Source organism: Pseudomonas sp. 20-5 (assembly GCF_056782835.1).
The window spans coordinates 1,634,139-1,743,195 of record NZ_CM165584.1 but is presented as its reverse complement, the minus strand read 5'-3'; the positions used below and the strand labels follow the sequence as shown (position 1 = coordinate 1,743,195).

Here is a 109,057-nt window from a genome sequence, read left to right as displayed (position 1 = left end):
AACTGCGTACGCTGGTTGACTGAATCCAAAACACCGGCCATTGGCGCTCCCCTCAGACGGTCGTGCCGGACTCCGGCACGACCATTGCTTAACCCGTTGCATGAAACAGGCAACGACAGTTTTTCGACGAATAGTGGCATGTAGCCATACTTCTCTACGGTTTTTACCCGTTTTGCTCGGGCTCGGCTACCTGTGCGCGGCTAACAACAGCCAGGCCCAGGGTTTTACCGCTCCCGAGGTACTTATCGGCTCCACCCAGGGGTTTCTTGAATTCAAGGTAGAAGAATATCTGCAGAATAGCGGACTCGACGGGCGCTACCAGATTCAGGTCAATCGCGTCGACCCGCGCTTGCGCCTGGCCGAATGCGACAGGGACTTGACGCTCAGCCAGGAAAGTCCGGCACAACCGATCGGCAGGGTCACCGTGCGCATCAGTTGCGAAGGCAGTGCGCCCTGGACCATCTTCATGCCGGCGCAGGTGAAACTGTTCCGCCAGGTAGTGGTCGCGGTGCAGCCACTCAAGCGCGCGCACGTGCTGGAGGATGCCGACATCGCCCTGGTCGAGCGCGACGTCGGCCTGCTGACCCAGGGCTACCTGACCGATCCGGCCCGCGTCGTCGGGCAGAAGCTGCGCCGACCGGTGGTCAACGACCAGGTGCTGGCGCCGGTCTTCCTCGAGCAGGCCGAGGCCGTGCGCAAGGGCGACCAGGTGGTGATCCTCGCACGCACTGCCACCATCAACGTCAAGATGCCCGGCGAGGCGCTGTCCGATGGCGCCCCGGGCCAGCAGATCCGCGTGCGCAACCTGCGCTCGCAGCGGATAATCAAGGCCCGCGTGATAGAACCCGGCACGGTCGAGGTGAATATGTAGAGGGAAAGCCGTGGCCGGTAGCGCTGGCGCTACCCCGGCGGGTTTCTCTAAACTGGGAAACGACGCACGAAAATAAGTCCTAAAGTTTTTCAAGCCTTCGCCGAAAAGCTAGGCAAGCGTCCAATACCTTCGAGGTTTACAACCATGGTCATCGACTTCAACCGGCTGAATCCCGGCAGCACGCCAGCCACCACCGGCCGTACCGGCAGCACCGCCGCAGGTCGCCCCGACGCCACTGGCGCCGACAAGGCAGGCCAGGCTGCGACTTCCGCTCCGAAGAGCGGCGAGTCGGTGCAGATCAGCGAAACCGCCCAGAACATGCAGAAAGTCACGGACCAGCTGCAGACCCTGCCGGTGGTCGACAACGATAAGGTTGCCCGGATCAAGCAAGCGATCGCCGATGGCACCTATCAGGTCGACAGCGAGCGTGTTGCCAGCAAGCTGCTCGACTTCGAATCCCAGCGCTGACCTCGAAGGACGCGCTGGAGGACATTGGACGCCGAATGAACTCCCGAGCCCGAGATGCCTGACTCCCCTACCCTGCTCGATCTGTTCGCCGAGGATATCGGCCACGCCAACCAACTCCTGCAGTTGGTCGACGAAGAATTCCAGGCCCTGGAACGGCGCGAGCTGCCGGTTCTGCAACAGCTTCTCGGGGCCAAGCAGCCACTGATGCAGCAACTGGAGCGAAATGGCCGGGCCCGCGCGGAAATCCTCCGCGAAGCCGGCGTTTCCCTCGACCGCGAAGGCCTTGCCCGCTATGCCCGCGAGCGCGCGGATGGCGCCGAGCTGCTGGCTCGCGGCGACGAACTGGGCGAACTGCTGGAGCGTTGCCAGCAGGCCAATCTGCGCAACGGGCGGATCATCCGCGCCAACCAGGCTTCCACCGGCAGCCTGCTGAACATCCTCCGCGGCCAGGACGCCCCGAGCCTGTACGACAGCCGCGGCGGCACCGCCTCGAGCAGCCGGCAACGTCCGCTCAGCCAGGCCTGAACCCGACCAGCACACGTATCAAGGCACAGTGCTATCATTGAGGCATTCGTGCCCCAGGAGAGCATTGAAGGTGCCCAACCCGTTCGTCGAAGAAGCGGGGCCGCAACCCCCGAAGGTGCTCAAGGCCCCCGTGGAAATCCAGGCCAACCTGCGCCTGCTGCAGGATAGCCGCGACTCCCTGCTGATCACCTTTGCCGATCGCAACCAGCGCTTCCAGAGCTTCCTGGTGGACATCGACCGCGACCGCGGGATGGTCGCGCTGGACGAACTCATCCCCAACACCGGCGAACGTTTCCTGCAGAACGGCGAGGCGTTTCGCGTCGAAGCCTTCCACGAAGGCGTGCGTATCGCCTGGGAATGCGAGCGCCCGGTGCAGTTCGGCGAACACGACGGCGTCCCCTGCTACTGGGCCGCCCTTCCCGCCGAAGTGCTCTACCACCAGCGCCGCAACGCCTACCGCGCCAGCATCAAGCAGAGCCAGCCGATCGCCGCGGAAATCGCCGGGGAAAAACTCCGCGCGCCGCTGAGCGGACAACTGCTGGATATCTCCGCCACCGGCGCCAAGCTGCGCTTCGCCGGCAATGTCGCCGAACGCCTGCATCCCGGCGAGATCTACGAAGACTTCAGCGCCCAGCTGCCACAGGGCGCGATCAGTAGCGCGATCGAACTGCGTCACGTGCGCTTCGACGAAAAGCTCGACGCGACCTTCGCCGGCGTCCGCTTCAGCGAGATGAGCGGCCTCGCCCAGCGTCAGGTGGATCGCTTCGTCTACCAGTTACAGCGCGAAGCGCGGCGCTTCGAGAAAGACGAACTGTTCTGAGTTTCACAGGACCAGCCCCAGCGCCGCCAGGCGCGGCAGGTCCTCGGGACGGTCGACGTCCCAGAGCGCCGGCAACAGGTGATGCTCCCAGCCCAGTTGCCGGAGACGCTCGCAGGTCAGCGCCAGCAGGCGGTCTCCGCCCCAGGGCATCGACTCGAACAACAGCGGGTCGACCCGGGTCAGGCCGAGCAGCGCGTAGCCGCCCCGCTCCACCGGCCCCAGCACCGCCTGGTGGCGGCCCAGGGCGGTGCAGGCCGCTTCCAGGTAGTCGCCGTCCAGCACCGGGCAGTCGTGGCGAATCAGCAGTACCGCCTCGCTTTCCGCCAACCCCAGCGCCGCGATACGCCGCATGCGCTCGCCGGGGTCGCCGGCCGGCTGGCTCATCAGGCTCCAGCCCAATGCCACCGCCAGCGCCTGCAGATCGCTGTCCAGATCGTCGTCGAACCAGAGGATGCGGGCGCTGAAGCCGCGATCGGGCAGGCGCAGGGCGCGTTCCAGCAATACCCGCTGCAAGCGTCCCGCGCTCTCCTCGCCGATGGCCTGGGCGATCTTCGGCCGCCGCTGCCCGGGCGGCAGGTTGCGCACCATCAGGTGAAGGGAAAGCGTCGGACTCATCGCAACCTCTCCTGCCTATCGGCTCCCGCGGCGAGCGGAGTTCAGTTCTGCGTCGCACCGTCGGCCTGCGGCGCGTCGGGCTCGCCATCGACCATCTGCTCCTGCACCGCCTGTTCGTCTACCCGCGGATCGAGCGCCGCGACCAGCGGGGAGCTGGTCATGTTGTCCGGGGTCGGCACGTGGTGCAGCGGCGCGTCGTCGACCCGGTGCAGGCCGCTGACCTTCTCCGGATGGACCCGCCAGACCAGGATCAGCGCGCAGGCGCTGACGAACGCATATAGCATGTTAGCGCCAAACAGCCGCATCAGCGCGCCGGCCGCCAGCGGCCCGATGCAGGCGCCGACGCCGAAGGTCACCAGCAGCATGGCGGTCAGCGAAACCCGTCGCTCGGTCTCCACATGGTCGTTGGAAAAGGCCACTGCCAGCGGATAGAGGGTGAACTGCAACATGCTCGCGGCGATTCCCAGGGCCAGCAGCAACGCCAGCGGCATCTGTTGCAACAATGCCAGCGGCAAGGCGAACAGGCACAGCAGGATGGCGCAGGCGCGGATCAGCCAGGCGCGGTCGCGACGGTCGGACAGCCAGCCGAGCGGCCATTGCACCAGCAGCCCGGCGAAGATGCAGGCGCCCATGTACAGGCCGACCTGCTCGTTGGGCAACCCCAACTGGTTGGCATACAGCGGCGCCAGGCCATAGAAGGAGCCGACCACCAGCCCCGAGACCAATACGGTGGTCAGCGACTGCGGCACCCGGCGGATGAAGAAGCGTGGTTCGAGCGGCGCCGGGCGCAGCGCTGCGGGGTGGATCTTGTGGGTCAGGGCCAGCGGCACCAGGCACAGGGCGAAACAGAAGGCCACCAGCATCAGCAACTCCGGCCCCAGTTGCGGATGCGCCACCAGGATCATCTGGCCGAGCACCAGGCCCAGGTAGGAAGCCGCCATGTAGCCGCCGAACACCGCGCCGCGCTGGCTGGCATCGGCCTGCTCGTTGAGCCAGCTCTCGATCACCATGTACTGGCACATCAGGCCCAGGCCCATCACCATGCGCAAGGCGATCCAGGCCGGCAGCCAGGGCAGCAGGCCATGGCCGAGGACCGCGGCGGTGACCACCCCGGCGCAGGCGACGTAGGCGCGGATGTGGCCGACCCGGGCGATCAGCCGGTGACCGACCTTGCCGCCCAGCACCAGGCCGAAGTAGTTGGCTGCCATCAGCGCGCCGACCCACAGGCCGTCGACCTTGTCCGCCGCCAGGCGCAGCGCCAGGTAGGTGCTGAGCAGGCCGGAGCCGGTGAGCATCAGCAGGGTAGCGAAATAGAGAGCGCGAAAAGAGAAGAAAATCCGCCGCATCGGACCTCCGGTCCCGTACAAGGGAGCCGGCGCCGCTCGCGGACTGCCCGGCTCGCACAGCGTTGGAGTCCCGGGGAGGCCCCGGGACAGGACGCGGGATGCCGAAGCCGGCACCCGACACCACGACCCTGCCGCCGCGAGGCGGCAGGGGGTGACACAGGGCTAGGAAAGTACCACGGTGGATCAGGCCTGGGCTGCCAGGACGCGACGCTCCCAGGGGCTGATCTCGTCGAAGAAGCTGGTCAGCTCCATGCTCTTGGTCGCCACGTAGCCTTCGACGAACTCGCTGCCGAACAGTTCGCGCGCCAGCGCGCTGCCTTTCAGGCGCCGCAGGGCGTCGTACATGGTGCAAGGCAGGGTCAACTCCTCCGGTACCTCGAACTCACCCTGGATCGCCGGGCTCGGCTCCAGTTCGTGCTCCAGGCCGTAGAGACCGGCGGCCAGGCTGGCGGCGATGGCCAGGTAAGGGTTGGCGTCGGCGCCCGGCAGGCGATTCTCGACGCGCCGCGCGGAGGCTCCGCTGGCCGGGATGCGTAGGCCGGCGGCGCGGTTGTCGTGGGACCAGCAGGCGTTGTTCGGCGAAGCGTAGGGATGGCAGAGGCGCTGGAAGGAGTTCACATGCGGCGCGAAGAAGGGCGTGAAGTCCGCCAGGCAGGCCTGCTGGCCGCCGATGAAGTGGCGGAACGCGGCGGAAGGCTCGCCATCGGCTTCGCTGAAGATGTTTCGCCCGCCGTCCAGTTCGACGATGCTCTGGTGGATGTGCATCGAGCTGCCCGGCGTCTTCGCCAGCGGCTTGGCCATGCACACCACGATCAGGCCGTGCTTGAGCGCGACCTCCTTGAGCAGGTGCTTGAACAGGAAGGTCTGGTCGGCCAGCAGGACCGGGTCGCCATGCAGGAAGTTGATCTCGAACTGGCTGGTGCCCATCTCGTGCATGAAGGTGTCGCGCACCAGGCCCAGCGCATCCATGCAGCGGTAGACGTCCTCGAAGAACGGCCGCAGGCCGTTGTTGGAAGACACGCTGAAGGCCGAATAGCCCAGCTCGCGCCGGCCATCCGGCCCCAGCGGGGCCTGGAACGGCTCGTTGGGATCGGTGTTCGGGGCGAAGACGAAGAACTCCAGTTCGGTGGCCACCACCGGTTGCCAGCCGTGGGCGGCGTAGCGCGCCACCACCTGCTTGAGCAGGCCGCGGGTGGACAGCCCGGACGGCGTGCCATCCAGTTCCTGCGCATCGCAGATGGCGAAGGCGCGCGGAGTGTTGCTCCAGGGCAGGCGATGGACCTGGGTCGGCTCGGCGACCAGCGCCAGGTCGCCATCGTCGCTGCCATAGAAGCGCGCCGGCGGGTAGCCGCCCATGATGCATTGCAGCAGCACGCCACGGGCGAGCTGCAGGCGCCGGCCGCTGAGGAAGCCCTCGCCGGTCATCACCTTGCCGCGCGGCACCCCATTGAGGTCGGGGGTGACGCATTCGATTTCTTCAACTCCAGCCAGCCGTTCGGCGAGTGAGCCTTGGCCTTCGATAGTCATGACTTCTTATCCTTGTTGGTATCGCGGATGCCGCACCGGGCGGCGGCCGCGTACAAAATACGCATCGCTTGTTCAAGATATCAAGCATGCGGCACATTCTCGCGTGTGCAAAGCCTTTCGCCGCAGAGGCGTTCTGCCTTGCCTGCCGGGTACGAGGAAAAACGCCGGCCAGGCGTATATCCTCTGTGCCTTCGCCGCCCTACCCGCCACAGGAGTACTGCCGTTGATTCTCGGAACATCCAAGGCCGACTGGCTCGCCGAATTCCCGCGCCTGGCCGACCTCATCGCCCTGCGCCCGAGCGAGTGGTTCAACCCGGCCATCGCGCCGAGCGCCGAAGCCCTGGCCGACGTCGGCCTCGGCGCCGCCGACGTGGCCGACGCCAGCGCCCGCCTGCAGCGCTTCGCCCCGCTGATCGCCCGGCTGTTTCCGGAAACCGCCGCCAGCGGCGGCATCATCGAGTCCGACCTGGTCGAGGTGGCCGCCTTCCACGATGCCCTGCGCCAGCACTACGCCGCCGAACTGCCCGGCCGGCTCTGGCTGAAACGCGATAGCCACCTGCCGATCTCCGGCTCGATCAAGGCCCGCGGCGGCATCTATGAAGTGCTCGCCCATGCCGAGCGCCTGGCCCTGGAGCACGGCCTGGTCGGCCTCGACGACGACTACTCGCGGCTGGCCGAGGCGGATTGCCGGGCATTCTTCGCCCGCCACCGGATAGCGGTGGGCTCCACCGGTAACCTGGGCCTTTCCATCGGCATCATCGGCGCCGCGCTGGGCTTCCAGGCCAGCGTGCACATGTCCGCCGACGCCCGCCAGTGGAAGAAGGACAAGCTGCGCGCCCACGGCGTGACGGTGGTGGAGTACGCCTCCGACTACAGTGTCGCGGTGGAACAGGGCCGCCGCGAAGCGGCCGGCGATCCCTACACCCATTTCGTCGACGACGAAAACTCCCGCGACCTGTTCCTCGGCTACGCCGTCGCCGCCGAGCGACTGCGCGGCCAGTTGGACGCCGCCGGCATCCGCGTCGACAGCGAGCACCCGCTGTTCGTCCATCTGCCCTGCGGGGTCGGCGGCGGTCCCGGCGGGGTGGCCTTCGGCCTCAAGCTGGCGTTCGGCGACGCGGTGCACTGCCTGTTCGCCGAGCCGACCCATTCGCCCTGCATGTTCCTCGGCGTCTATACCGGCCGCCACGAGCAGGTTTCGGTGCAGGACTTCGGCATCGACAACCGCACCGCCGCCGATGGCCTGGCGGTGGGGCGTCCGTCGGGCTTCGTCGGCCGCGCCATGCAGCGCCTGCTCGACGGCTACTACACGGTGGACGACGACGAGTTGTTCCGCCTGCTCGCCTTGCTCGAGCGCAGCCAGGGCATCCGCCTGGAACCCTCGGCCCTGGCCGGCGCGCCGGGCATCGCCCGGGTCACCCGTGAGCCGCAGGGCTATCGCGAACGCATGGGGCTGACCTCGGCGCGCCTGGCCAATGCCACCCACCTGGTCTGGGCCACCGGCGGCGGCATGGTGCCCGAGACGGAAATGCGCGCCTACCTGGAGCGAGGCCGCTCGCTGCTGGACTGACACCGACACGCGCGGGGCGCCACGACCGTCCCGCCACCTCCCGACGAGGACCTTGCATGCGCACACCCGCCTGGCTCGGCAGCGGCATGCCGCTGCTCTTCGTGCTGCTCTGGAGCACTGGATTCCTCGGCGCCAAGTTCGGCCTGCCGTACGCCGAGCCCTTCACCTTCCTGGCCATCCGCCTGCTCCTCGCGGCCACCCTGCTGGCCGCCTTCGCCCTGCTCAGCGGTGCGCCCTGGCCGGGCTCGGCACGGCTGGCCGGGCATGTCGCGGTCGCCGGCCTGCTGGTCCATGGCCTGTACCTGGGCGGGGTGTTCCTCGCCATCGAGCACGGCATGTCGGCCGGCCTGACCTCCCTGTTGGTCGGCCTGCAACCGCTGGCTACCGCGGCCCTGGCCGGCATCTGGCTCGGCGAGCAGGTCAGCCGCCGGCAATGGCTGGGACTGGCGCTCGGCCTGGCTGGCGTAGCCCTGGTGGTACTCGGCCGCATCCACGGTGGCGCCGACGGCCTGGCCTGGGCCGCGGTGCTGGTGGCACTGGCGGCGATCACCTGCGGCACGCTGTACCAGAAGCGCTTCTGCGGCGGCATGGACCTGCGCACCGGCGGCGTCGTCCAGTACCTGGCCAGCGGCGCCCTGCTCGGCCTCGCCGCGCTGCTTTTCGAAAGCCGCGAGGTGCAGTGGAGCACGCCGTTCGTGCTGACCCTCGGCTGGCTGGTGCTGGGACTCTCGTTCGGCGCCGTCGGCCTGCTCTACACGCTGATCCGGCATGGCGCCGCGTCAAAGGTGGCGAGCCTGTTCTACCTGGTGCCGCCAGTGACCGCGCTGGCCTCCTGGCTGCTGTTCGACGAGCGCCTGGCGCCGGCGGCGATCGGCGGCATGCTGCTGGTGATGCTCGGCGTCGCGCTGGTCAACTGGCCGGGCCGGCGCGCCTGAGGCCTCAGTGGCTGTAGTGCCGGGTGGCGGCGAAGCGGTTGAGGAACAGGTGGATCACCAGCACCGTCATCAGCGTGATCAGCACCGCGAAGCACACCGAGGTAAATCGGTAGAGCACGCTGTACATCATGTCGTGGGTTGGCGTCAGGTACTGGCCGAGGACGATCGCCAGGGTGGTCAGCGCGCCGAAACCGATCCCCGGTACGCCGTTCTCCAGCATGTGGATGCGCGCGCAGAACATCGCCGAGATCCACAGCAACAGGGCGACGAAGGGCAGGATGTCGTAGTGATCGTAGAGCAGCACCTGCAAGCCCACCGCCAGCGCACAGCCGAGCAGCGTACCGAGGGCGCGGATGCGCCCGGCGAAGTGCACGCCCTTCCAGTGCATGGGAAACAACACCAGGATCGAGGCGATCTGCGCCGACAGCGAGTCCTTCAGGTCGAAGGTCTGGAAGACCACGAAGGACAAGGTCGCCACCGTGGCCCCGAGCAGCGTCTCGTGGCGCCGGCTGGGGGCGTCCTTGGCCGGCGCCTGGCGCGGCGACCGCGGTTCGACGTCGGGGAACAGGTAGAACATCAGCACGGCGATGGCCACCGTCAGCCAGGTGGCGACCATGTTGCTGGCGAGCATGTCGAACAGATCGACGTCCGGATAGCTGGCAAAGTGCAGCAGCATCGAGAGGAACACCGAACTCAGTGCGCCGAAGAAGAACAGCGGGCCGCGCGCCATCAGGGCGAAGCGGTAGACGAAGAGGCCGAAGACGATAGGCGTCATCAGCAGCGGCCGGTCGCCGAACAACCCGTACAGCACCAGTACCTCGACGCTGATCACCACCGAGTTGGCGAGGAACTGGCGGACGATGTGCAGGTTGATCACCGGCGTCAGGCCGAGCAGCAGCATCGGGTAGACGCCGAAGAACGAGCCGTAGTCCCAGTTCATCAGCTTGCAGACGAAGAACCCCAGGGTGCCGCCGCCGGCGATGCGCAGGCACTGACGCAGGTCGTTGGCGGACATCGCGAGCTTGGCCGGCATGGCGTCAGTAGACGTAGTGCAGCAGGCTGATGGCGACGATCTGCGCGCGACCGAGCAGATGGCTCAGGCCGTCGCCGGGATAGAGCTGCACGGTGGCCTTGGCACCGGTGGGCAGCAGGCCTTCGGGAAGTTCGTCGAGCACCACGTGCAGGCGCTGGCGCTGGGCGTCGCGGACCCAGCGGTCGGAGGTGACCGGCGCGGCGAGGTCGCCGTTGGCGTCCAGCTGGCCCTCCTTGACCCCGGCGTCGATGGCCGCCACCCGCGCGCCGAACACTTCGCCGGGACGCGCGTCGAACACCACCGCCGCACGGTCGCCAGGGCGCACGTAGCGCAGCGATTTCTCGCGGAAGTCGGCGACGATGTCGATACGGTCGTCCACCAGCGCCGCCACCGGCGTTCCGGCCGGAACGTAGGTGCCCGGGGTCAGTTGCAGGTTGCTCAGGGTCCCGGCGCGGTCGGCCCGGACGCTGCTGTATTGCAGTTGCAGACGAGCCTGGGCCAGGGCATTGCGCGCCTGGCGCAGGCGCAGGTTGTCCTCGCCGGCCGTGCCGCGTCGCGCGGTCAGCTCGCCGATCCGCGCCTGGGCCGCGGCGACCCGGGCACGGGCGGCCTGGGCCTGGGCGCTGACCTGCTCGTGCATCTGCTGCGACACATGGTGGCGCTGCACCAGTTGGGCGGTGCGGCGCGCCTCGCTGTCCAGCTCGCCGGCGCTGCTGCGCGCGGCCAGGAGGTCGGCCTTGGCCGAGGCGATGGCGGCATCCAGTTCGCGGTTGGTGCGCTCGGCTTCCTCCAGTGCCAGTTCGGCCTGGCGCACGGCCAGTCGGAAAGGCTCGGGATCGAGGCGGAACAATACTTCGCCGGGCTGCACGTGGCCGTTGTTGGACACCAGCACCTCGGCGACCTGACCGCTGACACGCGGCGCGACGCGCACCACCGGCCGGGTCAACTGGGCCTGCGGGGTGAGCGGCATCCACAGGTCGGCGACCAGGAAGTAGACGAACAGCAACACGAATACCGCGATAGCGACTTGAACCCAACGGGCAAATCGTTGATCGGGAGTCATAGGGTACGAGCCTCGAATCCAGCGGGAATGCAGTCGCCGCAGCGGGGCCTGAATGCGGGGGTTGGCGCGGCCGGGATGGAACCGGCGACCCGGACGACGGCCAGTGGGTAGCCGTCGCCGCTGCGGCGACCAGGTGACGCAGTATATTTCGAGACAATCGCCCCTGGCCTGCCGGCATCGGCAATAGATCGTTACAGACAGCGTAACAATCGAACGAGCCGGCACGGCAGGCCGCTGCCGCAGTCCGGCACCGGGCCATGCATCGCCAGTGCCAGGACACCCCTGTAGCCCTCCTGCGAACTCTAGCAGTGGTCGCGCCCGGTCGACGGCGTAGATTGGCTGAACGATGCGTCCTTCCTGCCTGCGCATCGCCTGCCGCCAAGGACTGCGGATTTCTCCCGACACGCCATACCGCGCGCCAGACGGCTGCCTGAAAAGGCAGGCCAGGTATTCAGTGGAGATACACCATGGCAACACAAGGAGTGTTCACCCTTCCCGCCAACACCCGGTTCGGCGTCACCGCCTTCGCCAACTCGTCCGGAACCCAGACGGTGAACGTGCTGGTCAACAACGAGACGGCCGCGACCTTCAGCGGGCAAAGCACCAATAACGCCGTCATCGGCACCCAGGTGCTCAACTCCGGCAGCAGTGGCAAGGTACAGGTCCAGGTCAGCGTCAACGGCCGCCCCTCGGATCTGGTCTCGGCACAGGTAATCCTGACCAACGAGCTGAACTTCGCCCTGGTCGGCTCTGAAGACGGCACCGACAACGACTACAACGACGCCGTCGTGGTGATCAACTGGCCGCTCGGCTAGGAGTTCGGAAGGGACGGGATGGCGGCAAGCCGCCATCCCTTTCCGACTTCCTGCTATGCCTTGAGCACCTGCCCGAGCAGCAGCAGGCCGGGCAACCAGGCGGTGAATATGGCGCTGGCCAGGGTCAGGTAGGCCACCGGCTTCTGGATGCTGCGGGACAGCCCCAGCAGCAGGAAGAAACAGAACCAGAGCAACGCCCAGACTGTCCAGTTGACCGCGTTCCACAGGCCGAACGGACCACTGGCGCCGGCGAACGACTCGATCGCCACGGTGCAGGCGGTGAGGCTGACGAACAGGCAGAACCAGCCGAGGCCCTTGCCGTCCACCTCGAGGAACTGGTTGGCGGCCACCCACAGATAGGTAAAAGCGAATAGCAGGGTTAGCGCTCCGGCCTTCAGCGAGCCCTGCCCGGCTGCTGCGGAAAAGATCAGGTAGAACGCGACGCAGGCGCTCAGCACGCCGACCAGGAAGTTGATCACCGCCACCTCCCGACCGCTGATCTTGCCCAGCAACCAGACGGCATTGAGAAACAGCACCGCGCCAACGTACAGCAGAACCAGTCCCAGCATCATGACGATACCCCTCTTGTTATTGTTCTGGTCGGCCCGGATCGCTCAGGCGGACGGCTCGTTTCCCAGCAACTCCTGAGCGATCTTCAGGATCGGCTCGCGCCGCTTCATCGCTTCCCGCGACAGGTACTGGTGCGCCTCGCGCTCGTCCCAGCCATGGCGCTGCATCAGCAACGCCTTGGCCTGGTTGATCCGGGCCTGGCCGGCGATGCGTTCCTGAAGCTGCTCGGTCTTCTGCTTCAGCTTCGCCATTTCCTCGCTGATGCGCCGCGCCGATACCAGCACAGGCAGCACCCGGTGGGCGTCGAGCGGCTGGGTGATCACGCCGTGGCACTCCAGCTCGATGATCTGCGAGAGCACCGCGGGGCTTTCGTACTCCACCAGCGCCACCAGGGTAGTGCGCGGAGTTCCGGCAGCGAGCAGCGCAGCGATCTCGTCGTGGTGGCGATTCTGGAAAATGCTGGTGAAGACCACGTCCACCGGCACATCGAAGGCTTCCGGCGGCGGCCAGCACTGGCGCACCGAACAACCGATGCGGATCAGCTGCAAGACCAGGGCGTCGCTGACCTCTCCCGGCGGGTTGAGTACCAGCACCTGCAACTCGCGCAGGCTGCCGAGCAGCGAGTTGGCGCTCATGGGAGCGCTCCCCCGCCCATGCTGGCGGACCAGTCGTCGAGGTTATGCACGACGACATAAGGATCGGGGCGAATCGGTTCGGGCGACTGCCAGCGGACCTGGAACACGCCGCGCGCATCGATTTCCGCGATGCGCGAAGACAGGCGGCTGTGGTTGTTCTGGCGCTCCACCCGGACCGGCCCCTGGGGCGCGTCGATGTCGATGTCGTACAGGTGCCGCTGCACGTCTTCCACCCGCCAGTTGCCTGCGGCCTGCGCGGCGCGGCCGAGCAACAAGGTCTGCCAGTAGGCCGCCTCGGCCCAGGCAGTGATGGTCGCGTTCTCCGGGAAGAAACCATGGCAGGCCTGGACGAAGGCTCGGCTGGCGGGCGTATCGATGCTGGAGAAGTAAGGCGCGACCACCACCTGCCCCTCTGCCACGTCGCTCTCCATCTTCGCCACCTCCGCCTCGCTGGTGGTCAGGCTGGCGATCGGCGGCCGCCTGCCATCGCCGTAGCGACGGGCGATGGCGCGATACAGCTCGGCGGTGCCGGTGCCCACCACGGTGGAGAAGACCACGTCGGCGCGCGCCTGGTAGATGCGCTCGACGGCGCGCTGCACGTCGTCGTCGGAGGGATACAGCGGAATGTAGATTTCCTCGAGCACCGTGCCGCCGTGCTGGCGGTACAGGTGGCGCATCACATGGTTGCTTTCCCGCGGATAGATGTAGTCCGAGCCGATGAACACCACCCGCTCGCCGTAGTGGCGAATCAGGTACGCCGCCAGCGGCGCACTGTTCTGGTTCGGCGCCGGACCGCCGTAGACGATGTTCGGCGAATACTCGAAGCCCTCGTAGGGGGTCGGGTAGCAGAGCAGCGCGTCGGCGCGCTCGACCACCGGCATCACCGCCTTGCGCGTGTGCGACATGTAGCAGCCCACGAGGAACCGTACCCCCCGGTTGCGAATGAAGTCCTCGGCGCACAGCCGATAGCGGTCCGGGTCGCCGCCAGGGTCCTGGGACAGCGTTTCGATCGGGCGACCGCCGACGCCGCCCTCGCGGTTCAGTTGCTCGACCGCAAGCAATGCGCCATAGCGCTGCGAGCGCTCGATATCGGCGGTGACGCCGGTTTCGGAGAACAGCAGGCCGATCAGCGGCCGCTCCTGGTGCGATCCCATCCGTTTCCTCTCCTGTGACTGTCGCTCAGCGCCGCACGAAGCGAACCCGCTCGTGCTCCAGGCTCGCCAGGTAGGTCGTGCAGTTCCCGTCGCCCGGCTGGTGGTGGTCGAGCAGATGCTCGGCCAGCGGTACCTCGAGATGATGACGGACGCTGCGGCGCAACGCACGAGCGCCGAACTGCCGGTCGAAGCCGGCGCGGGCGATCTTCGCCAGCACCTCGGGGGTCGCCTCCAGGCGACAGCGATGCTTCTCCAGGCGCCGGTTGAGCCGCTGCACCTCCAGCTCGACCAGGCGCGCGACGACGTCGCGTTCGATCCAGTTGAAGGTGACCACGCTATCGAGACGATTGACGAACTCCGGCGAGAAAGTCTTCAGCAGCCGGGCCCGGACCATCCCGTCGATGTCCCGCCGCCGGCGCTCGCCGCCGACCGGCAGCAGGCGCCAGGGCAGGCGCTGGCGACGCTCGTCGTAGCGCTGGATCTCATGGGCGCAGAGATTGCTGGTCATGAACACCAGGGTGTTGCGGAAATGGTAGGTGCGTTCGCCGGAAGCGACCCGCAGCAGGCCGTTGTCGAGCACGTTGAGCAGCGCATGGACCACTTCCGGGCTGGCCTTCTCCAGTTCGTCGAAGAGAACGATGCCGGGGCGCCCGGGACTGCCGTCCAGCTTGTCCTGCTCCAACAGGGTGGTGCCCTCCTTCGCCCCGACGTAGCCCGGCGGCGCACCGGTGAGGGCGGCGGCATAGTGCTCCTGGGACAGGGTGTTCATGTCCACCCGGCAGAACCCCTCGGCGTCGCCGTGCAGGGCCCTGGCCAGGGCGCGCACGATCTCGGTCTTGCCGACCCCGGTGGGGCCGAGGAACAGCGCGCTGAACAGCGGACGGCGCGGGTCGGCGATGTCCGCGCGAACCACCTTGAGCATGTCCTCGACGGCCTGTAGCGCCGGTTCCTGGCCGAGCACCTCGGCGCGCAGGCAGTCCATCACCGCCGCCGGGTCGAAACGGAAACGGCTGTGCAGGGCGCTGCGGTGACTCAGGTGGGCCTGGAGCAGACTTGCCTCGGCAAGATTCTCCCGCGCCAGGGCCTGTTCCTCGTCCTGCTGCCGGCGGGACTGGTCAAGCATGTCGCTCAGAAAAGGCATGGATGAAACTCCTTCTGCCACAGGGGGAAATGGCGGAGGCGGCGTGCCGCACGACGGCACGCCGGGCTGGCGGCGTCTGCCGTCAGGCCTCCTTCTCCAGTCCCTCGTAGGGCAGCCGGCCGACCGGGCATTGCGCCACACCGGTAGTCGAGCGGGTCAGTCGCTCGACATTCTCGCGCGCCTTCTCGGCGTCGGTGACCCAGGTGCGGTAGAACTCGAACGGACACTCCGCCAGGCCCCGGTCGCCATCGCCGGACGCCTGCAAGCCGCTGTAGCCGCGGTGGAGGATCTTGAACAGGTGGTTCTGCGACTGATCGTTGGCGCGCGCATCGCGGATCTGCGAAAGCGACAGCTGGGCGTACTGGATACCCATTTCCTCCTCGCCGCACTCACCGAGGGTACGACCGTCGAAGCCGATGATCGCCGAGTGGCCGAAGTAGGAATACACGCCGTCGAAGCCGGCGGCGTTGGCCACCGCCACATAGCAGTTGTTGGCCCAGGCCATGGCCTTGGCCATCATCACCTGCTGGTCCTTGGCCGGATACATGTAGCCCTGGCAGCGCACGATCAGCTCGGCGCCCTTCATCGCGCAGTCGCGCCAGATTTCCGGGTAGTTGCCGTCGTCGCAGATGATCAGGCTGATCTTCATGCCCTTCGGCCCTTCGCTGACGTAGGTCTGGCCACCGGGATACCAGCCCTCGATGGGGCACCAGGGAATGATCTTGCGGTACTTCTGGACGATCTCGCCGTTGTTGTCGATCAGCACCAGGGTGTTGTACGGCGCCTTGCGCGGATGCTCCTCGTGCCGTTCGCCGGTGAGGGAGAATACGCCCCAGACGTTGGCCTTGCGGCAGGCGCGGGAGAATATCTCGGTTTCCTCGCCGGGGATCGCCACCGCGGTTTCCATCATCTCCGCCGGATCGTACATGATGCCCTGCAGGCTGTACTCGGGGAACACCACCAGGTCCATGCCGGGCAGGCCCTGCTTCATGCCAACGATCATGTCGGCGATCTTCCGGGCGTTGTCCAGGACCTCCGCCGCGGTGTGCAGGCGCGGCATCTTGTAGTTGACCACCGCCACTCCGACGGTGTCGTTGCTGCTGGAAATATCGCCGTGACGCATGGGTATCACCTCTTGTTGTTATTTTTTCGGGACGAAAAAAGGCCCTCCCGGGTAACCCCGGGAGAGCCCATTTGCTCTGTGCGTATGCGTTAGGTTCGGTCCCGCGACATCGACGCTGATGCGCACGACCTGATGGCGCCACTTATAAGCCCCGTCGGAAGGAGCTGTCAAGGTTCATGTATCGTTATGTAAAACATGGAAGTGACAAGCGTATGCAAACGGCATCCGAAGCATCCAGCCTTCTGGGCGACGTACCAAGCCTCTATGGGAATTCTACACAGTCAGGCACTGGAAACAGTCGCTTGCCGCGCCCCGATGGTGACGAAGACAGGCGGCAAGGCAATCCCAAGAGGTGAAAACAAGCTCAGAGACATCAGGAGCGATGCGGGGAGTCCCCAGGGTAACACCACATGGCAATGAATACTGGGAAAAGAAAAATTGCTCTGAAGTTCGTGAGGAGCGGATAACCGAGATCCGCCAAAACAACTATTCCGACAGCAAAAGCAATAGCAACCATCCCCCTCAAGGAGGAAAGAAAATAAACAACAACGGAAAAAAGAACTGCAAGATAACCAAAAACACCAGTCCTAATCACATAGTCAGATATAAAATTATCACCAAACGCTATCTGCGGAGAAGACGTCATCCCGATCGCCATCAGAGGATTATTAAGCAAAAATTCATAAGTTCCATCAAGTCGATTACCGGCGGAATACCTGCCGCGCAAGCCATTGGCGTCGCTCGACAAAAGTTTCTCAATGAGCTCATAGAAAGATGTAAGATCAACGAGGGAAAACACACAAACAATCAAAAATCCCATAAATAGTATTGCCAGCACTTTAGCGCGAGACAGCAACCAAAGAAAATACATAGACGCAAGCAAGGAAGAAATCGCAATAGCTGAAAATGATTTAAGAAGAACAATCAAAGAAAAAAACAAGAGCGACAGCAAGAAATAAGCTACCGACTTAGCCCCGCTAGAAACATGCGATAGACGAAGATAAATAATAGCGAAAACAGCGTATATAAAAGCAGATATAGAATGAGTCGCAAAAGGCCCTACTGGCTTATCCCCATATTCGACCATATACAAATACAGGTCTTCATAGTACGCCTGATAAAATTTAAATATAAACTGCCTTATAAAATCCACATGAAACACCACCCCAAACCCTAAAACTATAAGGAGAACAGCCATCAGATGAAACAGTCTTCTTGAGCAATCGCCAACATCAATAGAAGGCGAAATCATAAGAACCACGCCCATTGCCAAATAGGGAAAAATGGCGCCAAAAGTATACTCTTGAAACGGAGATATTATTGTAAAAAAAAGCAGCAACAAAAAGAAAAAGCAAAAAACAAAAACATTGACCGCTATAAATTTCCCACCAACCGAATAGATAAGCAAAAGAAAGCAAGATAACAAAATTGATACTATTGGTAGATAGCTGACAATCACTCCCCCTACCGAGGTCGGCCAGAAAAGCGATAGAAAAGCGGCAAAAAATATGAGACAGGAACCCTTTCGTTCAGAAATATCCTGATAATCCCTATACCGGGCACTCCCACTGTCAACGTACTGCTCCACACTACCCCCTGAGCGCCACCCAACAATAGCTACTGAGGCGATTTTGGCACAGATTTTGTTGTGCGTCATGCAGTGCACAGCAGCTATCAGCACTTATGTGACGGACGGAGCCAATCGCCTATAGTACTGCATACAAGCAGTGAAAAGACGAGAAAAATTTAAACTTTCACCAAAAACAAAAAATCAGCAGTCATTCATAAAACGTCTCCAACCTAGACTTAACATTGCGCAGATTTAACACTGCGCTAAAAGAGCAGAAAATTCGAACCTGCTCAGTAGCAGCTAGAAACATGCAAGTCACTCAAGTATCGACTCCATTGCCAAATACATTCTCTCTTTATGGAGTTGGCGCATATGCGTACGTACGAGACATGGAATGGAAGTCTCTGATTCTGCAACGCGGAACGACGCAGTTCGGGGTATGGCGTCCCGGAGAGGGGTCGAACCTCCAACCTTCCCCTTAGGAGGGGGATGCTCTATCCAATTGAGCTACCGGGACACGCCGGACATGGCGAGCGGTGCGCCGCGTCCGGGCGGCATGTTAACGGCAGAGAAAGCGTTTGTCATGCTACTGCCACCAAGGCTGCGCATAATTTTCCGCAACCCTGGAGGTGCAGCATGAACCAGACCGTCGCCATTCCCGCCGCACAGGACCTGCCGGACGCCCCGCGCCAGCCGCGGATACCGGACTCCCCCTTCGCCAGCTTCGACGTGCGGATCGCCAGCGAGCACGACGCGCCGCGCCTGTCGTTGCTGCTACAGCAACTCGGTAGCGCCGATCCGCGCCCGGACCCGGCGTTGCTGGCCATCCAGCTGCAACGACCGCGCGGCGACCAGGTCACCCTGGTGGCCGAGCGCGGCGAGCGCCTGCTCGGCACCTGCACCCTGCATCTGATCGAACACCTGGCGCACGATTTCGCCCGCTCGGCGATTCTCGAAGACATGGTGGTCGACCGCCACGCCCGCGGCCAGGGCGTAGGCCGCGAACTGATCGGCCGGGCCGTGGAGCGCGCGCGCAGTTGGGGCTGCTACAAACTGGCGCTTTCCAGCCACCAGGACCGGGAAACCGCGCAGCGCTTCTATGCCGCGCTAGGGTTCACCAGCCACGGCGTAAGCCTGGCGCTGCATCTGGGCTGACATCATCATGCATTTTGCAACCGGTAAAATGCCCATCCGTGCAAAGTGCATGCGAGAGAGTCTCGGGCACATATATAATTCATTGATTTAAAAGGATTTTTTATAGAAAAAAGTTGGCACAACCGCTGCTACAAGACCCTCAGGATCAAACCTTGGCCATCTGCCTGGCAAAGCTACGAAATGGAGGTGAACATGAGCAGCTCACGCAACCTGGTCGGCACCGGACTTCTTTCCCTGCTGGCTCTCGTAGTCTTCCAGAACAGCGCACTGGGCGACGAGGACAGGACGCAGGAACGCAACGGCGAAAGGCCGGTAGTGCTGGACAGCAACGCAACGCCGCAGTGGGCACCCGCTGCGCAACAACTGGTGATCCAGGCGCCCGACGAATCCCCGCGCATCGTCACCGTAGGCGAGGACGAGCGCGGCACGGCGCTGGTGACCGCGGCCGACGAACAGGCCTGGACATTCTGACGAAGCAAGCGCCGGGAGACCGGCATCCAACGACGCTACACCGCCGCACAGGTCCCCGGGATGCTGGCGAGCGGAAAGGGAGAAAGAACATGTGGATCCTGGCTTTGCCGCTGACCGCCCTGGCCCTTTCGGTCGGCGTCTACGGGCTGCTCTGGCTGATAGAGCGCGGAGGAGACGAATATCCAGCGAAGCTTCCGCTGAGCGACAAGGGCGCCACGGAACCTCGGCGCCACTGAGCCGGCACAAGGAACAGCGAGCCCGACGGAGAGGGCTCCGGGAGTGAAACCATGTCACGATCCGCCGTCATTCTTCTGTTCGTGGTGATCGCCAGCGCGATCCTGGCGCTGAGCCTGCCGCCCGACGCCACCCTCCTCGCCTGGTGCGCCTGGGGACTGCTGGGTATATCCGGCGCCTGGCTGCTGTTTGCGCTGGTGGTAGGTCGGCGAATCCGCTTCGATCCCAGCCTGGACTGATTTCGCCCACAACGCCTTGCCGGGCGCTACAGCGGCAGGCACATGCCGTCGTGTGCCAGTTCCACCCCCTCGGGCAACGCAGCGGGGTGGTCCAGCAGCCAGGCGTCCAGCGTATGCCCGACGTGAGTCAACACGGCCCGCCGGGGACGCAGCGAGTCGATGCACTCCAATGCCCGCGTGAGGTCGTTGTGGTTGCGCGGCGGCCGCTCCTGCGGCGGCATCGAGCAGTCCAGCACCAGCAGGTCCAGCGGCGCCGCGAGCAATCGCGAGGCGCTGTCCGCCGGCAGCCCGACGGTATCGGTGAGGTAGGCCAGACGCCGTATCGTTCCCTCCTCGGAAGCCCCCTCCAGCAAGTAGCCGAAGGTCGGCTTCGAGTGGACCAGCGGTAGCGCGGTCGCCGCCAGCGCGCCCCACTGGCGCCGCTCGAAGGCGCCGAAGGGCTGGCTGAAATCGAGGATGCCCGGATGCTTGTAGAGGTCGGCGAGGCCCTCCGGGTCGGCCGGGCCGTGCACCGGGATCACCAGACCCTGGCCCCAGCGCAGGTGCAGCAGGCCCTGGGCGTGGTCGGCGTGGTAATGGGTCTGGAGGATGCCGTCGAGGCTATGGGGCGGGAAGCGCTCGCAGAGATCGACCAGGCCGCTGTCGATCAGCCAGCGCTGGCCGGCGCACTCCAGCAGCGCGCTACAGGGACGGCGACGCAGGCCGGCGTCGGCGCGCGCGTTGCGACAGGCCGGGCAATCGCAACCGTAGACCGGCACCTGGCGGGCATCGCCGGTGCCGAGCAGGGTCAGGCGCATGCGCGGTCGCTGCCGAGACGGGCCAGGAGGGTGCGTAGCGTGTCGTCGAGGTCACCGGAGTTGTCCAGTTGGAACAGCGGGCCCTCCAGGCCGGCGGCGAACTCGGCGTTACGCGCCAGGCGCGCCTCGATTTCCTCGGGGCTTTCCCGGCCGCGCGCCAGCAGGCGCTGGCGCAGCACCTCGGGTTTCACCCCGAGCAGGACCGCGAGCAGATCCGGATAGCGCCGGCGGGCCTGCGCCAGGTAGCCGCGCGAGCCGTTCACCAGCACGTCGTAGCCCTGCGCCAGCCACTCGTCGATCTGCACCGGAATGCCATAGCAAAGGCCGTTCGCGCGCCAGCTCATGGCGAACGCCGAGGCCCGCTCGAGGGTGTCGAACTGCGCCGGGGTCACCGCCTGGGCGTCCTCCCCCACCGCTTCCGCGGAGCGCGTGATCACCCGCCGCACGATACGGCAGCCGCGCAGCGCCAGGGGCTCGCGCGCGGCCTGCAACAGGCTGTCCTTGCCCGAGCCGGAAGGCCCCATCAGATAAATCAGTCTGCCTGTCATCAGAACACTCTCTGCCCGCCGCGCCAGACCTGACGCACCACCGGCTGGTTGTTGCCGAGCGCCCGCGCCTGCAGCAGATCGGCGCGCAGGCCGACGCGGATTTCGCCACGATCGGTCAGCCCGGCGGCCAGCGCCGGGGTACGGCTGACCATCGCCACCGCGCGCGGCAGGTCGTAGCGGATCGCATCATACTCGCTGTGCTCGCCGGCGAGCAGCAAGGCCGCATGCAGCAGGCTGGCCGGATAGTAGTCGCTGGAAAGGATATCCAGCACGCCGATTCCCGCCAGTTGCGCCGCCGCCACGTTGCCCGAGTGGGAACCGCCGCGGACCACGTTGGGCGCGCCCATCAGCACCTGCAGGCCGTGCTCGTGGCTGGCCCTGGCGGCCTCCACGGTGGTCGGGAACTCGGCGATGGCCATGCCGTAGCCGGCCGACTCGCGGACATGCGCGAGGGTCGCGTCGTCATGGCTGGCCACCGACAGGCCGCGTCCCTGGCAGACATCGACAATGGCCGCACGGGCGGCGTCGCTGTAGCGCTCGGAGTTGGCTACCTGCTCGACGATGAACGCGTCCATCTCGGCATCGCTCAGGTGGTACTTGCCCTGGTAGTACTCGCGGTACTTCTCCAGCCTGGCGAACTGGCGCTGGCCGGGGGCGTGGTCCATCACCGAGACCAGTTGCACCAGCGGATGCTCGACCAGTTCGCGGAACACCTCCAGCGTCTGCGGATGGCTGACCTCGCAACGCAGGTGCAGGCGATGGTCGGCGCGCGCGTCGCCGCTGGCGGCGGCCTCGCCGATGGCCTCGAGCATCTTCGGCAACTGCTGCATGCGCTTGCCCTTGGGGTTGACGTCGCCGATGGACAGCGCGTCGAACACCGTGGTGATTCCCGCGGCGACGATCTGCGCGTCGTGCGCCAGCACCGCCGAGGCCGATGGCCAGTCGACGCCGGGACGCGGGGTCATGTGCTTCTCCAGGTTGTCGGTGTGCAGCTCGACCAGACCGGGCAGCAGGTAGTCGCCCCCCAGGTCCTCGGCCCCGGCCAGGTGGCTGCGGCCTTCGTCGACCGCGGCGATCAGGCCGTCGCGCAGCAGCACGCTGCCGACGAAGACCCGCTCGGCGCTGACTACCCGGGCATTGCTGAGAACGCGTTCAGACGACATGGGCTTGCTCCTGGCGGGAAAGCTCCTGGCTCATGTCCAGGTAGCGGCTGGCCACCGCCTCGCGGGCGGCGCGGTCGTGGAAGATGCCGATCAACGCGGCGCCAGCGGCCTTGGCTTCGCCGATCAGCTCCAGCACTACCTGGCGGTTGGCTTCGTCGAGGGACGCGGTCGGCTCGTCGAGCAGCAGGATCGGCCACTCGACCATGAAGCCGCGGGCAATGTTGACGCGTTGCTGCTCGCCGCCGGAAAAGGTACCCGGCGCCAGTTGCCAGAGGCGTTCCGGGATGTTCAGCCGGGCCAGCAGGCTGCGCGCCCGCAGTTCGGCGCTGTCGCGGCTCCAGCCACGGGCCAGGGCCGGCTCCATGACCACGTCGAGGGTCGCCACCCGCGGGATCACCCGCAGGAACTGGCTGACGTAGCCGAGGGTCTGGCGACGCACGGCGAGCACCTCGCGAGGCTCGGCGCCGACCAGTTCCAACCAGTCGCCGGCGTGGCGCAGGCGGATGCTGCCGCCGGCCGGCAGGTAGTTGCCGTAGAGCGTGCGCAGCAGGGTGCTCTTGCCGGCGCCGGAGCGTCCGTGGAGCACCAGGCATTCGCCGCCGGCGACATTGAAGTTGAGCCCGCGCAGCACATTGAGCACTACGCCCTGTTGCTGGTGCAGGGTGAAGGTCTTGCTGAGGTCGCGGACCTCGATCAGGTTGTTCATCGCTACTTCTCCGGGCGCCCGTCGTGCGGACCGGCGCCGACGCTTCGGCTCAGGGTTGCAGGACCGACGACACCAGCAATTGCGTGTACGGATGCTGCGGGTCGTCGAGAATCTGGTCGGTGAGACCGGCTTCCACCACCCGCGAACGGCGCATGACCATCAGGCGGTCGGCGAGCAGGCGCGCCACCGCCAGGTCGTGGGTGACGATCACCACCGCCAGGTCCAGCTCGCGCACCAGGCCGCGCAGCAGGTCGAGCAGGCGCGCCTGCACCGACACGTCGAGGCCGCCGGTGGGTTCGTCCATGAACACCAGGCGTGGCGCCGAGACCAGGTTGCGGGCGATCTGCAGACGCTGCTGCATGCCGCCGGAAAAGGTTCGCGGCAGGTCGTCGATGCGCAGCGGATCGATCTCCACCTGTTCCAGCCAGTCCAGCCCGGCCTGGCGCAGCCGACCGTAGTGGCGCACGCCCTGGGCCATCAGCCGTTCGCCGATGTTGGCGCCGGCGGACACGCCCATGCGCAGGCCGTCGCGCGGGTTCTGCTCGACGAAGCCCCACTCGGTGCGCAGCAGGGTGCGCCGCTCGGCTTCGCTGGCGGCGTAGAGGTCCAGCCAGCGGTCGCCGTCGTCGCGGTAGGCGACCGTGCCGGCGTCCGGCGGACAGCGCCCGGAGAGCAACGAGAGCAGGGTCGACTTGCCCGAGCCGGACTCACCGACGATGCCCAGCACCTCGCCGGGGTAGAGATCGAAGTCGACCTCCTGGCAGCCCTTTTCCGGCCCGTACAGGCGGGTCAGGCCACGCACCGAGAGCAGCGGCCGATCGCGCGCGTCGAGGTTCGCATCGATGGATTCGCAGACCGCGTTCATTGCGCGTCCTCCCCTTCTTCCTGGCAGGCACGCCGCTGCGTGCAGTAATCGGTGTCGGAACAGACGAAGCGCTTGCCGCCACGGTCGTCGACGATCAGTTCGTCCAGGTAGGACTCGTGACTGCCGCAGAAGGCACAGCTTTCTTCCCAGCGCTGGACTTCGAAGGGGTGGTCCTCGAAGTCCAGGCTCGCCACCCGGGTGAACGGCGGCACCGCGTACAGGCGTTTCTCGCGACCTGCGCCGAACAGCATCAGCGCCGGGCTCATGTCCAGCTTGGGGTTGTCGAACTTGGGAATTGGCGAGGGATCCATCACGTAGCGCTCGTCCACCGTAACCGGGTAGGCATAGCTGGTGGCGATATGGCCGAAGGTGGCGATGTCCTCGTAGAGCTTCACGTGCATCACCCCATAGTCGTCGAGCGCATGCATGGTCCGGGTCTCCGCCTCGGAAGGCTCGATGAAGCGCAGCGGCTCGGGGATCGGCACCTGGTAGACCATGATCTGCTCGCCGCTCAGGGCGGTTTCCGGTATCCGGTGGCGGGTCTGGATCACCGTCGCCTCCGGGGTCCGTTCGGTGGTGGCGACCCCGGCGGTGCGGGCGAAGAAACGCCGGATGGATACCGCGTTGGTGGTGTCGTCGGCGCCCTGGTCGATCACCTTGAGCACGTCGTCGGCACCGAGGATGGCCGCGGTCACCTGCATGCCGCCGGTGCCCCAGCCGTAGGGCAGCGGCATCTCGCGGCCGCCGAAGGGCACCTGGTAGCCGGGGATCGCCACCGCCTTGAGCAGGCCGCGGCGGATCATGCGCTTGGTCTGCTCGTCGAGGTAGGCGAAGTTGTAGCCCTGCTCCGGCGCGGCGCTGGCTTGCGGGGAAAGGCTCATGCGCGCTTCTCCTGGTCAGTGGGTTGCGCGGATTCGGCGACGCCGGGACGACGCAGCTTGCGAATCAGCTCCAGCTCGGACTGGAAATCGACGTAGTGCGGCAGCTTCAGGTGCGAGACGAAGCCGCCGGCCTCGACGTTGTCGCAGTGCATCAGGACGAACTCTTCCTGCTGCGCCGGCGACACCACCTCCTCGCCGTATTCCTCGGCGCGCAGGGCGCGGTCGACCAGGGCCATGCCCATCGCCTTGCGCTCGGCGTAGCCGAAGGCCAGGCCGTAGCCACGGGTGAATTGCGGCAGCTCCTCGCGGGAACCGACGAACTGGTTGACCATCTCGCACTCGGTGACCTCGATCTCGCCCACCGGCACCGCGAAGCCGAGTTCCTCGGGCTCCAGCCAGACCTCGCAGGCGCCGATGCGGATCTCCCCGGCGAACGGATGGTTGCGGCCGTAGCCGCGCTGGGTCGAATAGCCCAGGGCGAGAAGGAAGCCCTCGTCGCCGCGGGCCAGGGCCTGCAGGCGCTGGGCGCGGCCGGTGGGGAAGTCGAGCGGCTCGCGGGTGATATCCGGCACCGCGCCGGGCAGCTCGTACTCCGGCGTCATCAGGCCTTCCCGGTCGAGCAGGCCGAGCACGCGCGGACAAGGCTCCAGGGACGCGCCCCGCTCCACTTCGGGGCCGGGGTAGTCGCCCTCGGCGAGCAGGCTGAAGTCGAGCAGGCGATGGGTATAGTCGAAGGTCGGACCGAGCAGTTGCCCGCCCGGCAGGTCCTTGTAGGTCGCCGAGATCCGTCGTTGCAGACGCATCCCGGCGGTGTCCAGCGGCAGGCTGGCGGCGAAGCGCGGCAGCGTGGTGCGGTAGGCGCGGAGAAGGAAGATCGCTTCCATCAGGTCGCCGGCCGCCTGCTTGATCGCCAGTGCCGCCAGTTGCTCGTCGTACAGCGAACCCTCGGTCATCACCCGCGACACGGCCAGCGGCATCTGCTGGCGGATCTGCTCCACCGACAGCTCCGGCAGCGCGGTATCGCCGCGGCGCTTGCGCGCCAGCAGGCGATGGGCGTTGTCGATGGCCTTCTCGCCACCCTTGACGGCTACGTACATCAGGCCACCTCCTCGACGGGTTCGCTGACCCGGGTACTGCGTGGCAGGCCGAGGATGCGCTCGCCGGCGGCGAAGAAGGCATCCAGGCCCCTGGGGAATTCGGTGCGTGCGGCACGCTGCGCCCAGAACCCGGTGCTCACCGGCAACGCCACCTGGCGCACCTCGGCGATACCCGGCCCGCGCCACTCCAGCGAGGCGCCGCCATCGAGGCCGGCAAGCTGGATCAGCAGGGTGCAGGACTGGTCCGGATAACGGTCGCTGCCGCTGTCGAAGCCGCTCAGGTCGTCCAGCTCGCCTTCGTCGAGCAAGGCGAACAGCGCCTGCTCACGCTCGGCGACGATCGGGCAGCCGCAATGGAAGGCCAGGTTGGCGCGCAACGTCGGGCTGTCGAGACCCGGCGCCAGCCACAGCGGGGTGTCGGAGTCGAGGAAGCTCAGGCACAGCGCGTAGCTGGCCGGTTGCAACGCGGCCAGCGCCGGTGCGCGGTCGAGGTTGCGCACCAGCCCCGGTTCGGCGAGGGCCTTGAGCGCCGCGCGGAAACTCCGCTGGGCATCCAGGACCGGGTCCTGGAACGCCGGTTGCAATAGCGCGGCGGTATCCGCCGGGCTGGGAAACGAAGCGCTGGTCATCAATCTTCTCCTCGGACCAGGGTGAAGAACTCCACCTTGGTAGTGGCGATTTCCGCCTCCTGGGCGGCGCGGCGCTCGGCCTGGGTGCGGGCCAGCGGTTCGATCAGGCGCGCCTGCCAGGCCGCCGCGTCGGCGCCCTGCAGGTGCGCGTCGGCCAGGGCGGCCAGTTCGGCGTGGCGCTTGTCGCGCCCGGCGACATAGCTGTAGCCGGTGCGTCCGTCACCGAGCCGCACCACGCAGCGGGTCACGGTCATCTCGCCGAGGTTGAACGGGCTGCCGGTGCCGCCCATGCGTCCGCGCACCAGGGTCATGCCGGTCTCGGCGGCGCGCAGCAGGTGATAGTCGGCATCGCGCAGGGCGTCCGCATGGGCGTCCAGCTCCTCGCGACGGGCGCGGGCGAGCACGCCCATCCAGCGCTGTCGTGCGGCGATGGTGGGATCGGAATGCAAGGCGGTCATGGGCTTCTCCTAGGGGGCGACCTGGTACTGGAAGCGATCGGCGCGGCTGATCGACTGGGCCAGTTCCACCGGTTGGCCGGTACGGTCGCGGGACAGGGTGAGGACGGTGAGCAACGGCGCATGGCGGGGCATCAGCAGGCGCGCCGCCTCCTCGCGATTGGGCAGGCGCGCACCGATCAGGCTGTAGGTGCGGGTCAGCGGCAGGCCTTTGTCGGCCAGGTAGCGACGCAGCGAACCGCCCTGGTAGTCGGCGAGCAGCTCGCTGCGGGAAACGGCGTAGCAATGGCGGATCAGGCTCACTGGCTGTCCGTCGAGGTAACGCAGGGTGGTCAGTTCCAGCACCCGCCCGCCCTCGCCGATCCCCAGGTGGGTGGCCTCGGCGGCGCCGGCCGGACGCTGGCGCGCCTCCAGCAGCCGGGCCTCGACCCGGTGGCCCTGGGCCGAGAGCGACTCGGTGTAGGCGTTGGCGGCGCCCATCGGGTAGATCGTCGGCGCCTCCAGGACCTGGGTGCCCTTGCCCTGGCGCCGCAGCACGCGGCCTTCGAGCACCAGTTCGTCGAGCGCCCTGCGCAGGGTATGGCGGTTCACCGCGAAGCGCTGGGCCAGCTGGATCTCGCCGGGCAGGTAGTCGCCGGGGCGGTAGGCCAGCAGTTCCTGGCGCAGCCGTTCGGCCAGTTCGCGGTACAGCGGTTCGCTTTGTCTAGACAAGTGCATGGTTTGGAAAGGGCGCACCAGGCGCCCTCCTCGCGTCGTCAGATGAACAGCTTGCGCAGGCGTTGTGACAGAACGTCGATCAGGCTCACCACCACGATGATCACGATCAGCACGGCGCAGGTCTGGCCGAACTGGAAGCCGCGGATGGCCTCCCAGAGGATCACGCCGATGCCGCCGGCGCCGACCATCCCGACCACTGTGGCGGAACGCACGTTGGACTCGAAGCGGTACAGCGAATAGGAGATCCACAGCGGCAGGACCTGCGGGATGACCCCGAAGATGACCTCCTGCAGAGCGCTGGCACCGGTGGCGCGGACGCCTTCGACCGGACCGGGATCGATCGCCTCGACCGCCTCGGCGAAGAGCTTGGCGAGCACCCCGGTGGTACTGATGAACAGCGCCAGAACGCCGGCGAACGGGCCCAGGCCGACGGCGACCACGAAGAGCATGGCGAAGACCATCTCGTTGATCGAACGGCAGGCATCCATCACCCGCCGCACCGGCTGGTAGACCCACCAGGGCACGATGTTCTCGGAAGCCAGGATCGACAGCGGGATGGCGCAGACGATCGCCAGCACCGTGCCCCAGAGGGCGATCTGCACGGTGACCAGCATCTCGCTGAGGTAGAGCTTCCAGTTGCCGAAGTCCGGCGGGAAGAAGTCGGCGGCGAAGGTCGCCATGTTGCCGGCGTCGCGGAACAGCACGGCCGGGTTCATTTCCGCGCCCTTCCAGGACCAGGCGAGGATGGCGAGGAACAGGCCCCAGCCGACCAGGCGTCCCCAGGATGGCTTGCCGGTGGCGGCCGCCGCGGCAGTGGTGCTCAGAGTGCTCATATCGGGAATCTCGACAGCGGTATTGGCGAATCGGGTGGGGCGCGGCGCCGGCCGCGCCCGGGGTGGATCAGCCGGCGTTGGCGGCGGTTTTCTGCTCGCGCTCGGCCATGCGTTTCTCCAGCTTGGCCAGCTCCTCGTCGAGGGCCTTCAGCTTGGCGGCCTTCTCTTCGGCGCCGAGGTTGGCGTTGTTCGCCACGTCGGTGCGCTGCTTGAACAGCTCGAGCTGGCGGATCGGCAGCAACTGGTCGTCGTCGGAGGGCTGGAACTTCGACCATTGCAGGTCGGCGAGGACCTTCTTCTGCTCGGCGTTGGCGCCGTACTTGAAGAAGAAGTCGCGCAGCTTGTTCTTCTGCTCGTCGCTCAGGTTGTTGCGCCACACCAGCGGGTCGCCCGGGATCAGCGGCGACTTCCAGATCACCTTGAGCTGCCTGGCCTTCTCCGGCTGGGTCAATTCCAGGCGCTCCATGCCCTCGGTATTGAAGGTGGCGACGTCGACCTGCTTGTTGGCCACCGCCAGTGCGTTGACCTCATGGCTGGAATTGAGGGTGCGCTTGAAGGCCTTGACCGGGTCGACGTTGTTCTTGGCGAACACGTAGTAGCCGGGCACCAGGTAGCCGGACGTGGAGTTCGGATCACCGTTGCCGAAGGTCAGGCTCTTGGCGTTCGCCAGCATGTCCTCGAGGCTGTCGATCTTGCTGTCCTTGTTGGCGATCAGCAGGCTCCAGTAGCCCGGCGCGCCGCTGGCGGCGACGGTCTGGGCGAAGATTTCGCCGTGGGCGCGATCCACCGCTTCCATGGCGGCCTTGTTGCCGTACCAGGCGATGTCGACCTTGTCGAAACGCATGCCCTGGATGATCCCGGCGTAGTCGGGGGCGAAGAAGGCCTTCACCTGGTAGCCGGTCTGCTGGCTCATGTCCTTGAGGAAGGGCTCCCAGATGCTCTTGAGGTTCTGCGACGACTCGGTGGAGATGATCCCGAAATTGATCACCGGCTGGTCGGCGTGCGCCATCCCGGCAAGGGAGCCGGCGAGCAGGGCGGAAGCCGCGAGCACACGACTGAAGCGTTTCAACATGGAGAGAACTCCTGGGCAGGGTTTGGCGGGTTTTTATGCGGTTCGAATGACGTCAGGCGCGCGCGAGGGTCAGTTCCGGCTGGCTCTCCGCCCCGCGCCGGGCACGGTCGGAAAACAGCAGCGGGGTGTCCCCTTCGGCGCCGTAGAGTTCGTTGAGGAAGCCTTCGGAAAGGTGCTCGCTGCTGCCGTCGAAGAGGATCCGGCCGCCCTTCAGGGCCACCGCGCGCGGGCAATAGCGCAACGCGTAGTCGACCTGATGCAGGGTCACCACCACGGTCTTGCCGTCGTGGCGGTTGATATCGGCGAGGATGTCCATCACCTTGCGCGCCGACTCCGGGTCGAGCGAGGCGATCGGTTCGTCGGCGAGAATCACCTCGGCCTTCTGGGTCAGGGCGCGGGCGATGGCCACGCGCTGCTGCTGGCCGCCGGAAAGGGTCGAGGCGCGCTGCCCGGCGAAATCGGCCAGGCCGACCCGCGCCAGCGCTTCCAGGGCCTGGCGCTTCTGCTCGGCGCTGAACAGCCCCAGCGAACCGCGCCAGCGCGGCATGCGACCGAGGAAGCCGAGCAGGACGTTGTCCAGCACGCTGAGGCGGTTGACCAGGTTGAACTGCTGGAAGATGTAGCCGATGTCGGCACGCAGGCGACGCACTTCGCCGCTCAGGCGGCCGGACGCCTGCAGGCGGCGACCCAGCACGTCGATGCTGCCGCCGTTGTCGCGGTCGCAGCGGGCGAGCCCGGCGACGTGACGCAGGAGCGTGGATTTGCCGGAGCCGGATGCACCGATCAACGCCACCATCTCGCCCGCCTGGATCTCCAGCCTCAGGTTGAAAAGCGCCTGCTTGCGGGCAAAGGTCTTGTTCAGGCTGTCGACACGGATCACCGCGCTCATCGTTCTCCCTCCAATCGGTTGCACGAAGACGCCAGCGGCGCCATCTGGTGTAGACCAAGATAGAAGGAGACTGTGTCAGCCCGGTGAAGTGACGATGACAGTCGAGTGACAATCCCTTGAACGACCGGTGGTCAGAAGGCCATCATCCAACCCCCAGTAAAAAACTAGGCTTTTGCTGAATCGCTCGCATTTCAGATAGCTGGTACTGGCAAAACGCCGGCACGCAACGCACAATTGACGTCAACTAATTGTTGTTTCCGAAATAACAGACTGAACGGCTAGCGGAAATCGTGGTCATAGGCCCGAGAACAATGAACGCTTCCTCGGCACCGCTTTTCCCTGACTCTACAGGTTCAATGTATGCGCCCACTGAAACAGGCAACTCCTACCTACTCCAGCCGTACCGCTGACAAATTCGTCGTTCGTCTGCCCGAGGGCATGCGTGAGCAGATCGCAGAAGTCGCTCGCAGCCATCACCGCAGCATGAACTCCGAGATCATCGCCCGACTCGAGCAGAGCCTGCTCCAGGAAGGGGCGCTGCAAGACAATCTCGGTGTTCGCCTGGACAGCCCGGAACTCAGCCTGCACGAGCGCGAGCTGCTGCAGCGTTTCCGCCAGCTGACCCACCGTCAGCAGAACGCGCTGGTCGCCCTGATCGCACACGATGCGGAGCTGGCCCAGGCCTGAGCGCCGAAGCCCACGCGTAGCGCTTGAAATGGCCGGCATTCGCCGGCTTTTTCTTTATGGATGGCCAAACCATGGGCGAGTAACCGCAAGGCGGTTATCCGCCGGCCCCTGTAGCGGTGGCGTTATCCCTCCAACGCCACGAGGGAGAGCCGAATGAGCTATCGCCTGGCCGCCGATGCCCTGGTCTGGCTGCACCTGGGCTTCATCCTGTTCGTCCTGTTCGGCGGCCTGCTGCCGTTGCGCTGGCCACGCCTGGCCTGGCTGCACCTGCCAGCGGTAGCCTGGGGCTGCGCGGTGGAGTTTCTCGGCCTGCCCTGTCCGCTGACCCCGCTGGAGAATCGTCTGCGCCGGGCCGCCGGGGACGCCGGCTACAGCGGCGGCTTCGTCGAGCACTACCTGTTGCCGCTGATCTATCCCGCCGGCCTGACCCCGGCGGTGCAGTGGATCCTTGGCGCCATCGTTCTGCTGCTCAACCTGATCGCCTACCTGTATCTGTTGCATCGCCGCGGTAGCCGCTGAGCCACGGATGCCACGTCATTCCGTACCTGGATAATGCTGCGCCGGCAGCGAGGCGAATCGTAGGCTGGTCTCCCCTGCCCAGCCCGGAGTCATTCCCATGCATCCCTATTTCAGTCTCGCCGGTCGCATCGCCCTGGTCACCGGCGGCAGCCGCGGCATCGGCCAGATGATCGCCCAGGGTCTTCTCGAAGCCGGCGCCCGCGTCTTCATCTGCGCACGTGACGCAGAGGCCTGCGCCGACACCGCCACACGCCTCTCGGCCTACGGCGACTGCCAGGCGATCCCCGCCGACCTTTCCAGCGAAGCCGGTGCCCGGCGCCTGGCGCAGGCGCTCGGCGAACTCAGCGCGCGGCTGGATATCCTGGTGAACAACGCCGGCACCAGTTGGGGCGCAGCGCTGGAAAGCTATCCGGTGTCCGGCTGGGAAAAGGTCATGCAGCTCAATGTCACCTCGGTGTTTTCCTGCATCCAGCAACTGCTGCCGCTGCTGCGCCGCTCGGCCAGCGCGGAGAACCCGGCGCGGGTGATCAACATCGGCTCGGTGGCGGGCATCAGCGCCATGGGCGAACAAGCCTATGCCTACGGGCCGAGCAAGGCCGCGCTGCATCAACTGTCGCGGATGCTGGCGAAGGAACTGGTCGGCGAGCACATCAATGTCAATGTGATCGCTCCCGGACGCTTTCCGAGCCGCATGACCCGTCACATCGCCAATGACCCGCAGGCACTGGAGGCGGACAGCGCGTCGATTCCCATGGGCCGCTGGGGTCGCCCGGAGGAGATGGCGGCGCTGGCGATCAGCCTGGCCGGCACCGCCGGCGCCTACATGACCGGCAACGTGATCCCCATCGACGGCGGTTTTCATCTCTGAGCGCCGCCAATCCGGGTAACATGACGCCCCCGACCGCTCGCCTCGTCCCGCCATGACCCACAGCGTTTCTCCCATCGGCTACATCCGCTCCTGCTTCATGGAGAAGTTCGCCATCCCGCGCCAGCCGCTGCTCGCGCCGGCGGCGCGGGGGACCCTGGAACTGCTGCCGCCGTTCGACCAGGTGGAAGCGCTGGAAGGCCTGGAGCAGGTCAGCCATGTCTGGCTGCTGTTCCTCTTCCACCAGGCCCTGGAAGACAAGCCGCGACTGAAGGTGCGCCCGCCGCGCCTGGGCGGCAACCGCTCGCTGGGAGTCTTCGCCACCCGCGCCACCCATCGGCCGAACGGCATCGGCCAGTCGGTGGTGCGCCTGGAGGGCTTCGAAGCGGGGCGCCTGTGGTTGTCCGGAATCGACCTGCTCGACGGCACCCCGGTACTCGATATCAAGCCCTACGTACCCTACGCCGACGCCGTGGCCGACGCCCGCAACGGCATCGCCGACGCGCCGCCGCCGGGCATCGCCGTGGAGTGGAGCGAGCAGGCGCGGCGCCAGGCCCATGAGCACGGCCAGCGGTTGCGGCAGCCGGTAGCCGAGCTGATCGAGCAATGCCTGGCCCAGGACCCACGCCCGGCCTACCAGAAGCCGGAGCCCGGGCGCCGCTACGGGGTGCGCCTGTGGGACCTCGACGTGCATTGGCACTACCCGCGCCCGGACCTGATCCGCGTGCTGGACGTCGCCGGCGGCGATTGAGCCTTCTCAGCGCAGCGGATTGAGCGCCAGCGCGTCGCTTTCGAAGACTTCCTGTTCGAGGATCAGCGGCTCGACCAACGGCCGGCTGTCGCGGAAATGCGCGGTGCGGGTGTGCGCCTCGTAGGCCGCGTCATCGCGATAGACCTCGTAGAGATAGACCAGGTCAGGGTCCTGTCGGTCGCGGGAAACGTCGAACACCAGGCAGCCGGGCTCGGTGGACACGGAAGCGGCGGCGTTGACCTGGATGGCATCGATGAAAGCCTCGGCGCAGCCGGGCCTGAGGCGGGTCTTGATAAAGATGCAGTACACGGAAACTTCCTTTTGTTTTAGATTTACAAAATTATTGTATACAAAAAAGGAAGCAAACCCATGTCCGACCGCCCTGCCCGCCCCTCCCGCCTCAACGGCCTGCGTCACCTCGCCCTGCTGGTGCCCAACCTGGAAGAATGCGAGCGCTTCTATGTCGACGTACTGGGCATGGAAGTGCTGAACCGCGCCAACGAAGACCTGGTGTATCTCACCTGCGGCAACGACAACCTTTCCCTCGGCCGCGCCCACGCTGCCAGCAACGGCCTGCAGACCATGGATCACTACGGCTTCGTCGTCGACAGCGTGGAGGAACTGGAGGCCTGGTACCGTTACCTGAAGGCGCTGGGCGTGACCCTGCTCGACCAACCCTTCGACCACGGCGACGGCGCGCGCAGCTTCCACCTGCTCGACCCGGCGGGCAACAAGGTGCAGCCGCTGTACCATCCAGCGGTATCCGGGCAACGCCTGGCCTGAGCCTCGGGCAGCCCTCTCCCCTCTCCCTGAAGGGAGAGGGGCGACTCGGTACACTGAGTGCCAGCAACCTCGCTTGTTCCTCATCTCCACTTCTTGACTTTCATCAAGCGCGTTCCGCCCCCGCTCCTCCTAGCATCCGGCAACGGAAGCGATTCCACCGCCAGGCGCAGACCCCACCGCAGCGCGGCGTCCCTTTTTTCGCCGGTAGCCAGTAGTAGATGGAACCTATGCGCGCCCTTCGTTTTTCCGCCGGATCGTGGCGGTGTGTCTTCGCCTGGATGCTCCTGCTGGTCGGCCTCGCCGCCCAGGGTGCCGAACTCAGCAAGTTGGAGCGCCTGCGCATCGCCCAGGTATTCCCCGCGGTCGAGCGGATCGGCGACCCCGAAGGCGACTACGGCGTACGCCGCCTGAGCAAGGGCGAGGAAACCCTCGGCTACGCCTTCCAGACCCTCAGCGTCACCGACATCCCGGCCTACTCCGGCAAGCCGATCAACCTGCAGGTGATCCTCGATCCGCAGGCGGTTATCCGCGACGCCTACGTCCTCGAACACCACGAACCGATCCTGCTGATCGGCATCCCGGAAGAGAAGCTGCACGCCTTCAGCGCCAGGTACGACGGCGTGCGCGCCGACCAGCGGGTGGTGGTCGGCCGCTCCAGCGACCCGCAGGCGGTTACCGTCGACGCGGTGAGCGGCGCCACGGTGACAGTGATGGTGGTCAACGAGATCGTCATGCGCGCCGCACATACGGTGGCGGTTTCCCTCGGCCTGATCGAGGACCGCGGCAATGTGCGGCCCAAGCCGGCGCAGGTGCGCCAGCAACCGGCAGCGACGGCGAGCTGGAGCGAATTGCTCGGCAACGGCGCGATCCGCCGCCTGCAGTTGAGTCGCGGGCAGATCGACGACGCCTTCAAGGGCAGCGAGGCCGAAGGCATCGGCGAAGCCGACGCGGCGCACCGCGACGAGCCGTTCATCGATCTCTACAGCGCCCTGCTCAACCCTCCCGCGGTGGGCCGCAGCCTGCTCGGCGACAACCAGTACCGCGAACTGATGGCGTCGCTGAAGCCAGGCGAATACGCCTTCGTCGTGCTCGGCGACGGCGAGTATTCCTTCAAGGGTTCCGGCTACGTGCGCGGTGGCATCTTCGATCGGGTCCAACTGCGCCAGTTCGGCGACATCATCAGCTTCCGCGACCTCGACTACCAGCGCCTGTCGGACGTCTATGCCAAAGGCATGCCGGAGTTCCGCGAGATGGCGATCTTCGTCGCCCGCGCCAGCCAGCGTTTCGATCCGGGCTCGCCCTGGACCCTGGAGTTGCTCGTGCGGCGCCAGACCGGCCCGGTGGCGGGGGTATTCACCAGCTTCGAGCTGGCCTGCCAGACGCCCGAGGAATACCTGGAGCGGCCGCAGCCAACGGCCGAGGAACTGGCCGCCCTGGAAGAGGCTGCCCGGCCGCTGTGGCTGCGGGTCTGGTACCAGAAGAGCTTCCAGGTCGGGGTCCTCTGTACCGCCCTCGTCCTGCTCCTGGCGATCCTCTTCCTCCAGGACCGCCTGGTGCGACGGCCGCGCCTGATGCAGCGACTGCGCACCGGCTACCTGGCGTTCACCCTGGTCTACCTGGGCTGGTACTGCCTCGGCCAGCTATCGGTGGTCAACGTGCTGACCTTCGTCCACGCGCTGTTCGAAGGCTTCCGCTGGGAGCTGTTCCTCAGCGACCCGCTGCTGTTCATCCTCTGGACCTTCACCGCAGCCAGCCTGCTGCTCTGGGGCCGCGGCGTGTTCTGCGGCTGGCTGTGCCCGTTCGGTGCGCTACAGGAACTGCTCAACGAACTCGCGCGCAAGCTCCGCGTGCCGCAGTTCCAGGTGCCGTTCGCCGTGCACGAGCGGCTCTGGGCGATCAAGTACATCATCCTGCTGGTGCTCTTCGGTCTCTCCCTGGAATCCCTGGCGCTGGCCGAGCAGGCCGCGGAGGTGGAGCCGTTCAAGACCGCCATCACCCTCGGCTTCGACCGCCAGTGGTGGTTCGTCGCCTACGCCGTCGCGCTGCTGGTGGTCAACCTGTTCACCCGCAAGGTCTATTGCCGCTACCTCTGCCCGCTGGGCGCGGCCCTGGCGATCCCGGCCAAGGCGCGCCTGTTCGACTGGCTCAAGCGCCGCGCGGAATGCGGCAGGCCCTGCCAGCTGTGTGCCCGCGAATGCGAGATCCAGGCGATCCATCCCGACGGCCGCATCGAGGCCAACGAATGCCACTACTGCCTCGACTGCCAGATGACCTACCACGACCAGGACAAGTGCCCGCCGCTGGTGAACAAGCGCAAGAAGCGCGCGAAGAGCGCGCCGGCGGACAACGCGCGGATACCCGCGGAGAACCTCTGACCTGGCTCCCTTTCCCCTGACTGCCCTTGAGGACGACACGAGATGAGCGACGACACGAAAAGCCCCCACGAAGAAACCCACGGCCTGAACCGCCGCGGCTTCCTCGGCGCCTCGGCGCTGACCGGAGCCGCCGCCCTGGTTGGCGCCAGCGCCCTGGGCAGCGCGGTGGTCGGCCGCGAGGCCCGGGCCGCGGGCAAGGGCGAGCGCAGCAAGGCCGAGGTCGCCCCCGGCGAACTGGATGAGTACTACGGGTTCTGGAGCGGCGGACATTCCGGCGAAGTACGCGTGCTCGGCGTGCCGTCGATGCGCGAGCTGATGCGCATACCGGTGTTCAACGTCGACTCGGCCACCGGCTGGGGCCTGACCAACGAGAGCAAGCGGGTCCTCGGCGACAGCGCGCGCTTCCTCAACGGCGACTGCCACCATCCGCACATCTCGATGACCGACGGCAAGTACGACGGCAAGTACCTGTTCATCAACGACAAGGCCAACAGCCGGGTCGCGCGCATCCGCCTGGACGTCATGAAATGCGACCGCATCGTCACCATTCCCAACGTCCAGGCGATCCACGGCCTGCGCCTGCAAAAGGTGCCGCATACCCGCTACGTGTTCTGCAACGCCGAGTTCATCATCCCCCATCCCAACGACGGCTCGACCTTCGACCTGTCCGGCGACAACGCCTTCACCCTGTACAACGCCATCGACGCCGAGACCATGGAAGTGGCCTGGCAGGTGATCGTCGACGGCAACCTCGACAACACCGACATGGACTACAGCGGCAGGTTCGCCGCCTCCACCTGCTACAACTCGGAGAAGGCCGTCGACCTCGGCGGCATGATGCGCAACGAGCGCGACTGGGTGGTGGTGTTCGACATCCCGCGCATCGAGGCCGAGATCAAGGCGAAGCGCTTCGTCACCCTCGGCGACTCGAAGGTGCCGGTGGTCGACGGCCGGCGCAAGGACGGCAAGGACAGCCCGGTGACCCGCTACATCCCGGTACCGAAGAACCCCCACGGGCTGAACACCTCGCCGGACGGCAAGTACTTCATCGCCAACGGCAAGCTCTCGCCGACCTGCACCATGATCGCCATCGAGCGCCTCGGCGACCTGTTCGCCGGCAAGCTGGCCGACCCGCGCGACGTGGTGGTGGGCGAGCCGGAACTGGGCCTCGGCCCGCTGCACACCACTTTCGATGGCCGAGGCAACGCCTATACCACGCTGTTCATCGACAGCCAGTTGGTGAAGTGGAACCTGGCCGACGCGGTGCGCGCCTACAAGGGCGAGAAGGTCGACTACATCCGCCAGAAGCTCGACGTGCAGTACCAGCCGGGGCACAACCACGCCACCCTGTGCGAGACCAGCGAAGCCGACGGCAAGTGGATCGTGGTGCTCAGCAAGTTCTCCAAGGACCGCTTCCTGCCCACCGGTCCGCTGCACCCGGAGAACGACCAGTTGATCGACATTTCCGGCGAGGAAATGAAGCTGGTCCACGACGGCCCGACCTTCGCCGAACCGCACGATTGCATCCTCGCCCGCCGCGACCAGATCAAGACCCGCAAGATCTGGGACCGCAAGGACCCGTTCTTCGCCGAGACGGTCAAGCGCGCGGAAAAGGACGGCATCGACCTGATGAAGGACAACAAGGTCATCCGCGAGGGCAACAAGGTCCGCGTCTACATGGTCTCGATGGCGCCCTCCTTCGGCCTCACCGAGTTCAAGGTGAAGCAGGGCGACGAAGTCACCGTGACCATCACCAACCTCGACGAGATCGAGGACGTGACCCACGGCTTCGTCATGGTCAACCACGGCGTCTGCATGGAGATCAGCCCGCAACAGACCTCGTCGATCACCTTCGTCGCCGATAAGCCCGGGGTGCACTGGTACTACTGCAGCTGGTTCTGCCACGCCCTGCACATGGAAATGTGCGGGCGGATGCTGGTGGAAAAGGCTTGATCCACGCAGCGCGGTCGCTGGCCGGGCGCCGGGCGGGGCCGCTCCTCGCCCTGCTCCTGCTCGGCCTCGCCACGGCCGGCGCGGAGCCGGTCGACGGCCTGCCGCTGCGGGCCGACGGCGATGGCCGCTGGAGCCTGGCGGCGGGCCGCTACGCCGGTAACTTCGTCATCGACCGGCCGCTGCACCTACGCTGCGAGGCCGGCGCCGAACTGGACGGCGGCGGCCACGGCAGCCTGCTGACCCTGACCAGCCCCGGGATCACCGTCGAGGGCTGCCGGCTGCGCAACTGGGGGCGCAACCTGACCGAACTCGACGCCGCGATCTTCGTCGGCAAGGCCGCCAGCGGCGCCGTGATCCGCGGCAACGACCTGCGCGGCGCGGGCTTCGGCGTCTGGCTCGACGCCACGGCGGGCGCGCAGGTGCTCGACAACCGCATCGAGGGCGACGAAAGCGTGCGCTCCCAGGATCGCGGCAACGGCATCCACCTCTATGCGGTGAAGGACGCCCTGGTCCGCGGCAACCGGGTCAGCCACACCCGCGACGGGGTCTACATCGACACCTCCAACGACAGCAGCATCGAAGCCAACCGCTTCGAGGACCTGCGCTACGGCGTGCACTACATGTTCACCCACAACAGCCGGGTGACCGACAACCTGACCCGGCGCACCCGCACCGGCTACGCGCTGATGCAGAGCCGCAAGCTGACCGTGACCGGCAACCGCTCCATCGACGACGAGAACTACGGCATCCTGATGAACTACATCACCTACTCGACCCTGGCCGGCAACCGTGTCGAGGGCGTGCGCAGCGGCAGCACCGGCGACGCGATGATTTCCGGCGCCGAGGGCAAGGCGCTGTTCATCTACAACTCGCTGTTCAACCGCATCGAAGGCAACAGCTTCGCCGACAGCGCCCTGGGCATCCACCTCACCGCCGGCTCGGAGGACAATCGCATCGCCGGCAACGCCTTCATAGGCAACCGCCAGCAGGTCAAGTACGTCGCCAGCCGCGAGCAGGAGTGGTCCGCCGACGGCCGCGGCAACTACTGGAGCGACTACCTGGGCTGGGACCGCGACGACGACGGTCTCGGCGACGTCGCCTACGAGCCCAACGACAACGTCGACCGGCTGATCTGGCTGTACCCGCAGGTACGCCTGCTGTTGAACAGCCCGAGCATCGAGTTGTTGCGCTGGGTCCAGCGCGCCTTCCCGGTGGTGCGCTCGCCCGGCGTGCGCGACAGCCATCCGCTGATGCGGATGCCCGCCGCGGAGCCGAGGCCATGAGCCTGGTCGAGATCGACGGCGCGACCCTGCGCTACGGCGCCCTCACCGCCCTGAGCGGGCTCGACCTGCGCCTGGAGCCCGGCGAGGTGCTCGGCCTGCTCGGCCACAACGGCGCCGGCAAGACCACCACCATCAAGCTGGTCCTCGGCCTGCTGGCCCCCAGCGAAGGCCGCGTGCGGGTCCTCGGCCACGATGCGAGGAGCCTGGAGGCGCGCCGCCAGCTCGGCTACCTGCCGGAGAACGTGACCTTCTACCCGCAGCTCAGCGGCGCGGAAACCCTGCGCCACTTCGCCCGCCTCAAGGGCGTGGCGCCGGCCGAAGCCGCGCGCCTACTGGAACAGGTCGGCCTCGGCCATGCCGCCAGGCGGCGCCTGAAAACCTACTCGAAGGGCATGCGCCAGCGCCTCGGCCTGGCCCAGGCGCTGCTCGGCGAACCGCGCCTGCTGCTGCTCGACGAACCGACGGTGGGCCTCGACCCGCTGGCCACCGTCGAGCTCTACCAATTGCTCGACCGCCTGCGCGGCCAGGGCATCGGGATCGTCCTTTGCTCCCATGTGCTGCCCGGCGTCGAGACGCACATCGACCGCGCCGCGATTCTCGCCGGCGGCCGCCTGCAAGTGGCCGGCAGCCTCGCCGAATTGCGCCGCAAGGCGGCTCTGCCGACCCGCGTGCGCCTGGCCAGCCCGCATAACCCGCAGTGGCTCGAACGCTGGCACCGGGCCGGCCTGGCGGCGCGGAGACTGGACGACCAGCGCATCGAGGTACTGCTGGACGATGCCGAGCGCGACGGCGTGCTGGAAGCGCTGCTGGCCGCGCGCGAGTTCGACCTGGAGATCCTGCCGCCGTCGCTGGAGGACCTCTATCGCCACCACATGTCCCCCGCCCCCGCCGGAGCCACGCCATGCCCGTAGTCTGGACCATCGCCCGCAAGGAACTGGCCGACGGCCTGCGCAATCGCTGGCTGCTGGCGATCAGCCTGCTGTTCGCCCTGCTCTCGGTGGGCATCGCCTGGTTCGGCGCCGCCGCGGCCGGCCAGGTCGGCTTCACCTCGGTGCCGGCGACGGTCGCCAGCCTGACCAGCCTGGCCACCTTCCTGATGCCGCTGATCGCCCTGCTGCTGGCCTACGACGCCATCGTCGGCGAGGAGGAAGGCGGCACCCTGCTGCTGCTCCTGACCTACCCGCTGGGGCGCGGCCAGTTGCTGCTCGGCAAGTTCCTCGGTCACGGCCTGATCCTCGCCCTGGCCACCCTGATCGGCTTCGGCAGCGCGGCACTGGCGATCCTCGTGCTGGTGCCGGAGGTCGAGGCGGCCATCCTGCTGGGCGCCTTCGGCCGCTTCATGGGTTCCTCGCTGCTGCTCGGCTGCGTGTTCCTCGCCCTGGCCTACGCCCTGAGCAGCCGCGCCAGCGAGAAATCCAGCGCCGCCGGGCAGGCGCTCGGCCTGTGGTTCTTCTTCGTCCTGCTGTTCGACCTGGCCCTGCTGGCGATCCTGGTCCTCAGCCAGGGTCACCTGAGCCCGCGGCTGCTGCCCTGGCTGTTGCTGCTCAACCCGACCGACCTCTACCGGCTGATCAACCTGTCCGGCTTCGACGCAGCCGCCGCCGGCGGGGTGGTTCCCCTGGCCAGCGAACTGCCGGTGTCCGCCAGCGCCCTCTGGCTGGCCCTGGCCCTCTGGGCCTGCGCTGCCCTGGCGCTGGCCCACGGCCTGTTCCGCCGCCGCCCCATCTGACTCACGAGGTTCCGCCATGCAACGTCATACCCTCCCCCTGCGCCCTCTGCTCGGCACGCTCCTGCTCGGCCTGCTGCTGGCCGGCTGCGATGCGTCGCGGGACGACGCCACGGCACTCGGCCCGGTGCCGATCGCCAGCGGCGACGAATGCCACGTCTGCGGCATGCTCATCGAGGAAATGCCCGGTCCCAAGGGCGAGGCGGTGCTTCCCGGCGCGGTGCGCAAGTTCTGCTCCACCGCCGAACTGTTCGGCTGGTGGCTGCAACCGGAAAACCGCCAGGGCCAGACGCGCCTGTATGTCCACGACATGAGCCAGGCCGACTGGCGGCACCCCGACGATGCCCGCCTGATCGACGCCACCCGCGCCTACTACGTGGTCGGCATCCAGCGGCCGGGCGGCATGGGCGCCACCCTCGCCTCGTTCGCCGACGAAGAGGCCGCGACGCGCCTGGCGGCCGAGGAAGGCGGCCGGGTACTGCGCTTCGACGAGATCGACCAGGCGGTGCTGCAAGGCGTGGGCGGCGACCACCCGCACCGGCACCCGGCGCACTGAGCGGGGGCCGGAAAGCAGAAAGCCCCTGCCGCGGATACGGCAGGGGCTTTCTTCGCCTGGCGCGACGAGGCGCGGCGGAGGCCTACTTCTCGACGAAGGCGCGCTCGATCAGGTAGTCGCCCGGCTCGCCCATGCGCGGCGAGATCTTCAGGCCGAAGCTGTCGAGCACGGCGCTGGTCTCTTCCAGCATGCTCGGGCTGCCGCAGATCATCGCACGGTCGTCCTGCGGATTCATCGGCGGCAGGCCGATGTCCTCGAACAGCTTGCCGCTGCGCATCAGGTCGGTCTGGCGGCCCTGGTTGCGGAACGGCTCGCGGGTCACCAGCGGGTAGTAGATCAGCTTCTCTTTCACCTGGTCGCCGAAGTACTCGTGTTCCGGCAGGACCTTGGTGATGAAGTCGGCGTAGGCCAGTTCGCTGACCCAGCGCACGCCGTGGACCAGGATCACCTTCTCGTAGCGCTCGTAGGTTTCCGGGTCCTGGATCACGCTGAGGAAGGGCGCCATGCCGGTGCCGGTGCTGAGCAGGTAGAGGTGCTTGCCGGGCAGCAGGTCGTCGTGCACCAGGGTGCCGGTCGGCTTGCGGCTGACCATCAGCTCGTCGCCTTCCTTCAGGTGCTGCAGGCGCGAGGTCAGCGGGCCGTCCGGGACCTTGATGCTGAAGAACTCCAGGTGCTCTTCGTAGTTCGGGCTGGCAATGCTGTAGGCGCGCATCAGCGGGCGACCGTCGACTTCCAGGCCGATCATCACGAACTGGCCGGTCTTGAAGCGCAGACCCGGGTTGCGGGTGGTCTTGAAGCTGAACAGGGTGTCGTTCCAGTGGTGCACGCTGAGAACGCGCTCGGTGTACAGATTGCTCATCAAAGACTCCTAGGAAAACGCGGGCGCACACCAACAGCAGCAGACGTGACGCAGTTGCGCGGCATTTTATCGGTTGCCAAAATATCCGCAAAATGAATTGTCTGGATAATGCTTATCCAGAATATGGATATGGGATAACACGATATCGGTCGGCCGCCGGCCGCCGAGGGCTCCCATCGCTCCCGCGGACGGGGCGCAAGGATAACCGAGCCAACCCCGCCGACGGAACGGCAAAATGTCGCGGGGCCTTTCGCTCTAGACGAGGAAGCCTGGATGAAATTCACCCTCCGCCAGCTCGAGGTGTTCGTCGCCGTGGCCCAGCAGGAGAGCGTCTCCCGCGCCGCCGAGGGGCTGTCGCTGTCGCAGTCGGCGACCAGCACCTCGCTCGGCGAGCTGGAGCGGCAGTTCGACTGCAAGCTGTTCGACCGCGCCGGCAAGCGCCTGACCCTCAATGCCCTCGGCCGCCAACTGCTGCCGCAGGCGGTGGCGCTGCTCGACCGCGGCGAGGAAATCGAGAACCTGCTCAACGGCAAGACCGCCTTCGGCTCCCTCGACCTCGGTGCCACCCTGACCATCGGCAACTACCTGGCCACGCTGCTGATCGGCGCCTTCATGCAGCGCCAGCCGGACTGCCGGGTGCGCCTGCACGTGCACAACACCGCCCAGGTGGTGCAGCAGGTCGCCCACTACGAGCTGGACCTGGGCCTGATCGAGGGCGACTGCCGGCATCCGGACATCGAGGTGCAACCCTGGATGGAGGACGAACTGGTGGTGTTCTGCGCCCCCCAGCATCCGCTGGCGCGGCGGGGCGGCGCCGACCTGGAACGGCTGACGCGGGAGGCCTGGATCCTCCGCGAGCAGGGCTCCGGCACCCGCCTGACCTTCGACCAGGCCATGCGTCATCACCCGCGGCCGCTGAACATCCGCCTGGAGCTGGAGCACACCGAGGCGATCAAGCGTGCCGTGGAGTCCGGCCTGGGCATCGGCTGCATTTCCCGCCTGGCCTTGCGCGACGCTTTCCGCCGCGGCAGCCTGGTGCCGGTGGAAACGCCCGGCCTGGACCTGCGCCGGCAGTTCTACTTCATCTGGCACAAGCAGAAGTACCAGACCGCGACCATGCGCGAGTTCCTCGACCTGTGCCGCAGCGAGACCGCCGGGATCAGCCGCAGCGACGAGATCGTGCTGCCGCTGATTCCCTGACTCAGTTGGCCAGGGACAGGTTGCCGTCGCGGTACTGGCGGTACGAGGTATAGGGCAGCGCGAGGGTGTCGATCACCCCGGACAGCGCGAAGTCGAGGGCCAGCACCTCGAGGATGCCGTCGGCTTGCGCCGGCGCCACCGGCGACCCGGTCTTCACGTTGAGCCGGCAGAAGGTGTAGCTGACCCCGCTGTACACCCGCGGCAGGCTGGTGCAGGCGGTCGCCTTCAGGCGCAGGTCGTGGGCGGCGCTGGCGTCGTCGCGCACCAGCGTGTTGACGGAACCGCACCCGCCGAGCGTGGCGAGCCCCAGAAGCACCAGCAAAGAAAGCCCCGAACGAAACATTCCTTCATCTCCCTGTGCGAACGCCAGCCGAGTATGGCCGGCCTTGCGCCGCTTCACCAACCCTTGACGTTGTCCCAGCGCCAGTTGCGGTACTGGTACAGCAGCGTACCCAGCAACGCATAGGTGGCGGCCATGCCCAGCAGCACCAGGGCATGGTCGCTGACTTCGCGCAGCGGCAGGTCCATCTGGTTCATCTCGGCGATGGCGCGAATCGCCCAGGTCGAGGGGATCGCGTCGGCCAGCCAGCGTACCCAGTCCGGCATGGCCTGTTCCGGCCAGCTGTAGCCGGCCATGTAGAACAGCGGCAGGGTGATGAAGGTCATGGTCAGGTACACCGATTCCTCGGTGGGCAGCAGCTCGGCGATGAACTCGCTGAGGGCGATCACCGCGATCAGGAACGGCAGGACGATCCCCAGCAGCATGAAGAACGAGGCCGACTGGCGATAGCCCAGCAGGTGCGGCCAGATCACGTAGAAGAGCATCGCCAGCACGGTCCAGATCAGCAGTTGCGCGCTGTAGCGGCCGAAGCGGGTCGACAGCGGCTGGCGCATGTAGCGCGGGGTGCCGCCGCGCAGCATGATGTTGCCGCGGGTGCAGCCGAGCAGCAGGCTGTGTTGCAGGATCAGCGACAGCAACCCCGGAAGGACGATGGCGGCGAAGCTGATGCCGGGGTTGAACAGGTCGGTCAATTGCCCTACCAGCGGGCTCAGCACCACCTGCGCCTGGGTCGCGGTGAAGCCTTCGCGTTCCAGCAGGGCAGCGTTGTAGCGGTTGGTCAGCGCGCTGTAGACCGCCGAGATGTCCTGCTGGATCTGGCCGTTGGCCATGCGGTTGGTGGCATCGCCGAAGTACGGGATCACCAGCGCCTCGCCGCGCAGCAGGCGCTTCTCGAAGTTCAGCGGGATCACGATGATCGCGTACAGCTCGCGCCAGGCCAGGTCGCGCTTGGCCTGCGGCAGGCTGTCGTAGCCGACCACGGCGACCTTCGGCGCCGAATCGAGCAGCCGGACCAGCTCGCGCGACACGTCGCTGTGGTCCTCGTCGACCACCGCCACCGGCAGGTCGAGGGCGGTGTGGTTCATGTACGGCAGCGAGGTGATGCACACCGAGGCCACGACCATCAGCCACATCGGCTTGGACAGCATGGCCTTCAGGGTTTCCCGGAGGATCTGCAGGTAGTTCTTCATATCGGGCTCAGGTCCAGGCGGCTGCGCAGGCGCATCTTGGCGATCATGTAGGCGATCAGCGGGTACAGCGCCAGCTTGGCGCAGGTGTAGAGCGCCGAACTGGGCGGCGCCTGGCGCAGGAACTGGTCGAACAGGCCGTGCAGGGTGTGGGTCAGCGGCTCGGCCTCGGCGATCACCCGCGCCAGGGTCGGCATCGCCAGTTCCGGGATCAGCACTCCCGAGTAGGTCTGGGCAACGCCGATCAGCATGCCCACCAGCGAATAGGCGGTGAAGCGGTTGGCGGTGAAGACGAACAGCACCAACCCGACGCTCTGCGCGGCAATCACGTAGAACAGCGTGATCATCAGCATCGCCAGCGGGCTGCCGTTGATGCGCGCGCCGGAGAACGCCACCAGCAGGAAGATTTCCAGCATCAGCAGCGCGGTGAACAGCAGTGTGTAGGGCGCCAGTTTGCCCACCAGGCGTACGCCGAGGGCCTTGGCCCGCAGGATGTGCGGCGAGGAGGCGCGCAGTTCCGGCGCCTCGCGGGCCAGCACATGGACCATGGTGACGATCACGAACAGCTGTAGCAGGTGCACGATGGCGGCGAACTGCTGGTAATAGATGTAGTTGCCGCTGGCATTGAACAGGCTGTCGTAGGACACGCTGATGCTCGCCAGGTGCGGCAGCGCCGCCGGCATCCCGGCGGCCAGGCGCGGACGCAATTCGCCGTTGAGGCTGGCGACCAGCGCCGAGAAGTCCTGGGTGGCGGCATAGCCGGCCGAATACAGCAGCGCGTTGTAGTACAGCTCGGCCTTCGGCGCGCGCCCGCCGAGCACGTCGGCCTCGAAGTCCGGCGGGATGTAGAGCAAGGCGTAGGCATCGGCCCGACGGATCGCGTCGAGCCCCTCCTGGACGCCGGCGGGAACGGTGATCACCTGGGCGTGGGAGGTCGCGTCGAGGTCGCGGATCAGCTTGCGCGACAGCTGGCTATGGTCCTTGTCGACCACCGCCAGCGGCATGTCCAGCAGGGTACCGGCCTGGTAGACGCCGCTGATCACGCCGAACAGCAGCAGCGGCCAGCACCAGCCGAGCCAGTGGATGGTCCAGCTGCGGCAGGCGATCCGCGTCTCGGTGTTGAACGCCTGGACGAAACGGCTGGCGTTGCGCTTCAGCGCGGCCCACGCCATCGCTCAGTTCGTCCAGCGCCACAGCGCGCTCATGCCCGGGCGCAGGCCGGGTGTCGGCTGCAACGGGTAGAAGCGGGTCTCGAAGGTCTTCAGGTCGAAATCGCCGGTGGCGCGGGTCGCGCGCCTGGTCGAGAAATCGCCCAGCGGGGCGATGTAGCGCAGCTCGGTCTCGACCTCGGCGCCGCCCAGGCCGGGCACCTGCATGACGATGCGGTCGCCCTTGCGCACCTTGGCCAGGATGTCCTCGCGCAGGTTGAAGACGAAGTAGCTGTCGTCCAGCCGCACCAGCGTCAGCAGCGGACTGTAGGCGTTGATCAGTTCGCCCTGTTCGGCGGGGATCGGCCCGACCTCGCCGTTGACCGGCGCGCGCACCTGCAGGTCGTCGATCTGCGCCTGTAGCTCGGCGATCTGCGCGTCGGCCCGGCGCACCGCGGCCTGCAACGCCTGGCGGCGCTCCTCGCGGTCGCCCTTGAGACCTTCGTCGAGATTGGCCCGCGCCTCGGCGACGCGGTCGCGGGCGACATCGCGCTCACGCCGCGAGAGGTCGAACTGGGTCCGCGAGAGGAAGCCGCGCTCGACCATCTGCTGGTTGCGCTGGAAATCCGACTCGGCGTTGCGCAACTCGGCCTCGGCCTGTGCCAGGCTGGCCTTGAGCGCGCGGATGCTCTCCTCGCGGGTACCGTGGAGCGACTCGTCGAGCTGCGCCTGGGCCTGGTTGCGCGCCGCGTGCAGGGCATCGAGCTGGGCTTCCAGCTCGGGGCTGTCGAGGCTGATCAGCAGGTCGCCCTGCTTCACCTCGTCGCCGCGCCGCACGTGCAGCACCTGGACCCGGCCCTTGGCCTTGGAGGAAACGATGACGTTGGTGGCGTCCGCCTCGCCCTGCAACAGCAGGGGCGGATTGTGCAGGCGCAGGTAGAGGGTGATGGCGACGATCGCGAGGATCAGCAACGGGGTAAAGAGTTTCCATCCCTTCATGGGGCAGGCTTCCTGAACACGACCGGGCGATGGTAGTACATTGCCAGGCCGTTGCGCTGGCCGGCGCGCCGGGCGGAAGCGCGCCGGAGACCGGCTCCGGCGCGGCGACGAATCAGGCTTCCCCTTCGGCGTCCTCGCTCGCCACCCGCCGCGCGGCGGCGCCGTCGGACTTCGCCGAAGGGAAGCGCGCCGAGGCGAAGCGCACCACCAGGATCGCCAGCGCCAGCAGCAGCAACGCCACCGAGACCAGGATGATGCCATCGTCCGGCGTATGGTTGTGCTGGATGTCGGCGATCATCAGGCGGGTCAGCGCGGTCATCGCCACATAGATCAGGAAGCGTACCGGCATGTGGTTGGTCTTGAAGTAGATACCGACCATCGCGCCCAACTCGAGGTAGATGAACAGCAGGAGGATGTCGTCGATCGACGCATGCCCCTTGTTCACCATCCCCAGGAAAGCCGCGCCCGCCGCCCAGAATACCGTGGCGCCGATGGCGAACAGGGCCAGGTAGTGGAAGGCCTCCACCAGCAGGTTGCCGAGGCTCTCCGCCTGGTGGTGCATGCTTGCGCGCAGGCGCTCGGCCCAATTCTGTTTCATAGCTTCTCCCGACAAAGACGACGGCCACCTGGCCCGAAGCATGCAAGGCCCAGGCCAAGGCACGTGCGCAGATAGACGTCCGCACGTCGGCGCAGGGTACAGCCCGGCGGTGACAAAGAACTTTCCGGGCGGTACCCAGTCCCAACCAGCACGACAGCATTCAGGTGGTCCGCCATGACCGACAGCAGCCCTTTCCAGCTCCTCACCGAGGCCTTCCAGGCCGAGTACCGGGTCAACCTCAGCCTGGAGCGGCCGGACGGCAGCATCGTCCTCACCCTCTCCAACGAACGCGGGGTCGCCGCCAAGCGCCTGATCCGACCGGCGCAACTGCATGACCTGGAACAGTTGCAGCGGATGATCGAGAGCATCCGCTTCGGCATCGCCATCGAAAACGGCACCAGCGCGCCGCAACTGTTGCAGGCGATGACCCAAGGCAAGGCACGCTGGCCGATAGCTATCTGATGGCAGCGGTGACCTGCGCGCGTCCTTCGCCGGCGCCGAAATAGGCAGCCAGCACCGCCAGGTCGCGGTCTTCCAGCACCCCCGCCAGCTGGCGCAGGCGCAGCCAGGCGTTGAGGTAGGCGTAGCGCGCTTCCGCCAGGTCGCGGCGGGCGCCGTAGAACTGCTGTTCGGCGTCCAGCACGTCGCGATTGACCCGCTCCCCGCCGGCGACGCTGCGCCGCGTCGCTGTCACCTGTTCGCGCGCCGCGGCCACCGCCATCTCGTAGGCACGCACCTTGGCCAGGCTGCTGGCGGTCAGGTCGAACTGGCTGTGCAGGTCATTGATCACACTGGCCACCTGGGCATCCAGCTCGGCCTGGGCCTGGGCGTACTTGTCGCCGGCCTGGCGGGTCGCTGCCGACACCCGCCCGCCCTCGAACAGCGGCAGGCTGAGACGCAGGCCGACACTGTCGGTGTCGTATTTCTGCTCGTAGGTGCTTTCCGAAGCCGAGTGCGTCTTGCTGCTGCTGGCGTAGAGGCTGAGCCTGGGCAAGTGGCCGGCACGATTGCGCTCCACCTCGTAGGCTGCCGCCTCCAGCGCATGGCGCTGGGCGCCCAGCTCGGCGCTGCGTTGCAGGGCCACCTGGCGCCAGCCTTCGAAGGTCGCCGGTTGCAGGCGCAGCGCCGGGAAGCGCTCGATGGGCGCGGCCAGTTCGCGATCCTCCAGTGCCTGCCCGAGCATCGCCTCCAGCGTACGCCGCGCCGCCGCCGCGCGATCGCTGGCGGCGATCTCCTCGGCGCGGGTCAGGCTCAGCCGGGCGCGGGTCTCCAGCAGGTCGGTGCGGGTGCCCTCGCCTTCCTCGAAGGCACGCTGGTTGAACGCCAGCTGGGTTTCCAGGGCGCGCCGCTGGGCTTCGGCCAGGACCACCTGCTCGCGGGCGAACAGGGTTTCGCTGTAGGCGGCGAACAGGCGCACCGCCAGTTCCTGGCTGCGCCCGCGGAACTGTTCGTCGGCGAACAGCGCCTGGGCCTCGCCCTGGCGGTAGCGCGCGTAGGCCTCGTAGTCGAACAGCGGCTGCTCCAGGCTGAGGGTCGAGGCGTAGCTGCGATAGTCGCGCTCGACGCGGGCGTCGCCCTGGCTGACGGTGGAGTCGTTGCGCGCCTTGTTGTAGTCGTAGCGCAGGCTCGGCAGCAGGCCGGCACGGCCGATGGCGCGGTTTTCGCTGCCGGCGCGGCGCTCGTGGAGCGCCGCCTGGAAGGTCGGGTCGTGGCGCACCGCCAGTTGGTAGGCGTCCAGCAGGCCCAGCGCCTGGGCCGAAGAGGCCGAAAGCAGCGCGGAGGACAGCAGGCAGGCTCGCAGGCGATTCATTCTTCCCCCAGCGCCAGGTGGGTACGGTCGGCCAGCGGCTTGAACAGGTAGTTCAACAGCGAGCGCTCGCCGCTGCGAACGAAGGCCTCCACCGGCATCCCCGGGCGGATCTCCAGGCCGGCCAGGCGACGTACGCCCTCCTCGCCTACGCGGATGCGCACCCGGTAGTACGGCGCCTCGCTGCGCTCGTCCAGCAGGCGGTCGGCCGAGACCAGGGTCACTTCGCCCTCCACCCGCGGCGTAGTGCTCTGGTTGAAGGCGCTGAACATCAGCTCCACCGGCAGGCCGACGCGGACCTTGTCGACCATCTCCACCGGCAGCCGAGCGTCCACCAGCAGCGGCTGGCGCTCCGGGAGGATTTCCATCAGTTGCTGGCCGGGCGCGATCACGCCGCCCTCGGTGAACACTTCCTGGCCGACCACCAGGCCGGCGACCGGCGCCCGTACCTCGCTGTTGGCCAGGTCGAAGCGCGCGCTGGCCAGGCGATTGCGCAACTCCTCGGCGCGCACCTGGGCGTCGGCCAGGCTGGCGCGCACCTCTTCCTGGAACTTCTCCCGCCGCTGGGCCATGCGCAGGCGCAGTTCGAGGATCTGCCGGCGGGTACTGCCGAGGCTGCCGAGGTCGCCGGCGATCTCGCCGTTGACCTGGGCCAGCAGGCGCTCGCTGTCGAGCAGGCGGTTGCGCGGCACGTAGCCCTCGCTGGCCAGTTGGCGCAGGCCGCGCAACTGTTCCTCGAGGGCGGCGCGCTGCTGCTCCTTGCTGCGCAGCGCGGCTTGCAGGCCGTCCAGTTGCGCCTGGCTGCCGGCGACCGTCTCGGCGAGACCATCGAGTTCCAGGCGCAGCGCCCGCCGACGGCTGTCGTGCAACTGCCGCTGCTGTTCCAGCAGGGTCGGCAGGCGCGGGTCGTCCAGCGCCAGCAGCTCGGCGGGAAACTCGATCCGCGCCTTTTCATCGCGCTCGGCGCTCAGCCGCGCCAGACTCGCCAGCGCCGCCAGGTACTGGGCGAACAGGCCATCGGCCTGGGCCCGGGCCTGGGTAGCGTCCATCTCCAGCAGCACCTGTCCTGCCTCCACCCGCTCGCCTTCGTGCACGCGGATGTGCCTGACCAGGCCACCGGTAGGGTGCTGCACGGCCTTGCGGCTACCGGCCACCATCACCGTGCCGGAGACCCCGACACCCTTGTCCAGCGGGGCCAACCCGGCCCACAGGAGAAAGCCGACGAAGCCGAGCAGCACCAGCCCCCAGCCGAGCCGGGAAAAACGCTTCTCGTCCAGTTCCAGCGCCGCGCCGCCGGCGCCGACTTCGCGCAACCGCGCCTGCCCGCTCATCGCGCCGCTCCTCCCGGCACACCGCCGACCGGCATCCCCGGTCCCGGCCGGTAGCCGAAACCGAACGCCGGCGTCGGCCGTGTCGGCGCCGGGGCCGCAGCGGCCGGCGGCGAGGCGCTGGCAAGCACCTCGGCGGTCGCGCCGAAACGCTGCAGGCGCCCGCCATGCAGCAACAACAGCTTGTCGGTCAGCGCCAGCACCGCCGGCTTGTGGGTGACCAGCACCAGGCTGCTGCCGTGCCGGCGCATCGCCGCGATGGCCTCGGCCAGGGCCGCCTCACCCGCCTCGTCGAGGCTGGCATTGGGTTCGTCGAGCACGATCAGCGCCGGTCGCCCGTACAGCGCGCGGGCCAGGCCGATGCGCTGGCGCTGGCCGCCGGAGAGTCCGGCGCCGCCGTCGCCAAGGCGCGTGTCGTAGCCCTGCGGCAGGCGCAGCACCAGGTCGTGCACGCCGGCCAGGCGCGCCGCCGCCACCACCTTCTCGGCATCCACCTCGGCGAAGCGCGCGATGTTCTCGGCGATGCTGCCGGCGAACAGTTGCACGTCCTGGGCCAGGTAGCCGATGTGCGGCCCCAGTGCCGCCGCGCTCCACTGCCGCAGGTCGGCGCCGTCCAGGCGCACCGCGCCGGACAGCGGCTGCCAGGCGCCCACCAGCAAGCGCGCCAGGGTCGACTTGCCGGAACCGGACGGCCCGATCACGCCGAGCGCTTCGCCAGGTTCCAGGGCGAAACCGAGGTCCTGCAACAATGCCTGCTCGCGTCCCGGCGCGGCCGCGCAGAGCCGCTCGACGCGCAACGCGCCGCGCGGCGCCGGTAGCGGCATGCCCAGGGCGGCCGGCGGATTCTCCTCGAGCAGCCGCGCCAGTCGCTGGTAGGCCTGCCGCGCGCCGCTCCACTGGCGCCAGACCGCGATCAACTGGTCGATGGGGCTGAGCACGCGGCCCATCAGGATCGAGCCGGCGATCATCATCCCCGGGGTGATCAGGCCTTCCACCGCCAGCCAGGCGCCGAGGCCGAGCACCAGCGACTGCAGGGCCAGGCGCACGCCCTTGGAGGTCGCGCCGATCGCCGCGCTGCGCTCGCTGCCGAGGTTCTGCCGGGCAAGGAAGGCCTGGTGCTGGGCGAACCAGCGCGCGCGCATGGCCGGCAACATGCCCATTGCCGCCAGGGTTTCCGCCTGGCGCAGGTTGGCCGAGGCCTGCTGGGTGGCGAGGATCGACAGTTGCCCGGCCTCGGCCAGCGGTTCGCGCGAGCGGCTTTCGTTGACCCAGGCGAGCAGCACCAGCAGCAGCGCCCCAACCAGGGCGAGCAGGCCGAGCCAGGGACTGAAGAGGAAGATCACCAGCAGGTAGAGCGGGAACCAGGGCGCGTCGAAGAAGGCGAACAGGGCGTTGCCGGTGAGGAACTGGCGCAGGCTGGTCAGATCGTTCAGCGCCTGCCCGACGGCCTGCTCGCCGCGCTCCAGGCTGGCGCGGAACGAGGCGTCGTAGATGCGCTGGTTGAGTTGCATGTCGAGCTGGCCGCCGAGGCGGATCACCACCAGGCTGCGCACCCACTCCAGGGCGCCGAGCAGCAGGTAGAGGCCGAGCACCATGAGGGTCAGCATCAGCAGGGTCATGTGGTTGCCGGAGCCGAGCACCCGGTCGTAGACCTGCAGCATGTACAGCGACGGCGCCAGCATCAGCAGGTTGATCACCGCGGTGAACAGCGCGACGCTGCGCAGCGCCGGGCGGAAGCGGCCGAGGGTGGCGAGGATTTCATTGCGCGGCGAGGCCGGCCGGAGCTTCATCGGAGTCGGGTCCTGTGGGTGTCCGGGCCGCGAGCGGGCCCGGAGGACATTGCGGCAGTCTCCGCTTGCCGGGCACGGCCGGCGGAGGAACAATCCGGGGGCCGCCGTCGCCACGGGTGCGAGGCGCAGCGACGGCGGTTCGTGCGCCGGAGAGGAGCGCCAACTCCTCTCCGGCCTTTAGCGCAAGCAGTCCACGAACGCTATCGTGGACAGTTGCTCAGGCCGCCAGGGCCAGGTCGTGCGGCAGTTCCTGCACGCCGACCACGCCGATTTCCGCCGCTGCCGCAGCCGGGGTGGCATGGGCGACGCCGGCCGCGGCCAACTGGTCGAAGGTGGAGTTGATCGACAGGCTCGGGTCGACCGCTTTCAGCAACGCGTCGATCTGCCCCTGCAGGGCGCTGCTGTCGCCGCTCATCAGGCCGTAGACCACCTTGTGCACGGTGCCGTCGCGGCCCTGGGCGATCGGCGAATCCAGGCCCAGGTTGCTGAAGCTCACCTCCTGGCTGTCCAGGGCGTAGCCACCGCTGGAGGCGCCGCCGGTCAGGGTGTCGCCGAGGGCGATGCTGTCCAGCTTGCCCCACAGGGTGTGGCTGGGGTTGCTGAACAGGGTGTAGTGGAGGTCGCCGCCGGCGATGAAGGCCGCGTCGCTGGCGGTGCTCTTCAGCGCGTACTGGCTGCCGTCGAACGGACCGGGGTTGAAGCCGCCGGTATTGCTGCCGTCCACCACCTGGCCCGGACGATGGTTGACGTCGCCGAAGTAGGCCGACCAGTCCGCCAGGTAATCCGCTACGGTCCAGCCGCTGTAGGTGGTGCTGTAGGAAATCGAAATGCTCATGCCAAAACTCCAATTCAACGAGTGGTGAATGCCGGAGCGCACGGATGCCCGCTCCGGTTTTGCCCTTCACTGGGCAAAACGGGGGTCAGAACTGGTATTCGAGGGTGCCTTGCAGGGTCCGCCCGCGACCGAGGGTGAAGGCCAGCACGTCGCCCAGCGGCACCAGGTAGGCGCGGTCGGTGACGTTCTCCATGGCCAGGCGCAGGGTCAGTTCATCGCTCACCCGGTAGCTGCCGTACAGGTCGTAGACGGTGTATTCCTTCCAGTCCGCCGGGTACACGCCGGCCTGCGACACCGTGGCGCCGCCAGCCACCGAGTAGCCTTCGCTGTAGCGGGCACGGGCGCCGACGTCCAGCCTGCGGTCGAAGAAGCGCATGCCCAGGGTCAGCGAGCCGCGGTCCATCGGCATGTGTTCGGCGGAGCCGAGCACCGCGCTGCAATGGGTGGCGGCGTTGGCCTGCTCGTCCGGCCGCATGTCGATCACCGGCGGGCGGCGACCGCTGCCCTTCACCGTCTGGGTGACGCCACCGAGCCAGGCGGTCTTCGAACAGAAGTCGTTGCTGCCGATCATGTGCGTGTAGGAGAGCTGCCCGTAGGCCAGCCCGGCATCGTAGTCGAGCTGGTACTCGACGCCACGGAAGCGCGTGCTGTCGAGGTTGTTGACGTAGGCGCTGTTGCCGATCCCGGCCATGCCGTAGCCCGGCGGCTGCATGCCCATGCCCATGAAGATGAAGTCGTCGACCCGGGTGTCGAAGTAGGCGACCTTCAGGCCCAGGCGGTCGTCGCTGAACCAGAGGTTCTCCTTCAGCACGTTGAAACCGACTTCCCAGGCCTTCGAGCGCTCCGGACTGAGGAACGGGTTGGGGTACATGTTTTCCGCGCCGCCGCCGTGGGGGCGGCCGGTGATCAGGCTCTCGGTCACCGCCGGCGGGCGCCAGCCCTTGCCGTAGGTGGCGAACAACTGCAACCAGTCGACGCCGGGCTTGACCGACAGGCCGAAGGTCGGCGAGAAGCGCCCCTCCTCGCGGTCGACGGCGTATTGCAGCGGCATGTCGGTCTGCCGGGTGGTGCCAAGGATGAAGGTGCGCGCGTTGAAGCCGGTGTCGCCGCGCAGGCGGTAGCGGTCGTAACGCAGCCCGGCGTTGAGGTTGAGCCAGTCGTCGTAGTCGTAGTCGAGACGGGCGAACAGGCTACCGAGGGCGCGGTCGCCCTTGGGGGTCATGCCTTCGGCCGCAGGGAAGCCGACCGCCGAGGTGCTCGCCCGCGGCTGGCTGGAGTCCGGCCGCACCTTGTCGTAGAAGAACTCCAGGCCATAGTTGGCGCGCAGCGTGGAGAGATCGTCGAGAGCGAAGGTCGAGGTGTTCTGCGCCTGCGCGCCGTAGGTGTCGGTCTGGTAGGTGATCGAGTAGCCGGGGGTGATACCGCGTTGCAGGGTCTGCTGGCGGTTGCGGTTGTCGACGTAGTAGAGCTTGGCCTTGAAGTCCACCAGCGGGTTGTCCGGCGCGTAGCCGTAGTCGATGGCGAAGTTCTGCGCACGCACGTCGCTGCTGCCGAGCTTTTCCCAGAGCGCCTGGTTCTCGGTGTTGAGCATGTTGGCGTCGTCGTAGGACACCTGGGTGGTCAGGTAGCTGAACTGCAGGCGCTGGTCCTGCGGCAGGGCGACGCCAAGCTTGGCCAGTCGCGAGCGCATCACATAGCCGGAGTAGGCCACCGGCGAATGCTTGACCCGCTGCCCGGCCTCGGGATTGAACCAGGCGCCGGTGCGCAGCTCGCCAATGCTGCCCTTGGTCCCCGGGTCGTAGTCGCCCAGGTGGCGCTCGCTGGCGGCGACCAGCATGTCCCAGACCTCGGTGCCGATGGCGAAGGCCGCGCTGCCGATGAAGTGGGTGCCATTGGCGTCGCCGCCCAGGCCGCTGGTGAGGCGCACCCGGCCACCGACCTGCTTGCCCGGCCTGACCAGGTCGCGGGCCTCCAGGGTGCGGAAGTTGGCGATCCCGCCGATCACCCCGGCGCCGCCCATGGCCGAGCTGGCGCCCTTGTCGATGACCACCTCGCTGAGCAGCTCGGGATCGACGTAGAGCGTCCCGTTGCGCTGCTGGTGGCCGCTCTGCTGGTAGTTCTGGCGCATGCCGTCGACCGACATGTTGACCCGCCCGTAGTCCTGGATGCCACGGATGTTCACCGACAGGCCGGGGTCCTGCTGGCTCACCGAGGAGTACACCCCGGGGGTTTCCTCGAGCATGTCGGCGGCATGCCGCGGCGGGTTGCGCTCGATCTGCTCGCGGCCGATCACGCTGACCGAATGCGGCGTCTGGTAGACCCAGTCGTCCGGACGCGCGGCGGAGATCACCGAGGGCGACATCTGCACCAGGTCGTCCTGGCTGACGCGGATCAGGCTCAATTGGTCCTTGCCGGAGAAGCGGTATTCCACCGGGCTGCCCTGGAGCATCTGGCTCAGGCCGTCGGCCAGCACGTATTCGCCGTGCACCGCCGCGCTGCCGAGACCGGCGAAACGCTGGCTGTCGAAGAACACCTGAACCCCGGCCTGCTCGGCGAATCGCAGCAGGGCGCGGTTCAGCGGTTGTGCCGGGATGTCCAGCCGGACCCGGCGCAGCGCGGTCTGCTGCTGGCTCGCCGAGTCCGCCCCGTCTTGCGCATGCAGCGGTAGCGCGGCCGTTCCCAGCAGGACCAGGCCCAGCCCCAGGGCCAGTTGCGCCCCCTTGCGACCGCCTCGCACGGCACTCCATCCACGATGTTTCATGACAGCGCCTACACTCCATCGTTTTGTGTAATAAGAATCAGTCTCGTTAAGAGAACGATGGAGGCAGGGAAAGTCAGTAACGGAAATCGAGAAAATTTTTCGCCGGCGGGATCCACGGCTCGAAAATGCGCTTCCCGGCCCCTGCCGGAACAAGCGCGCGGGGCGACTGCCCGGCCCGTGGTCGAGGCTCTCGGAAGCGATCGCGCCGCTCAGTACAGCAGCGTCACTCCCGCCAGGCCCAGGCTGCGCACTCCCAGCTCATCGCTGATCGACTGCAACGAGGCCTCCAGGTCGGCGACCCGGAATACGCCGCTGACCCGCCGCTGCGCCAACGCACCGGGAGCCACCAGCAAATGCCCCGGCCGGTAGCGATTGAGCCGCGCCACCACCTCGCCCAGCGGCTGCTCGTCGAAGACCAGCAGGCCGCGCCGCCAACTGGTCAGGTCGTCGAGGCGACCGCCCAGCGGCGCCTCGACGCCGCCCTCCGCGCTGTAGCGCAGGCTCTCGCCCTCGCCCAGCTCGCGGCGCCCGACGGTCCCCGTGCGCGGATGCGCCAGGGCCACCGCGACGCGGTGTTCGAGCACCCCGACCTGGACGCTGCCGTCCTCGTTGCGGCTGACCAGGAACCGAGTACCCAGCGCGCGAGTGCTGCCGCCGGCGCTTTCCACCACGAAGGGCCGTGTCTCCCGCCCCGCGCGGGGGGCGGCGCGGAAGATCGCGCTGCCTTCGAGCAGGCGCACCCGTCGCTCGCGGCTGTCGTAGGCGACATCGATGGCACTCTGTGCGTCCAGCTCGACCTCGCTGCCATCCACCAGCCGCAGGATGCGTACCTCGCCCTTGCCGGTAGAGTGGTCGGCCAGCCAGGTCACGCCGGCGTCGCGTTCGCTCCAGGCGCTGCCCAGGGCCAGCAGCACCGCCGCCGCCGCGGCCCAGCCGCGCCAGCCCTTGCGCCGCCCCCCGGCGCGGCGCGGCGCGCTGGCGACCGGCGTCTGAACCATCGTCCGCGGTTCGGTCAGCGATCCCAGCTGTTTCCAGGTCCGTTGCGCCAGCGCCAGCGCGGCCGGGTGCCGGGGGTCGGCCGCCAGCCAGCCGTCCAGCGCTTCGCGCCGGGACCGGTCGAGGTCGCCGCCGTCCAGGCGGATCGCCCATTCGGCGGCCTGCTGGCGGATCTGCTGTTGTTCCTGGGGGCTGTTCACGTGCGGCTCTCGTTGGTCGTTATAGAGGTTCAGACGCGCGAACCGGCAAGACTCGGTAATCCATTCAGCGGGACTCCTCGAGTGCCTGCATCACATGGGCCAGGGCGCGGGCCAGGTGCTTCTGCACCGAGCTATCGGAGATTTCCAGGCGTCTCGCCACCTCGGCATGGGTCAGCCCCTCCAGACGGTTGAGACGGAAGATCTCACGGGTGCGCGGCGGCAGTTCGGCGACTATCTCGCGCAGGCGGGCAAGCGCATCGGCATCCACCGCGGACTCCTCGGGGCCGGGCTGGTCGGCGACGAACCCGGCGAGGTCGTCGTTGGGCCGGGTCTCGGTGCGGCGCCGCCGTTCCTGCCGGTAATGGTCGATGGTGAGGTTGTGCGCGGTGCGGTAGAGATAGGCGTCGACATGCTCGATCGGCTCCTTGTGCCGCTGCTCGGCCAGGCGCAGGAAGCTTTCCTGCGCCAGGTCCGCCGCCAGGTGTGGATCACGGGTCTTGCGCAACAGATACGACTGCAACTGCCGGGCATGCCTGAGAAACAGTGCCTTGAGATCCTGCTCCGCCAACGGCGCATCCACCCACGTCCTTTCAGAAGGACAGCAGCATATTTTTTATGATAATGATTTTCAATCGTATTATTGTGAGATGCCGGGCTCAGCCGAACACCGAGCCGCCGCCGAGGTAGGCCAGGCCCGCGCCAAGGGCCGCCAGCGCCAGCGGCGGGCGCATCGGCGCGTCGTTGATGGCGAAGGCCAGTTGCGCCAGCGGAAACAGCAGCAGGCAGAGCAATGCGCAGGGGATCGAACGGCGGCCGCCGCTGGCCACGGACCAGACGTAGCCGATGAGCAGGAGGGCGAAACCGAGGTCTTGCATGCCGGGCATCCTTGCGGGGCGGAAGGTATGCGCCGCGCAACGGGCGGCAGGCGCGCAACCTTAGCAGAAGCGCGGGAGCCGAGGAAAACCCGGCGCGGCCCGTGCCGCACCGGGTTCGCTCAATTGCCGCTGCAGCCGCTGCCCCAGGCCTTGTACTCGACGGTATGCCGCTCGCCCTGCGAGTCCTCGTAGACCAGGCGCGCCGGGACGATCCCACAGGCGCTCCACAGGTCGGTCTTGTAGATCACCCGGGCGATGTCCAGGCGCCCTTCCACGTAGTGCTGGCGGAGCGATTTCGAGTCCGGGTTGGGTCCGTAGGGCTGCTGCTGCGCCTGGGCCAGCGGCGCCAGGCCGAGCAGCGCGACAAGTGCCAACGGGATCACTCTCATGAGGATGTCTCCTTGGTAGAACGTTCAGCCTGAAACTACGCTGCGGAGACTGTCAGGCTCATGAGCCCGGCGTGACATTTCTGTCAGACGACGACCGCCCCGGCAATGCGCCGGCAATCCTGGCGCTATCCACGGACGGCAAGACGCCATATACTGGATGGATAACCAGTCAAAGCAACCTTGCGACTCAGAAGGCACAGAGGTGATGAATGGCCGTCGAAGTGGTGTACCGCAGCAGCCGGGATCAGGAGCGTTTGTTCATGGACAAGGCTGAAGCCGATCGTTACGACAAGATGCTGGAGCTGGCGGAAACGCTGGCCGAGGTGCTGCAGAAGGCGGTGCCGTCGCTGAAGGAGGAACAAGTGGAAGAACTCGGCATCTTCATGGCGAAGAACCGCGACGCCTTCGCCCGCGCCTTCAAGAACCAGCCGGACGCCCTCAACGAACTGTTCGAGGAAAACGCCGCGGACGAATGAGCCGCCGCTGCAAGCAAAGCGCAAGGAGCCGAAACATGCCGCGACAACTTGCCGGCCTGCTGTGCGTCCTCCTCGGCCTCGCCGGTGCCCCTGCCCTCGCCTGCCCGTTCCGGGCCACGGACGCCGAGACACCGGCAGCCTCTGCCGGCGCCGCGCAGGTCCTGGCCCTGGGCGGCGCCGGCAGGCTGCAACTCGACCTGCAACGGGCCCCCGCCACCCTGCTGCACAGCGGCGACCTGCTGATCGCCCGTTACGCCGAGGGTCACTACCTCGCCCACCGCCTGCTCGAAGGCAACGAGATGGGCGCGGACGAGGGCGAACGGCTCGACCTCCCGCGACAGGTTCGCCTGCTGTTCGGAGCCCTGCCGCTGGACGGCCTGCCCGACGCCGAGCGCGAGCGTCTCCAGGCGCAGCGCCAGGCCCTCGGCCTGTGCGACCGGCGCGCCAGCGCCAGCCGCTACCGCGTAGCCGGCACCGAGGTCTATCGCCTGCGCGGCAGCCAGGCCGGCAAGCCCTACCACGCGCTCTACCTGCTCGACGGTCCCCAGGTGCACTACCTCGACAGCTCCGGCAGCGACGCCTTCGTCGAACAACTGCTCGCCAGCCTGCGACGCCGCTGAGTCCGCGCGGCGCTTGTCCGACCCGCGCCCGGCTTGCCGGAAACTGGCGCTTGCCGTACAACGCCCGGCAGCCCCATCGACCAGGAAGGTCCCATGCCCGCTCTCCCCGCCTCCCCCGTCCGCTCCCGACGCTGGCGCCTGGACCGGCGCAGCCTGCTGCTGGCAATGCTGCTGTTCGGCCTGCTGGTCCTGCTCGCCACCCTGGGCCGGCATTGGGGCTGGATACGCAGCTTCGGCGGCGACCTGCTGGCGGTGGTCTGGCTCTACTACCTGATGGGCAGCGCGCTCAGGGCGCCGGCCGCCTGGCTGGCATCCGCCGCCTTTGCCGTCGGCGCGCTGCTGGAACTGGGCCAGTACCTGGCGGCGCAACTGCATTGGCAATTTTCCAGTCCCGTGCTGCGCATCGTTCTCGGTAGCTCCGCCGACGGCTTCGACCTGCTCGCCTATGCCCTCGGCGCGCTGCTGGCATGGTGGCTGGAGCGCCGGCGCTGATCAGCCGTCGGGCTGCTCCAGGGCGTTCACCAGTACCTTGAGGAAACGCGCCGCCTCGCCACCGGTGGCGGCGCGGTGATCGAAGCTCAGCGAGAGCGGCAGGATCGGGTGGATCGCCATCTCGCCGCGCCAGGCCACTACTTCGTCGCGGATGCCGCCGGCGCCGAGGATGGCCACCTGCGGCGGCACCACCACGGGGTTGGCGTAGCGGCCGAACAGGGTGCCGAAGTTGGATAGGGTCAGGGTCGCGCCGAGCATTTCCGCCGGCGGGATCGAGCGTGCCTGGACGTCTTCGCGCAGGCGCCGCATACCGGCGCGCAGGTCCTCCGCCGAACGCGCACCGACGTCGCGCAGCACCGGCACGAACAGGCCGTCCGGGGTGTCCACGGCGATCCCCAGGTCGAGCCGCTCATGCAGTTTCAGCGACAACGAGGCGCCATCGAACCAGGCGTTGAGGGTCGGCTCGGCGCGACAGGCCTCGGCCAGCGCCTGGGCCAGGCGGATCAACGGGTCGCGTGCGGTCTTCCAGCGATGCAGGTCGGCGTCGCCGTAGATCGTCACCGGCACCACCTCGGCATGCGAGCGCGCCATGTTCAGCGCCATGCTCCGCCGTACCCCGCGCAAGCGCTCGCCGCCGAAGCGTTCGCGGGCGCCCTGGGCGGCGGCCTCGACGTCGGCGCGGGTGATCAGGCCATCCGGGCCGGAGCCGCTCAGGCCGGCCAGTTCGACGCCCTGCTGGCGGGCGAACTGGCGCACCGCCGGGGTCGCGCGCGGTGCCAGGTGTTCGCGGGTGGACGGTGCGGCGCCGATGAAGAAACGGTCCTCCAGGGCGCTACCGCCGCCCTCCAGGCGCCCCACCACGGTACCGGCGTCCGCCTCCTCGCCCTCGAAGCCCACCAGCGGTTCGCCGACGTGGAGGATGTCGCCCTCGGCGCCGAACAGCTTGCCCACCACCCCATCGTAGGGCGCAGGGATGTCCACCAGCGCCTTGGCGGTTTCCACCGAGACCAGGCGCTGGTCGGCGCGCACGCTGTCGCCGGCCTTGACGTGCCATTCGACGATTTCCGCTTCCTGCAGGCCCTCGCCCAGGTCGGGCAGCTTGAAGTGCTTCATGGTCGTCTCCCCTTGGCTCAGGCGTAGCCGAGCACGGTGTCGCAGGCCGCCAGGATGTCCTCCACGGCGGGCATGTACAGCGCTTCCAGGCGGTACAGCGGCGGCGGGATATCGGCCGCGGCGACCCGCTGGATCGGCGCCCGCAGGTCGAACAGGACACGCTCGTAGAGGCTCGCGGCGATTTCCCCGCCGAGGCCGCCACTCTTCGGCGCCTCATGGACGATCACGCAGCGACCGGTCTTGCGCACCGAGGCTTCGAGGGTGTCGAGGTCGAGCGGCTTGAGGCAGGCGACGTCGATCACTTCGGCCTCGATGCCGCGCTGCGCCAGGCGCTCGGCGGCCTGCTGGGTCTCGTGGACGCTGGCGCCCCAGCTGACCAGGGTCAGGTCGCCGCCTTCGCGAAGGGTGAAGCAACTGTCCAGCGGCAGGCGCCGGGCGTCGTCCGCCAGCGGCTGCGGGTTCATCCGGTAGAGCCGGGTCGGCTCGAGGAAGATCACCGGATCGGGATCGTCGATCGCCGCCAGGAGCAGGCCGTAGGCCCGCGCCGGCGACGACGGCACCAGCACGCGGACGCCGGGGATGTGCGCGAACATCGCCTCGGTCGCCTCGCTGTGGTGCTCCGGCGCGCGGATCCCCGCGCCCATCGGCGTGCGCAGCACCAACGGGCAGGCCAGGCGGCCGCGGGTGCGATTGCGCAGGCGGCTGGCATGGGACACCAGTTGCTCCATGGCGGCGTAGATGAAGCCCATGAACTGGATCTCCATCACCGGCTTCAGGCCCTGGGCGGCCATGCCGATGGACAGCCCGGCGATCATGTTCTCCGCCAGCGGCGTATCCAGCACCCGCTTGAAGCCGAAGCGCTCGCGCAGGCCGAGGGTGGCGCGAAACACCCCGCCGTTGACCCCGACGTCTTCGCCCAGCACCACCACCGTCTCGTCCTCGGCCATGGCCCGGTGCAACGCCAGGTTGACCGCCTCCAGAAGGGCCAGGCGTTTCGCTTCGCCGTTGCGCTCATTCATGTTCGGCCCCTCCCTGCCGCCGCGCGGCGCGCTCCAGCAATTGCTCGCGCTGCTCCTCCAGGACCGCCGGCCAGCGCGCGTAGACATGCTCGAACAGTGCCTGCGGCGCCTGCGCGGCGAACGTCTCGAAACGCTCCACCGCCTCCTGCACCCGCGCCTGGCACTCGCCCACCAGCGCCTGCTCGCGCTCCTCGTCCCACTGGCCGCGGCCGGCGAGGAAGGCGCGCAGGCGCTTGATCGGCTCCTCGCGCCAGGCCTGGTTGACCTCCTCGGCGGAACGGTAGCGGCTGGCGTCGTCGGCCGTGGTGTGGTCGCACAGGCGATAGCTGATGCACTCCAGCAGGGTCGGCCCCTTGCCCTGGCGCGCGCGCTCCAGGGCCGCGCGGACGCGTTCGGCGACCGCCAGCACGTCGTTGCCGTCCACCTGTTCGCCGGGGAAGCCGGCACCCACCGCCTTCTCCGCCAGGGTCGGCGCGCCGCACTGGATGCGCCGCGGCACCGAGATCGCCCACTGGTTGTTGTTGACCACGAAGAGCACCGGCAACTGCCAGGCGCCCGCCACGTTCAGCGCCTCGAGGAAATCGCCCTTGCTGGTGGCGCCGTCGCCGCAGGTGGTCACCGCCACCCGGTGTTCGCCGCGGATGCGGAACGCCGAGGCGACCCCGCAGGCATGCAGGGCCTGGGTGGCGATCGGCACGCAAATGGGAAAGTCCTGCGCCGCCAGCGGTTCGGCGTAGTCGCTGCCGCGCTCGTCGCCGCCCCAGTAGAGGAGGATGTCCTCCATGCGCACGCCGCGCATCAATTGCACGGCGGTATCGCGGTAATACGGCACCAGCACGTCCTCGGCGCGCATCTGGCTGCCGATGGCCACTCCGATGGCTTCCTGGCCGAGGGTTGGCGCATAGGTGCCGATCCGCCCGGTACGCTGGAGGGCCACCGCCTTCTGGTCGAACAGGCGGGTCAGGAGCATCTGCCGGTAGAGGCCGACCAGCGCATCGCTGTCGCCGGCCCAGGCGGGCAACTCGCCGAGGGGCCGACCGTCGCTGTCGAGGTAGCGGGTGAAAGGCGGGTCGATCCGGTTGTGAACCATCGCAAACCTCCTCCGCACGCCGGGTAGGCGTGCCGCTCAGGGTCGCGCCGCGGGTGGCGGCGTGCACGCGCGGCGCGGCGGGGGTGGCCCGCACTGCCGCTGGCGAGGCCCGCTGGCGGCCTCGCCGGAAACGCCGGCCCGTCACTGCGGGCCGTAGAGAATCCGTTCCGCCAGACGGTCGGCGATCCGCGCCGGCGACTGGTGGTCGGCCTGGGCATGGGCATAGATCTCGGTGAGCCGCGCGGGAATCCGCGCCAGGTGCGCGGTGATGCTGTGCGGGTCGGCGCCGCGGTGCTTGAGGGCGACGTAGATCAGGCCGCCGGAGTTGATCACGTAGTCCGGCGCATAGAGGATGCCGCGCGCCTCCAGCTCGTCGGCGACCTCCGGCCGCTCCAACTGGTTGTTCGCCGCCCCGGCCACCGCCGCGCAGCGCAACTGGCTGACGCTCTGGCTGGTGAGCACGCCGCCCAGGCCGCAGGGCGCGAGGATGTCGCAAGGGGTGGAGAGCAATGCCTCCGGCGCCAGCGGATGGGCACCGAGCTGCTCGACGGCCAGTTGCACCCGGCCGGGATCGAGGTCGCAGACCAGCAGCTCGGCGCCGACCGCCGCCAGTTGCTCGGCCAATGCGTAGCCGACGTGGCCGAGCCCCTGCACCGCGACCCGCAGGCCTTCCAGGTCGTCGCTGCCGAGGCGCGCCTGGGCGCTGGCGCGAATCCCGGCGAACACGCCGAGGGCGGTATGCGGCGAGGGGTCGCCGGCCTGGGTGGTGCTGGTGACGTGGCGGGTCTGCTGGGCGATGCAGTCCATGTCGGCGCTGGAGGTACCGCTGTCCACCGCAGTGATGTAGCGTCCGCCGAGGCTTTCGATGAAGCGCCCGAAGGCCTCGAACAGCGCGCCGCGATTGTCCAGGTGCGGCGGGCGGATGATCACCGCCTTGCCGCCGCCCTGCTCCAGCCCGGCCAGGGCCGCCTTGTAGCTCATGCCCTGGGCCAGGCGGATGGCGTCGCCGATGGCGGCTTCGTCGTTGGGGTAAGGCAGGTAGCGACAACCACCCAGCGCCGGGCCGAGTCGCGTGCTGTGGATGGCGATAATGGCCTTGAGTCCCGTGGCCGGGTCTTGGGCGAGGTGGAGACCCTCGAGCCGGGCCGCGTCCATCATGTCGAACATGCTGGGGCTCCCCTGCTTGCTGCTTGTTGTCCGGGCCGGGCCGTTGCCGCCCGGCACCTTCAGTATAGGCAGGCGTCGGCGAAACGCCCGCAAGGCCGACGACCAGGCGGCGGCGCTCGCCGAGCCGGGTACTGGACGAAGCTTCGGCGGACGGTTACAACCTTGGGGTCCGCCCGCTCGAAACCGGCCCCGGCGTGCTCCGAACGGCCCGTCCGCAGCGATCCAGGCGCACCAGGAGGAAAGCCATGGACCCGCGTCAAGCCTGCCTCGATTGTCTCGCCCAGGAACCGCCAGCGCTGTTCGAGGCGGCCCTGTGGATCGCCGCGGAGCACCTCCCGGCGTATTCGCCCGCCCACGCCCTGCGCGAGCTCGACGAACTCGTCCGGCAGATCGGCGCCAGCCTGGACGACCGCGCCTCGGCCAGCGAGCGCGCCCAGGGGTTGCTGCGGCGAATGAGCGAACAGGGTTTCTGCGAAGACGACGACTTCCCCCTGCAACCGCGCTCGGCCCTGCTCCCGCTGGTGCTGCAGCGGCGCCAGGGACAGCCGTTGTCGCTGGCGCTGGTGGCCATGGAACTGGCGCGGCGGCTGGACATTCCGCTGGTCGGAGTGAACTTCCCGGGACGCTTCCTGCTGCGCGTGCCGCAGGCCGACCATCTGCTCGACCCGGCCACCGGGCGACGCCTCTATACCCCCGACTGCCGCGAACTGCTGCTGCGCCTGCAAGGGCCGAAGAGCGAACTGCAGGCCGCCTACCTGAAGCAGGCCTCTCCCGGGGAAATCCTCCAGCGTCTGTCGCGCAACCTGCGACAACTGCACAGCGCCGCCGGCGAGCCGCTGGCCGCGCTGAAGGATGCCCAGCGGGTGATCGAACTCGGCCCGGTGGGCGCCGCCGACCACGAGGCCCGCGCCGGCCTCTATCGGCAACTGGATTGCCCGCAGGCGGAACGCTACGACCTGGAACGCGCGCTCTTGCTCAGCGACGATCCCACCGAGCAACTGCGCCTCGGCCAGCGCCTGGGCGAACTCGCCCCGCCGACCGGCCGCGCCCTGCACTGAGGCCGCTCAGGCGAGCAGGCCGAGGGCCTTGGCCCTCGCCACCGCCTGGGTCCGACGGGCCACCCCGAGCTTGCCGTTGATCCGCCGGGCGTGGGTCTTCACCGTGTGCAGGGAAATGAACAGTTGCTCGCCGATCTCCTGGTTGGAGCAGCCCTGGGCGATCAGGCCGAGCACCGCCAGCTCCCGACAACTGAGCGGACTGAGCCCCTCCTCTTCTTCCCCCGGCAGGGCGGCGAACAGTTGCGGCTGGCGATCCCGCAGTCGCCGCTGCGGCAGTTGCAGGCCTAGCCGCTCCGCCAGCTCCAGGCCGCTGCGCAGGGTCTGCTGGGCCTGGGGCAATTGTCCGGAGAGGAACTGGCACTCGGCGATACCCATGCGCACTTCGCAAAGCAGCGTCTGCCGCCCCTGCGCCTCGAGAATGGCGAGCAGCCCGCGCAGCCGCGCTTCGGCGGCGGCTGCCTCGCCGCTGTAGAGTTCGGCCAGTGCCAATTGGTGCTCTACCCGCGCTTCCAACTCCGGTTCGGAGGGCGGCGACAGGCGCGCCCGTCCCGGCTGGAAGTAGGCGCGGACCCGCAGCAGGATCTCCCGCGCCTGCGCCGGCCTTCCCTGCTGCAGGGTCAGGGCGGAGCTGACCAGCAGCAGCGCGCCGCGATACAGCGGATCGGGGACATGGCGCTGCTGCATCAGCCGCTCGACCTCCAGCAGGCGGTTGAACGCCGCGTCCAGGTCGCCCTGCCCGGCTTCCAGCAAGGCCAGTCCCAGGTAGCCGTAGAGCGCCCAGGGATCGAGATTCTCCCGTGCCTGCTCCAGCCCCAGCCGATACCAGTGCCCGGCGTCGACCTCGCGGCCCTGCTGCAGGCACAGGCGCGCGCGGCGCAGGGCGATCCGGCCGAGCATCGGGCTGCCCTGCTGGCCGAGGTCCTCCAGGTAGCGCTGGGCGCGATCGAGGACGCCTTCCGCGCGCAGCAGTTCGCCGCGCTGCTCCAGCCACTGCGCCCGCTCCAGTTCGATCAGCGCCTCGAAGATCAGGCTGTCGTGCTCGCGCGCCAGGCGCAAGGCATCGCGGCCGATCAACCGCGCCTGGTCCATCCGCCCCTCGATCATCGCCAGTTGCATCAGCGCCGAGCGGCAGATCAGTCCCTGCGACCAGGCGTCCTCCGGCAGTTGCTCCAGCGCCTCGCGCAGGTAGTCGGCGGCGCCGCGCTCGCCGCGGCAGTGCAGGAGGATCCCGAACAAGCCCTGCCATTGCGCCAGCAGCACCCGCTGGCGGGACGCCGAGGGCATCGGCAGGAAGCGCGCCAACTGGCCGATGCAGTCCTCGGCTTCGGCCAGGCGTCCGGCGTAGAGCAGCGTCCAGGCATTCAGGATCACCAGGCGCGGCGTGCTGGCCAGCAGCGCCGCCGGCAGTTCGTCGCGCAGGGCCAGGACCATGCCGATGTTGTGGCCGTGCAGCAATTGCTCCTCGGTGAGCTTCTGCAACAATCCGGCGGCGGTTTCCGGTTCGTCGGCGGCCAGCGCCTGGTCGACCGCCTCGCGGGTCTCGCCGTGTTCGGCGAACCATTCGCAGGCTTCCCGGTGGAAGTCCCGCTGCGGGCGCTGTGGCGCTTCGCGCCAGGCCTCGCGGATCGCCGGCGGCAGGCTGTAGCGCTGGTTCGCATCGGCCAGCAGGGGGAAGCCCCGCGCCAACAGGTCGTCCAGCCCGTGGGGCAGCTCCTCGAACAGCCGGCGGAACAGCTCCGGACCGACTTGCGGCAGCCAGGCCAGGGCACGCGCGGCGTCGGCCAGCGGCGGCGGCAGCTCGTCGAGCAACTCGTGCTGGAGGTATTCCTGCAACAACGGTCCGGCCGTCTCTTCGCCGACCAGCAGGCGCAAGCGCAACGCGGCGCACCAACCGCCGCTGCGTTCCAGCAGTGTCCCGGCCGTAGCGGCATCGGCGCTGCGCCCGTGCAGGCGGAGCAGTTCGGCGACCTCGTCGGCATCGAACGCCAGCAGGCCGCCGTCGACCTCCAGCAACTCCCCTTCCAGCAGCAACCGCGCCAGGTTGCACTGCGGCCGCCGCCGGCTCGCCAGCCACCAGCCCACCCGTGGCGAGGCCGCGCTCAACAGGCGATCGAGGCAGGCGTCGAGGGCGGGGTCGGGATGCCGTGGGTAATCGTCGAGCAGCAGCCACAGCGCGGAAGCGTTGCGCAGCCGCCGGCACAGCTGCGCTTCGTCGCTGTCCTCGGCCAAGCCGAGAGCGCCGGCCAGGCGGCGGCGGAAGGTCGCGGGGTCCAGCGCTTCCCCGCCCAGCGCCAGCCAGACCACCTGCACGCCAGGCGGCGCCCGCCGTGCGCATTCTCCGAGGAGGACGGTCTTGCCGCTGCCGGCGGGCGCGCAGAGCAGTCGCAGGCGGCATTCGCCGCGCAGCAGCGGCTGGTGCAAACGGGGCCGCGGCAGGTGCTGCGGCGGCAGCCGCGGCAAGGCGGCGGGCAGCTCGGTCGGCTCGGTCATGGCAGTGCTCTTGTTCTGTCGAAGCGCCTTGCCGGGAGCCTAGACCGCGCCTGCCCCGCTGCTGAACGATGATTGCGCCGGGTGATGGGCCGTCATAACGCACGAGCGCGTCGGCACAAGCCGACGCGCTCGTCGCGACTGGCCGGGACTCAGCGTACCCCGGCGTTGCGCAGGGCGGCCGGCGTGTAGTCGGCGGACGAGGCCTTGAAGCCGAACTCGTAGCCGCGCTTCTCCTCGTTGTTCATGCCCAGCGCCAGGTAGCGACCGGCGATCACGTCGTAGAGCGCCTCCAGGGTGTAGCCGGCGACCTTCTGGTCGTAGTGGTACTGCGCGTGGCCCTCGCCGACCCGCCAGAGCTGGCCGCGACCGTCGTAGTGGTCGACCAGGGCGATCTGCCAGCTGTCCTCGTCGATGTACATGTGGCGCTTGGCGTAGATGTGCCGCTCGCCCGGCTTCACCGTGCCGACCACTTCCCACACCCGGTGCAGCTCGTAGCGGGTCAGGTCCTGGTTGATGTGCCCGGCCTTGATGATGTCGCCGTACTTCAGGGTCGGGTCGTTGAGCTTGTAGGCGTTGTAGGGGATGTACATCTCGCGCTTGCCGACCAGCTTCCAGTCGTAGCGGTCCGGGGCGCCGGAGAACATGTCGAAGTTATCCGAGGTGCGCAGGCCGTCGGCGGCGGTGCCCGGGCCATCGTAGGCCACCTGCGGGGCGCGCCGCACGCGGCGCTGGCCGGCGTTGTAGACCCAGGCCAGGCGCGGCTCCTTGACCTGGTCGAGGGTCTCGTGGACCAGCAGCACGTTGCCCGCCAGGCGCGCCGGCGCGGTCACCTGCTGCTTGAAGAAGGTGAGGATGTTGGCCGCCTTGCTCTGGTCGAGGTCGGGCATGTTCTGCGGGAATGCCACCGACTCCTCGAAGCGGATCGGCGTGAAGCTGCCGTTGGTCTGCGGGGTGGCCTGGACGATGGTGCGCTTGAGGTTGCCGCCGCGGTAGCGGGTGATGTGGTTCCAGAGCACTTCGACGCCGTTCTTCGGAATCGGGAAGGCGTAGTAGCGGCTCTTCTCGAAATTCGACAGGCCGTTGCCGTCGTTGATCGGCTGCACGTTCAGCGCGCTCTGCCTGACCGCCTCGTCGATCTCGGCCGGCAGGGCCACCGTGCGATGGGTCTTGTACACCGGGATCCGGTAGGTTTCCGGGTAGCGCTTGAACATCGCCAACTGGCCGTCGGAGAGCTTGTCCTTGTATTGCTCGACGTTCTGCGCGGTGATGGTGAACAGCGGCTTCTCGTCGGCAAAGGGATCGGAAAGGAAGCCCTTGCCATCGACCTTGCCGGCGCTGGCCGCGAGGCCGCCGGTCCAGGCCGGGATGCTGCCGTCGGCGTTGCCTTCCTTCTGCGCGCCGATGGGGGTCAGGCTGCTGCCGAGCTTGGCGGCCTCGTCGGGCGAAACCGCCGCCGTCACCGAACCGGCCAGCAGGCTGAGGGCCAGCGCCCCGGAGGACAGGAGTCGTGCTGTTTTCATGCGTCGTTATCCTTGTTCGTATCCGCGAAAGCGGCCGCCCCGAGGGGCGGCGGACCTCAGAAGTTCACCCCGAAGCTCACCGCGAGGAAGTCGCGGTCGTTGATCGGGTTGTAGTTGCCGCCGAAGAAGTCGGTGTAGCTGATGCTGGCGGTATAGGTGTTCTGGTAGTCGGCATCGAGGCCGACGCTGACGGCCTTGGCGCCCTCGCTGAAGTTCGGCCCGTAGCCCTCGACGTCGTGCGACCAGGCCAGGTTCGGCTTCAGGTTGACCCCGGCGAACACGTTGGGATATTCGAGGATCCCGCGCAGGCGATAGCCCCACGAGTTGCGGGTGTAGAAGCCGTGGCTGTTGCACTCCTGCGGGTTGGCCACGTTGAGCGCGCCGGTGCACAAGGCGTTGTTCGGCAGTTCGCCGATGCCGTAGATGGCGTCGCGGCCGTAGCGCAGGTCGTCGCCGTCGACCCCGCTGAGGTGGTTGTAGCCGACTTCGCCGACCACGGTCAGGCGGTCGGCCGCCAGTACCCGGTCGAAGAACTGGGTGACGGTCACCTGTGCCTGGGTCACCGGCTTGCGCACGTAGCCGTTGATCACCTCGCCGGCGCGCGGGGTGGCGAAGCCGCTGTCGTAGATCGGGTTGCCGAACAGGGTGGTCGGGTAGATCGCGGCGATCGACATGTCGGTGCTGTTGATTTGTAGCGGCATGTTCGGCCGGTAGCTCAGCTCGCCGGCCACCGAGGTGCTGCCGATGTTGGTCTGGAAGCTCAGGCCGTAGAGGCGGATGTCCTCGGGATAGTCGATGAAGTAATAGCCGGTGGAGCGCCCGGTGACCGGGTCGGAGGTGGCCAGGCCGTTGCCGGCGATCACACTGTAGTACGGGTTGCGACTGTGGTAGTTCATCGCGTACAGGCCGAACTCGGTGTCGTTCAGCTCCGCCGCGTACCAACGCAGGGCCAGGCCCCACTGGCCGCTGTCGCGGGCATCGCGATCGCCGGCGCGCGGCAGATAGCGGTAGCCGTTAGCCGGGTTCGGGTCGAAGTCGCTGCCGGCATAGACCATCCGCTCGCAGCCATCGGCGACCACGTCGGTGGTGGAGAAGAAGGTGCCGCAGTTGTCGATCACCGTCTGGTCCCACTCCAACTGGTAGAAGCCTTCGACGGTCAGCGCGTCGCTGATGCCCTGGGACAGGTAGAGCATGTTCACCGGGATCAGGCCTTCCTTGATCTCCGCGCCGGGCCGGCGGAACGCGGCGACGTCCATCGGGTTGATGCTGTTGATCGAGTTCTGGATGAACGTACTCTCGCCCCAGCTCACCACCTGCTTGCCGACCCGCACGCTGCCGGGCAGGTCGCCGATGCTGTAGTTGTGGTAGAGGAAGGCATCGAGCAACTGCGCCCCGGAGGACTTGGCGCCCTCCTTGCGGTTGTGGTCGTCGATGTCGTAGAGCAGGCGGTGTTCGTCCTTCAGCTCGAAGTCGTACCAGTACTTGCCACGGAAGAACGCGCCGGTGTCGCCGTACTTGAGTTCGAGATCGTGGATGCCCTTGAAGATCTTCGAGAAGGTTTCGCCCTTCTTGAAGTTGAGCCGGCCGTCGTCGGAGGTCTGCGACGAGGCGTGGCCGCCGTTGCGGGTGCCGATGTAGTCCTTGTCGGCGGAACGCATGGACCAGCTGGCCCCCACCGACAGCGACGAGTCGAATTGCCCTTCGATCTCCCCGATGTTGAATGACACGGCCGAGGCCTGGGTGGCGCAACCCAGGACTGTGGCCGCAGCGAGTGCGTGCAGAGGGAAGATTCCGCGCCTTTTTGTTGTTGTCATGCGGCTCTCCTGACAGGGTCGAGGTGGCTACACCCTACCCAGCGGCCCGAACGGCGGTAAGCGCACCAAGGAGGTATTCCGGCTGTCGCCCGAAAGAGTGAACAGGGGCCCTGGAAAGCGCCTCGGCGAACGCCATATGCAGGATGGATACGCCGTCATCCAGTGCATGGATGACGGCGCGGCACTGTTCCGCCGGCGGCGGCGATGGCATCCTTCGCTGCATGCAGCCCGAACAGACCATTCCCGCCGACCGCGACCTCGCCGACGCCACCCGCGAGACGGTCATGCGCTACCACCTCAGCTGGAAGCACCGCGACATCGACGCGGTGATGGCGCTCTATCATCCCGAGGTCGAATACAACGACTTCTTCCAGAACCGCCGGATGCGCCTGGCCGATCTCCGCGAGTACGTCGAGGCGACCATGCCCAAGGGCCCCGACGAGTCGCTGGAGCACACCGACCGTATCCGCTTCGACGGCGATACCGCCTTCATCCAGTACCGCCTGCGGGTGACCCTCAGCGGCCGCCTGGCTTCGTTCCGCGCCAGCGAGGCGATCACCGTGCGCGACGGCCTGATCTGGCGCATCAACGAATACGCCTCGCTGGTCCACGAAAGCGGCGGCGGAGCCCAGGCCGGCGGCGACGGCCGGCCGCCGGCCAGCCGCCTGGGGCTTTCGGCCAAGCAGCTGAGCCTGCTGGCACGCGACCTGGAGCACTACTTCCAGCAGGCCCAGCCCTATCTCGATCCGGACCTGGACCTGACCCAGGTGGCCAATGCCACCGGCTATACGCGCAACCAGATTTCCTACCTGCTCAACCAGGTGCTCGGCCTGAGCTTCTACCAGTACGTCAACCAGACCCGCCTGCAACACCTGCTCGGCCAGCTTTCCGGCGAGCTGCCCGGACGGGTCGACGAACTGGCCTTCGCCGCCGGCTTCAATTCGCTGTCGGCCTTCTACCGCTGCTTCCGCCAGCACACCGGCCAGTCTCCGCGCGAATACCTGAAGCGCCTGTCGTCGCGCCGCTGAGATTTCCCAGCGGACCCGCGCGCACGACAGGCGCACGGCATCTTCCTACTCTCGCCGCATTCCCCCTTCCCTCTCGCTATGGAGCCCTCTATGTCGGCCTGGCGCCACCTCAGCCTGTGGATGAATCAACTGGACGATCCGCTCGAAGCGCGCCCGTCCCTGGAAGAATCCCTCGAGGTCGACGTGGCCATCGTCGGCGCCGGCTACACCGGCCTCTGGACCGCCTATTACCTGAAGCGCCGGGCGCCGCAGTTGCGCGTCGCCATCGTCGAGGCAGAAACCGCCGGCTTCGGCGCCTCGGGGCGCAACGGCGGCTGGCTGATGGGCAACCTGCTCGGCGAGGACGGCCTGCTCGCCGGCTTGCCGCCGGAGCGGCGCCGGGCCGGCTACGACCTGCTGCACGGGATTCCCGACGAAGTCGCGCGGGTGCTGCAAGAGGAAGGCATCGACTGCGACTACCGCAAGGGCGGCGTGCTCTACTGCGCGGCGCGCTACCCGGAACAGGAACGCCGCCTGCGCGCCTATCTGCATGATCTCTATGCCGAAGGCCTGGACGAAAGCGACTACCGCTGGCTGACGCCGCAGGAACTCGACCAGCAGTTGCGCATCCCCGGCAGCTACGGGGCGATCCATTCGCCGCACTGCGCCACCATCCAGCCGGCCAGGCTCGCGCGCGGCCTGGCCCGCGCGGTGGAGCGCCTGGGCGTGCGGCTGTTCGAGAAGAGCCGGGTGCTGCACTGGCAACGCGGCCTGCTGCGCACCGAGCGCGGCGAACTGCGCGCCGAATGGATCGTACCGGCAGTGGAAGGCTACGCCGCCAGCCTGCCGCCGCTGGGCCACTACCAGTTGCCGGTGCAGAGTCTGCTGGTGGCCACCGAGCCGCTGCCGTCGTCGGTCTGGGCGGAGATCGGCCTGGAGCGCGGCCAGGCCTTCAGCGAATTCAGCCGCCAGGTCACCTACGGCCAGCGCACCGCCGACGACCGCCTGGCCTTCGGCGCGCGGGGCGGCTACCGCTTCGGCGGCAAGCTGCGCAGCGACTTCAGCCTCGACGACGAGGAAGTCGGCCTGCGTCGCTACCTGTTCGGCGAACTCTTCCCGCTGCTCAAGGACGCCAGGATCAGCCACACCTGGGGCGGCAACCTCGGCATGGCCCGGCGCTTCCGCCCGCACATGTTGCTCGACCGCGCCAGTGGCATCGCCCTCTCCGGCGGCTACGGCGGCGAAGGGGTCGGCGCCAGCAACCTCGGCGGCCGCACCCTGGCCGCGCTGATCCTCGGTGAGGACAGCGAGCTGCTGCGGCAGCCCTGGGTGCTGGGCGAGCGTCCGCTGGACAGCCTGGCCCGCTGGGAACCGGAACCCTGCCGCTGGCTCGGCTACAACGCGATCATCCGCAGTTTCGTCCATGAGGACCGGGTCCTTGCCGACCCGCACAGCGCGCCCTGGCGCCGCAGCCTGGCGCAAACCCTCGCGGCCGGCATGGAAAGCCTGATGCGCTGAGAATCCCCTCCACCTCCCACAGAGGAAAAACCGCATGGCCCTGACCCTTCTGAAAAATACCGCCGGCGCCGATCTTGGCGCCGCCAGCCCGGTCGCGGTGCCCCTTGGCGAGCCGGTCGCGCAGACCCGCGCCTACGCCGTGGAGCGCACCGACCAGGTGGAAACCGGCATCTGGGAATGCACCCCCGGACGCTGGCGGCGGCAGATCGTCGAGCAGGAGTTCTGCCACTTCCTGCAAGGCCGCTGCACCTTCACCCCGGACGGCGGCGAGACCATCCGCATCGAGGCCGGCGATGCCTTGCTGCTGCCGGAGAACAGTCTCGGCGTGTGGGATGTGCAGGAAACCGTGCGCAAGAGCTACGTGATCATCCACCGCTAGCCCGGGCGGCGCGACGGCGTCACTCGAAGCGCCCGTGGCGCCCCTCGCCGTCCTTGAAGCGCTGCGCGCCCTCCAGGGTCTCGCCGCTCTCGATCACCGCCAGCCCGCCCTGGAATTCGTTGGCCAGGGCCACGTCGAAGGACAGTTCCCACTGCGCGTATACGCTGGCGCGATCGGCGAGCATGCAGGTCTGCGGGAAGGCGGCGAGTTCCGCCGCCAGCTCCTCGGCCTCGGCTCGCGCCGAACCGCTCGGCACCACCCGGTTGGCCAGGCCGATCTGCAACGCTTCGTCGGCCTTCACCGGACGCCCGGTGAGGATCAGGTCGAGCGCCCGGCCCTGCCCGACGATCCGCGGCAGGCGCACGCTGCCGCCATCGATCAGCGGCACCCCGAAACGCCGGCAGAACACTCCGCAGATGGCGTCCTCGGCCATCACCCGCAGGTCGGCGAGCAGCGCCAGCTCCAGCCCGCCGGCCACCGCATAGCCTTCGATGGCGGCGATCAGCGGCTTGCCGAGCTGCATGCGGCTCGGCCCCATCGGTCCGTCGCCCTCCGCCTCCAGGCGATTGCGCCGCTCGCCATCCTCGGCCACCGCCGCCAGGTCGGCGCCGGCGCAGAAATTGCCGCCGCTGCCGGTGAGTACCGCGACCCGCGCCGTATCGTCCGCTTCGAACTCGCGCAGGGCGTCGGCCAGGGCCTGGGCGGTCGGCCGGTCCACCGCATTGCGCCGCTCCGGGCGAGCGATGACCAGGGTGGTGACCGGGCCGTTGCGTTCGACGATGACACTCATGACAGACTCCCTGCGGAAAAAGCGAAAAAAGACACCGGCCGGATGGCAGAAGACCGGCGTCAGCCGGTCTTCACCTTAGTCCTTTTCCCGCGGCCGCGCCGCATCCGCCGGGCGTCTCAGAGCGCGTGCTTCTGCAGGTTGGCCATCATTTCACGGAGCGCCTCGACGTTGTCCGCCGGGTGCGCGGCGTTCTCGAAGTCGCAGATCTGCTGCCAGTGCGCGGCCACGTCCTCGGCGTCGAAGCCGGCCTTCGGATCGAAGCCGAAGCCCAGGCTGCGTTCCCAGCGTACCTTGCCGATCCAGCCACCGCCGACCTCATAGAGCCCCGAGGTATCCTCGCAGGCCGAACTGCCGAGGTAGACCACCAGCGGGCTGACCAGCTCCGGCTTGAGCTGCTCGAAGACCTGCGGCGGGATCAGCCCCTCGGTCATCCGCGTACCGCCGGTGGGGGCGATGGCGTTGACCAGGATATTGTTCTTGCGCCCTTCCAGGGCCAGGGTGCGGGTCAGGCCGTAGAGGCCGAGCTTGGCCATGCCGTAGTTGCTCTGGCCGAAGTTGCCGTAGATGCCCGAGGTCGAGGAGGTGAACACCACCCGCCCGTAGGCCTGCTCGCGCAAGTGCGGCCAGGCGGCGCGAGTGACCTTGTAGGCGCCTTCGACATGCACCTGGTAGACCAGGTCCCAGTCGGCGTCCTCCATCTTGTGGAAGGTCTTGTCACGCAGGATGCCGGCATTGTTGACCACCACGTCGACGCGACCGAAGGCGTCCAGCGCGTTCTCCACGATCCTGCCGCCGTCCGTGACCGAGTCGTGGTTGGCCACCGCGGTGCCGCCGGCGGCACGGATCTCCGCCACCACCTTGTCCGCCGCCGAGGCACTGGCGCCTTCGCCATGGGTGCTGCCGCCGAGGTCGTTGACCACCACCTGGGCGCCATGCTTCGCGAACAGCAGGGCGTGGGCGCGGCCAAGGCCGCCGCCGGCTCCGGTGACGATCACGACTTGGTCGTCGAAACGCAGGGCATCGCTCATGTTCGGGACTCCAGGACAGTAGGAAGGATTGCCCGAGTGTCGGCCAGCCCGCCGGCGGGGACAAGGCTTCGCGCCGCCATGAATGGCGCCCGATAAGGCAGCGGGATGTTCCGCTTCAGTCGAACGGAATGTACAGCCGGCCACGCGGGCCGAGCTTGAACAGCCACCAGTCGTAGTTGTGCCGGACCACCACCAGCAGCAGGCTGCCGAGCAACGCGAGGCCGGCGCCGACGGCGTACCAGCGACTGCCTTCCTGCCAGCACAGGTAGCCGAGCCCGAGCGCCAGCAGCAGGCCGAGTTCGGCGAGGACCATCCCGGACTGGCGGATGAACGGTTGCGCCTGCACCATCTGGCGGAACAACCAGGAGCCCTCGTCGAACACGCGCAAGGGAGAAACGGGATCGTGCATGGAGACCTCCATGGGTGACGAAACGCCTCGTCCAGCGAGGCGCCAGCACCCTAGCCCCGATCCTTGCGCGATGGCACTTGCTGCAATCTCAAACTCGCTTAAGAAAACTCTGAATCATCCAGTCGGGCGCGAAACGCCAGGTAATGTTCGAGCACCGCCGCCGGCGCTTCGATCTGCGGATAATGGCCGATGCCATCGAGCAGCACGCAGTCGGCATCGGCGACCAGTTGCCGGTAGCGCTCGACCATGTGCGCCCCGGAGATCGGGTCGACGGCGCCGTCGATCACCCGCAACGGCACCCCGCCGTGCTGCAACGCCGCCACCCAGCGCTCACGCTGCTCGCGGCGGTCGACGATGTAGCGGATCAGGCGATGCATCACCCGCTGCCCCTGGTTGCTTTCGATCAGGCTCCAGAAGGCATCCAGCTCGGTCTCGCCGGGCTGGCTGCGCGGGCCGAAGACCTTGGCGAAGTTGCGCGCCAGGGCGCGGCGGTCGAACAGCCGGCCGAACAGCCCGCCCAACGGGCTCAGCAACAGCTTCTGGCTGAGCACCGGGCGGTGCGTTTCCGGGAACAGCCCACCATTGAGGAACACGCAGGAGGCGAGCCGCAGCCGGCCTTCGTGATGGCGGGCGAGCAGTTCCTGGGCGACGCTGTCGCCGTAGTCGTGGGCCAGCACGTGCAGCGGCTCGTCGATTCCCAGGCGGCCGAGCAGCGCCTGTTGCAGGTCGGCCTGCTCCAGCAGGCTGTAGCGATGGGCGCGCGGCTTGGCCGAATCGCCGAAGCCGAGCAGGTCGCAGACCAGCACGCGGTAGCGCTGCGCCAGCGGCTCCCAGAGGTAGTGCCAGTCCCAGGCGGCGCTGGGAAAACCGTGGATCAGCAGCAACGGCCGACCCTGCCCGGCTTCCCAGTAGCGGATCGGGAAGCCCTTGAAATCCAGGGTGCGGCCCCGCCTCCGCCAGGCCTCCAGTGGAATGCCGGGCAGCGCCGCGGTCACTGGCGGTAGCCCGGGTTCTGCTGGTCGAGCTTGCGCAGCAGCGCCGGCCAGGCGAGCTGGCCGCCCATGCCGGTCTTGCTGCGCATCACCCCGGCGATCATGTCGCGCGCGCCGGCGAGGATCTGCCCCGGGATGTGGATCAGCTCGGCGCCGCCGCTCTGCGCCATCACCTGTACCTCGCAGGCGCGTTGCAGGGTGAACATCATGAGGAAGGTATCGGCGATGGAACCGCCGCAGGTGAGCAGGCCGTGGTTGGGCAGGATCAGGAAATTGCTGGCCCCCAGGTCGGCCTGCAGGCGGGCCTTTTCCTCATGGTTCAGGGCGACGCCCTCGTAGGCGTGGTAGGACAGGCTGGAGAGCACGAACAACGATTGCTGCGACAGCGGCAACAGGCCCTGCTTCTGGCAGGACACCGCGATCCCCGCGGCGGTATGGGTGTGCAGCACGCACTCGACGTCGTGGCGGACCTCGTGCACCGCGCTATGGATGGTGTAGCCGGCCGGGTTGATCTCGTAGGGGCTGTCCATCAGCTTCTTGCCGCTGGCATCCACCTTCACCAGGCTGGAGGCGGTGATCTCGTGGAACATCAGGCCGAACGGGTTGATCAGGAAGTCCTCGGTGCCCGGCACCTTGGCCGAGATGTGGGTGAAGATCAGGTCGTCCCAACCGTGCAGGGCGACCAGCCGGTAGCAGGCAGCGAGATCGACACGGGTCTGCCATTCGGCGGCGGAGACCTGGGCTTGCACATCGGCGGGCAGGGAGTGAACGGCGGTCACGGCGGCATCCTCTTTTGTCGTTATCGGATGCCCGCAGTCTAGCCCCGCCCTCCTCCGGCGACTGTCGCCGGGCTTACACTCGCGCGCCGGCTGAATGGCGGAGGATTCAGCCGGCCTATGCGCGCAGGCTACAGGCAGTGGGCGACCAGGGGCGCGACCAGCAGGTTGAACAGCCCGGTGAGAACCATCAGCAGACCGGCCGCCGAACCTTCCTCGCCGCCGAACTCGTAGGCCCGACTGGTGCCGGCGCCGTGCGCGCCGACGCCGAACAGCGCGCCGCGGGCCAGCGGCGTGCGCAAGCGCAGGACGCGCAGCAGGGTGCCGCCGATCACCGCGCCGAACACCCCGGTGATCATCACGAAGGCGGCGGTCAGTTCCGGCACGCCGCCCAGGTCGTGGGACATCTCCATGGCGAACGGCGTGGTGATCGAGCGCGGCAGCAACGACAGCGTGACCTGGCCGTCCAGCGCCAGGGCCTGGGCCAGCGCCCAGGAGCTGCCGATGGCCACCGCGGTGCCGGCGAACATCCCGGCCAGCAGCGCCGGCCAGTGGCGCATCAGCAGCTCGCGCTGCTGCCAGATCGGGATGGCGAAGGCCACCGTCGCCGGACCGAGCAGCGCCACCAGCCAATTGGTGTCGCGAGCGTAGTCGGCGTAGCGGGTATGGGTGGGAATCGCCAGGGCATAGAGCAGCACCGGGACGAACACGATGGGCGACAGCCAGTACCACTTCACCCGGCGGTACAGCTGGCGGCTCAGCAGGTAGCCGCCGACGGTCGCCGCCAACCAGAACAGGGCTTGCTTATCGAGACTCATGGCGCGCCCTCCAGCGGCACATCCACTCCACCGACACCGCGGTGACCAGCATCACCAGCAGGGTGCTGAGCATGATCACCAGGAGGATGCGCCAGCCCTCGCTGCGTAGCAGCGCGCCGTAGTCGAGCAGGCTCATCAGCGCCGGGATGAAGAACAGCAACATCTCCGCCAGCAACAGGCCGGCGCCGGCCTGCAGCCAGGCCGGACGCAGCAGGCCGCTGGCGAACAGCAGCAACAGTGCCGCCAGGCCGACCACCCCGCCCGGCAGCGGCAGGCCGATGGCCTTCGCCAGCCAGCCGCCGGCCCACCAGAAGGCGATGAGTACCGCCAGTTCGGCGGCAAGGCGGGACAGACGGCGGACGAGCGGGGGCAACATGGGAAAGGCCTTGGCTGGGAAATCGGGGATGGAGAAAGGATAAGGCCCGGCCTATCATCCCCAAAGCGAATTGTCCGCATGAGAGCCATTCCAGAATGGAATTCCGTCAACTCCGCAGCTTCGTCGAAGTGGTCCGCCAGGGCAGCTTCACCCAGGCGGCTCAGGTCCGCCACGCCAGCCAGTCGACCATCAGCAAGCAGGTCGCCCAACTGGAGCAGAGCCTTGGCGTGCAGGTATTGGAACGCAACGGGCCGCACGTGCGCCTGACCGACGCCGGCGCCGTGGTGTTTCGCCGCGCCGAGGAGATGCTGCGGCTGCGCCGCGACCTGCTCAGCGAACTGGACGACCTCAGCCAGCTCAACCGCGGCGAACTGCGCCTGGGCCTGCCGCTGCTCGGCGCCGACGCGCTGTTCGCCCAACGCTTCGCCGAATACCGGCGGCGCTATCCGAACATCGCCGTGCACCTGGTGGAAGGCGGCAGCAAGACCATGGAGCAGGCGGTGCTGGCCGGCGAGCTGGAACTGGCCGGCAGCCTCACCCCGGCGGACGACGGCTTCGACTACCAGCCGTTCTGCAACGAACCGCTGGACGTGCTGCTGCCGGCCGGGCATCCCAAGGCCGCTGCCGCCAGCGTCGCCCTCGGCGAACTGGCGGACAGCCCGTTCCTGCTCTACCAGCAGAGCTTCACCCTCAACGACCGCCTGCTGCGCGCCTGCCTGGAGGCCGGCTTCAGCCCGCGCGAAGGCGGCCGCAGCGGCCAGGCCGACTTCCTCGGCGCGCTGGTGGCGGCCAACCAGGGAGTGGTGCTGCTACCACGGGTGATCGCTCGCGAGATCGAACGCCCGGGAGTGGTGCGGGTCCTGCTCAGGGAGCCGGACCTGCGCTGGGACATCGCCTTCATCTGGCGCCGTGGCGGCTACCTGTCGCGGGCGGCGCAGGCCTGGCTGGAGCTGCTGCGCGAGCAGCCGCTGGAGGAAAGCCCGGCGTAGGGCGAATAACCGCCACGCGGTTATCCGCCGCCTCGGCAGGCGTTTCGGCGGATAACGCCTGGGGGCGTTATTCGCCCTACCGCTTGCTCCCTCCCCGTGTAGGGCGAATAACCGCCACGCGGTTATCCGCCGCCTCGGCAGGCGTTTCGGCGGATAACGCCTGGGGCGTTATTCGCCCTACCGCTTGCTCCCTCCCCGTGTAGGGCGAATAACCGCCACGCGGTTATCCGCCGCCTGGGCAGGCGTTTCGGCGGATAACGCCTGGGGCGTTATTCGCCCTACCGCTTGCTCCCTCCCCGTGCAGGGCGAATAACCGCTACGCGGTTATCCGCCACCTCGGCAGGCGTTTCGGCGGATAACGCCTGGGGCGTTATTCGCCCTACCGCTTGCTCCCTCCCCGTGTAGGGCGAATAACCGCTACGCGGTTATCCGCCACCTCGGCAGGCGTTTCGGCGAATAACCGCCACGCGGTTATCCGCCGCCTCGGCGGGGTACGCCCGGGATCAGCCCTTGAGGGCGGCGGCGAACTCGGCCAGCCAAGGCTCGGCGTCGGTCTCGGGGGTAACGGTTTCGCTGGCATCCAGGCGCAGCATCGGCAGCACTTCGCGCACGCCCAGTTCGCCGAACAGTTCGCGAACCTGCTCGCCGCCACCGCAGAACGTGTCGCCGTAGCTCGAATCGCCCAGGCCGATGACCCCGCCCGGCAGGCCGTGCCAGGCCGGCAGTTGGTCGCGGATCGCGTAGTACAGCGGTTGCAGGTTGTCCGGCAGTTCGCCCATGCCGGTGGTCGAGGTCACCACCAGGAATGCCTCGGGGGCGAAGGCCTTGAGTTCGTCGAGGCTGGCGCGGGGCAGATGGGAGGCCTCGAGGCCGGCCGCGGACAGCAATTTCTGGGCGTGCCGGGCGACTTCTTCGGCGGTGCCGTAGACCGAGCCGGAGAGAATGGCGACTTTCATGAACACTCCGTAAGCCAACAGGGGTAAGCCGGGCATTATGCCGCATGCGTTCGCCGAGCGGGACGCACCGAATCAATGCAGACAGGCCGCAAAAGCACCATTTCGGTGCGCGCCCTGTCATCGGGATGTCATCGCGCTGCCGTAGACACGGCAGCGAACCTTCGCCACCACGCCGGGAACGATCCTTGCCTGTCCTCCGACGCAGCCCACCACCCCCGGCGCTGCGCCGTTGTCCGAGGGCGCCCACGAAGCGCGCTCAACCGTTCCAGGAGATACACGATGTCTACCGCTCCCGTTACCCTGCTGGTGGCCCGCCGCGTCGCCGCCGGCCGTTACCGCGACTTCCTCGCCTGGCAGCGCGAAGGCGAAGCCCTCGCCGCCGACTTCCCCGGCTACCTCGGCTCCGGGGCGCTGGCGCCGCCCGCCGGCGGAGACGAATTCCAGATGATCTTTCGCTTCGCCGACGACGCCACCCTCGCCGCCTGGGCCCACTCCGCCTCGCGCCAGGCCTGGCTCGAACGCGGCCAGGGACTCTTCGACGAACCGCGCGAGCGCCGCGCCCACGGACTCGCCGCCTGGTTCGACGACAACCGCAAACCGCCGCGCTGGAAGCAGAGCGTGGCGATCTGGCTCGCGTTCTTCCCGGTCTCGCTGGCCTTCAACCTCGGCGCCGGCCCCTACCTCGGCGAGCTGTCGCTGGCCGCGCGGGTGCTGCTCAGCACCCTGGTCCTCACCCCGTTGATGACCTACTGGTTCATCCCTCTCTCCAGCCGTCTGCTCGCCCCCTGGCTGCACCGCCGCCCGCAGCGCGCCGCCAGCCTGCCGGAAGCGCACTGACGGCTTGCCGCCCACCCCGGCGGGGTGGGCCGTAGCGCAAGGCTTTGCCCGACTGGCTCAGTCGGGTACCCTGCATCCATCCGATTCCCTTCGCCTGCTGTGAGAGTCCCATGGCGACAGCCCCGATCCTGATCACCGGCGCCAGCCAGCGTGTCGGCCTGCATTGCGCCCGCCGCCTGCTGGCCGACGGCGAGTCGGTGATCGTCAGCTACCGCAGCGAACGCCCGGCGCTGGACGAACTGCGCCAGGCCGGCGCGCTGACCCTGCACGCCGACTTCGCCAGCGAGGCCGGCATCTTCGCCTTCATCGGGGCCCTCCGACAGCATACCGACAGCCTGCGAGCGATCGTCCACAACGCCTCGGACTGGGTCGCCGAGACGCCCGGCCACGAAGCCGAGGCGTTCCAGCAACTGTTCAGCGTGCACATGCTCGCGCCCTACCTGATCAACCTGCACTGCGCCGAGCTGCTGGAACGCTCGCAGCCTGCCGACATCGTCCACCTCACCGACGACGTGGCGCGCAAGGGCAGCGCCCGGCGTATCGCCTACTGCGCGAGCAAGGCCGGGCTGGACAACCTGACCCTGTCGTTCGCCGCGCGCTTCGCGCCGAGGATCAAGGTCAACGCCATTTCACCGGCACTGGTGATGTTCAACGACGGGGACGACGCCGAATACCGCGCCCGCACCCTGGCGAAATCCGCCCTCGGCATCGAACCGGGGCCGGAAGTCATCTACCAGAGCCTTCGCTACCTGTTGGACAACCCCTACGTCACCGGGACCACCCTGACCGTGAACGGCGGCCGCCACGTCAAGTGAGGCGCCAAGGACCCCTTATGAACCCAGCACTTTCCCAGCATTACCGGGAGATCCTCGTCGGTCTCGGCGAAGACCCGCAGCGCGAAGGCCTGCTCGACACCCCGAAGCGCGCGGCCAAGGCCATGCAGTACCTCTGCCACGGCTATGGCCAGACCCTGGAGGAAATCGTCAACGGCGCGCTGTTCGCCTCGGACAACGATGAAATGGTCATCGTCCGCGACATCGAGCTGTACTCCCTGTGCGAACACCACCTCCTGCCCTTCATCGGCAAGGCTCATGTGGCGTACATTCCCACCGGCAAGGTGCTCGGCCTGTCGAAGGTGGCGCGGATCGTCGACATGTTCGCCCGCCGCCTGCAGATCCAGGAGAACCTCACCCGGCAGATCGCCGAGGCGGTCCGCCAGGTGACCAGCGCCGCCGGCGTGGCGGTAGTGATCGAGGCCCAGCACATGTGCATGATGATGCGCGGGGTGGAGAAGCAGAACTCGCAGATGTTCACCTCGGTGATGCTCGGCGCGTTCCGCGACTCGAACACCACCCGCCAGGAATTTCTGCAATTGATCGGAAGGAGCAAGTGACATGCCGCGACTGGAACCGGGAATGGCGCGAATCCGCGTCAAGGACCTGCGCCTGCGCACCTTCATCGGGATCAAGGAGGAGGAAATCCTCAACAAGCAGGACGTGCTGATCAACCTGACCATCCTCTACCCGGCCGCGGACGCCGTGGAGGTCAACGACATCGAGCACGCGCTGAACTACCGCACCATCACCAAGGCGATCATCCGCCACGTCGAGGAGAACCGCTTCGCCCTGCTCGAACGGATGACCCAGGAAATCCTCGACCTGGTGATGGAGAACCCGGCGGTACGCTACGCCGAGGTGGAAGTGGACAAGCCGCACGCGCTGCGCTTCGCCGAGTCGGTCTCGATCACCCTCGCCGGCCACCGCTGAGGCGGCCGACGAGCGAACCGCGCGAAGACGCGCACAAGCGTTGCCCGCCGGCCACGCCAACTCTTATCATCGCCGGACCTGGCCCTGTGCCTTCACCCTGCCCCGAGCCATCGTCGAGAAACACCGCCATGACCGCAGCCAACCTCACCGAACAGCAACGCCTGGAACTCGAAGCCGCCGCCTTCCGCACCCTGGTCCATCATTTGCAGACCCGCAAGGACGTGCAGAACATCGACCTGATGAACCTCGCCGGTTTCTGCCGCAACTGCCTGTCCAAGTGGTACAAGGCCGCCGCCGACGACCTCGGGGTGGAAGTCAGCAATGACCAGGCCCGCGAAGAGATCTACGGCATGCCCTATGCCGAGTGGAAAGCCAAGTACCAGAAAGAAGCGAGCCCGGAACAACAGGCCGCCTTCGCCAAGAGCCAGGGCAACGCCTGAGGCCACCGGGCCCCTTGCCAACCCTGCCCCAGACACCATGAGCCTGTTTCGATGACCCTGACCGACTTCCGCGCGCGTCTGCGCAGCGAACACCACCTGTTCACCGACACCCTGGCGTTCATCGCCGAGCACTACAGCTACACGCCGAGCGCCTTCGACAACGGCAGCGTGAGCAACCCGGCCGGGCAGAACGAAGGTTCCTGCAAGACCCTGGGCTTCGCCATCCTCGAGGGCCTCAGCCTCGAGGAAACCCTGCTGGCCTTCGGCGAGCACTACCGTGCGGTGCGCGACAACCCGGAAGGCGACGACCACGCCAACATCCGCGCCCTGCAACAGACCGGCCTGGCCGGCGTGCATTTCGAGCGCCAGCCCCTGTCGCGCCGGGGCTGAGAAGTCCCGGTCGCCCCCACGGCGGATAACCGCGAGCGGTTATTCGCCCTACCGACCGCTCCATAGCGACCCACGCCAGCCGTCGCCACCGGCCGGCCTTGCCGATACGCGACGAAAAAAGGCGGGGCCCCATCGGGGTCCCCGCCCTTCTCGCCGCCGCAAGCGCGGCGCAGCCAGCGTCACAGCTTGGCGATGGAGACCTCGGTGGACTTGACGAAGGCGATCACTTCGCTACCGATGGCCAGCTCCAGTTCCTTCACCGAACGCGTGGTGATCACCGAAGTGACGATCCCGGCGGCGGTCTGCACGTCGATCTCGGAGAGCACCGGCCCTTCGATGATTTCCTTCACGGTGCCCTTGAACTGGTTACGAACGTTGATGGCTTTGATGGTCATGGCGTTTCTCCTGGGGGGATTCGGAACGAGGCATGGTTGGTTAAAGCGCCCAGCGCAGTTGCGTGGGCAGGGGTGAAACGGGCTCGGGTTGCGGCGGCAGCTCCGGCTGCGCCAGCACCCGGTTGAGCACTTCGGCTTCCAGCGCGGCCAGTCGCGCCGAGCCACGCGAGCGCGGCCGGGGCAATTCCACCGGCAGGTCGAGGCCGATCTCGCCGTCCTCGATGAGGATCACCCGGTCGGCCACCGCCACCGCCTCGCTGACGTCGTGGGTGACCAGCAGGACGGTGAAACCGTGTTCGCGCCAGAGTCCTTCGATCAGTTGCTGCATCTCGATCCGGGTCAGCGCATCGAGCGCGCCGAGCGGCTCGTCGAGCAACAGCAGGCGCGGCTCGTGGATCAGCGCGCGAGCCAGCGCGACGCGCTGCTTCTGCCCGCCGGACAGGGCCGCCGGCCACTCGTTGGCACGCTCGGCCAGGCCGACCGCCCGCAGCGCCTGCAGGGCCTTCGCCCGCCAGTCGCCGCGCAGGCCAAGGCCGACGTTGTCGATCACCCGCTTCCACGGCAGCAGGCGCGAGTCCTGGAACATCAGCCGGGTGTCCTCGCGGGCCTCGGCCAGCGCCGCCGAACCGGCCAGCAACTCGCCGCGGCTGGGCTGGTCGAGGCCGGCCAGCAGGCGCAGCAAGGTGCTCTTGCCGCAGCCGCTGCGGCCAACGATAGCGACGAACTGCCCGGCCGGAACCAGCAGGTCGATGTCCTTGAGCACCTCGCGCTCGCCGAAGCGCCGCGCCACTCCGCGCAGGGCCAGCGGGATACCGCGCTTGAGGCGCTGCGGAGTGCCGCCAAGGGCGGCGTTGTGGGCATTCATGCGCCACCTCCCTTGACCTGGTAGGCCGGGTGCCAGCGTAGCCAGACGCGTTCCAGGCCGCGGGCGGCGAGGTCGGCGAGCTTGCCGAGGACGGCATAGAGCAGGATCGCCAGGACCACCACGTCGGTCTGCAGGAACTCGCGGGCGTTCATCGCCAGGTAACCGATGCCGGAGCTGGCGGAAATGGTCTCGGCGACGATCAGGGTCAACCACATGAAGCCGAGGGCGAAGCGCACCCCGACCAGGATCGACGGCAGCGCGCCGGGCAGGATCACCTGGCGGAACAGGGCGAAGCCGGACAACCCGTAGCTGCGCGCCATCTCCAGCAGGCCGGGGTCGATGCCGCGGATGCCGTGGTAGGTGTTCAGGTAGATCGGGAACAGCGTGCCGAGGGCGACCAGGAAGATCTTCGCCGACTCGTCGATGCCGAACCACAGGATCACCAGCGGGATCAGCGCCAGGTGCGGCACGTTGCGGATCATCTGCACCGAACTGTCGAGGAAGCGTTCGCCCCACTTCGACAGGCCGGTGACGAAGCCCAGCACCAGGCCGATGGCGCCGCCGATGAGAAAGCCGATCGCCGCGCGCCAGCCGCTGATCGCCAGGTGCTGCCAGATCTCGCCGCTGCGCAGCAGCGCCCAGCCGGCCTCGAGTACGGCGCTGGGCGCGGGGAGGATGCGGCTGGACAGCCAGCCGAACTCAACCGCCGCCTGCCACACCGCCAGCAGGACCAGCGGCAGCGCCCAGGGCGCCAGGCGCTCGGCCAGTCGTTTGGAAATGCTCATGTCGTTCGCTCCGACCGCTCTCAACTCTGCGCGGCCTGCCGGGGCAGGATGTCGTTGGCCACCATCTCGCCGAACGGGCTGACATAGCCGCGTCCCTCGGGCTGCGCCGGGCGCTGCACGTCGAGGTGCGGGAACAGCAGTTCGGCGACCCGGTAGGACTCTTCCAGGTGCGGATAGCCGGAGAAGATGAAGGTATCGATGCCCAGCTCGGCGTACTCCCTGACCCGCGCCGCCACCGTCGGCCCGTCGCCGACCAGCGCGGTACCGGCGCCGCCGCGCACCAGGCCGACGCCGGCCCAGAGATTGGGGCTGACTTCCAGGTTGTCGCGCGAACCGCCGTGCAGCGCGGCCATGCGTTGCTGGCCGACCGAGTCGAAGCGCGCCAGGGAGGCCTGGGCGCGGGCGATGGTGTCGTCGTCGAGGTGCGCGATCAGTCGATCGGCGGCCTGCCAGGCTTCCTCGCTGGTCTCGCGGACGATCACGTGCAGGCGGATCCCGAAGCGCACCTGGCGGCCCTGGCGGGCGGCCTTCTCGCGTACCTGGGCGATCTTCTCGGCAACCGCCGCCGGCGGCTCGCCCCAGGTCAGGTACAGCTCGACCTGCTCGGCGGCGAGGTCCTGGGCGGCCTCCGAGGAGCCGCCGAAGTACAGCGGCGGACGCGGCTGCTGCAACGGCGGATAGAGCAGTTTGGCGCCCTTCACCTGGATGTGCTTGCCGGCGTAGTCGACGGTCTCGCCCTCCAGCACGCGACGCCAGATGCGGGTGAATTCGACCGAGGCCTCGTAGCGTTCGGCGTGGCTCAGGTGCAGGCCGTCGCCAGCCAGTTCGTCGGGATCGCCGCCGGTGACCAGGTTGAACAGCGCGCGGCCGTTGGACAGCCGGTCCAGGGTCGCCGCCTGGCGCGCGGCGACGGTCGGCGAAATGATCCCGGGACGCAGCGCGACGAGGAACTTCAGGCGCTGGGTTACCGGGATCAGCGAGGCGGCGACCAGCCAGGAGTCCTCGCAGGAACGTCCGGTGGGGATCAGTACGCCGCCGAAGCCCAGGCGGTCGGCGGCCTGGGCGATCTGCTGCAGGTAGCCGTGGTCGACGGCACGGGCGCCCTGGGTGGTGCCCAGGTAGTGGCCGTCGCCGTGGGTGGGAAGGAACCAGAAAATCTCGAGGCTCATCGCAATTGACTCCAGAGTGAGCGCGCCGGCGTGGCGTAGCCGCGCGATGATCGTGTCGGTATGTGGGCGGTACGGGCTCAGGGTGCGCTGGCGACCTTGCCGGCCGGCGGCGTCCAGATCACGTCCTTGATGCTCAGCGGTTTGGGAATCAGCTTCAGCTGGGTAAAGGTGTCGGCGATCTTCTGCTGCGCCTCGACCACCGCCGGGGTGATCAACTGCGCGCCGTAGCCCTGGCGCTTCACCGCGGTAAGGGTGATGTCGGCGGGCAGCCCGAGCAGCGGCGCGACCTGCTCGGTCACCTGCTGCGGGTTGGCCCGCGACCAGTCGCCGACCTGGCGGATCTCGTCCACCAGCTTGTCGAGCACCTGCGGATGCCGTTGCGCGTAAGTCCGGGTGGCGAGGTAGAACTGGTGGTTGTCGACCAGCTCGCGACCATCCACCAGGACCCGCGCGGACAACTGCTTCTCGGCGGCGGCCTGGTAGGGGTCCCAGATCACCCAGGCGTCGACGCTGTGACGCTCGAAGGCGGCGCGGGCGTCGGCCGGCGGCAGGTAGACGGGTTGGATGTCGCTGTACTTCAGGCCGGCCTGCTCGAGGGCGCGGACCAACAGGTAATGCACGTTGGAGCCCTTGTTCAGGGCGACTTTCCTGCCCTTCAGCTCGGCCACCGACCGAATCGGCGAGTCCTTCGGCAGGAGGATCGCCTCGCTGGTCGGCGCCGGCGGTTCGTAGGCCACGTAGAGCAGGTCGGCGCCGGCGGCCTGGGCGAAGACCGGCGGGGTTTCGCCGGTCACGCCGAAGTCGATGCTGCCGACATTGAGTCCCTCGAGCAGTTGCGGGCCGCCGGGAAACTCGGTCCATTGCACCTTCACGCCGTCTTCGGCGAGACGTTTCTCCAGGGTGCCACGGGCCTTGAGCAGGACCAGGGTGCCGTATTTCTGGTAGCCGATCCGCAGGGTGTTGGCCGACTTCTCGTCGGCCTGAACGCCGTAGGACAGGGCCGCCACCAGCAGGGCCGCCAGTCCACGACGCAAAGCGATGGTGCGCATGGCGCTCTCCTTTGTCGTTGTGGGTGCCGAACCTGCCGCGCCGTTGACGGAACAGTGAGGTCGTCGTGTGTGCGTTGTGCAATCGGGCCGCGGCGCGCGTGCGCTGGCGGCGGACGGATCAGATGCTCCAGCGGGCGTTCACCAGGCGCTCGTTGAGCAACTGCGGGTCGATCGGCTGCGGCCGTCGCGAGAGGGCCAGGTGGAAGGTTTCCAGGGCGTTTTCCAGGCGCTGCTCGAGGACCGGTTCCAGGCGCGCCGGGTCGCTCTCGGTGGCGTAGGCGATCTGCTTGTCCACGGCGAATACGCCATGCAGTACCTCCTGGGCCTTGAGCGCGGCCAGGACCGGCTTCAATGCATAGTCCACGGCCAGCATGTGCGCGCTGCTGCCACCGGTAGCGAACGGCAGCACCACCTTGTGCTCCAGGGCGCGCTCGGGCAACAGGTCGAGCAGGACCTTCAGCGCGCCGGAAAACGAGGCCTTGTACACCGGGGTGGCGACCAGCAGGCCGTCGGCGCGGCCGATCTGCTCGGCCAGCGCCAGTACCGGCGGACTGTCGAGGCGGGCACGCAGCAGGTCCTCGGCGGGAAAATCCAGCACCTGGTGGCTGGCCACCTCGACGCCGCGACGGCTCAGCCAGTCCCTGGCACGCTCCAGCAACACCCCGGAGCGGGAGCGTACGCTGGGACTTCCGGCGATGGAAACGACGAGCATGGGGGGGATTCCTTATAACCGGAAAACAGAATATTCGTTTGGCTTGCTAACCAAGTTGCATAGACCTTAACAGGCGGCCTCATATTCCAATAAATGTTTTTTATTCATTTATTTATTCCATAAAGCATATAAGAACCCGGTTCGGGGTCTTGCCTCAGAGCACGTGCGCCCGCTGCATTTCGGTCAGGGCCTCGCCGCGCAAGTAGGCCAGCTCCACCGCCCGGCGATCGCGGGGACGCGCCAGCGGTACGTGGAACTCGCGGCGGATGTGTCCGGGACGGCCGCCCATCAGCAGCACGCGGTCGGCGAGATAGAACGCCTCGTCGAGATCGTGGGTGACCAGCAGGACGCTGATCTCGTAGTTCTGCACCACGTCCTGCAGCAGGTCCTGGAGGCGCATGCGGGTGAAGGCGTCGACCGCGCTGAACGGCTCGTCGAGCAACAGCACCTGCGGCCGTCCGTAGAGACCGCGGGCGATCGCCGCGCGCTGCGCCATGCCGCCGGACAGTTGCTTGGGCAGCAATCCTCCGCAGCCGGCCAGTCCGACATCGGCGAGCAGGCGCTCGACCCAGTGCTCGTCCTCCAGCCAGCCGTCGGCGAAACCGACGTTCTGCGCCACCGTCAGCCAGGGCAACAGGCGCGGCTCCTGGAACACCACGCCGATTCCGCCGCTGCGGCCGTTCTCGCCGTCCGGGCCGAAGCCGAGGATCGGGTTGCGTTCGACAGTGCCCTGGAAGTCATCGTCCAGTCCGGCGGCGATCCGCAGCAGGGTGCTCTTGCCGCAACCACTGGGGCCGAGCAGGCTGACCACCTCGCCGGGCGCCAGCGACAGCGCCACGCCCTCCAGCACCCGCGTATCGCCATAGGCCTTGCGAATCTCCAGCAGGTCGAGCAGGCCGCTCATGCGCCGCCCTCCCCGTCGAAGCTGTCGCGCCAGCGCAGGGCCCGGCGCTCCAGCGAGCGGAGCAGGCCATCGCTGAGCTTGCCGAGGGCCGCCAGGACCAGGATCGCGGCGATCACCAGGTCCGGACGCGAGGTTTCCCGACCGTCACTGAGCAGGTAGCCGAGGCCCTGGGTGGCGGCGATCAGCTCCGCCGCGACGAGGAACATCCAGCTCAGGCTGAGCGCCCCGCGCAGGCCGGTGAACAGGTTCGGCAGCGCCGCCGGAAGGAGGATGCGGCGGACCAGGGCGAAGCGCGACAAACGGTAGAGCCGCCCCAGTTCCACCCACTTGCGATCGACCCCGCGTACCCCGGCGACCAGCGCGAGGTAGACCGGGAAGAAGGCGCCGAGGGCGATGAGGACGATCTTCGGCGTCTCGTCGATGCCGAACCAGAGCAGCAGCAGGGGCACCCAGGCCAGGCTGGGGATCGCCCGCAGGGCCTGGAAGCTCGGCTCCAGGTAGGCTTCGGCGCGACGACTGAGACCGACCCAGGTACCGACCACCAGGGCCAGGCCGCTGCCGATCGCGAAGCCGGCGGCGACCCGCGCCAGGCTCGCGCCGACATGCCCCCACAGCTCGCCGCGAGCCAGTTCCACCAGGGTCAGCAGGATGCCGCTCGGCGCCGGCATCTGGTAGGCCGGCAGCCAGCCCAGGCGCACCAGCGCCTCCCACGACGATAGTGCCAGCAGCGGCAAGGCCCAGGCCCGCCAGGCGCCCGGCACGCGCAGTCGCCACGCCCGGCGCGAGACTCGCCGGGCCAGTCGCAGGCTCTGGCTGACCATGGCTCAGGGCTCCGTGCGCGCCAACGGGACACCGCCGATGACCTCGGCGGCCCACTGCGGCGCGATCAGTTCGTCGACCACCTTCTGCACGTCCACGCCCGGCCGCACCAGGCGCTCGTCCGCCAGGATCGGCGCCGCGGCCTTGAGCGCGGCGACCTGTTCGGCGCCCGGCAGCGGCTGGCTGAAATCGGTGCGCGACAGTTGCAGGCGAGCCACTTCCAGCGGCAGGCCGGCTTCCTCGGCAAGCAGTTGCGCGGCCTCGTCGGGATGCCCGATCACCCAGTGGCGCGCCTGCTCGTAGGCCGCCAGCACCTGGCGGATCAGTTGCGGATGGCGTTCGGCGAAATCCTCGCGGACATTGAGCACGCCGTAGCTGTTGAAGCCGAGGTTGCGGTAGAGCAGCCGCGAGCCGGCCTGCAACTCGCTGGCCGCCATGTGCGGATCGAGTCCGGCCCAGGCGTCGACCTGGCCCTTCTCCAGGGCTACCCGGCCGTCGGGATGCTGCAGGTGGACGATACGCAGGTCGTTCTTGTCCAGGCCTACGCTGTGCAGGCTGCGGAGCAGGAACAGGTAGGGATCGGTGCCCTTGGTGGCAGCCACCTTGCGCCCCTTGAGCTCGGCGAGGCTGCGGATCGGCGAATCCTTGCGCACCAGCAGCGCGGTCCACTCCGGGCGGCTGGCGACGTATACGGTACGTACCGGGCTGCCGTTGGCCCGCGCGAGTACCGCGGCGAGGCCGGCGGTCGAGGCGAAATCGACGCTGCCGGCGTTGAGGTACTCCAGGGAACGGTTGCTGCCCTGGCTGAACACCCAGCGCACCCGGGTGCCGCTGCCGTCCAGGCTTTTCTCCAGCCAGCCGAACTTCCTGAGCGCCAGGCTGGTGGGGGCGTAGTAGGCATAGTCGAGACGGATTTCAGCGGGGGCGGCGGCCTCTGCCGCGGGAAACACGGCAAGAACGGCGAGCAGGGCCAGCCAGGCCCGGCAGCGACGGAGAGCGGCGATCATGCGTCTGCTCCTGGAAGGAGGTGGATGAGCGAGCCTTCTCCCCGTCTGGCGGGCAAGTCAGAGCCGGTTTCGGAAATGGATGGCGGATAAAAAGCGTCGCGGCGACGCGCTGGCGCACATAAAAAAGAGGGCCGGTCGAAACCGGCCAAAAACCCTGCTCGTGGCTAAACAGCGTTGCATGACGGCACGCACCGTCGAATAAAAGGTCCCGCCTGCCGTGCCTGCCCATGCAGGCGGGACGAATCCGGCCTCAGCGGTTGGGCTGGGGCGTCAGGCGCAGGTAGGGCTTCACCGCGCGGTAGCCTTTGGGGAAACGCCGCTTGATCTCTTCCTCGTCCTTCAGCGAAGGCACGATTACCACCTCGTCGCCGTCCTCCCAGTTGGCCGGCGTGGCGACCTTGTGCTCGTCGGTCAGTTGCAGCGAATCGATCACCCGGAGGATCTCGTTGAAATTGCGCCCGGTGCTCGCCGGGTAGGTGATGATCAGGCGCACCTTCTTGTTCGGGTCGATGATGAACAGCGAACGCACGGTCAGCGTGTCGTTGGCGTTCGGGTGGATCAGGTCGTAGAGTTCGGAAACCTTGCGGTCGGCGTCGGCGATGATCGGGAAATTGACCCGGGTGTCCTGGGTCTCGTTGATATCGTCGATCCACTTCAGGTGCGACTCCACCGGATCCACCGACAGCGCCAGGACCTTGACCCCGCGCTGGGCGAACTGGTCCTTGAGCTTGGCGGTGAAACCCAGCTCGGTGGTGCACACCGGGGTGAAGTCGGCGGGGTGGGAGAACAGCACGCCCCAGCTGTCGCCCAGCCACTCGTGGAGGCGGATGCGCCCTTCGCTGGAGTCCTGTTCGAAATCGGGGGCGATGTCGCCGAGTCTGAGGCTCATGGGGTCACTCCTTGTTCGTGTTGGAGCCCACTATGCCCAAGGCCGGCTGACGTTAAAAAGAATAAATTCAGATTTTCTTATAACAAAAAATAGAATACCCAACCCTTCGCCTGGAAATCCGTCTCCTTTCGTCCGCCGGCCTGCCGCCCGGCCAACCCCCGCCTACACTGAAAACACCTTGGCCCGCTATCCAGGAGTCGCCGTCATGTTGGGGAAACGTTCCACCGATCCCACCCCGGCCACCCGCTTTCGCAGCGATCGCATAAGTTCGGTGAATGGGCAGTACTTCTTCTCCACCCGCGAAGGGACCCTGGAAGGTCCCTATTTCACCCGTTTCGACGCGGAGCGGGAAATCGACGCGTATATCCGCAGGATGCGCCAATCGGCGGAAATCCACGCGCCGGGTTCCCGCTGAAACGATACAGGCGCTGAATTTATTTCCCGGCGGCTGAAACGTTCAAGAAAGGGAAGGCAGGTATTCTCGGCGGAACGCCGAGGCAAATGTCACCGCATGTGAACGCACTCACATCGGGGGTGAGTTCCAGTATCATTCACCCGGTGAATACCTGCCATGTCGTGCGTATCCACGCTTCTCCACGTTTTCTAGCGGTAAATCCATGAAAAAAATCTTATTGATGCTTTTGTGCGTCAGCGTGCTGGGTTGCTCCAAAAACAGCGTCGAATCGGAAAAACCGGTCGACGTGCTCCTGATCGGTGGCGGCATCATGAGCGCCACCCTGGGTACCTATCTGAACGAACTGGAACCAGGCTGGACCATCGAGATGGTCGAGCGCCTGGACAAGGTCGCCGAAGAAAGCTCCAACGGCTGGAACAACGCGGGCACCGGTCACTCGGCGTTCTGCGAACTGAACTACACCAGCGAGGCCGCGGACGGCTCGATGGATATCAGCAAGGCGGTGGCGATCAACGAGAACTTCGAGATCTCCAAGCAGTTCTGGGCCTACCAGGTCGACCGCAAGGTGCTGAACGATCCGAAGTCGTTCATCAACAACGTCCCGCACATGAGCTTCGTCTGGGGCGACGACAACGTCGCCTTCCTCAAGAAGCGCCACGCCGCCCTGCAGCACAGCTCGCTGTTCCGCGGCATGGAGTACTCGGAAGACCCCGAGCAGATCAAGCAGTGGGTGCCGCTGGTGATGGAAGGCCGCGAGCCGGGGCAGAAGATCGCCGCCACGCGCATGTCGATCGGCACCGACGTCAACTTCGGCGAGATCACCCGCCAACTGGTGGGCTCGCTGTCGGCCAAGGACACCTTCAAGCTGCGCCTGCAACATGAGGTCCGCGACCTCAAGCGCAACGACGACAACACCTGGACCGTGACCATGGCCGACCTGGCCAATGGCGACAAGGAAACCAGCGTCAAGGCCAGGTTCGTCTTCATCGGCGCCGGCGGCGGCGCGCTGAAGCTGCTGCAGATGTCCGGCATCCCCGAGGCCGAAGGCTACGCCGGCTTCCCGGTGGGCGGTTCGTTCCTCGCCACCACCAACCCGGATGTGGTCAAGCGCCACCTGGCCAAGGTCTACGGCAAGGCTTCGGTGGGTTCGCCGCCGATGTCGGTGCCGCACCTCGACACCCGCATGATCGACGGCAAGCCGGTTCTGCTGTTCGGTCCGTTCGCCACCTTCTCCACCAAGTTCCTGAAGAACGGCTCGCTGTGGGACCTGCCGGGCTCGGTGACCAGCGGCAACATCGGCCCGATGTTCAACGCCGGCATCGACAACTTCGATCTCAGCCAGTACCTGATCGGCCAGCTGATGCTCAGCCAGGACGACCGCATGGCCTCGCTGCGCGAGTACTTCCCGGAAGCCCGCGACGAGGACTGGAAGCTGGTGCAGGCCGGCCAGCGCGTGCAGATCATCAAGAAGGACGCCGAGAAAGGCGGCGTACTGCAATTCGGCACCGAAGTGGTGACCGCCGCCGACGGCTCCGTCGCCGCCCTGCTCGGCGCCTCGCCGGGCGCCTCGACCGCCGCGCCGATCATGCTGTCGGTGCTGGAGAAGGCCTTCAAGGACAAGGTCGCTACTCCCGAGTGGCAGGCACGCCTGAAGGAAATCGTGCCGTCTTACGGGCGCAAGCTGAACAACGACATCGAGCTGACCAACAGCACCCGTGCCTGGAGCAGCGAGCGCCTGCAACTGATCCACGTGCCGGTACAGCCGGAGGCCTGATCGGCCACCGACGCGCGCGCATGAAAAAGCCCGGCAATAGCCGGGCTTTTTTGGGTTGGCGTTCGCCTTGCGGGGCGGCGCATCGGCGGATAACGCCGCTGGCGTTATCCGCCCTACCCGACAGGCAGCGCCGCCCACAAAGTCACTGCGGGCCGTAGGGCGAACAACCGCTCGCGGTTATCCGCCGGAACCTGCATGTCACCGATTGCGCCCTCCCGCGATATCACGCCCCTCCTTCGAGCCTGGCCAGGCGCTCCTCCAGCGCCGCCAGGCGCGTCTCCAGCTCGGCGATCCGCGCTTCCGCATCGGCCGACAGAGCGGCCGGCGCGGCGCGTTCCGGGTCGCTGCCCATCGCCTCCACGGCGGCCTCGAGGTCGGCCTGGCTGCCGAGCAGGTGCATGTAGCGCTCCTCGCGCTGCCCGGCGCGACGCTCCAGGTGCACGGCCAGGCCACGGCCGGCGAGGCGTTCCAGGTGGTGGCGGATCTGCTCGACGTCGTCGAAATCGTGCAGGCGGTTGCTGCGGGTGAGCAGTTCGTTGAGGGTCTGCGGACCACGCAGGAACAGCAGGCCGAGCAGCGCCACCTGTGGCGCCACCAATTCCAGGCCCTTGCCCAGGGTGTGCTCCCAGCGGTCGGCGCGGCTGCCCATCACCAGCCTGACCAGGCCGCGCCCCTCGAGCTGGCGCAGGCTCTGGCCGACCTGGCCGGGCGTGAGGTTCATCACCGGATCGCGGCTGGTCTTCTGGTTGCAGGCGAGGACCAGGGCATTGAGGGTCAGCGGATAGGTTTCCGGGGTGGTCGCCTGCTTCTCGACGAGGCTGCCGAGAATCCGTGCATCGACGGCGCTCAGCGGGTCGTCGACGAACGGCGAGTTGGGCTCGGTGGACATCGCTACATCCCTATGCAAGGAAAAAGGCGCCTAGCCTAGCGCGAGTCGCCGGGGATGGCACGGAGCGTCATGTAAATAAAACCCATGAGGCGAGCCCCGACCTGCGGGGCCCGCCGTCGCGCACGGGCTCAGCGTACGGCTTCGAACAGCCCGCTGGCGCCCATGCCGCCGCCGACGCACATGGTCACCACGCCGTAGCGCAGGTTGCGCCGGCGCAGTTCGCGGACCAGATGACCGACCTGGCGCGAGCCGGTCATGCCGAACGGGTGGCCGATGGCGATGGAGCCGCCATTGACGTTGTACTTCTCGTTGTCGATCTCCAGCCGGTCGCGGCAGTACAGGCACTGCGAGGCGAAGGCTTCGTTGAGTTCCCAGAGATCGACGTCGGCGATCTTCAGCCCCTTCGCCTTGAGCAGCTTCGGCACCGAGAACACCGGACCGATGCCCATTTCGTCCGGCTCGCAGCCGGCCACGGTGAAGCCACGGAAGAAGGCCTTCGGCTCCAGGCCCAGCGCCAGCGCTTTCTCCAGGCTCATCAGCAGGGTCATCGAGGCGCCGTCGGAGAGTTGCGAGGCGTTGCCGGCGGTGACCGAACCGTCCTCGGCGAACGCCGGCTTCAGCGAGGCCAGGCCTTCGAGGGTGGTGTCCGGGCGGTTGCAGTCGTCGCGGTCGACCACTCCGTCGAGCACCTGCTTCTCGCCGCTGGCCTTGTCCTCCACCGCGTAGCGGGTGGTCATCGGCACGATCTCGTCGGCGAACAGCCCGTCCGCCTGGGCTCGCGCCATCCGCTGCTGGCTCTGCAGGGCGTAGGCGTCCTGGGCCTCGCGGGTGATGCCGTAGCGACGGGCGACGATCTCGGCGGTCTGCCCCATGGGGTAGTAGATGCCCGGCACCTCCCTTTGCAGCAGCGGGTTCACCAGGTGGTCGGTGTTGACGCTCTTCAGGGTCAGGGTGATCGACTCGACGCCGCCGGCGACGATCACCTCGCTGCAACCGGAAGCGATCTGGTTGGCGGCGATGGCGATCGCCTGCAGGCCGGAGGAACAGTAGCGGTTGAGGGTCATCCCCGGCACCTGGATGCCGAGGCCGGAGAGCACCGCCACGTTGCGCCCGATGTTGTGGCCCTGGGCGCCTTCGTTGGAGCCGGCGCCAACGATGCAGTCATCCACCAGCAGCGGGTCGAGGTCGTTGCGCGCCAGCAGCGCGTCGACGCAGTGGGCGGCCATGTCGTCCGGCCGGGTCAGGTTGAACTTGCCGCGGAAGGACTTGGCCAGGCCGGTCCGGACGCTGTCGACGATCACCACTTCACGCATGGGGGTACCCTCGCTGTTATTGTCGGTCGGCCGCCGGGGCAGCGGCCGGATCGAGCGAGGATAAGGCGAGGCAATCGCGCGAGGCACCGATCATTCATCCGGCGTATGCGTCGCCATCCCCTGGAGAGGACGGCGCCGCATTCCGGCGGGCCTCACTTGTCCTTCTTGTACGCCGCTTCGATGGCGTCGTTGATGGTGCGCAGCACCTTGACCCGGGCGAAGCGCTTGTCGTTGGCTTCGACCAGGGTCCAGGGCGCGATCTCGGTGCTGGTACGGTCGACCATATCGCCCACCGCGTCCACGTACTGGTCCCACTTGTCGCGGTTGCGCCAGTCTTCCTCGGTGATCTTGTAGCGCTTGTAGGGGGTTTTCTCGCGCTCCTTGAAGCGCTCCATCTGGGTCTGCTTGTCGATCGCCAGCCAGAACTTCACCACGATGATCCCGTACTCGCTGAGCTGCTCCTCGAAGTCATTGATCTCGCCATAGGCGCGTAGCCAGTCGGCCGGTGCGCAGAAGCCCTCGATGCGCTCCACCAGCACGCGGCCGTACCAGGAACGGTCGAAGATGGTGAACTGGCGACGCGCCGGAATGTGCCGCCAGAAGCGCCAGAGATAGGGCTGCGCACGCTCCTCTTCGGTCGGCGCGGCGATCGGCACGATATGGTACTGGCGCGGGTCCAGCGCGTCGGTGACACGGCGGATGGCGCCGCCCTTGCCGGCCGCGTCGTTGCCCTCGAACACCGCGACCAGCGAATGCTGGCGGAAGCGCTTGTCGCGGATCAGCCCGGCCAGGCGGGCCTGCTCGGCGGCGAGCTGCTCCTTGTAGGCGTCCTTGTCCAGGTACTGGCCCAGGTCCAGGGAGTCCAGCAGGCCGCGGTTGTCCAGGCTCGACACCAGCGGCGCGGCGTGCGGCTGGCGCTTGGCGCGCTCCTTGGTGGCCAGCGCGGCCTGCAACCCTTCGAGGAGGATGCGACCGACGGTCAGGGCGCGGTAGCGCTCGTCCACGCCTTCCACCACGTACCAGGGCGCGTAGTCCCGGCTGGTGCGGCGCAGCACGCGCTCGCCGTAATGCACGAAGCGGTCGTAGACCTCGCTCTGCTTCCAGTCCAGCGGACTGAGCTTCCAGCTGTGCTGCGGGTCCTTTTCCAGCGCCTTGAGGCGTTCCTTGAGCTGTTTCTTGGAGAGGTGGAACCAGAACTTGAAGAGCAGCGCGCCTTCGTCGCAGAGCATGCGCTCGAAGCGTTCGGCGGCATCGATGGCCTGATCCAGCTTGGCCTCCTTGATATGCCCCTCGACCCGCGCGTAGAGCATCTGGCTGTACCAGTTGCCGAAGAAGATACCGGTCCGCCCCTTGGGCGGCAGGCGCCGCCAGAAGCGCCACTGCGGCGGCCGCTCCAGTTCCTCGTCGGAGGGACGGAGGAAGCTCTGCACTTCGATCAGGCGCGGGTCCATCCACTCGTTGAGGAGCTTGACCGTCTCCCCCTTGCCGGCGCCCTCGATGCCGTTGATCAGGATGATCACCGGGAAGCGCGCCTGCTGCTTGAGCTCGAACTGCGCCTCGAGCAGCGCTTCGCGCAACTCGATGACGGCCTTCTCGTAGGTGTCCTTGTCGATGCTGTGGCCAACTTCCGCGGATTCGAACATGGAGGTCTCCCTTAACCTGAGTCCTTCAAGGTAGCGGATCGGCGTGCGGCTGTCTGCGCGGCGCCGCGGCATGTTCGCGCAGCGCCTCGCCGCTGGCCGGCAAAGCCCCGTAAAATGCGCCATCCGCTTTTTCAGGTTCTGCCATGTCCGACTTCCAGCATGCCCAGCTCGACTGGGACGAAAACGGCCAGCCGCTATCCCGCGCCTTCGGCGACGTATATTTTTCCCGGCATTCCGGGCTCAACGAGACGCGCCATGTGTTCCTCGCCACCAACCGCCTGGCCGAGCGCTTCGCCGCGCTGGGCGACGGCGAGGTGCTGTGCATCGGCGAGACCGGCTTCGGCACCGGACTGAACTTCCTCTGCGCCTGGCAGCTGTTCGAGCGGGTCGCGCCGGCCGGCGCGCGCCTGGAGTTCGTCAGCGTGGAGAAATTCCCCCTCGCCGCCGCCGACCTGCGCCGCGCCCTGGCGCTATGGCCGGAACTGGCGCCCTGGAGCGAGGCCCTGCTGGGCCAGTACCTTGCCGTGCACCCGGGCTTCCAGCGCCTGGCGTTCGCGGGTGGAAGGGTCGGCCTGACCCTGCTGCTGGGCGATGCCCTGGAGTGCCTGCCGCAGCTCGACGCGCGGGTCGACGCCTGGTTCCTCGATGGCTTCGCCCCGGCGAAGAACCCGGACATGTGGTCGCCCGTACTGTTCGCCGAACTGGCGCGACTGTCGGCGCCGCAGGCGACCCTGGGCACCTTCACCAGCGCCGGTTTCGTCCGCCGCGGGCTGGTCGAGGCCGGTTTCGCCATGCAACGGGTACCGGGCTACGGACAGAAGCGCGAGATGCTCAGCGGCACCTACCAGGGGCCGCCGGCGAACGCCGGCAAGCCCTGGTACGCACGCCCCGCGCCCCACGCCGGGCGCCGCGCGGCACTGGTGGTCGGCGGCGGCCTGGCCGGCTGCGCCAGCGCCGCCAGCCTCGCCGCGCGCGGCTGGCAGGTGACCCTGATCGAACGCCATCCCGGCCTCGCCCGGGAAGCCTCGGGCAACCCCCAGGGCGTGCTCTACCTGAAACTCTCGGCCCACGGCACGCCGCTGTCGCGCCTGGTGCTCAGCGGCTTCGGCCATACCCGCCGGCTGCTCGAACGCCTGCGGCGCGGCCACGACTGGGACGCCTGCGGCGTACTGCAACTGGCCTTCGACGCCAAGGAAGCGCAACGCCAGGCGCAACTGGCCGCAGCCTTCCCCGCCGACCTGCTGCACGGCCTGGAGCGCGAGCAGGCCGAGCGCCTCGCCGGCGTCGCCCTGCCCGCCGGCGGCCTGTTCTATCCCGAAGCCGGCTGGGTCCATCCGCCCGCGCTGTGCCAGGCCCTGGCCGCCACCCCCGGGATCACCCTGCTGAGCGGCCGGGCAGTACGCTTGCGCCGCGAGGGCGACGACTGGTGCGCCTACGCCGGCGACGAATGCCTGGCCCGCGCGCCACTCGCGATCCTCGCCACCGCCGCCGACATCCGCGACTTCCCGCCCGCCGCCGAGCTGCCGCTGAAGCGCATTCGCGGGCAGGTCACCCGCCTGCCGGCCACCCCGCAAAGCCGGGCGCTGCGCACCGTGGTCTGCGCCGAGGGCTACGTCGCACCGCCGCGTGGCGACGAACACACCCTCGGCGCCAGCTTCGACTTCAAGAGCGAAGACCTGGCGCCGACCCTCGCCGAACACCAGGGCAACCTCGAACTGCTGCGGGAAATATCCCCCGATCTGTTGCAGCGCCTGGGCGCCGACGACCTGCCGCTGGAGCGCCTGGAAGGCCGCGCGGCATTCCGCTGCACCAGCCCCGACTACCTGCCCCTGGTAGGCCCGCTGGCCGAGCGCGCGGCCTTCGACGAGGTCTACGCGGTGCTCGCCCGCGACGCCCGCCAGGTGCCGGAGCGTGCCTGCCCCTGGCTGCCAGGCCTGTACCTGAACAGCGGCCACGGCTCGCGCGGGCTGATCAGCGCGCCGCTGTCCGGCGAACTGCTGGCGGCGTGGATCTGCGGCGAGCCGCTGCCGCTGCCGCGCGCGGTGGCCGAGGCCTGCCACCCGAACCGCTTCCTGCTGCGCGACCTGGTGCGCGGGCAGCGCGGCTGAAGCCCCGGGCGCACCGATTTGCGCTACCCTTCGGGCCTGCCGCACGCGCAGGCCATACCGGACCACCGGCTGGCTCACCCGCGGAAATAGTTGATCGACGATGGATGTACTGCTCTTCGAATCCCTGGGCATCGGCGCCGTTCTCGGCCTGCTGCTCGGCCTCACCGGCGCCGGCGGCTCGCTGGTCGCCCTGCCCCTGCTGCTCAGCCTGCACCTGCCGCTGCGCGACGCCATCGGCGTGAGCCTCGGCGCGGTCGCCCTGTCGGCGCTGATTGGCGCCATTCCGCGCGCGCGCCAGGGCCAGGTGGCCTGGCGGCCGGTGCTGGTCCTGGCGCTGGCCGGCCTGCCGAGCAACGCCGTCGGCCAATGGCTCGGCCGCTTCGTCCCGGAAGGCGTGCTGATCGTCGCCTTCTGCCTGCTGGTGCTCTGGTCGGCCTGGCGCATGTGGCGCGGCGCCGGGATGAAACGCGAGGCCAGCGACCAGGCACGGAGCCTGCCGCTGCTCGGCATCGGCCTGGCGGTCGGCTTGCTGTCGGGATTGATGGGCGTGGGCGGCGGCTTCCTGGTGGTGCCGGGGCTACTCTGGTTCACCCCGCTGTCGATGATGGCCGCCACCGCCACCTCGATGGCGGTGATCGCGCTGGTCTCCGGCGGCGGCTTCCTGATCTACCTGACCGGCGCCCACCCGCCGCTGCCGCTGCTCGGCGGCCTCGCCGCCGGCGGCGCGGTCGGCGTGCTCGGCGGCAACCTGCTGGCGCAGCGCCTCGGCGGCCCGACCCTGCAACGCCTGTTCGCGCTGATGCTGGTGGCGGTGAGCTTCTCCCTGGCGGCGCAGAAGCTCTACGGCGGGTAGCTTTCCTCGGCGGCCGGGGCACCGGGGAAGCGGCGTTATGCGCCCTACGCGAAGGTCACGCCATGGCGTACAACGCGCTTGTCCACCAGGCATCGGCAGGTTCGCCAGGTAAAGACCGCCGACGCGACTGTCTTTCGTAGCGAACCTGGCGCCCTCACTCTTCTTCGACGTCCTCTTCCGGCAAGCCGAACAGGTCGGCCGCGCGCAGCAGCGCGGCCAGCAGGCCGTGGCGCTCCCACTCGGGCAACGCGGCGAAGCGCTCGATCACGTACTCCGGCAATAGCGGCGGCGCCTCCGCCAGGGCTTCGTGGCCGGCCGGGTCGAGGTGCAGCCAGGACTTGCGCCGGTCCTGTTCGTCGCGCCGACGATAGAGCAGGCCGCGTCCTTCGAGGCGGTCGAGCACGCCGGAGAGCGATGCCTGGGACAGGCTGACCAGCTTGGCCAGTTGCGTCGCGGTCAGTTCTCCCTCCACCGCCAGGACATGCAGGATCAGCAATTGCAGCGGGGTCAGGCCACCGTATCGGCTGAGACGCTTGGAGTGGATTTCGGCGGCCTGCTGGAGACGGCGGATGGCGCGGAAAATAGCGAGCGAATAGGTATCGGCAGCGGTCTTATTACTTTCAACCATAATAAATTCTTCGTTAAGGGTCCTGATAGGCCCGGAAAATTCGTATAGAACTCCTTCCAACTGTAACGGTCCTCTGTTAGGTAAGTCATGTACCCGGAAGGGGTACGCAACCCACTTCCCCAACGGAGAACCGGTAAGGAATATGTGCGGCATATCAGGAGAGTTTCGTTTCGACAACCAGGCAGCCGACCTCGCAGCGGTCGAACGCATCACCCACCACCTGGCCCCTCGCGGCCCCGACGCCTGGGGCTTCCACGCCCAGGGTCCGATCGCCCTCGGACATCGACGGCTGAAGATCATGGACCTGGCGGAAGCTTCCGGCCAACCGATGATCGATCCCGATCTCGGCCTGGCCATGGTGTTCAATGGCGCCATCTACAACTACCCCGAACTGCGTGGCGAACTGGAAAGCCTTGGCTATCGGTTCTTCTCCGGCGGCGACACCGAAGTTCTCTTGAAGGGGTACCATGCCTGGGGCGCCGATTTATTGCCCCGGCTCAATGGGATGTTCGCCTTCGCCGTCTGGGAGCGCGATCGCCAGCGGCTGTTCCTGGCCCGTGACCGACTCGGCATCAAGCCGCTCTACTACAGCCTCGACCGCTCGCGCCTACGCTTCGCCTCGAGCCTGCCGGCCCTGCTCAAGGGCGGCGACATCGCCAGCGACCTCGATCCGCAGGCGCTGAATTTCTACCTCAACTTCCACGCCGTGGTTCCCGCCCCGCACACCTTGCTGGAGGGCGTGAAGAAGCTGCCGCCGGCGACCTGGATGAGCGTCGACCTCGACGGCAGCTGCGAGCAGCGCACCTGGTGGACGCTGGACTACGGCCCACGCCCGGACGAGCGCGAGCTGACGCTCGACGACTGGCAGGAGCGCGTCCTCGACGGCCTCCGCGAAGCGGTGGCGATCCGCCAGCGCGCCGCCCGCGAGGTCGGCGTGCTGCTCTCCGGCGGGGTCGATTCGAGCCTGCTGGTGGGCCTGCTGCACGAAGCCGGGGTGGACAACCTGCTGACCTTCTCCATCGGCTTCGAGGATGCCGGCGGCGAGCGCGGCGACGAGTTCCAGTATTCCGACCTGATCGCCGAGCGCTATCACACCCGCCACCATCGCCTGCGCATCGGCGAGCACGAAGTGATCGAGCAGTTGCCGGCGGCCTTCCGCGCCATGAGCGAGCCGATGGTCAGCCACGACTGCATCGCCTTCTACTTGCTCGCGCGGGAAGTCTCGAAGCACTGCAAGGTGGTGCAGAGCGGCCAGGGCGCCGACGAGCTGTTCGCCGGCTACCACTGGTATCCGAAGGTGGATGGCGCCGACGACGCCTTCGCCGCGTACCGCGCGGCGTTCTTCGACCGCGACCACGAGGAATACCTGGCCACCGTCGGCGAGCGCTTCCGCGTCGAGGACGTCGCCGGGCGCTTCGTCCGCGACCACTTCGCCAGCCCCGGCGCCGAGGCCGCGGTGGACAAGGCGCTGCGCCTGGATAGCACGATCATGCTGGTCGACGACCCGGTCAAGCGGGTCGACAACATGACCATGGCCTGGGGCCTGGAAGCCCGCGTGCCGTTCCTCGACTACCGCCTGGCCGAGCTGTCGGCGCGCATTCCCGCCCGCTTCAAGCTCGGCGACGGCGGCAAGCAGGTGCTCAAGGGTGCCGCGCGCAAGGTGATTCCCAGCGAAGTCATCGACCGGCCCAAGGGCTACTTCCCGGTGCCCGGCCTCAAGCACTTGCAGGGCCGCACCCGCGAATGGGTACGCGAACTGCTGCTGGACCCGAGCCAGGACCGCGGCCTGTTCCAGCCGGCGATATTCGATCGCCTGCTGAGCGATCCGGACGGCGACCTCACACCGCTGCGCGGCTCCAAGCTGTGGCAGCTGGCCGCCCTCAACCTCTGGCTCAGCGAACAGGGACTTTGAAAATGGGCCCCCAACGCAGGGGCCCGAACCAGGAGCGATCATGAAAGGCCACTTGCATCTGCCTCACCCGCACAACCAGCGCCTGCAACGTATCCAGGCGCCCACCTACGAACGCCTCCAGGCGCGTCTCGCCGAAGATCACAGCGAGCCCACCGAGAAACCGCTGAGCATCCACTGCGGCTGGGGCCGCCTGCTGATCGGGCAGACCTACCCGGACGCCGAGGAACTGGCCCGCGACCTGTTGCAGGAAGCCCCCGGCGAACGCGACATCGCGCTCTACGTGGCGGCGCCGCAGCAGGTCCTGGCCCACGCCCCGCAGCAGCTCTTCCTCGATCCCTCGGATACCCTGCGCCTGTGGTTCACCGACTACCGCCCGGCGCGCCGTCCGCCACGCGGTTTCCGCATCCGCCGGGTGCATACCGAGGAGGACTGGGCGGCGATCAACCGCCTGTACCTGGCGCGCGGCATGCTTCCGGTGCAGACCGAGCGCCTCAGCCCGCGACACCAGGGCGGGCCGATCTACTGGCTGGCCGAGGACGCCGACACTGGCGTCGCGGTAGGCACGGTGATGGGCCTCAACCACGCCAAGGCGTTCCAGGATCCGGAGGGCGGCTCCAGCCTCTGGTGCCTGGCGGTGGACCCGCAATGCAGCCGGCCGGGCGTCGGCGAGGCGCTGGTACGGCACCTGGTCGAGCACTTCATGAGCCGCGAACTGGCTTACCTCGACCTCTCGGTGCTGCACAACAACCAGCAGGCCAAGGCGCTCTACCGCAAGCTCGGCTTCCGCGAACTGGCGACCTTCACCATCAAGCGCAAGAACGGCATCAACCAGTCGCTGTTCCTCGGCCCCGGCCCGGAGGAAGACCTCAACCCCTACGCCCGGATCATCGTCGACGAAGCCCACCGGCGCGGCATCGAGGTGCGCGTCGACGACGCCGAGGGCGGCCTGTTCACCCTGACCCAGGGCGGCCGGCAGATCCGCTGCCGTGAATCGCTCTCCGACCTGACCACGGCGGTAAGCATGACCCTCTGCCAGGACAAGGTCCTCACCCACCGCGCCCTGCAGCACGCCGGCCTGCGCCAGCCACAGCAGCGCCTGGCCGGCAGCGCGGAGGAAAACGCCGCGTTCCTCGCCGAGCACGGTTCGCTGGTGGTCAAGCCGGTGGACGGCGAGCAGGGCCAGGGCGTGGCGGTGGACCTGCGCACCGCGGAAGAGGTCGAGGAGGCCATCGAGGCCGCCCGCCATTTCGATTCGCGCGTGCTGCTGGAGAGCTACCACGCCGGCCACGACCTGCGCGTGCTGGTGATTGGCTACGAGGTGGTGGCCGCCGCCATCCGTCGTCCCGCCGCGGTGATCGGCGACGGCCGGCACAGCATCCGCGAGCTGATCGAGGCGCAGAGCCGCCGGCGCCAGGCCGCCACCGGCGGGGAAAGCCGCATCCCGCTCGACCACGAGACCGAGCGCACCCTGCGGGCCGCCGGCTATGGCTACGACGACGTGTTGCCCAGCGGCGAACACCTGGCCGTGCGGCGCACCGCCAACCTGCACACCGGCGGCATCCTCGAGGACGTCACCGACGCCCTCCATCCGGCCCTCCGCGAGGCCGCGATCCAGGCCGCGCGGGCCCTGGAAATACCGGTGGTGGGCCTGGACTTCCTGGTCGAGGCCGCCGACCAGCCCGACTACGTGATCATCGAAGCCAACGAGCGCGCCGGCCTGGCCAACCACGAGCCGCAGCCGACCGCCGAACGCTTCGTCGATCTTCTCTTCCCCCTCAGCCGCGAGGTGCCTTCATGACCCCTCTGCCACAACCGGACCTCAACTACCTGCAACGGGTGCTGCTGGAGATGCTCGCCATCCCCAGCCCCACCGGCTTCACCGATACCATCGTGCGCTATGTCGCCGAGCAGCTCGACGAACTTGGCGTGCCCTTCGAGATGACTCGCCGGGGAACCATCCGGGCGACCCTCCAGGGCCGCCTGAATACCCCCGACCGGGCGGTTTCCGCGCACCTCGACACGATCGGCGCGCTGGTCCGCGAGATCAAGCCCAACGGCCGCCTCGGCCTGGCCCCGGTAGGCTGCTGGTCGAGCCGCTTCGCCGAGGGTAGCCGGGTCACGGTGTTCACCGAACAGGGCGTGTTCCGTGGCAGCGTGCTGCCGCTGCTGGCTTCGGGCCACGCCTTCAATACCGAGGTGGACAACCTGAAGATCAGTTGGGACAACATCGAGCTGCGTCTCGACGCTTATACCGCCAGTCGCGCCGACAGCGAGAGCCTGGGCATCTCGGTGGGTGACTACGTGGCCTTCGATCCGCTGCCGGAGTTCACCGAGAGCGGCCATATCAGCGCCCGCCACCTGGACGACAAGGCCGGGGTCGCGGCGCTGCTGGCGGCGCTGAAGGCGGTCAAGGAAAGCGGCCAGGAGCCGCCGATCGACTGCCACCCGCTGTTCACCATCACCGAGGAAGTCGGCTCCGGCGCCGCCGGCGCCCTGCCCTGGGACGTCAGCGAGTTCGTCGGCATCGACATCGCCCCGGTGGCCGAAGGCCAGAATTCCAACGAGCACAGCGTCAGCGTGGCCATGCAGGACTCCGGCGGGCCCTACGACTTCCATCTGTCGCGGCACCTGCTGCGGCTCGGCGAGCGCCACGACATCGCCCTGCGCCGCGACCTGTTCCGCTACTACCACAGCGACGCGCAGTCGGCGATCGCCGCCGGCCACGACACCCGCGCCGCGCTGCTGGCGTTCGGCTGCGACGCCACCCACGGCTACGAGCGCACGCACATCGACAGTCTCGCCGCGCTGAGCCGGCTGCTCACCGCCTACATCCTCAGCCCGCCGGTCTTCGCCAGCGACGCCAAGCCCCGGGAAACCTCGCTGGAACGCTTCAACAAGCAGCTCGAGCATCCGGTGCACATGGAAAGCTGCACCCACGTCCCGCCGGTGGACGAAGTGCTCGACAGCAGCAACAACAGCGACAAGGACTGAACCCGCGCCGGCCTCCCCGCCCCCGGGGAGGCCGCCCTCCTCTCCAGCCAACTGCTAGGCTGATGGCAGGTTCCCTCGCCTGTCTCGTTTCCTCCGTAGCATCATGCGTGCCGACTCGTGTCCATGGAGTAGTTGCATGTCTCGACTCTGCCTGGTCCTGCTGTTGCTCTGCTGCGCGCTGCCGGCCCAGGCGCAGCCGCCCGCGCCGCTGGACGGAGAGGACCTGCGCCTGTCCCTGGGCGCATACGCCGAGTACTACCGCGAC

116 protein-coding genes and 1 tRNA gene (2 of these 117 only partly in view) are annotated in these 109,057 nt (G+C 67.8%); 46 read left to right on the top strand and 71 right to left on the bottom strand.

The window, feature by feature from the left end:
* Positions 1–41: the 5' end (the start) of a chemotaxis protein CheV gene (locus AC1RB9_RS08185; RefSeq protein ID WP_003098747.1), read on the bottom strand. The gene continues 892 nt to the left of window position 1, outside the view; only the first 41 of its 933 coding nucleotides appear in the window; the start codon lies at positions 39–41; the stop codon falls past the left edge of the window.
* A 131-nt stretch (positions 42–172) separates the two neighbouring features.
* Here AC1RB9_RS08185 and flgA point away from each other — a divergent pair, with 131 nt between their 5' ends.
* The 4 genes from flgA to flgZ all read left to right on the top strand — a co-directional run bounded on the left by flgA (position 173) and on the right by flgZ (position 2,684).
* Entirely contained in the window at positions 173–871 is a 699-nt protein-coding gene (flgA, locus tag AC1RB9_RS08180; protein ID WP_003098745.1) for a flagellar basal body P-ring formation chaperone FlgA, read from the top strand.
* A gap of 144 nt (positions 872–1,015) precedes the next feature.
* The gene (gene flgM / locus AC1RB9_RS08175) at positions 1,016–1,339 is read left to right on the top strand and encodes a flagellar biosynthesis anti-sigma factor FlgM (RefSeq protein WP_003098742.1); all 324 of its coding nucleotides are present in this window, start codon (positions 1,016–1,018) and stop codon (positions 1,337–1,339) included.
* A 54-nt stretch (positions 1,340–1,393) separates the two neighbouring features.
* The gene (locus tag AC1RB9_RS08170) at positions 1,394–1,864 is read left to right on the top strand and encodes a flagella synthesis protein FlgN (protein WP_003113135.1); all 471 of its coding nucleotides are present in this window, start codon (positions 1,394–1,396) and stop codon (positions 1,862–1,864) included.
* 28 nt (positions 1,865–1,892) lie between these two features.
* A complete protein-coding gene (flgZ, locus tag AC1RB9_RS08165) occupies positions 1,893–2,684 on the top strand; it encodes a flagellar brake protein FlgZ (RefSeq protein ID WP_003119635.1) in 792 nt (263 codons plus the stop codon).
* A 3-nt stretch (positions 2,685–2,687) separates the two neighbouring features.
* Here flgZ and AC1RB9_RS08160 read toward each other — a convergent pair whose 3' ends face one another.
* The 3 genes from AC1RB9_RS08160 to AC1RB9_RS08150 form a co-directional block, all read right to left on the bottom strand.
* Positions 2,688–3,299: a TIGR04282 family arsenosugar biosynthesis glycosyltransferase gene (locus AC1RB9_RS08160; RefSeq protein ID WP_003113134.1), complete on the bottom strand. Its 612-nt coding sequence runs from the start codon at positions 3,297–3,299 to the stop codon at positions 2,688–2,690.
* 41 nt (positions 3,300–3,340) lie between these two features.
* Positions 3,341–4,645, bottom strand: coding sequence for an MFS transporter (locus AC1RB9_RS08155; protein WP_003098737.1), 1,305 nt, complete (start codon positions 4,643–4,645; stop codon positions 3,341–3,343).
* A gap of 183 nt (positions 4,646–4,828) precedes the next feature.
* Positions 4,829–6,070 carry a glutamine synthetase family protein gene (locus AC1RB9_RS08150; protein WP_003119633.1) on the bottom strand — a complete coding sequence of 414 codons (1,242 nt, stop codon included), beginning with the start codon at positions 6,068–6,070 and terminating at the stop codon, positions 4,829–4,831.
* A gap of 325 nt (positions 6,071–6,395) precedes the next feature.
* On the opposite strand from AC1RB9_RS08150, the gene dsdA reads away from it, so the two are divergent.
* Together dsdA and AC1RB9_RS08140 are read left to right on the top strand one after the other, a co-directional pair.
* Entirely contained in the window at positions 6,396–7,742 is a 1,347-nt protein-coding gene (gene dsdA, locus AC1RB9_RS08145; protein WP_003452955.1) for a D-serine ammonia-lyase, read from the top strand.
* A gap of 56 nt (positions 7,743–7,798) precedes the next feature.
* Positions 7,799–8,677, top strand: a complete 879-nt coding sequence (locus tag AC1RB9_RS08140) for a DMT family transporter (protein WP_003119631.1) — start codon at positions 7,799–7,801, stop codon at positions 8,675–8,677.
* A 4-nt stretch (positions 8,678–8,681) separates the two neighbouring features.
* Here AC1RB9_RS08140 and AC1RB9_RS08135 read toward each other — a convergent pair whose 3' ends face one another.
* Both AC1RB9_RS08135 and AC1RB9_RS08130 read right to left on the bottom strand, forming a co-directional pair.
* Positions 8,682–9,692 carry a DUF2955 domain-containing protein gene (locus AC1RB9_RS08135; RefSeq protein ID WP_003122410.1) on the bottom strand — a complete coding sequence of 337 codons (1,011 nt, stop codon included), beginning with the start codon at positions 9,690–9,692 and terminating at the stop codon, positions 8,682–8,684.
* A gap of 22 nt (positions 9,693–9,714) precedes the next feature.
* On the bottom strand, positions 9,715–10,773 hold the full coding sequence (locus AC1RB9_RS08130; protein WP_003119629.1) for an HlyD family secretion protein: 1,059 nt from the start codon (positions 10,771–10,773) through the stop codon (positions 9,715–9,717).
* 467 nt (positions 10,774–11,240) lie between these two features.
* Between AC1RB9_RS08130 and lecB the strand changes: the two genes are divergently transcribed.
* Positions 11,241–11,588, top strand: a complete 348-nt coding sequence (lecB, locus tag AC1RB9_RS08125) for a fucose-binding lectin LecB (protein WP_003098728.1) — start codon at positions 11,241–11,243, stop codon at positions 11,586–11,588.
* Between the two features lie 53 nt (positions 11,589–11,641).
* Here lecB and AC1RB9_RS08120 read toward each other — a convergent pair whose 3' ends face one another.
* The 7 genes from AC1RB9_RS08120 to AC1RB9_RS08090 form a co-directional block, all read right to left on the bottom strand.
* On the bottom strand, positions 11,642–12,160 hold the full coding sequence (locus AC1RB9_RS08120) for an AmiS/UreI family transporter (RefSeq protein ID WP_003098725.1): 519 nt from the start codon (positions 12,158–12,160) through the stop codon (positions 11,642–11,644).
* 42 nt (positions 12,161–12,202) lie between these two features.
* A complete protein-coding gene (gene amiR / locus AC1RB9_RS08115) occupies positions 12,203–12,793 on the bottom strand; it encodes a transcriptional antitermination factor AmiR (protein ID WP_003098722.1) in 591 nt (196 codons plus the stop codon).
* Positions 12,790–13,947, bottom strand: a complete 1,158-nt coding sequence (amiC, locus tag AC1RB9_RS08110; protein WP_003452962.1) for an aliphatic amidase expression-regulating protein AmiC — start codon at positions 13,945–13,947, stop codon at positions 12,790–12,792. Before amiC ends, amiR begins: the two co-directional genes overlap by 4 nt.
* A gap of 25 nt (positions 13,948–13,972) precedes the next feature.
* Positions 13,973–15,088: an AAA family ATPase gene (locus AC1RB9_RS08105; RefSeq protein ID WP_003098718.1), complete on the bottom strand. Its 1,116-nt coding sequence runs from the start codon at positions 15,086–15,088 to the stop codon at positions 13,973–13,975.
* 82 nt (positions 15,089–15,170) lie between these two features.
* Entirely contained in the window at positions 15,171–16,211 is a 1,041-nt protein-coding gene (locus AC1RB9_RS08100; RefSeq protein ID WP_003091756.1) for an aliphatic amidase, read from the bottom strand.
* Between the two features lie 373 nt (positions 16,212–16,584).
* Positions 16,585–17,868, bottom strand: coding sequence for a hypothetical protein (locus AC1RB9_RS08095; protein WP_124123101.1), 1,284 nt, complete (start codon positions 17,866–17,868; stop codon positions 16,585–16,587).
* A 353-nt stretch (positions 17,869–18,221) separates the two neighbouring features.
* Positions 18,222–18,298 (bottom strand) — tRNA-Arg (locus AC1RB9_RS08090).
* 119 nt (positions 18,299–18,417) lie between these two features.
* Between AC1RB9_RS08090 and AC1RB9_RS08085 the strand changes: the two genes are divergently transcribed.
* The 4 genes from AC1RB9_RS08085 to AC1RB9_RS08070 all read left to right on the top strand — a co-directional run bounded on the left by AC1RB9_RS08085 (position 18,418) and on the right by AC1RB9_RS08070 (position 19,880).
* Positions 18,418–18,936 (top strand): GNAT family N-acetyltransferase, encoded by a 519-nt coding sequence (locus AC1RB9_RS08085; RefSeq protein WP_003452964.1) that lies wholly within the window; start codon positions 18,418–18,420, stop codon positions 18,934–18,936.
* A gap of 192 nt (positions 18,937–19,128) precedes the next feature.
* Positions 19,129–19,407, top strand: coding sequence for a hypothetical protein (locus tag AC1RB9_RS08080; protein WP_003113127.1), 279 nt, complete (start codon positions 19,129–19,131; stop codon positions 19,405–19,407).
* Between the two features lie 89 nt (positions 19,408–19,496).
* Positions 19,497–19,643 carry a hypothetical protein gene (locus AC1RB9_RS08075; RefSeq protein ID WP_003091766.1) on the top strand — a complete coding sequence of 49 codons (147 nt, stop codon included), beginning with the start codon at positions 19,497–19,499 and terminating at the stop codon, positions 19,641–19,643.
* A gap of 51 nt (positions 19,644–19,694) precedes the next feature.
* Positions 19,695–19,880: a PA3371 family protein gene (locus AC1RB9_RS08070; protein ID WP_003091768.1), complete on the top strand. Its 186-nt coding sequence runs from the start codon at positions 19,695–19,697 to the stop codon at positions 19,878–19,880.
* A 26-nt stretch (positions 19,881–19,906) separates the two neighbouring features.
* Here AC1RB9_RS08070 and phnP read toward each other — a convergent pair whose 3' ends face one another.
* The 13 genes from phnP to phnC all read right to left on the bottom strand — a co-directional run bounded on the left by phnP (position 19,907) and on the right by phnC (position 30,532).
* Positions 19,907–20,677, bottom strand: coding sequence for a phosphonate metabolism protein PhnP (gene phnP / locus AC1RB9_RS08065; RefSeq protein ID WP_003163380.1), 771 nt, complete (start codon positions 20,675–20,677; stop codon positions 19,907–19,909).
* On the bottom strand, positions 20,668–21,225 hold the full coding sequence (gene phnN, locus AC1RB9_RS08060; protein WP_003098703.1) for a phosphonate metabolism protein/1,5-bisphosphokinase (PRPP-forming) PhnN: 558 nt from the start codon (positions 21,223–21,225) through the stop codon (positions 20,668–20,670). Before phnN ends, phnP begins: the two co-directional genes overlap by 10 nt.
* Positions 21,225–22,388, bottom strand: a complete 1,164-nt coding sequence (locus AC1RB9_RS08055) for an alpha-D-ribose 1-methylphosphonate 5-triphosphate diphosphatase (RefSeq protein WP_003091776.1) — start codon at positions 22,386–22,388, stop codon at positions 21,225–21,227. The genes phnN and AC1RB9_RS08055 overlap by 1 nt, the downstream gene beginning before the upstream one ends.
* Positions 22,378–23,094, bottom strand: coding sequence for a phosphonate C-P lyase system protein PhnL (gene phnL / locus AC1RB9_RS08050; RefSeq protein ID WP_003098702.1), 717 nt, complete (start codon positions 23,092–23,094; stop codon positions 22,378–22,380). Before phnL ends, AC1RB9_RS08055 begins: the two co-directional genes overlap by 11 nt.
* A gap of 49 nt (positions 23,095–23,143) precedes the next feature.
* Complete coding sequence (gene phnK / locus AC1RB9_RS08045) at positions 23,144–23,959, bottom strand: phosphonate C-P lyase system protein PhnK (protein WP_003098701.1); 816 nt, start codon at positions 23,957–23,959, stop codon at positions 23,144–23,146.
* Entirely contained in the window at positions 23,956–24,840 is an 885-nt protein-coding gene (locus AC1RB9_RS08040; RefSeq protein WP_003098700.1) for an alpha-D-ribose 1-methylphosphonate 5-phosphate C-P-lyase PhnJ, read from the bottom strand. Before AC1RB9_RS08040 ends, phnK begins: the two co-directional genes overlap by 4 nt.
* Positions 24,837–25,937: a carbon-phosphorus lyase complex subunit gene (locus tag AC1RB9_RS08035; protein WP_003098699.1), complete on the bottom strand. Its 1,101-nt coding sequence runs from the start codon at positions 25,935–25,937 to the stop codon at positions 24,837–24,839. The genes AC1RB9_RS08040 and AC1RB9_RS08035 overlap by 4 nt, the downstream gene beginning before the upstream one ends.
* Complete coding sequence (gene phnH, locus AC1RB9_RS08030; protein WP_003452968.1) at positions 25,937–26,566, bottom strand: phosphonate C-P lyase system protein PhnH; 630 nt, start codon at positions 26,564–26,566, stop codon at positions 25,937–25,939. The genes AC1RB9_RS08035 and phnH overlap by 1 nt, the downstream gene beginning before the upstream one ends.
* On the bottom strand, positions 26,566–27,024 hold the full coding sequence (gene phnG / locus AC1RB9_RS08025; RefSeq protein ID WP_003098697.1) for a phosphonate C-P lyase system protein PhnG: 459 nt from the start codon (positions 27,022–27,024) through the stop codon (positions 26,566–26,568). The genes phnH and phnG overlap by 1 nt, the downstream gene beginning before the upstream one ends.
* A gap of 9 nt (positions 27,025–27,033) precedes the next feature.
* The gene (phnF, locus tag AC1RB9_RS08020) at positions 27,034–27,756 is read right to left on the bottom strand and encodes a phosphonate metabolism transcriptional regulator PhnF (protein WP_003091792.1); all 723 of its coding nucleotides are present in this window, start codon (positions 27,754–27,756) and stop codon (positions 27,034–27,036) included.
* Between the two features lie 20 nt (positions 27,757–27,776).
* Complete coding sequence (gene phnE / locus AC1RB9_RS08015) at positions 27,777–28,571, bottom strand: phosphonate ABC transporter, permease protein PhnE (protein ID WP_003091793.1); 795 nt, start codon at positions 28,569–28,571, stop codon at positions 27,777–27,779.
* Positions 28,572–28,638: 67 nt separating this feature from the next.
* On the bottom strand, positions 28,639–29,643 hold the full coding sequence (gene phnD / locus AC1RB9_RS08010) for a phosphonate ABC transporter substrate-binding protein (protein ID WP_003113119.1): 1,005 nt from the start codon (positions 29,641–29,643) through the stop codon (positions 28,639–28,641).
* A 52-nt stretch (positions 29,644–29,695) separates the two neighbouring features.
* Positions 29,696–30,532, bottom strand: a complete 837-nt coding sequence (gene phnC / locus AC1RB9_RS08005; RefSeq protein ID WP_003098696.1) for a phosphonate ABC transporter ATP-binding protein — start codon at positions 30,530–30,532, stop codon at positions 29,696–29,698.
* 360 nt (positions 30,533–30,892) lie between these two features.
* On the opposite strand from phnC, the gene amrZ reads away from it, so the two are divergent.
* The 4 genes from amrZ to tsaA all read left to right on the top strand — a co-directional run bounded on the left by amrZ (position 30,893) and on the right by tsaA (position 33,354).
* A complete protein-coding gene (gene amrZ, locus AC1RB9_RS08000; protein WP_003091802.1) occupies positions 30,893–31,219 on the top strand; it encodes a transcriptional regulator AmrZ in 327 nt (108 codons plus the stop codon).
* A gap of 153 nt (positions 31,220–31,372) precedes the next feature.
* Positions 31,373–31,738, top strand: coding sequence for a DUF2784 domain-containing protein (locus tag AC1RB9_RS07995; RefSeq protein WP_003098694.1), 366 nt, complete (start codon positions 31,373–31,375; stop codon positions 31,736–31,738).
* A gap of 97 nt (positions 31,739–31,835) precedes the next feature.
* Positions 31,836–32,606: a 3-oxoacyl-ACP reductase RhlG gene (gene rhlG / locus AC1RB9_RS07990; RefSeq protein ID WP_003113116.1), complete on the top strand. Its 771-nt coding sequence runs from the start codon at positions 31,836–31,838 to the stop codon at positions 32,604–32,606.
* Between the two features lie 52 nt (positions 32,607–32,658).
* Positions 32,659–33,354: a tRNA (N6-threonylcarbamoyladenosine(37)-N6)-methyltransferase TrmO gene (gene tsaA / locus AC1RB9_RS07985; protein ID WP_003113115.1), complete on the top strand. Its 696-nt coding sequence runs from the start codon at positions 32,659–32,661 to the stop codon at positions 33,352–33,354.
* A 6-nt stretch (positions 33,355–33,360) separates the two neighbouring features.
* Here tsaA and AC1RB9_RS07980 read toward each other — a convergent pair whose 3' ends face one another.
* On the bottom strand, positions 33,361–33,663 hold the full coding sequence (locus AC1RB9_RS07980; RefSeq protein ID WP_003098690.1) for a heme-binding protein: 303 nt from the start codon (positions 33,661–33,663) through the stop codon (positions 33,361–33,363).
* Positions 33,664–33,723: 60 nt separating this feature from the next.
* Here AC1RB9_RS07980 and AC1RB9_RS07975 point away from each other — a divergent pair, with 60 nt between their 5' ends.
* From AC1RB9_RS07975 to AC1RB9_RS07945, 7 genes are all read left to right on the top strand, one after another.
* Positions 33,724–34,137 carry a VOC family protein gene (locus tag AC1RB9_RS07975; RefSeq protein ID WP_003098688.1) on the top strand — a complete coding sequence of 138 codons (414 nt, stop codon included), beginning with the start codon at positions 33,724–33,726 and terminating at the stop codon, positions 34,135–34,137.
* A 227-nt stretch (positions 34,138–34,364) separates the two neighbouring features.
* Entirely contained in the window at positions 34,365–36,512 is a 2,148-nt protein-coding gene (nosR, locus tag AC1RB9_RS07970; protein ID WP_033873615.1) for a transcriptional regulator NosR, read from the top strand.
* 42 nt (positions 36,513–36,554) lie between these two features.
* Positions 36,555–38,465: a TAT-dependent nitrous-oxide reductase gene (gene nosZ / locus AC1RB9_RS07965; protein WP_003098686.1), complete on the top strand. Its 1,911-nt coding sequence runs from the start codon at positions 36,555–36,557 to the stop codon at positions 38,463–38,465.
* Positions 38,462–39,748, top strand: a complete 1,287-nt coding sequence (locus tag AC1RB9_RS07960) for a nitrous oxide reductase family maturation protein NosD (RefSeq protein ID WP_481864885.1) — start codon at positions 38,462–38,464, stop codon at positions 39,746–39,748. The genes nosZ and AC1RB9_RS07960 overlap by 4 nt, the downstream gene beginning before the upstream one ends.
* Positions 39,745–40,659: an ABC transporter ATP-binding protein gene (locus tag AC1RB9_RS07955; RefSeq protein ID WP_003453169.1), complete on the top strand. Its 915-nt coding sequence runs from the start codon at positions 39,745–39,747 to the stop codon at positions 40,657–40,659. Before AC1RB9_RS07960 ends, AC1RB9_RS07955 begins: the two co-directional genes overlap by 4 nt.
* A complete protein-coding gene (locus tag AC1RB9_RS07950) occupies positions 40,650–41,477 on the top strand; it encodes an ABC transporter permease (RefSeq protein ID WP_003453173.1) in 828 nt (275 codons plus the stop codon). The genes AC1RB9_RS07955 and AC1RB9_RS07950 overlap by 10 nt, the downstream gene beginning before the upstream one ends.
* A 16-nt stretch (positions 41,478–41,493) precedes the next feature.
* On the top strand, positions 41,494–42,030 hold the full coding sequence (locus tag AC1RB9_RS07945; RefSeq protein WP_003453179.1) for a nitrous oxide reductase accessory protein NosL: 537 nt from the start codon (positions 41,494–41,496) through the stop codon (positions 42,028–42,030).
* Positions 42,031–42,112: 82 nt separating this feature from the next.
* Here the strand turns inward: AC1RB9_RS07945 and fpr are convergent, their stop codons facing one another.
* Positions 42,113–42,889: a ferredoxin-NADP reductase gene (gene fpr, locus AC1RB9_RS07940; RefSeq protein ID WP_003091832.1), complete on the bottom strand. Its 777-nt coding sequence runs from the start codon at positions 42,887–42,889 to the stop codon at positions 42,113–42,115.
* A 273-nt stretch (positions 42,890–43,162) separates the two neighbouring features.
* Between fpr and AC1RB9_RS07935 the strand changes: the two genes are divergently transcribed.
* The gene (locus tag AC1RB9_RS07935) at positions 43,163–44,089 is read left to right on the top strand and encodes a LysR family transcriptional regulator (RefSeq protein WP_003091833.1); all 927 of its coding nucleotides are present in this window, start codon (positions 43,163–43,165) and stop codon (positions 44,087–44,089) included.
* Between the two features lies 1 nt (position 44,090).
* Here AC1RB9_RS07935 and AC1RB9_RS07930 read toward each other — a convergent pair whose 3' ends face one another.
* The 5 genes from AC1RB9_RS07930 to AC1RB9_RS07910 form a co-directional block, all read right to left on the bottom strand.
* Positions 44,091–44,432 (bottom strand): YceK/YidQ family lipoprotein, encoded by a 342-nt coding sequence (locus tag AC1RB9_RS07930; RefSeq protein ID WP_003098676.1) that lies wholly within the window; start codon positions 44,430–44,432, stop codon positions 44,091–44,093.
* A 53-nt stretch (positions 44,433–44,485) separates the two neighbouring features.
* Positions 44,486–45,619, bottom strand: a complete 1,134-nt coding sequence (locus AC1RB9_RS07925) for an ABC transporter permease (protein ID WP_003098675.1) — start codon at positions 45,617–45,619, stop codon at positions 44,486–44,488.
* Complete coding sequence (locus AC1RB9_RS07920; protein WP_003130238.1) at positions 45,616–46,788, bottom strand: ABC transporter permease; 1,173 nt, start codon at positions 46,786–46,788, stop codon at positions 45,616–45,618. The genes AC1RB9_RS07925 and AC1RB9_RS07920 overlap by 4 nt, the downstream gene beginning before the upstream one ends.
* 3 nt (positions 46,789–46,791) lie before the next feature.
* Positions 46,792–47,763, bottom strand: coding sequence for an HlyD family secretion protein (locus AC1RB9_RS07915; RefSeq protein ID WP_003091837.1), 972 nt, complete (start codon positions 47,761–47,763; stop codon positions 46,792–46,794).
* Between the two features lie 112 nt (positions 47,764–47,875).
* Positions 47,876–48,361 carry a phosphate-starvation-inducible protein PsiE gene (locus AC1RB9_RS07910; RefSeq protein WP_003091838.1) on the bottom strand — a complete coding sequence of 162 codons (486 nt, stop codon included), beginning with the start codon at positions 48,359–48,361 and terminating at the stop codon, positions 47,876–47,878.
* A gap of 174 nt (positions 48,362–48,535) precedes the next feature.
* Between AC1RB9_RS07910 and AC1RB9_RS07905 the strand changes: the two genes are divergently transcribed.
* A complete protein-coding gene (locus AC1RB9_RS07905) occupies positions 48,536–48,823 on the top strand; it encodes a DUF3509 domain-containing protein (protein WP_003091839.1) in 288 nt (95 codons plus the stop codon).
* Here the strand turns inward: AC1RB9_RS07905 and AC1RB9_RS07900 are convergent.
* The 9 genes from AC1RB9_RS07900 to AC1RB9_RS07860 form a co-directional block, all read right to left on the bottom strand.
* A complete protein-coding gene (locus AC1RB9_RS07900; protein WP_003113107.1) occupies positions 48,816–50,171 on the bottom strand; it encodes a TolC family outer membrane protein in 1,356 nt (451 codons plus the stop codon). The genes AC1RB9_RS07905 and AC1RB9_RS07900 overlap by 8 nt on opposite strands.
* On the bottom strand, positions 50,168–51,499 hold the full coding sequence (locus tag AC1RB9_RS07895; protein ID WP_003098666.1) for an HlyD family type I secretion periplasmic adaptor subunit: 1,332 nt from the start codon (positions 51,497–51,499) through the stop codon (positions 50,168–50,170). The genes AC1RB9_RS07900 and AC1RB9_RS07895 overlap by 4 nt, the downstream gene beginning before the upstream one ends.
* Positions 51,496–53,286 (bottom strand): type I secretion system permease/ATPase, encoded by a 1,791-nt coding sequence (locus tag AC1RB9_RS07890; protein WP_003453185.1) that lies wholly within the window; start codon positions 53,284–53,286, stop codon positions 51,496–51,498. Before AC1RB9_RS07890 ends, AC1RB9_RS07895 begins: the two co-directional genes overlap by 4 nt.
* A 217-nt stretch (positions 53,287–53,503) precedes the next feature.
* Positions 53,504–54,121, bottom strand: coding sequence for a heme acquisition protein HasA (hasA, locus tag AC1RB9_RS07885; RefSeq protein ID WP_003091842.1), 618 nt, complete (start codon positions 54,119–54,121; stop codon positions 53,504–53,506).
* 85 nt (positions 54,122–54,206) lie between these two features.
* On the bottom strand, positions 54,207–56,882 hold the full coding sequence (gene hasR / locus AC1RB9_RS07880) for a heme uptake receptor HasR (protein WP_003119598.1): 2,676 nt from the start codon (positions 56,880–56,882) through the stop codon (positions 54,207–54,209).
* Between the two features lie 209 nt (positions 56,883–57,091).
* A complete protein-coding gene (locus tag AC1RB9_RS07875) occupies positions 57,092–58,078 on the bottom strand; it encodes a FecR family protein (protein WP_023121977.1) in 987 nt (328 codons plus the stop codon).
* Between the two features lie 64 nt (positions 58,079–58,142).
* Complete coding sequence (locus AC1RB9_RS07870) at positions 58,143–58,658, bottom strand: RNA polymerase sigma factor (protein ID WP_003453324.1); 516 nt, start codon at positions 58,656–58,658, stop codon at positions 58,143–58,145.
* 76 nt (positions 58,659–58,734) lie between these two features.
* Positions 58,735–58,953 carry a hypothetical protein gene (locus AC1RB9_RS07865; RefSeq protein ID WP_003091846.1) on the bottom strand — a complete coding sequence of 73 codons (219 nt, stop codon included), beginning with the start codon at positions 58,951–58,953 and terminating at the stop codon, positions 58,735–58,737.
* 119 nt (positions 58,954–59,072) lie between these two features.
* Complete coding sequence (locus tag AC1RB9_RS07860) at positions 59,073–59,342, bottom strand: DUF2790 domain-containing protein (RefSeq protein WP_003091850.1); 270 nt, start codon at positions 59,340–59,342, stop codon at positions 59,073–59,075.
* A 209-nt stretch (positions 59,343–59,551) separates the two neighbouring features.
* Here AC1RB9_RS07860 and AC1RB9_RS07855 point away from each other — a divergent pair, with 209 nt between their 5' ends.
* The 3 genes from AC1RB9_RS07855 (at position 59,552) to AC1RB9_RS07845 (ending at position 60,930) form a co-directional block, all read left to right on the top strand.
* Entirely contained in the window at positions 59,552–59,818 is a 267-nt protein-coding gene (locus AC1RB9_RS07855) for a YebG family protein (RefSeq protein WP_003091854.1), read from the top strand.
* 35 nt (positions 59,819–59,853) lie between these two features.
* Entirely contained in the window at positions 59,854–60,438 is a 585-nt protein-coding gene (locus AC1RB9_RS07850; RefSeq protein ID WP_003122204.1) for a hypothetical protein, read from the top strand.
* Positions 60,439–60,531: 93 nt separating this feature from the next.
* Positions 60,532–60,930, top strand: a complete 399-nt coding sequence (locus tag AC1RB9_RS07845; protein ID WP_003453327.1) for a DUF2809 domain-containing protein — start codon at positions 60,532–60,534, stop codon at positions 60,928–60,930.
* Here the strand turns inward: AC1RB9_RS07845 and AC1RB9_RS07840 are convergent, their stop codons facing one another.
* The 4 genes from AC1RB9_RS07840 to AC1RB9_RS07825 all read right to left on the bottom strand — a co-directional run bounded on the left by AC1RB9_RS07840 (position 60,931) and on the right by AC1RB9_RS07825 (position 65,319).
* Positions 60,931–62,043: a dihydrolipoamide acetyltransferase family protein gene (locus AC1RB9_RS07840; protein WP_003138213.1), complete on the bottom strand. Its 1,113-nt coding sequence runs from the start codon at positions 62,041–62,043 to the stop codon at positions 60,931–60,933.
* 17 nt (positions 62,044–62,060) lie between these two features.
* Positions 62,061–63,062 carry an alpha-ketoacid dehydrogenase subunit beta gene (locus AC1RB9_RS07835; RefSeq protein WP_003106981.1) on the bottom strand — a complete coding sequence of 334 codons (1,002 nt, stop codon included), beginning with the start codon at positions 63,060–63,062 and terminating at the stop codon, positions 62,061–62,063.
* A complete protein-coding gene (pdhA, locus tag AC1RB9_RS07830) occupies positions 63,055–64,152 on the bottom strand; it encodes a pyruvate dehydrogenase (acetyl-transferring) E1 component subunit alpha (RefSeq protein WP_003106978.1) in 1,098 nt (365 codons plus the stop codon). Before pdhA ends, AC1RB9_RS07835 begins: the two co-directional genes overlap by 8 nt.
* A 141-nt stretch (positions 64,153–64,293) precedes the next feature.
* Positions 64,294–65,319 (bottom strand): Leu/Phe/Val dehydrogenase, encoded by a 1,026-nt coding sequence (locus AC1RB9_RS07825; RefSeq protein WP_003091859.1) that lies wholly within the window; start codon positions 65,317–65,319, stop codon positions 64,294–64,296.
* A 245-nt stretch (positions 65,320–65,564) separates the two neighbouring features.
* On the opposite strand from AC1RB9_RS07825, the gene AC1RB9_RS07820 reads away from it, so the two are divergent.
* Positions 65,565–66,377 (top strand): SirB1 family protein, encoded by an 813-nt coding sequence (locus AC1RB9_RS07820; protein WP_003162663.1) that lies wholly within the window; start codon positions 65,565–65,567, stop codon positions 66,375–66,377.
* A gap of 6 nt (positions 66,378–66,383) precedes the next feature.
* Here the strand turns inward: AC1RB9_RS07820 and AC1RB9_RS07815 are convergent, their stop codons facing one another.
* From AC1RB9_RS07815 to AC1RB9_RS07805, 3 genes are all read right to left on the bottom strand, one after another.
* Positions 66,384–68,867, bottom strand: coding sequence for a LuxR C-terminal-related transcriptional regulator (locus AC1RB9_RS07815; RefSeq protein WP_003453331.1), 2,484 nt, complete (start codon positions 68,865–68,867; stop codon positions 66,384–66,386).
* A gap of 149 nt (positions 68,868–69,016) precedes the next feature.
* Positions 69,017–70,387 (bottom strand): DUF1329 domain-containing protein, encoded by a 1,371-nt coding sequence (locus tag AC1RB9_RS07810; protein ID WP_003111022.1) that lies wholly within the window; start codon positions 70,385–70,387, stop codon positions 69,017–69,019.
* A gap of 56 nt (positions 70,388–70,443) precedes the next feature.
* Entirely contained in the window at positions 70,444–72,201 is a 1,758-nt protein-coding gene (locus tag AC1RB9_RS07805) for a DUF1302 domain-containing protein (protein ID WP_003453333.1), read from the bottom strand.
* Positions 72,202–72,485: 284 nt separating this feature from the next.
* Between AC1RB9_RS07805 and AC1RB9_RS07800 the strand changes: the two genes are divergently transcribed.
* From AC1RB9_RS07800 to AC1RB9_RS07790, 3 genes are all read left to right on the top strand, one after another.
* Positions 72,486–73,229: an AraC family transcriptional regulator gene (locus tag AC1RB9_RS07800; protein WP_003119583.1), complete on the top strand. Its 744-nt coding sequence runs from the start codon at positions 72,486–72,488 to the stop codon at positions 73,227–73,229.
* Between the two features lie 90 nt (positions 73,230–73,319).
* On the top strand, positions 73,320–74,726 hold the full coding sequence (locus AC1RB9_RS07795; RefSeq protein WP_003102335.1) for an NAD(P)/FAD-dependent oxidoreductase: 1,407 nt from the start codon (positions 73,320–73,322) through the stop codon (positions 74,724–74,726).
* Positions 74,727–74,760: 34 nt separating this feature from the next.
* The gene (locus AC1RB9_RS07790) at positions 74,761–75,105 is read left to right on the top strand and encodes a cupin domain-containing protein (protein ID WP_003091873.1); all 345 of its coding nucleotides are present in this window, start codon (positions 74,761–74,763) and stop codon (positions 75,103–75,105) included.
* Between the two features lie 19 nt (positions 75,106–75,124).
* Here AC1RB9_RS07790 and AC1RB9_RS07785 read toward each other — a convergent pair whose 3' ends face one another.
* From AC1RB9_RS07785 to AC1RB9_RS07755, 7 genes are all read right to left on the bottom strand, one after another.
* On the bottom strand, positions 75,125–75,895 hold the full coding sequence (locus tag AC1RB9_RS07785; protein WP_003091874.1) for a crotonase/enoyl-CoA hydratase family protein: 771 nt from the start codon (positions 75,893–75,895) through the stop codon (positions 75,125–75,127).
* Between the two features lie 116 nt (positions 75,896–76,011).
* On the bottom strand, positions 76,012–76,923 hold the full coding sequence (locus tag AC1RB9_RS07780; RefSeq protein WP_003102332.1) for an SDR family oxidoreductase: 912 nt from the start codon (positions 76,921–76,923) through the stop codon (positions 76,012–76,014).
* A gap of 115 nt (positions 76,924–77,038) precedes the next feature.
* Positions 77,039–77,332, bottom strand: coding sequence for a hypothetical protein (locus AC1RB9_RS07775; RefSeq protein ID WP_003111018.1), 294 nt, complete (start codon positions 77,330–77,332; stop codon positions 77,039–77,041).
* Positions 77,333–77,430: 98 nt separating this feature from the next.
* Positions 77,431–78,327: an alpha/beta fold hydrolase gene (locus tag AC1RB9_RS07770; RefSeq protein WP_003102328.1), complete on the bottom strand. Its 897-nt coding sequence runs from the start codon at positions 78,325–78,327 to the stop codon at positions 77,431–77,433.
* Positions 78,324–79,103, bottom strand: a complete 780-nt coding sequence (locus tag AC1RB9_RS07765) for a class II aldolase/adducin family protein (protein ID WP_003114490.1) — start codon at positions 79,101–79,103, stop codon at positions 78,324–78,326. Before AC1RB9_RS07765 ends, AC1RB9_RS07770 begins: the two co-directional genes overlap by 4 nt.
* 128 nt (positions 79,104–79,231) lie before the next feature.
* Positions 79,232–79,918, bottom strand: a complete 687-nt coding sequence (locus AC1RB9_RS07760) for an LrgB family protein (RefSeq protein ID WP_003102323.1) — start codon at positions 79,916–79,918, stop codon at positions 79,232–79,234.
* Positions 79,905–80,294, bottom strand: coding sequence for a CidA/LrgA family protein (locus AC1RB9_RS07755; RefSeq protein ID WP_003091885.1), 390 nt, complete (start codon positions 80,292–80,294; stop codon positions 79,905–79,907). The genes AC1RB9_RS07760 and AC1RB9_RS07755 overlap by 14 nt, the downstream gene beginning before the upstream one ends.
* A 95-nt stretch (positions 80,295–80,389) precedes the next feature.
* On the opposite strand from AC1RB9_RS07755, the gene AC1RB9_RS07750 reads away from it, so the two are divergent.
* Positions 80,390–81,283, top strand: coding sequence for a LysR family transcriptional regulator (locus AC1RB9_RS07750; RefSeq protein WP_003114492.1), 894 nt, complete (start codon positions 80,390–80,392; stop codon positions 81,281–81,283).
* A 503-nt stretch (positions 81,284–81,786) separates the two neighbouring features.
* Here the strand turns inward: AC1RB9_RS07750 and AC1RB9_RS07745 are convergent.
* Entirely contained in the window at positions 81,787–82,239 is a 453-nt protein-coding gene (locus AC1RB9_RS07745) for a flavodoxin (protein WP_003102319.1), read from the bottom strand.
* Between the two features lie 279 nt (positions 82,240–82,518).
* On the opposite strand from AC1RB9_RS07745, the gene AC1RB9_RS07740 reads away from it, so the two are divergent.
* The 6 genes from AC1RB9_RS07740 (at position 82,519) to AC1RB9_RS07715 (ending at position 85,672) form a co-directional block, all read left to right on the top strand.
* Positions 82,519–83,076 carry a putative antibiotic biosynthesis monooxygenase gene (locus AC1RB9_RS07740; RefSeq protein WP_003102317.1) on the top strand — a complete coding sequence of 186 codons (558 nt, stop codon included), beginning with the start codon at positions 82,519–82,521 and terminating at the stop codon, positions 83,074–83,076.
* 110 nt (positions 83,077–83,186) lie between these two features.
* Positions 83,187–83,891, top strand: coding sequence for a dihydromonapterin reductase (gene folM, locus AC1RB9_RS07735; protein WP_003091895.1), 705 nt, complete (start codon positions 83,187–83,189; stop codon positions 83,889–83,891).
* A 17-nt stretch (positions 83,892–83,908) separates the two neighbouring features.
* Complete coding sequence (gene folE, locus AC1RB9_RS07730; protein WP_003091896.1) at positions 83,909–84,469, top strand: GTP cyclohydrolase I FolE; 561 nt, start codon at positions 83,909–83,911, stop codon at positions 84,467–84,469.
* Between the two features lies 1 nt (position 84,470).
* Positions 84,471–84,842 (top strand): dihydroneopterin triphosphate 2'-epimerase, encoded by a 372-nt coding sequence (gene folX, locus AC1RB9_RS07725; RefSeq protein ID WP_003091897.1) that lies wholly within the window; start codon positions 84,471–84,473, stop codon positions 84,840–84,842.
* A gap of 128 nt (positions 84,843–84,970) precedes the next feature.
* Complete coding sequence (locus tag AC1RB9_RS07720) at positions 84,971–85,282, top strand: DUF1244 domain-containing protein (RefSeq protein WP_003091898.1); 312 nt, start codon at positions 84,971–84,973, stop codon at positions 85,280–85,282.
* A gap of 51 nt (positions 85,283–85,333) precedes the next feature.
* Entirely contained in the window at positions 85,334–85,672 is a 339-nt protein-coding gene (locus tag AC1RB9_RS07715; RefSeq protein WP_003091899.1) for a HopJ type III effector protein, read from the top strand.
* A 179-nt stretch (positions 85,673–85,851) separates the two neighbouring features.
* Here AC1RB9_RS07715 and AC1RB9_RS07710 read toward each other — a convergent pair whose 3' ends face one another.
* The 10 genes from AC1RB9_RS07710 to AC1RB9_RS07665 form a co-directional block, all read right to left on the bottom strand.
* On the bottom strand, positions 85,852–86,067 hold the full coding sequence (locus tag AC1RB9_RS07710; RefSeq protein WP_003091900.1) for a TOBE domain-containing protein: 216 nt from the start codon (positions 86,065–86,067) through the stop codon (positions 85,852–85,854).
* A 40-nt stretch (positions 86,068–86,107) separates the two neighbouring features.
* A complete protein-coding gene (ssuB, locus tag AC1RB9_RS07705; protein ID WP_003102311.1) occupies positions 86,108–86,932 on the bottom strand; it encodes an aliphatic sulfonates ABC transporter ATP-binding protein in 825 nt (274 codons plus the stop codon).
* Complete coding sequence (ssuC, locus tag AC1RB9_RS07700; protein WP_003102309.1) at positions 86,929–87,717, bottom strand: aliphatic sulfonate ABC transporter permease SsuC; 789 nt, start codon at positions 87,715–87,717, stop codon at positions 86,929–86,931. Before ssuC ends, ssuB begins: the two co-directional genes overlap by 4 nt.
* Positions 87,718–87,737: 20 nt before the next feature.
* Positions 87,738–88,886, bottom strand: a complete 1,149-nt coding sequence (gene ssuD / locus AC1RB9_RS07695) for an FMNH2-dependent alkanesulfonate monooxygenase (protein ID WP_003091910.1) — start codon at positions 88,884–88,886, stop codon at positions 87,738–87,740.
* Positions 88,887–88,963: 77 nt separating this feature from the next.
* Positions 88,964–89,935 carry a sulfonate ABC transporter substrate-binding protein gene (locus AC1RB9_RS07690; RefSeq protein ID WP_003117542.1) on the bottom strand — a complete coding sequence of 324 codons (972 nt, stop codon included), beginning with the start codon at positions 89,933–89,935 and terminating at the stop codon, positions 88,964–88,966.
* 118 nt (positions 89,936–90,053) lie between these two features.
* Entirely contained in the window at positions 90,054–90,647 is a 594-nt protein-coding gene (gene ssuE, locus AC1RB9_RS07685; protein WP_003091915.1) for an NADPH-dependent FMN reductase, read from the bottom strand.
* Positions 90,648–90,801: 154 nt separating this feature from the next.
* Positions 90,802–91,551: an ABC transporter ATP-binding protein gene (locus AC1RB9_RS07680; protein WP_003091922.1), complete on the bottom strand. Its 750-nt coding sequence runs from the start codon at positions 91,549–91,551 to the stop codon at positions 90,802–90,804.
* Entirely contained in the window at positions 91,548–92,372 is an 825-nt protein-coding gene (locus tag AC1RB9_RS07675; RefSeq protein ID WP_003102304.1) for an ABC transporter permease, read from the bottom strand. The genes AC1RB9_RS07680 and AC1RB9_RS07675 overlap by 4 nt, the downstream gene beginning before the upstream one ends.
* 3 nt (positions 92,373–92,375) lie before the next feature.
* Positions 92,376–93,377, bottom strand: coding sequence for an aliphatic sulfonate ABC transporter substrate-binding protein (locus tag AC1RB9_RS07670; RefSeq protein ID WP_003117540.1), 1,002 nt, complete (start codon positions 93,375–93,377; stop codon positions 92,376–92,378).
* Between the two features lie 250 nt (positions 93,378–93,627).
* Positions 93,628–94,266 (bottom strand): peroxiredoxin, encoded by a 639-nt coding sequence (locus AC1RB9_RS07665; protein WP_003102302.1) that lies wholly within the window; start codon positions 94,264–94,266, stop codon positions 93,628–93,630.
* Positions 94,267–94,471: 205 nt separating this feature from the next.
* Here AC1RB9_RS07665 and AC1RB9_RS07660 point away from each other — a divergent pair, with 205 nt between their 5' ends.
* Entirely contained in the window at positions 94,472–94,681 is a 210-nt protein-coding gene (locus tag AC1RB9_RS07660) for a DUF6316 family protein (RefSeq protein WP_003102301.1), read from the top strand.
* Between the two features lie 202 nt (positions 94,682–94,883).
* Positions 94,884–96,455, top strand: a complete 1,572-nt coding sequence (locus AC1RB9_RS07655; RefSeq protein WP_003102300.1) for a malate:quinone oxidoreductase — start codon at positions 94,884–94,886, stop codon at positions 96,453–96,455.
* A gap of 223 nt (positions 96,456–96,678) precedes the next feature.
* Here AC1RB9_RS07655 and AC1RB9_RS07650 read toward each other — a convergent pair whose 3' ends face one another.
* The 3 genes from AC1RB9_RS07650 to pap form a co-directional block, all read right to left on the bottom strand.
* Positions 96,679–97,344, bottom strand: a complete 666-nt coding sequence (locus AC1RB9_RS07650; protein ID WP_003091932.1) for a YceH family protein — start codon at positions 97,342–97,344, stop codon at positions 96,679–96,681.
* Positions 97,345–97,472: 128 nt separating this feature from the next.
* Complete coding sequence (locus AC1RB9_RS07645) at positions 97,473–98,657, bottom strand: thiolase family protein (protein ID WP_003102299.1); 1,185 nt, start codon at positions 98,655–98,657, stop codon at positions 97,473–97,475.
* Positions 98,658–98,809: 152 nt separating this feature from the next.
* Entirely contained in the window at positions 98,810–100,300 is a 1,491-nt protein-coding gene (pap, locus tag AC1RB9_RS07640; RefSeq protein WP_003102298.1) for a polyphosphate:AMP phosphotransferase, read from the bottom strand.
* Positions 100,301–100,443: 143 nt separating this feature from the next.
* Between pap and mnmC the strand changes: the two genes are divergently transcribed.
* Entirely contained in the window at positions 100,444–102,408 is a 1,965-nt protein-coding gene (gene mnmC, locus AC1RB9_RS07635) for a bifunctional tRNA (5-methylaminomethyl-2-thiouridine)(34)-methyltransferase MnmC2/FAD-dependent 5-carboxymethylaminomethyl-2-thiouridine(34) oxidoreductase MnmC1 (protein WP_003117538.1), read from the top strand.
* Between the two features lie 100 nt (positions 102,409–102,508).
* Positions 102,509–103,261: a sulfite exporter TauE/SafE family protein gene (locus AC1RB9_RS07630; RefSeq protein WP_003117537.1), complete on the top strand. Its 753-nt coding sequence runs from the start codon at positions 102,509–102,511 to the stop codon at positions 103,259–103,261.
* 154 nt (positions 103,262–103,415) lie between these two features.
* Here AC1RB9_RS07630 and AC1RB9_RS07625 read toward each other — a convergent pair whose 3' ends face one another.
* Positions 103,416–103,889: a MarR family winged helix-turn-helix transcriptional regulator gene (locus AC1RB9_RS07625; protein WP_003091943.1), complete on the bottom strand. Its 474-nt coding sequence runs from the start codon at positions 103,887–103,889 to the stop codon at positions 103,416–103,418.
* A 142-nt stretch (positions 103,890–104,031) separates the two neighbouring features.
* Between AC1RB9_RS07625 and AC1RB9_RS07620 the strand changes: the two genes are divergently transcribed.
* The 4 genes from AC1RB9_RS07620 to AC1RB9_RS07605 all read left to right on the top strand — a co-directional run.
* Positions 104,032–105,801, top strand: coding sequence for an N-acetylglutaminylglutamine amidotransferase (locus AC1RB9_RS07620; RefSeq protein WP_003106635.1), 1,770 nt, complete (start codon positions 104,032–104,034; stop codon positions 105,799–105,801).
* A gap of 40 nt (positions 105,802–105,841) precedes the next feature.
* Entirely contained in the window at positions 105,842–107,599 is a 1,758-nt protein-coding gene (gene ngg, locus AC1RB9_RS07615) for an N-acetylglutaminylglutamine synthetase (RefSeq protein WP_003111433.1), read from the top strand.
* Positions 107,596–108,792, top strand: a complete 1,197-nt coding sequence (locus tag AC1RB9_RS07610; RefSeq protein WP_003091951.1) for an osmoprotectant NAGGN system M42 family peptidase — start codon at positions 107,596–107,598, stop codon at positions 108,790–108,792. The genes ngg and AC1RB9_RS07610 overlap by 4 nt, the downstream gene beginning before the upstream one ends.
* A 136-nt stretch (positions 108,793–108,928) precedes the next feature.
* A protein-coding gene (locus AC1RB9_RS07605) for a hybrid sensor histidine kinase/response regulator (RefSeq protein WP_003453526.1) crosses the window boundary here: on the top strand, positions 108,929–109,057 show its start. Its footprint extends 2,628 nt past the window's final position; 129 of the gene's 2,757 nt are visible here — the first part of the coding sequence; it begins with the start codon at positions 108,929–108,931; the stop codon falls past the right edge of the window.

Coding starts and splice junctions, on each gene's coding strand:
- AC1RB9_RS08160 (WP_003113134.1), bottom strand. CDS start 3,299: ATGAGTCCGACGCTTTCCCTTCACCTGATGGTGCGCAACCTGCCGCCC.
- AC1RB9_RS07935 (WP_003091833.1), top strand. CDS start 43,163: ATGAAATTCACCCTCCGCCAGCTCGAGGTGTTCGTCGCCGTGGCCCAG.
- AC1RB9_RS07820 (WP_003162663.1), top strand. CDS start 65,565: ATGGACCCGCGTCAAGCCTGCCTCGATTGTCTCGCCCAGGAACCGCCA.
- pdhA (WP_003106978.1), bottom strand. CDS start 64,152: ATGGTTCACAACCGGATCGACCCGCCTTTCACCCGCTACCTCGACAGC.
- AC1RB9_RS07670 (WP_003117540.1), bottom strand. CDS start 93,377: ATGATCGCCGCTCTCCGTCGCTGCCGGGCCTGGCTGGCCCTGCTCGCC.
- AC1RB9_RS07760 (WP_003102323.1), bottom strand. CDS start 79,918: ATGAGTCTCGATAAGCAAGCCCTGTTCTGGTTGGCGGCGACCGTCGGC.
- AC1RB9_RS07910 (WP_003091838.1), bottom strand. CDS start 48,361: ATGAAACAGAATTGGGCCGAGCGCCTGCGCGCAAGCATGCACCACCAG.
- amiR (WP_003098722.1), bottom strand. CDS start 12,793: ATGAGCGCCAACTCGCTGCTCGGCAGCCTGCGCGAGTTGCAGGTGCTG.
- AC1RB9_RS07945 (WP_003453179.1), top strand. CDS start 41,494: ATGCAACGTCATACCCTCCCCCTGCGCCCTCTGCTCGGCACGCTCCTG.
- ngg (WP_003111433.1), top strand. CDS start 105,842: ATGAAAGGCCACTTGCATCTGCCTCACCCGCACAACCAGCGCCTGCAA.
- AC1RB9_RS08120 (WP_003098725.1), bottom strand. CDS start 12,160: ATGATGCTGGGACTGGTTCTGCTGTACGTTGGCGCGGTGCTGTTTCTC.
- folE (WP_003091896.1), top strand. CDS start 83,909: ATGAACCCAGCACTTTCCCAGCATTACCGGGAGATCCTCGTCGGTCTC.
- amiC (WP_003452962.1), bottom strand. CDS start 13,947: ATGGGATCGCACCAGGAGCGGCCGCTGATCGGCCTGCTGTTCTCCGAA.
- AC1RB9_RS07660 (WP_003102301.1), top strand. CDS start 94,472: ATGTTGGGGAAACGTTCCACCGATCCCACCCCGGCCACCCGCTTTCGC.
- lecB (WP_003098728.1), top strand. CDS start 11,241: ATGGCAACACAAGGAGTGTTCACCCTTCCCGCCAACACCCGGTTCGGC.
- AC1RB9_RS07825 (WP_003091859.1), bottom strand. CDS start 65,319: ATGTTCGACATGATGGACGCGGCCCGGCTCGAGGGTCTCCACCTCGCC.
- AC1RB9_RS07800 (WP_003119583.1), top strand. CDS start 72,486: ATGCGCTACCACCTCAGCTGGAAGCACCGCGACATCGACGCGGTGATG.
- AC1RB9_RS07845 (WP_003453327.1), top strand. CDS start 60,532: ATGCCCGCTCTCCCCGCCTCCCCCGTCCGCTCCCGACGCTGGCGCCTG.
- tsaA (WP_003113115.1), top strand. CDS start 32,659: ATGACCCACAGCGTTTCTCCCATCGGCTACATCCGCTCCTGCTTCATG.
- AC1RB9_RS08105 (WP_003098718.1), bottom strand. CDS start 15,088: ATGCCTTTTCTGAGCGACATGCTTGACCAGTCCCGCCGGCAGCAGGAC.
- folM (WP_003091895.1), top strand. CDS start 83,187: ATGGCGACAGCCCCGATCCTGATCACCGGCGCCAGCCAGCGTGTCGGC.
- AC1RB9_RS07895 (WP_003098666.1), bottom strand. CDS start 51,499: ATGAGCGGGCAGGCGCGGTTGCGCGAAGTCGGCGCCGGCGGCGCGGCG.
- AC1RB9_RS07995 (WP_003098694.1), top strand. CDS start 31,373: ATGAGCTATCGCCTGGCCGCCGATGCCCTGGTCTGGCTGCACCTGGGC.
- AC1RB9_RS08035 (WP_003098699.1), bottom strand. CDS start 25,937: ATGTACGTAGCCGTCAAGGGTGGCGAGAAGGCCATCGACAACGCCCAT.
- AC1RB9_RS08085 (WP_003452964.1), top strand. CDS start 18,418: ATGAACCAGACCGTCGCCATTCCCGCCGCACAGGACCTGCCGGACGCC.
- AC1RB9_RS07840 (WP_003138213.1), bottom strand. CDS start 62,043: ATGAAGCACTTCAAGCTGCCCGACCTGGGCGAGGGCCTGCAGGAAGCG.
- phnG (WP_003098697.1), bottom strand. CDS start 27,024: ATGACCGCCTTGCATTCCGATCCCACCATCGCCGCACGACAGCGCTGG.
- AC1RB9_RS07655 (WP_003102300.1), top strand. CDS start 94,884: ATGAAAAAAATCTTATTGATGCTTTTGTGCGTCAGCGTGCTGGGTTGC.
- AC1RB9_RS07650 (WP_003091932.1), bottom strand. CDS start 97,344: ATGTCCACCGAGCCCAACTCGCCGTTCGTCGACGACCCGCTGAGCGCC.
- AC1RB9_RS07665 (WP_003102302.1), bottom strand. CDS start 94,266: ATGAGCCTCAGACTCGGCGACATCGCCCCCGATTTCGAACAGGACTCC.
- phnD (WP_003113119.1), bottom strand. CDS start 29,643: ATGTTGAAACGCTTCAGTCGTGTGCTCGCGGCTTCCGCCCTGCTCGCC.
- AC1RB9_RS07905 (WP_003091839.1), top strand. CDS start 48,536: ATGACCGACAGCAGCCCTTTCCAGCTCCTCACCGAGGCCTTCCAGGCC.
- AC1RB9_RS08080 (WP_003113127.1), top strand. CDS start 19,129: ATGAGCAGCTCACGCAACCTGGTCGGCACCGGACTTCTTTCCCTGCTG.
- AC1RB9_RS07680 (WP_003091922.1), bottom strand. CDS start 91,551: ATGAGCGGCCTGCTCGACCTGCTGGAGATTCGCAAGGCCTATGGCGAT.
- AC1RB9_RS07930 (WP_003098676.1), bottom strand. CDS start 44,432: ATGTTTCGTTCGGGGCTTTCTTTGCTGGTGCTTCTGGGGCTCGCCACG.
- ssuE (WP_003091915.1), bottom strand. CDS start 90,647: ATGCTCGTCGTTTCCATCGCCGGAAGTCCCAGCGTACGCTCCCGCTCC.
- AC1RB9_RS07900 (WP_003113107.1), bottom strand. CDS start 50,171: ATGAATCGCCTGCGAGCCTGCCTGCTGTCCTCCGCGCTGCTTTCGGCC.
- AC1RB9_RS08095 (WP_124123101.1), bottom strand. CDS start 17,868: ATGACGCACAACAAAATCTGTGCCAAAATCGCCTCAGTAGCTATTGTT.
- AC1RB9_RS07955 (WP_003453169.1), top strand. CDS start 39,745: ATGAGCCTGGTCGAGATCGACGGCGCGACCCTGCGCTACGGCGCCCTC.
- AC1RB9_RS07950 (WP_003453173.1), top strand. CDS start 40,650: ATGCCCGTAGTCTGGACCATCGCCCGCAAGGAACTGGCCGACGGCCTG.
- AC1RB9_RS07810 (WP_003111022.1), bottom strand. CDS start 70,387: ATGAAAACAGCACGACTCCTGTCCTCCGGGGCGCTGGCCCTCAGCCTG.
- AC1RB9_RS07975 (WP_003098688.1), top strand. CDS start 33,724: ATGTCCGACCGCCCTGCCCGCCCCTCCCGCCTCAACGGCCTGCGTCAC.
- AC1RB9_RS07855 (WP_003091854.1), top strand. CDS start 59,552: ATGGCCGTCGAAGTGGTGTACCGCAGCAGCCGGGATCAGGAGCGTTTG.
- AC1RB9_RS07745 (WP_003102319.1), bottom strand. CDS start 82,239: ATGAAAGTCGCCATTCTCTCCGGCTCGGTCTACGGCACCGCCGAAGAA.
- phnK (WP_003098701.1), bottom strand. CDS start 23,959: ATGAACGCGGTCTGCGAATCCATCGATGCGAACCTCGACGCGCGCGAT.
- folX (WP_003091897.1), top strand. CDS start 84,471: ATGCCGCGACTGGAACCGGGAATGGCGCGAATCCGCGTCAAGGACCTG.
- AC1RB9_RS07720 (WP_003091898.1), top strand. CDS start 84,971: ATGACCGCAGCCAACCTCACCGAACAGCAACGCCTGGAACTCGAAGCC.
- hasA (WP_003091842.1), bottom strand. CDS start 54,121: ATGAGCATTTCGATTTCCTACAGCACCACCTACAGCGGCTGGACCGTA.
- AC1RB9_RS08075 (WP_003091766.1), top strand. CDS start 19,497: ATGTGGATCCTGGCTTTGCCGCTGACCGCCCTGGCCCTTTCGGTCGGC.
- AC1RB9_RS07850 (WP_003122204.1), top strand. CDS start 59,854: ATGCCGCGACAACTTGCCGGCCTGCTGTGCGTCCTCCTCGGCCTCGCC.
- nosR (WP_033873615.1), top strand. CDS start 34,365: ATGCGCGCCCTTCGTTTTTCCGCCGGATCGTGGCGGTGTGTCTTCGCC.
- AC1RB9_RS07610 (WP_003091951.1), top strand. CDS start 107,596: ATGACCCCTCTGCCACAACCGGACCTCAACTACCTGCAACGGGTGCTG.
- phnN (WP_003098703.1), bottom strand. CDS start 21,225: ATGACAGGCAGACTGATTTATCTGATGGGGCCTTCCGGCTCGGGCAAG.
- AC1RB9_RS07860 (WP_003091850.1), bottom strand. CDS start 59,342: ATGAGAGTGATCCCGTTGGCACTTGTCGCGCTGCTCGGCCTGGCGCCG.
- phnC (WP_003098696.1), bottom strand. CDS start 30,532: ATGAGCGCGGTGATCCGTGTCGACAGCCTGAACAAGACCTTTGCCCGC.
- AC1RB9_RS07795 (WP_003102335.1), top strand. CDS start 73,320: ATGTCGGCCTGGCGCCACCTCAGCCTGTGGATGAATCAACTGGACGAT.
- AC1RB9_RS07710 (WP_003091900.1), bottom strand. CDS start 86,067: ATGACCATCAAAGCCATCAACGTTCGTAACCAGTTCAAGGGCACCGTG.
- AC1RB9_RS07645 (WP_003102299.1), bottom strand. CDS start 98,657: ATGCGTGAAGTGGTGATCGTCGACAGCGTCCGGACCGGCCTGGCCAAG.
- AC1RB9_RS07815 (WP_003453331.1), bottom strand. CDS start 68,867: ATGACCGAGCCGACCGAGCTGCCCGCCGCCTTGCCGCGGCTGCCGCCG.
- AC1RB9_RS07865 (WP_003091846.1), bottom strand. CDS start 58,953: ATGCAAGACCTCGGTTTCGCCCTCCTGCTCATCGGCTACGTCTGGTCC.
- phnP (WP_003163380.1), bottom strand. CDS start 20,677: ATGCGCCTGACCCTGCTCGGCACCGGCGATGCCCGCCAGGTGCCGGTC.
- fpr (WP_003091832.1), bottom strand. CDS start 42,889: ATGAGCAATCTGTACACCGAGCGCGTTCTCAGCGTGCACCACTGGAAC.
- AC1RB9_RS08055 (WP_003091776.1), bottom strand. CDS start 22,388: ATGTCGTCTGAACGCGTTCTCAGCAATGCCCGGGTAGTCAGCGCCGAG.
- ssuB (WP_003102311.1), bottom strand. CDS start 86,932: ATGAATGCCCACAACGCCGCCCTTGGCGGCACTCCGCAGCGCCTCAAG.
- AC1RB9_RS07755 (WP_003091885.1), bottom strand. CDS start 80,294: ATGTTGCCCCCGCTCGTCCGCCGTCTGTCCCGCCTTGCCGCCGAACTG.
- flgM (WP_003098742.1), top strand. CDS start 1,016: ATGGTCATCGACTTCAACCGGCTGAATCCCGGCAGCACGCCAGCCACC.
- ssuC (WP_003102309.1), bottom strand. CDS start 87,717: ATGAGCATTTCCAAACGACTGGCCGAGCGCCTGGCGCCCTGGGCGCTG.
- pap (WP_003102298.1), bottom strand. CDS start 100,300: ATGTTCGAATCCGCGGAAGTTGGCCACAGCATCGACAAGGACACCTAC.
- nosZ (WP_003098686.1), top strand. CDS start 36,555: ATGAGCGACGACACGAAAAGCCCCCACGAAGAAACCCACGGCCTGAAC.
- ssuD (WP_003091910.1), bottom strand. CDS start 88,886: ATGAGCCTCGAGATTTTCTGGTTCCTTCCCACCCACGGCGACGGCCAC.
- AC1RB9_RS07920 (WP_003130238.1), bottom strand. CDS start 46,788: ATGGCGTGGGCCGCGCTGAAGCGCAACGCCAGCCGTTTCGTCCAGGCG.
- amrZ (WP_003091802.1), top strand. CDS start 30,893: ATGCGCCCACTGAAACAGGCAACTCCTACCTACTCCAGCCGTACCGCT.
- AC1RB9_RS07785 (WP_003091874.1), bottom strand. CDS start 75,895: ATGAGTGTCATCGTCGAACGCAACGGCCCGGTCACCACCCTGGTCATC.
- AC1RB9_RS08040 (WP_003098700.1), bottom strand. CDS start 24,840: ATGAGCCTTTCCCCGCAAGCCAGCGCCGCGCCGGAGCAGGGCTACAAC.
- phnE (WP_003091793.1), bottom strand. CDS start 28,571: ATGAGCACTCTGAGCACCACTGCCGCGGCGGCCGCCACCGGCAAGCCA.
- rhlG (WP_003113116.1), top strand. CDS start 31,836: ATGCATCCCTATTTCAGTCTCGCCGGTCGCATCGCCCTGGTCACCGGC.
- AC1RB9_RS08100 (WP_003091756.1), bottom strand. CDS start 16,211: ATGCGTCACGGCGATATTTCCAGCAGCAACGACACCGTCGGAGTGGCG.
- AC1RB9_RS07775 (WP_003111018.1), bottom strand. CDS start 77,332: ATGCACGATCCCGTTTCTCCCTTGCGCGTGTTCGACGAGGGCTCCTGG.
- AC1RB9_RS08155 (WP_003098737.1), bottom strand. CDS start 4,645: ATGCGGCGGATTTTCTTCTCTTTTCGCGCTCTCTATTTCGCTACCCTG.
- AC1RB9_RS07890 (WP_003453185.1), bottom strand. CDS start 53,286: ATGAAGCTCCGGCCGGCCTCGCCGCGCAATGAAATCCTCGCCACCCTC.
- phnL (WP_003098702.1), bottom strand. CDS start 23,094: ATGAACAACCTGATCGAGGTCCGCGACCTCAGCAAGACCTTCACCCTG.
- AC1RB9_RS08070 (WP_003091768.1), top strand. CDS start 19,695: ATGTCACGATCCGCCGTCATTCTTCTGTTCGTGGTGATCGCCAGCGCG.
- AC1RB9_RS07715 (WP_003091899.1), top strand. CDS start 85,334: ATGACCCTGACCGACTTCCGCGCGCGTCTGCGCAGCGAACACCACCTG.
- phnH (WP_003452968.1), bottom strand. CDS start 26,566: ATGACCAGCGCTTCGTTTCCCAGCCCGGCGGATACCGCCGCGCTATTG.
- AC1RB9_RS07805 (WP_003453333.1), bottom strand. CDS start 72,201: ATGACAACAACAAAAAGGCGCGGAATCTTCCCTCTGCACGCACTCGCT.
- AC1RB9_RS07925 (WP_003098675.1), bottom strand. CDS start 45,619: ATGAAGAACTACCTGCAGATCCTCCGGGAAACCCTGAAGGCCATGCTG.
- AC1RB9_RS07915 (WP_003091837.1), bottom strand. CDS start 47,763: ATGAAGGGATGGAAACTCTTTACCCCGTTGCTGATCCTCGCGATCGTC.
- AC1RB9_RS08140 (WP_003119631.1), top strand. CDS start 7,799: ATGCGCACACCCGCCTGGCTCGGCAGCGGCATGCCGCTGCTCTTCGTG.
- AC1RB9_RS08130 (WP_003119629.1), bottom strand. CDS start 10,773: ATGACTCCCGATCAACGATTTGCCCGTTGGGTTCAAGTCGCTATCGCG.
- AC1RB9_RS07625 (WP_003091943.1), bottom strand. CDS start 103,889: ATGGTTGAAAGTAATAAGACCGCTGCCGATACCTATTCGCTCGCTATT.
- AC1RB9_RS07790 (WP_003091873.1), top strand. CDS start 74,761: ATGGCCCTGACCCTTCTGAAAAATACCGCCGGCGCCGATCTTGGCGCC.
- AC1RB9_RS07690 (WP_003117542.1), bottom strand. CDS start 89,935: ATGCGCACCATCGCTTTGCGTCGTGGACTGGCGGCCCTGCTGGTGGCG.
- hasR (WP_003119598.1), bottom strand. CDS start 56,882: ATGAAACATCGTGGATGGAGTGCCGTGCGAGGCGGTCGCAAGGGGGCG.
- AC1RB9_RS07835 (WP_003106981.1), bottom strand. CDS start 63,062: ATGAATGAGCGCAACGGCGAAGCGAAACGCCTGGCCCTTCTGGAGGCG.
- AC1RB9_RS07630 (WP_003117537.1), top strand. CDS start 102,509: ATGGATGTACTGCTCTTCGAATCCCTGGGCATCGGCGCCGTTCTCGGC.
- AC1RB9_RS07740 (WP_003102317.1), top strand. CDS start 82,519: ATGTCTACCGCTCCCGTTACCCTGCTGGTGGCCCGCCGCGTCGCCGCC.
- AC1RB9_RS08170 (WP_003113135.1), top strand. CDS start 1,394: ATGCCTGACTCCCCTACCCTGCTCGATCTGTTCGCCGAGGATATCGGC.
- AC1RB9_RS07675 (WP_003102304.1), bottom strand. CDS start 92,372: ATGGTCAGCCAGAGCCTGCGACTGGCCCGGCGAGTCTCGCGCCGGGCG.
- AC1RB9_RS07620 (WP_003106635.1), top strand. CDS start 104,032: ATGTGCGGCATATCAGGAGAGTTTCGTTTCGACAACCAGGCAGCCGAC.
- AC1RB9_RS07780 (WP_003102332.1), bottom strand. CDS start 76,923: ATGAGCGATGCCCTGCGTTTCGACGACCAAGTCGTGATCGTCACCGGA.
- AC1RB9_RS07750 (WP_003114492.1), top strand. CDS start 80,390: ATGGAATTCCGTCAACTCCGCAGCTTCGTCGAAGTGGTCCGCCAGGGC.
- mnmC (WP_003117538.1), top strand. CDS start 100,444: ATGTCCGACTTCCAGCATGCCCAGCTCGACTGGGACGAAAACGGCCAG.
- AC1RB9_RS08150 (WP_003119633.1), bottom strand. CDS start 6,070: ATGACCGGCGAGGGCTTCCTCAGCGGCCGGCGCCTGCAGCTCGCCCGT.
- AC1RB9_RS08135 (WP_003122410.1), bottom strand. CDS start 9,692: ATGTCCGCCAACGACCTGCGTCAGTGCCTGCGCATCGCCGGCGGCGGC.